The 115343-nt window shown below is 47.5% G+C and carries 65 protein-coding genes and 1 riboswitch (1 of these 66 only partly in view); of the genes, 11 read left to right on the plus strand and 54 right to left on the minus strand.

Annotation, left to right across the window (positions count from 1 at the left end):
- The 21 genes from AC1XUF_RS23190 to AC1XUF_RS23290 form a co-directional block, all read right to left on the minus strand.
- A protein-coding gene (locus AC1XUF_RS23190; RefSeq protein ID WP_483344232.1) for an ABC transporter permease crosses the window boundary here: on the minus strand, positions 1-322 show its beginning. The gene continues 2081 nt to the left of window position 1, outside the view; the window shows 322 of its 2403 coding nt (coding positions 1-322); it begins with the start codon at positions 320-322; the stop codon falls past the left edge of the window.
- 176 nt (positions 323-498) lie between these two features.
- Positions 499-3126, minus strand: coding sequence for an ABC transporter permease (locus tag AC1XUF_RS23195; protein WP_483344233.1), 2628 nt, complete (start codon positions 3124-3126; stop codon positions 499-501).
- The gene (locus AC1XUF_RS23200) at positions 3123-5723 is read right to left on the minus strand and encodes an ABC transporter permease (protein ID WP_483344234.1); all 2601 of its coding nucleotides are present in this window, start codon (positions 5721-5723) and stop codon (positions 3123-3125) included. Before AC1XUF_RS23200 ends, AC1XUF_RS23195 begins: the two co-directional genes overlap by 4 nt.
- Positions 5720-8338 carry an ABC transporter permease gene (locus tag AC1XUF_RS23205; protein WP_483344235.1) on the minus strand — a complete coding sequence of 873 codons (2619 nt, stop codon included), beginning with the start codon at positions 8336-8338 and terminating at the stop codon, positions 5720-5722. The genes AC1XUF_RS23200 and AC1XUF_RS23205 overlap by 4 nt, the downstream gene beginning before the upstream one ends.
- On the minus strand, positions 8335-10953 hold the full coding sequence (locus AC1XUF_RS23210; RefSeq protein WP_483344236.1) for an ABC transporter permease: 2619 nt from the start codon (positions 10951-10953) through the stop codon (positions 8335-8337). The genes AC1XUF_RS23205 and AC1XUF_RS23210 overlap by 4 nt, the downstream gene beginning before the upstream one ends.
- The gene (locus AC1XUF_RS23215) at positions 10950-13628 is read right to left on the minus strand and encodes an FtsX-like permease family protein (RefSeq protein WP_483344237.1); all 2679 of its coding nucleotides are present in this window, start codon (positions 13626-13628) and stop codon (positions 10950-10952) included. The genes AC1XUF_RS23210 and AC1XUF_RS23215 overlap by 4 nt, the downstream gene beginning before the upstream one ends.
- Positions 13621-16242, minus strand: a complete 2622-nt coding sequence (locus tag AC1XUF_RS23220; protein ID WP_483344238.1) for an ABC transporter permease — start codon at positions 16240-16242, stop codon at positions 13621-13623. Before AC1XUF_RS23220 ends, AC1XUF_RS23215 begins: the two co-directional genes overlap by 8 nt.
- Positions 16235-18889, minus strand: a complete 2655-nt coding sequence (locus AC1XUF_RS23225; protein WP_483344239.1) for an ABC transporter permease — start codon at positions 18887-18889, stop codon at positions 16235-16237. The genes AC1XUF_RS23220 and AC1XUF_RS23225 overlap by 8 nt, the downstream gene beginning before the upstream one ends.
- Positions 18882-21536 carry an ABC transporter permease gene (locus tag AC1XUF_RS23230; protein ID WP_483344240.1) on the minus strand — a complete coding sequence of 885 codons (2655 nt, stop codon included), beginning with the start codon at positions 21534-21536 and terminating at the stop codon, positions 18882-18884. The genes AC1XUF_RS23225 and AC1XUF_RS23230 overlap by 8 nt, the downstream gene beginning before the upstream one ends.
- The gene (locus tag AC1XUF_RS23235; protein ID WP_483344241.1) at positions 21529-24153 is read right to left on the minus strand and encodes an ABC transporter permease; all 2625 of its coding nucleotides are present in this window, start codon (positions 24151-24153) and stop codon (positions 21529-21531) included. Before AC1XUF_RS23235 ends, AC1XUF_RS23230 begins: the two co-directional genes overlap by 8 nt.
- A gap of 1 nt (position 24154) precedes the next feature.
- Positions 24155-26791 (minus strand): ABC transporter permease, encoded by a 2637-nt coding sequence (locus tag AC1XUF_RS23240; RefSeq protein ID WP_483344242.1) that lies wholly within the window; start codon positions 26789-26791, stop codon positions 24155-24157.
- Between the two features lies 1 nt (position 26792).
- Complete coding sequence (locus tag AC1XUF_RS23245) at positions 26793-29441, minus strand: ABC transporter permease (RefSeq protein WP_483344243.1); 2649 nt, start codon at positions 29439-29441, stop codon at positions 26793-26795.
- 19 nt (positions 29442-29460) lie between these two features.
- Entirely contained in the window at positions 29461-29799 is a 339-nt protein-coding gene (locus AC1XUF_RS23250; RefSeq protein WP_483344244.1) for a PadR family transcriptional regulator, read from the minus strand.
- 199 nt (positions 29800-29998) lie between these two features.
- Positions 29999-32413 carry an ABC transporter permease gene (locus AC1XUF_RS23255; RefSeq protein WP_483344245.1) on the minus strand — a complete coding sequence of 805 codons (2415 nt, stop codon included), beginning with the start codon at positions 32411-32413 and terminating at the stop codon, positions 29999-30001.
- 267 nt (positions 32414-32680) lie between these two features.
- A complete protein-coding gene (locus AC1XUF_RS23260; RefSeq protein WP_483344246.1) occupies positions 32681-35062 on the minus strand; it encodes an ABC transporter permease in 2382 nt (793 codons plus the stop codon).
- A gap of 134 nt (positions 35063-35196) precedes the next feature.
- Positions 35197-37566, minus strand: coding sequence for an ABC transporter permease (locus AC1XUF_RS23265; RefSeq protein ID WP_483344247.1), 2370 nt, complete (start codon positions 37564-37566; stop codon positions 35197-35199).
- 1 nt (position 37567) lies between these two features.
- On the minus strand, positions 37568-40000 hold the full coding sequence (locus tag AC1XUF_RS23270; protein ID WP_483344248.1) for an ABC transporter permease: 2433 nt from the start codon (positions 39998-40000) through the stop codon (positions 37568-37570).
- A 31-nt stretch (positions 40001-40031) separates the two neighbouring features.
- Positions 40032-42428, minus strand: coding sequence for an ABC transporter permease (locus AC1XUF_RS23275; RefSeq protein WP_483344249.1), 2397 nt, complete (start codon positions 42426-42428; stop codon positions 40032-40034).
- Between the two features lie 2 nt (positions 42429-42430).
- A complete protein-coding gene (locus tag AC1XUF_RS23280) occupies positions 42431-44899 on the minus strand; it encodes an ABC transporter permease (RefSeq protein ID WP_483344250.1) in 2469 nt (822 codons plus the stop codon).
- 114 nt (positions 44900-45013) lie between these two features.
- Complete coding sequence (locus AC1XUF_RS23285) at positions 45014-47416, minus strand: ABC transporter permease (RefSeq protein ID WP_483344251.1); 2403 nt, start codon at positions 47414-47416, stop codon at positions 45014-45016.
- 108 nt (positions 47417-47524) lie between these two features.
- A complete protein-coding gene (locus AC1XUF_RS23290) occupies positions 47525-49936 on the minus strand; it encodes an ABC transporter permease (protein ID WP_483344252.1) in 2412 nt (803 codons plus the stop codon).
- Positions 49937-50187: 251 nt separating this feature from the next.
- Between AC1XUF_RS23290 and AC1XUF_RS23295 the strand changes: the two genes are divergently transcribed.
- Positions 50188-51396 (plus strand): ATP-binding protein, encoded by a 1209-nt coding sequence (locus AC1XUF_RS23295; RefSeq protein WP_483344253.1) that lies wholly within the window; start codon positions 50188-50190, stop codon positions 51394-51396.
- 58 nt (positions 51397-51454) lie between these two features.
- Here the strand turns inward: AC1XUF_RS23295 and AC1XUF_RS23300 are convergent, their stop codons facing one another.
- On the minus strand, positions 51455-53896 hold the full coding sequence (locus AC1XUF_RS23300; RefSeq protein WP_483344254.1) for a TonB-dependent receptor: 2442 nt from the start codon (positions 53894-53896) through the stop codon (positions 51455-51457).
- Positions 53897-54139: 243 nt separating this feature from the next.
- Entirely contained in the window at positions 54140-54484 is a 345-nt protein-coding gene (locus AC1XUF_RS23305) for a DUF6249 domain-containing protein (protein WP_483344255.1), read from the minus strand.
- A 154-nt stretch (positions 54485-54638) separates the two neighbouring features.
- Between AC1XUF_RS23305 and AC1XUF_RS23310 the strand changes: the two genes are divergently transcribed.
- Positions 54639-55190 (plus strand): RNA polymerase sigma factor, encoded by a 552-nt coding sequence (locus AC1XUF_RS23310; RefSeq protein WP_483344256.1) that lies wholly within the window; start codon positions 54639-54641, stop codon positions 55188-55190.
- A 9-nt stretch (positions 55191-55199) separates the two neighbouring features.
- Complete coding sequence (locus AC1XUF_RS23315) at positions 55200-55724, plus strand: hypothetical protein (RefSeq protein WP_483344257.1); 525 nt, start codon at positions 55200-55202, stop codon at positions 55722-55724.
- A gap of 43 nt (positions 55725-55767) precedes the next feature.
- On the opposite strand, the gene AC1XUF_RS23320 is transcribed toward AC1XUF_RS23315, so the two are convergent.
- The 18 genes from AC1XUF_RS23320 to AC1XUF_RS23405 all read right to left on the minus strand — a co-directional run bounded on the left by AC1XUF_RS23320 (position 55768) and on the right by AC1XUF_RS23405 (position 88440).
- A complete protein-coding gene (locus tag AC1XUF_RS23320) occupies positions 55768-56139 on the minus strand; it encodes a hypothetical protein (RefSeq protein ID WP_483344258.1) in 372 nt (123 codons plus the stop codon).
- A 314-nt stretch (positions 56140-56453) separates the two neighbouring features.
- On the minus strand, positions 56454-58829 hold the full coding sequence (locus tag AC1XUF_RS23325) for an ABC transporter permease (protein ID WP_483344259.1): 2376 nt from the start codon (positions 58827-58829) through the stop codon (positions 56454-56456).
- 114 nt (positions 58830-58943) lie between these two features.
- Complete coding sequence (locus AC1XUF_RS23330; protein ID WP_483344260.1) at positions 58944-61358, minus strand: ABC transporter permease; 2415 nt, start codon at positions 61356-61358, stop codon at positions 58944-58946.
- Positions 61359-61524: 166 nt separating this feature from the next.
- Complete coding sequence (locus AC1XUF_RS23335) at positions 61525-62493, minus strand: ion channel (RefSeq protein WP_483344261.1); 969 nt, start codon at positions 62491-62493, stop codon at positions 61525-61527.
- A 95-nt stretch (positions 62494-62588) separates the two neighbouring features.
- Positions 62589-65006, minus strand: a complete 2418-nt coding sequence (locus AC1XUF_RS23340; RefSeq protein WP_483344262.1) for an FtsX-like permease family protein — start codon at positions 65004-65006, stop codon at positions 62589-62591.
- A gap of 131 nt (positions 65007-65137) precedes the next feature.
- Positions 65138-67597, minus strand: a complete 2460-nt coding sequence (locus tag AC1XUF_RS23345; RefSeq protein ID WP_483344263.1) for an ABC transporter permease — start codon at positions 67595-67597, stop codon at positions 65138-65140.
- A 164-nt stretch (positions 67598-67761) separates the two neighbouring features.
- Positions 67762-68118, minus strand: a complete 357-nt coding sequence (locus tag AC1XUF_RS23350; RefSeq protein ID WP_483344264.1) for a DUF5615 family PIN-like protein — start codon at positions 68116-68118, stop codon at positions 67762-67764.
- Positions 68119-68132: 14 nt separating this feature from the next.
- Positions 68133-68360, minus strand: a complete 228-nt coding sequence (locus AC1XUF_RS23355; protein ID WP_483344265.1) for a DUF433 domain-containing protein — start codon at positions 68358-68360, stop codon at positions 68133-68135.
- Positions 68361-68442: 82 nt separating this feature from the next.
- The gene (locus tag AC1XUF_RS23360; RefSeq protein WP_483344266.1) at positions 68443-70821 is read right to left on the minus strand and encodes an ABC transporter permease; all 2379 of its coding nucleotides are present in this window, start codon (positions 70819-70821) and stop codon (positions 68443-68445) included.
- Positions 70822-70924: 103 nt separating this feature from the next.
- The gene (locus tag AC1XUF_RS23365) at positions 70925-73315 is read right to left on the minus strand and encodes an ABC transporter permease (RefSeq protein WP_483344267.1); all 2391 of its coding nucleotides are present in this window, start codon (positions 73313-73315) and stop codon (positions 70925-70927) included.
- 120 nt (positions 73316-73435) lie between these two features.
- On the minus strand, positions 73436-75814 hold the full coding sequence (locus tag AC1XUF_RS23370) for an ABC transporter permease (protein WP_483344268.1): 2379 nt from the start codon (positions 75812-75814) through the stop codon (positions 73436-73438).
- A gap of 24 nt (positions 75815-75838) precedes the next feature.
- Positions 75839-78229 (minus strand): ABC transporter permease, encoded by a 2391-nt coding sequence (locus AC1XUF_RS23375; RefSeq protein ID WP_483344269.1) that lies wholly within the window; start codon positions 78227-78229, stop codon positions 75839-75841.
- Positions 78230-78300: 71 nt separating this feature from the next.
- The gene (locus tag AC1XUF_RS23380) at positions 78301-80661 is read right to left on the minus strand and encodes an ABC transporter permease (protein ID WP_483344270.1); all 2361 of its coding nucleotides are present in this window, start codon (positions 80659-80661) and stop codon (positions 78301-78303) included.
- Positions 80662-80771: 110 nt separating this feature from the next.
- Positions 80772-83201 (minus strand): ABC transporter permease, encoded by a 2430-nt coding sequence (locus AC1XUF_RS23385; protein WP_483344271.1) that lies wholly within the window; start codon positions 83199-83201, stop codon positions 80772-80774.
- Positions 83202-83278: 77 nt separating this feature from the next.
- Positions 83279-85657 (minus strand): ABC transporter permease, encoded by a 2379-nt coding sequence (locus AC1XUF_RS23390; protein WP_483344272.1) that lies wholly within the window; start codon positions 85655-85657, stop codon positions 83279-83281.
- A 14-nt stretch (positions 85658-85671) separates the two neighbouring features.
- Positions 85672-86295: a hypothetical protein gene (locus AC1XUF_RS23395; protein ID WP_483344273.1), complete on the minus strand. Its 624-nt coding sequence runs from the start codon at positions 86293-86295 to the stop codon at positions 85672-85674.
- Between the two features lie 103 nt (positions 86296-86398).
- A complete protein-coding gene (locus AC1XUF_RS23400) occupies positions 86399-87076 on the minus strand; it encodes an ABC transporter ATP-binding protein (protein ID WP_483344274.1) in 678 nt (225 codons plus the stop codon).
- A 116-nt stretch (positions 87077-87192) separates the two neighbouring features.
- Positions 87193-88440 carry an efflux RND transporter periplasmic adaptor subunit gene (locus AC1XUF_RS23405; RefSeq protein WP_483344275.1) on the minus strand — a complete coding sequence of 416 codons (1248 nt, stop codon included), beginning with the start codon at positions 88438-88440 and terminating at the stop codon, positions 87193-87195.
- Positions 88441-88796: 356 nt separating this feature from the next.
- Here AC1XUF_RS23405 and AC1XUF_RS23410 point away from each other — a divergent pair, with 356 nt between their 5' ends.
- Positions 88797-90161, plus strand: a complete 1365-nt coding sequence (locus tag AC1XUF_RS23410; RefSeq protein WP_483344276.1) for a sigma-54-dependent transcriptional regulator — start codon at positions 88797-88799, stop codon at positions 90159-90161.
- Between the two features lie 101 nt (positions 90162-90262).
- Positions 90263-92206, plus strand: coding sequence for a glycoside hydrolase family 127 protein (locus AC1XUF_RS23415; protein ID WP_483344277.1), 1944 nt, complete (start codon positions 90263-90265; stop codon positions 92204-92206).
- A 42-nt stretch (positions 92207-92248) separates the two neighbouring features.
- Here AC1XUF_RS23415 and AC1XUF_RS23420 read toward each other — a convergent pair whose 3' ends face one another.
- Positions 92249-93172 (minus strand): LEA type 2 family protein, encoded by a 924-nt coding sequence (locus AC1XUF_RS23420; protein ID WP_483344278.1) that lies wholly within the window; start codon positions 93170-93172, stop codon positions 92249-92251.
- A 247-nt stretch (positions 93173-93419) separates the two neighbouring features.
- On the opposite strand from AC1XUF_RS23420, the gene AC1XUF_RS23425 reads away from it, so the two are divergent.
- Positions 93420-93959, plus strand: coding sequence for a YciE/YciF ferroxidase family protein (locus tag AC1XUF_RS23425; protein ID WP_483344279.1), 540 nt, complete (start codon positions 93420-93422; stop codon positions 93957-93959).
- Between the two features lie 78 nt (positions 93960-94037).
- On the opposite strand, the gene AC1XUF_RS23430 is transcribed toward AC1XUF_RS23425, so the two are convergent.
- The 7 genes from AC1XUF_RS23430 to thiM all read right to left on the minus strand — a co-directional run bounded on the left by AC1XUF_RS23430 (position 94038) and on the right by thiM (position 100455).
- On the minus strand, positions 94038-94538 hold the full coding sequence (locus tag AC1XUF_RS23430) for a pyridoxamine 5'-phosphate oxidase family protein (RefSeq protein WP_483344280.1): 501 nt from the start codon (positions 94536-94538) through the stop codon (positions 94038-94040).
- 79 nt (positions 94539-94617) lie between these two features.
- A complete protein-coding gene (locus tag AC1XUF_RS23435) occupies positions 94618-94893 on the minus strand; it encodes a 2TM domain-containing protein (RefSeq protein WP_483344281.1) in 276 nt (91 codons plus the stop codon).
- A 173-nt stretch (positions 94894-95066) separates the two neighbouring features.
- Positions 95067-97385, minus strand: coding sequence for a TonB-dependent receptor (locus tag AC1XUF_RS23440; RefSeq protein ID WP_483344282.1), 2319 nt, complete (start codon positions 97383-97385; stop codon positions 95067-95069).
- 64 nt (positions 97386-97449) lie between these two features.
- Complete coding sequence (gene tenA, locus AC1XUF_RS23445) at positions 97450-98100, minus strand: thiaminase II (RefSeq protein WP_483344283.1); 651 nt, start codon at positions 98098-98100, stop codon at positions 97450-97452.
- Positions 98097-98918, minus strand: coding sequence for a bifunctional hydroxymethylpyrimidine kinase/phosphomethylpyrimidine kinase (gene thiD / locus AC1XUF_RS23450; RefSeq protein ID WP_483344284.1), 822 nt, complete (start codon positions 98916-98918; stop codon positions 98097-98099). The genes tenA and thiD overlap by 4 nt, the downstream gene beginning before the upstream one ends.
- Before the next feature lie 26 nt (positions 98919-98944).
- The gene (thiE, locus tag AC1XUF_RS23455; protein WP_483344285.1) at positions 98945-99628 is read right to left on the minus strand and encodes a thiamine phosphate synthase; all 684 of its coding nucleotides are present in this window, start codon (positions 99626-99628) and stop codon (positions 98945-98947) included.
- Positions 99629-99660: 32 nt separating this feature from the next.
- Positions 99661-100455, minus strand: coding sequence for a hydroxyethylthiazole kinase (gene thiM, locus AC1XUF_RS23460; protein WP_483344286.1), 795 nt, complete (start codon positions 100453-100455; stop codon positions 99661-99663).
- A gap of 97 nt (positions 100456-100552) precedes the next feature.
- A riboswitch (TPP riboswitch) is annotated at positions 100553-100645 on the minus strand.
- A gap of 56 nt (positions 100646-100701) precedes the next feature.
- On the opposite strand from thiM, the gene hxpB reads away from it, so the two are divergent.
- From hxpB to AC1XUF_RS23475, 3 genes are all read left to right on the plus strand, one after another.
- The gene (gene hxpB / locus AC1XUF_RS23465) at positions 100702-101376 is read left to right on the plus strand and encodes a hexitol phosphatase HxpB (protein ID WP_483344287.1); all 675 of its coding nucleotides are present in this window, start codon (positions 100702-100704) and stop codon (positions 101374-101376) included.
- A 56-nt stretch (positions 101377-101432) separates the two neighbouring features.
- Positions 101433-102746 (plus strand): sensor histidine kinase, encoded by a 1314-nt coding sequence (locus AC1XUF_RS23470; protein ID WP_483344288.1) that lies wholly within the window; start codon positions 101433-101435, stop codon positions 102744-102746.
- A 108-nt stretch (positions 102747-102854) separates the two neighbouring features.
- On the plus strand, positions 102855-103286 hold the full coding sequence (locus AC1XUF_RS23475; RefSeq protein WP_483344289.1) for a hypothetical protein: 432 nt from the start codon (positions 102855-102857) through the stop codon (positions 103284-103286).
- A 44-nt stretch (positions 103287-103330) separates the two neighbouring features.
- Here AC1XUF_RS23475 and AC1XUF_RS23480 read toward each other — a convergent pair whose 3' ends face one another.
- Positions 103331-105013: an amino acid permease gene (locus AC1XUF_RS23480; RefSeq protein WP_483344290.1), complete on the minus strand. Its 1683-nt coding sequence runs from the start codon at positions 105011-105013 to the stop codon at positions 103331-103333.
- Between the two features lie 197 nt (positions 105014-105210).
- Here AC1XUF_RS23480 and AC1XUF_RS23485 point away from each other — a divergent pair, with 197 nt between their 5' ends.
- Positions 105211-105993, plus strand: coding sequence for a phosphatidylinositol-specific phospholipase C/glycerophosphodiester phosphodiesterase family protein (locus AC1XUF_RS23485; RefSeq protein ID WP_483344291.1), 783 nt, complete (start codon positions 105211-105213; stop codon positions 105991-105993).
- Between the two features lie 104 nt (positions 105994-106097).
- Positions 106098-107399, plus strand: a complete 1302-nt coding sequence (gene eat, locus AC1XUF_RS23490; protein WP_483344292.1) for an ethanolamine permease — start codon at positions 106098-106100, stop codon at positions 107397-107399.
- A 13-nt stretch (positions 107400-107412) separates the two neighbouring features.
- Here eat and AC1XUF_RS23495 read toward each other — a convergent pair whose 3' ends face one another.
- From AC1XUF_RS23495 to AC1XUF_RS23510, 4 genes are all read right to left on the minus strand, one after another.
- Complete coding sequence (locus tag AC1XUF_RS23495; RefSeq protein ID WP_483344293.1) at positions 107413-109671, minus strand: TonB-dependent receptor; 2259 nt, start codon at positions 109669-109671, stop codon at positions 107413-107415.
- An 8-nt stretch (positions 109672-109679) separates the two neighbouring features.
- Entirely contained in the window at positions 109680-110972 is a 1293-nt protein-coding gene (locus AC1XUF_RS23500) for a tetratricopeptide repeat protein (protein WP_483344294.1), read from the minus strand.
- Between the two features lie 129 nt (positions 110973-111101).
- Complete coding sequence (locus AC1XUF_RS23505; protein ID WP_483344295.1) at positions 111102-113399, minus strand: DUF4331 family protein; 2298 nt, start codon at positions 113397-113399, stop codon at positions 111102-111104.
- Between the two features lie 29 nt (positions 113400-113428).
- Positions 113429-115126 (minus strand): DUF4331 domain-containing protein, encoded by a 1698-nt coding sequence (locus AC1XUF_RS23510; RefSeq protein ID WP_483344398.1) that lies wholly within the window; start codon positions 115124-115126, stop codon positions 113429-113431.
- Positions 115127-115343 lie beyond the last annotated feature (217 nt).

The following is a 115343-nucleotide window of genomic DNA, read 5'->3' on the forward strand; positions in this document are numbered from 1 at the left end:
AGCTTAGGATATGCGCTCCTTGCCAGGTCGCCATCGCCAGGTGTTTGAAGCTGCTGCCATATTTATTTTGAATCTCCGTTACCAAAGGCATCGGAATTGATTTCTCTGTCCCCCTGTGACCGTTAAAATGCTGATGCTGCATGACTTGCACCAGCCTGTCGTAATTTTTATGGTATTGATCAAACGTAGCCTCATCATAAACCCAGAGACCAATCAGCATCGCGACGGCCATGCCCACCGCAAGCCCTCCAATGTTAATAGCAGAATAGCCCGGATTTTTCAAAAGGCTGCGAAAGGCGATTTTGAGGTAGTTGGAGAACATAGGCGTAGGAAAGTTTTTGGCGAGTAGCTGTTACTTAACAGCTAAAAGTTTCCGGGTCAAATAGCTTGCCAGGCGACAACATTCAACAAAAACGCTCATAACCAATAGATTATGAGCGTTTAATCGGTTATTCTCTTGTTCAAAAACGAACAGTATTTGTCCGGTATGGAACAGGCTTATTCGGTCTTCAGACTTTTCACCGGATTGAGCAATGCCGCGCGGACCGCCTGGAAACTCACGGTAAGTAAGGTAATGCCCATCGCCCCGGCGGCTGAAACCGCAAAAATCCACCAGGAGATCTCCGTGCGGTATTGGTACTTTTCGAGCCAGCCATCCATCAGGTAACCGGCAACAGGCACCGCGAGCACACAGGAAATGACCACGAGTATGATAAAATCTTTGGATAAAAGCTGCCATAGATTGGCCACAGAAGCTCCCAGCACTTTTCTGATGCCGATTTCCTTCGTCCGTTGCTCGGCTACAAACGAGGCCAGGCCTAAAAGCCCGAGCGCGGAAATAAAGATCGCGAGAATCGCAAAGAAGCTCGCCAGCTTGCCGATCCTTACCTCTGTTTCAAACTTACTTGCATAGCTTTCGTCTACAAACCGGTATTCAAAATCATTGTCCGCGCTGTATTTCTTAAAAACGGACTCAATCGCGCCGATCGCTGCTGCTCCGGAAGCATTGGGATTTACTTTGATAATCAGATGGTTCAGATAGCGCCTACCCAGGTAAAATAAGGTCTGCTTAGTGGGCTCATAAGGATTTTGCGTGATCATATTGCGGACCACCCCAATGATATGTACCGTTTCATTACCCCATTTGATGGTTTCCCCGATCGGATTTTTGAACCCAAGGTACCGGGCGGCAGCTTCATTGATAACGATCCCCGATGAATCCGAAGCAAACTTCTCTGAAAAATCGCGGCCGGAAATCACTTTCCATCCAATCGCTTTCCCAAACTCATAGGTCACACCATTGGTCACAAACTCTTCCTGCATCGAAGGATCTTTCCCTTTCCAGTCCAGCCCGCTATTCGTAACATACGTATTGGTGATCTCCGACTCAGAAGCGGCAATCTCATCTATTTTGCCTGTTTTTTTCAAATCGTCCCGAAACGCCTGAAAGTGGTTCTGGACAGCACCTGCACCTATGGTGATCAACCCATCGGACTGATACCCGACCGGTCTGTTTTTCGCAAATTGGATTTGCCTGAAAACCGTAATGGTGCCGATGATCAGGGTAACCGACACGGTAAACTGGACCACTACCAATACTTTCCTGGGCAACGCCGCAAAACGGCCGACACTGAACCGCGACAACGAACCGCCTCCCTTCAAAACCTTTACCGGCTGAAAGGACGATAAATACCAGGCCGGATAGCTTCCCACCAATATCCCGGTGAAAGTCGCGAAGCATACAATGGCGATCCAGAAAACAGGGTTAGTCCATAAAATCACGATCTGCTTGTTGGCTACTTCATTAAACCAGTTCAGGCTCAGCTGCACCAGCACAACGGAAACCATTGAGGCAATGGCGGATACCAAAAAAGATTCGCTCAGAAATTGGCCGACCAGTTGACTCCGAAACGAGCCAATCGCCTTACGGACACCGATTTCCTTTGCACGTTTTTCGGACCGGGCTGTATTCAGGTTCATGAAATTGATGCAGGCCAGCAGCAATACAATCAGGCCAATGATTCCAAACAGCCATACGAACTGAATGTTGCCGCCCGCATTTACGCCGTTTTTGAATTCTGAGTATAAATGCCAGTTATCCATGGGGTGAAGAAATATTTCAGGCTTGTTTTTTCGGGCATCCTCTGGTACTGCATTCGATTTAGCCAGCCTGATGTTCTTCGAAACCGTTTCCATGTCCGCTTTTTCAGCCACCAGCGCGTACGTCTGGAACCAGCTCGCTCCCCAGGGATTCTGAAGTATCCGTTCCAACCCCTGACTTTGCACCATCAATTCCCAGGGGGCAATAAAATGCAGGTCCGCGAAGGATGAATTTCGGGGCAGGTCTTCATAAACACCCGTGATTTTCACGTCGAGCTTATCGTCGAGCCGGATGATTTTGCCGGTAACTTCCGCGTCGCCAAACAGCGCTTTCGCAGTAGATTCTGACAGCAAAACACTATTCAAGTCGCTCAGGCCAGCGCTGCTGCCCTTTTTCATCTTCAAAGAGAGCATCTCGGCGATGCCGGGCTCCATATAATTGCCCTTTTCCTTGATCTTCCGGTCGGCCAGCGATAGCACGTGGTCGCTGATCCAGCCGCTGCGGACGACCTGGCTGAAATGAGCGCCGTAACTATTCTTCAGTTCCGGCCCCAGCGGCAAAGGCACATTTCCCCAGGTCTGCACTTCACCATTGAAAGTCTGGTTCTGCATCACCTGCGCAATGCGACTATGATTTGGATACTGCTTGTCAAAGGAGACTTCATCATAGATCCACAGGCCGATCAGAATCGCTACCGCCATACCCACGGCAAGGCCGCCTATATTGATGGCAGCGTATCCTTTATGCTTTGCGAGATTCCTGATTGCGATTTTTAAATAGCTCTTTAACATAGCAAGGCTGGTTGATTGGGTTTGGGAATATCGTTCTGATCTCTTTTTGGCTGCAAATGGTCTTAGTAATCTGAAAACATTGAGGATGTACAGCCATCGGGCGTACCTGCCACCCCGTTTTTTAACCCAATGCGCGTACATTTCTACCAAGTCGCCCTGCACTTCTTCCGAAGTATCCGGGTGACCGAAACGGGCCAGCAATCGGGCAGCCCAACGGGGAGGTAAGGATTTCATTCGCTTTTTAACGATTTCACCGGATTGAGCAATGCCGCCCGGACCGCCTGGAAACTCACCGTCAGCAAAGTGACCAGCAGTGCGGCCCCGGTCACCGCAGCAAAGATCCACCAGGAAATTTCTGTCCGGTACTGGTATTTCTGAAGCCAGCTGTCCATCACATACCAGGCAATCGGTGCGGCGATGAGGCAGGAAATGATCACGAGTAATACAAAGTCCCTGGATAATAGTTGCCAGAGGTTCACAACCGACGCGCCCAAAACTTTTCTTATGCCAATTTCTTTGGTGCGTTGCTCGGCAAGGAAAGACGCTAGCCCGAATAGTCCGAGACAGGAAATGAAAACCGCCAGAATCGCAAAGAATGTCGCCAGCTTACCGATCCGCTGCTCGGCTGTAAATTTGCTTTCGTATTCCTGGGAAGCGAACTGATACTCGAAAGGAGTTTGGGAAGCGTGCCTTTTAAATACCGTTTCGATCTTGCTTAATGCTTCACTGCTCGATACCGTCGGCTTGATTTTAATATTAACCACATTGAACGGCCTTTCCCGGTTGTCCACCATAAAGACTGTCGGCATAATCGGTTCGAAGGGCGATTTCATCACCATATCCTTCACCACCCCGATCACTTTCCAATCTTTCCCATGCCATTTGATGATTTTGTCCACCGGATCTTTCAACCCCATTTGCTGGATGGCCGCCTCATTAAAGATAAAACCCGAGGGGTCGGTGGAGAACTCTGGCGAAAAATTGCGCCCTTCCTTCATTTCCCAGCTCACTACCCTACCGAAATCGGGATCTACGGAAACCGTACCGAAACTGGCCTGGACGTCGGGATCCTTTCCTTTCCAGTCGAGGTTATTGGCTGAAGACCATACGCCCGTCATGGGACTGGATGATTCCGCAACGCCCGAAACCACGTTCGTCCGCATCAGGTCATCCCGGAACACGGCGTAATGGTCATGAATCTCCGAGGTAACGATGGGAATCGTGATCAGTCCGTCCCGGCTATACCCCACCGGGCGGTCTTTGGCGTGCATAATCTGCCGAAAAACAACAATGGTCCCAATCATCAGCGTAACCGAAACCGTAAACTGGATAACCAGCAATACTTTCCGGGGAACAGCCGCAAAACGTCCTGCCCGGAATACGCCCTTTAGCACAGCGAGCGGCTGAAAAGAAGACAGATAAAAAGCCGGATAACTTCCTGCAATTAACCCTGTCAGCACCGAAAACCCAGCCGCGCAGGCCCAGAACAGCGGATAGTCCCAAAGAAAAACCATTTCCTTGTCGGCAATTCCATTGAAAAACGGAAGCGACAAAACGACCAGCCCGACCGACAGCACAAATGCCAGCAGCACCACCAGGAAAGACTCGCTGAAAAACTGTGCGATCAGCTGCCCGCGTACAGAACCTACCACTTTACGGACCCCTACTTCCCTCGCCCTTTTTTCACTCCTCGCGGTGCTCAGGTTCATGAAATTGATGCATGCCAGCAGCAGGACAAAAGCACCGATGACACCAAACAGCCAGACAAATTGAATGCGTCCGCCCACACTGACGCCATTGACGAAATCGCCATGGAGGTACCAGCGGTCCATGGGAAATAGAAAAATGATCGGCTTGGAAGCATCTTTCTGGAACTGGTAAAGCAGGTTTCCAATCTTTTTATTGATTGAAGCCAGATTGAAATTTGAATTGAGCAAACCATAAATCTGAAATGAATTGCTGTGCCAGCTGTCATCCGGAATTCCATTCGGAAATAGCAGACCGATCGGCGCAATGAAATTCAGATTGTGAAAATGGCTGTTCTTCGGAATGTTTTTGTAAACGCCGGCAACCTTCTGCAAGAAAGTATTATTCAATTTTACAGACTTGTTGACTGGATCCGCATTGCCGAAAAGAGTGGTGGCCAATGCTTCACTGATCAGCAAAGCATTAGGGTCATTGAGTGCGGATTGCGGCCCCCTTACCATTTCAAGGGACAAGATCTCGGGGAAGGAAGCCTCTGCGAATATCCCTTCCCTGGAAAAACGCTTGTCTTCAAAGGCAACGATCTGTTCGTTTGTGGCTGTCGCGGCAACCTTTTGGAAGTCCATTCCATAACCGTTCCTGAGCTCAGCGGCCAGCGGGATCGGCAAAGACGAAAAAGTTTCTATCCCGCCGCTGATATGCTGGTTTTCGTATACCTGCACAATTCTGTCGTAATTTCTATGGTAGTGATTGAAACTCAGCTCATCGTAAATCCAGAGCCCGATCAGCATGGCTACCGCCATGCCTGCGGCAAGACCGCCCATGTTAATGGCCGAATAACCTTTGTTTTTCAAAAGATTACGAAATGCGATTTTGAAATAGTTACGGATCATAGCAGGGCTAAGGGAATAAGTTTGGGAATAAAATTCAGGTTTTTTTTCTCTTGCAAACGGCCTCAGTAATTTAAAAACACTCCATACATACCACCATCTGGCGCGCTGCCCGCCGGCCGTTTTGCTCCAATACCCGTACATCTCCAGCAAATCCCCCTGGACTTCCTCCAATGTGTTAGGGTCGGCAAACCAGGTCAGCAGCTTTCCGGCCCAGCGCGGCGGTGTCGGCTTCATTCTGATCTCAGTGATTGGACGGGATTAAGCAATGCTGCCTTGATCGCCTGGAAACTTACGGTCAGCAATGTGAGGGTTAACGCGCCGGCCGCCGACAATGCGAAAATCCACCAGGAGATTTCGGTCCGGTACTCATATTTCTGAAGCCAGCCAGTCAGCGCATACCATGCAATGGGTGACGAAATAAGGCAGGAAACGATCACCAGCAGGACAAATTCCCTGCAAAGCAATGTCCATAAATTGGCAACAGATGCGCCCAGCACCTTCCTCACGCCGATCTCCTTCGTCCTTTGCTGGGCCGTAAAAGAAGCCAGTCCGAACAATCCAAGGCAACTCACCATAATGGCCAAGGCAGCGAAGAAAGCCGCAAGTTTTCCGATTCGTTCTTCCGCGCGGAATTTAAGCTCGTGCTCCTCGCTGACAAAATTGTAGATAAATGGACTGGCCGGGTTATATTTTTTAAAAATCGCTCCTACCCTGGCCAACGCCGAGCTGGCGCCCATGGTCGGGCTTAACCTCATGGTCATGAAATTCATCCATTGATAGTTCAGAAAAAATACCGTCTGTTTCACCGGCTCGAACGGTGAATCCGTTACCACATCTTTAACGACACCGATGATTTTGTATGCCATTCCACCCCACTTCACTTCCTGGCCGACAGGATCTTTCAGGCCCATGTATTTAATGGCGCTTTCGTTCATGATCAGCCCTGCCGAATCTGTGCCAAAGGAGCGTGAAAAATCCCTTCCTTCTTTGACCTGCCAACCCACGGTTTTTCCAAAATCGTGGGTACAGGCTACTACATTAAAATCGACAGGCATCTCGGGGTCTTTCCCCTTCCATTCCAGCCGTGAATCGCTTGAAAAAACACCGGTTGTCGGGCTTGATGATTCCGCAACGCCGACCACCGCGCCGCTCTGGAGTAACTCATGATGAATGATCGCATAATTTTTCTGCAGGTCGGGCATGTTTATCCTGACGTTCAATAAACCGTTCCTGTCGTAACCGATCGGACGGTTTTTGGCAAATTGAATTTGGCGGAATACGATGATCGTGCCGATGATGAGCGTCACGGAAACCGTGAACTGCAATACCACCAGTACTTTCCGGGGGGCCGAAGAAAACTGACCCAGGCGTAATGCAGCGCCTTTCAGGATCTTGATGGGCTGGATCGATGACAGGAAAAGCGCCGGATAACTCCCGGCAATCAGGCCCGTAAACATACAAAAACCTAATACCAGTAGCCAGAAAATGGGGTTACCCCATAAAATAACAATCTTTTTATCCGCGATCTCATTAAACCAGGGAAGCGTCAGCCGGACAGCAAGCAACGACAAAACAAATGCCAGAGCCACCACCAGATACGATTCGCTGAAAAACTGGGCGACTAGCTGGCCCCGCACCGAGCCAACCGCTTTGCGTATACCCACTTCCTTAGCCCGTTTTTCCGACTGGGCCGTCGACAGGTTCATGAAATTGATGCAGGCAAGCAGCAATACAAACGCGCCGATGATGCCGAACAGCCACACAAACTGGATGCGCCCGCGCACGGGAACCCCATTTTCCCATTCGGAATACAGGTGCCATCTGCTCATGGGATGTATAAAAATCTTTGGGCTGAACTTCGCTTCCTCAGGCAGGTGTTTTGCTCGGATTTTACTGATCCTAGCCGAAACCGCATCAAATGTCGCATTCCGGGCGACCTGGGCAAATAGCTCAAAAGAGTTGACTCCCCAGTTATCATCCACCCTACGCACCCATTCCTGATCGGCCTCAAATTGTTTCCAGGGAGAAAGGAAGGTAACTTCACTGAATTCCGAATTAGCCGGGAAATCTTCGAAAATTCCAGCTACGGTGACGCTTAATTTATTATCAATCCTCACCACCCTGTGGATAGGGTCTTCATTCCCGAACAACGCTTTCGCGGTGGACTCTGCCAGCAGAACGGATGTAGGATCTTTGAGCCCTCCGCCAGAGCCTCTCACGATCTTCATGGCTAACATTTCCGGAAAACCAGGCTCCACATAGTATCCCCTTCGGGCCAATTGCCTGGAACCGTTGGTGAGTATACGCTCTCCGGTCCCGTGGGATAAAATCAGGTGGTCAAAATAACCTGCGTACTCATTTTTCAATGCCTTTGCGAGAGGGATTGGGACCCAGCTGCCAGTAGCAGTCTTGCCATCGACTGTCTGTTGCTGCATGATCTTTCCAATCGTCGCATAATGCTGAATCCCTTTATCAAAACTCAGCTCATCGTAAATCCAGAGCCCGATCAGCATGGCCACCGCCATGCCTGCGGCAAGACCGCCCATGTTAATGGCCGAATAACCTTTGTTTTTCAAAAGATTACGAAATGCGATTTTGAAATAGTTACGGATCATAGCAGGGCTAAGGGAATAAGTTTGGGAATAAAATTCAGGTTTTTTTTCTCTTGCAAACGGCCTCAGTAATTTAAAAACACTCCATACATACCGCCATCTGGCGCGCTGCCCGCCGGCCGTTTTGCTCCAATACCCGTACATCTCCAGCAAATCCCCCTGGACTTCCTCCAATGTGTTAGGGTCGGCAAACCAGGTCAGCAGCTTTCCGGCCCAGCGCGGCGGTGTCGGCTTCATTCTGATCTCAGTGATTGGACGGGATTGAGCAATGCTGCCTTGATCGCCTGGAAACTTACGGTCAGCAATGTGAGGGTTAACGCGCCGGCCGCCGACAATGCGAAAATCCACCAGGAGATTTCGGTCCGGTACTCATATTTCTGAAGCCAGCCAGTCAGCGCATACCATGCAATGGGTGACGAAATAAGGCAGGAGATAACGACCAGCAAGACGAAATCCCGGGATAACATCTGCCAGAGGTTCGAAACCGAGGCGCCGAGTACCTTGCGGATACCCAATTCCTTGGTGCGTTGCTCGGCAACAAATGAAGCCAGTCCGAAAAGGCCAAGGCAGCTGATCAAAATGGCAAGCGATGCAAAGCAACCTGCCAGCTTGCCGATACGCTCCTCGGCGCGGAACTTGGCATTATATTCCTGACCAACGAATTTATAATCAAAAGGTACATTGGGCGCGTACTTCCTGAAAACCGTTTCGATCTGGCCCAGTGCCCTGTCCGGGGTAACTGTTGGTTTAAGCCTGATACTCAACACATACGCGGGCCATGGGGCGATATAGTAAATCGTCTGCTGCACAGGCTCATACGGCGACTCCATAATCATGTCCTTCACCACGCCGATTACGTGCAGGGGCTGATCGCCCCAAAAGATCGTCTCTCCAACAGGGTTTTTCATCCCCATGAACTTCACCGCAGTTTCATTTAAAACAACAGCCAGGTTATCCGTAGAAAAGTTCCTGGAAAAATCCCTGCCCTCCTTGATCTTCCAGCCAATGGTTTTGCCAAACTCATAGGTAACCCCAAACGTTGCAAATGGCTTATCGCGGCTCATATCTTTTCCCTTCCAGTTGAAGCCATTTTCGTTCTGCCTTTTTTCGGTGACCGGTGTGGTCGTTTTTGTGACATCCACCACCACATTCGTTTGGAGCAGCTCATTGCGGAATGCGTCAAAATGCTCGTGAATATCAAGGGTCGACATATCGATCATCACCAGTCCTTCTCTATTGTAACCCACCGAACGGTTTTTGGTAAACTGAATTTGCCTGAAAACAATGATGGTCCCGATAATCAGGGTGACCGAAACTGTAAACTGGATCACCACCAGTACCTTGCGGGGAACAGAAGCGAAACGGCCTGCCTTAAAAGTTCCTTTCAGCACTTTAACAGGCTGAAAAGACGACAGGTAAAGAGCGGGATAACTACCGGAAATTAATCCTGTAAAACCGGCAAAGCCAATCCCCATCACCCAAAACCAGGGATTTAGCCATAAAATGCTGGTTTTTTTATCCGCGATCTCGTTGAACAATGGCAAAAGGAGAGATGCCAGCAGCAGCGATAGCCAAAAAGCAATGCCCGCGATCAACATCGATTCGCTCAGAAACTGCGAGATCAATTGTCCGCGCATCGAGCCGGAAGCTTTCCGGATACCTACTTCCTTGGCCCTTTTTTCGGAACGGGCGGTGCTCAGGTTCATGAAATTAATGCATGCGAGCACCAACACAAATGCACCTATTATTCCAAAAAGCCATACATATTGAATCCGCCCGCCGACGTTTACGCCATTTTTCCATTCAGAATATAAATGCCAGCGGCTCATTGCCTGTAGGAAGATGACAGGCTTTGAGCTCATTTCTGCTTTACTGATCCTGTTCCGCTTGGCATCCTTAATGGCTGCTGACACTACATCCATATCAGCATGGTCGGCGATCTGGGCAAAAACTTCAATAAAGTTGTTTCCCCAATTCTCTTTGTTTTTGATACCATAGCGAACCTGGGATGTATAAAGATCCCAGGGGGCTATGAAAGCCAAATCTTGGAAAGTGGTGTTGTAAGGCAGGTCTTCATAAATCCCGGTTACTTTTACATCGAGACTATTGTCAATTTTAAGCAACCGGTTCATCGGATTTTCCGCGCCGAACAGGGCCTTTGCCGTAGATTCCGACAACAAAACGGAACGGGGATCTTCCAGTCCTGCCAAACTGCCTTCCAGCATTTGAAGGCCCAGCATTTCGGGGGCCTGAGCACCCATGAACCGTCCGGTCTTATTGAATTTTTTATCGGAAAATGTCAGGATGTGATTGACCGATGCGGTCGAGCTGGCTATATACTTGAAATGACTGCCATAAGTCGTGCGTAACTCATTGCCGAGCGGGGCAGGCCCCTCCGACTGGGTCACAATATCTCCTCCCAGGTCAGCCGTCTGCATGACCTTGGCAATACGCTTGTAATTTTTATGGTATTGGTCAAATGTTACCTCGTCGTGAATCCAGAGCCCGATCAGCATGGCCACCGCCATGCCGATGGCAAGGCCTCCGATATTGAGGGCCGAATAGCCTTTGTTTCTCAAAAGGTTACGAAATGCGATTTTCAAATAGTTACGGATCATAGCTGGGCTGAGAAAATAGGTTTGCGGATAAAATTCGGATCTCTTTTCACTTGTAAACGGCCTTAGTAATTTAAAAACACTCCATATATACCGCCACCTGGCCTGCTTTACGCCGACCACCCTGCTCCAGTGCATAAACATTTCCAGCAAATCCCCCTGGACTTCTTCCAAAGTGTTCGGGTCCCCTAGCCGGGTCAAGAGCCTTCCTGCCCAGCGTGGCGGTGATGGTTTCATTCTGATCTTAAAGATTTGACGGGGTTCATCAATGCTGCCTTAATGGATTGGAAACTCACCGTCAGCAAGGTGATCAGCAGCGCTCCTCCTCCCGCGAGAGCAAAAATCCACCAGGACAAGTCCGTTCGATACTGGTATTTCATCAGCCAGTTTTCGAGGAAGTAATAGGCTATTGGCGTTGAAATCGCGAATGCGATGATCACCAGGACTACAAAGTCTTTGGACAGCATGCCCCACAAGTTCAGCACCGACGCGCCCAGCACTTTCCGTACCCCAATTTCCTTGGTACGTTGTTCGGCTATGAACGAAGCCAGACCAAATAAGCCGAGGCAGGAGATAAAAATAGCGAGTACGGTAAACACCAGGGCCAGATTACCCACCCGCTCCTCACTTGCAAACTTCTGGGCGTATTCCTGATCGGCGAACTTATAATCAAATGGAGCGGATGGGATATGTTTTTTGAAAACTGCCTCTATTTTGGGCAATGCTTCCGCTGCGCTGACGTTCCGGTTGATACGGATATTGAACCAGTCATAGCCATTTTCCAGTAAAAAAACGGTCGGTATCGTGGGCTTATAGGGCGACATGGCGACCATATCCTTCACCACGCCCAATATTTTGTACGTCTTCGGTTTTCTCCAGCCCGGGTTCCATGTCAGGAATTCACCGACGGGTTTTTTCAATCCACTGAGCTTCGCGAAGGATTCATTGACCACCAAACCCGACGAATCGCTGGCAAAAGTGCGTTCAAAATCCCTTCCGCCACTAAATTGCCAGCCTACCGTTTTGCCATAATCAGTACTGACCGGAAGAGTACCACAGCCTTCAGGACATTTTATTTCATTGCCTTTGAAAGAAAAACCACCATTCCACATGGTAATATTGGAAACAGAGCTTCGGGATTCTGCGATTTCATCCACTACGCCGGTGCTTTTCAATTCTTCCCTCAGCACATCGATCTTGCCCTTAAATTCAGCAGTCTTCTGTTCGATCTGCAGCAAACCCGCGCGGTTATAACCAATGGGGCGATTCTTGGCATGCTGGATCTGGCGATAGACCATCAGCGTCCCAATAACCAGCGTAACCGATACCGTAAACTGTACCACAACCAATACTTTACGCGGAAGGGCGGCGGTGTTCCCGGTACCAAAAATTCCGGATTTCGACATTCCCAGGTCGGGCGAACCTTTCAGGACCCTGACCGGCTGAAATGAGGATAGATAGAATGCCGGATAACTGCCCGAAACGAGGCCGGTCAGCGCAATAAAACCAATGGCCGCAAGCCAGAAATAGGGATTCGCCCACGGAAAACTAAGCTGTTTGGCAGCAACATCATTGAACCAGGGCAGTGCCGCGTTCACCAAAAGCAATGTGACCGCAAAAGCCAGGAAAATCACCAGGAACGATTCACCGAAAAACTGGCTGATCAGTTGGCCGCGCAAAGATCCGATTGCCTTTCGGATACCAATTTCCTTCGCCCGACCGGTGGAACGCGCTGTGGAGAGGTTCATAAAATTGATGCACGCCAGCAGCAAAACAAATAAGCCGATCAGGCCGATGAGCCACACCATTTGGGCCGGACCGGAATCTTCCACATTGAAGCCGCCATGCAAATGCCAGTCGCTCATCGGCAGCAGGTTAAGCTGAGGCTCTCTGGCAAGGGTCTCCTCGGTACCCTCTAAGGCTCTCAATTTGTTGAGCTCCATGTCTTTGATGAGGGCTGAAACCTGTTTAAAATCCGCGTCAGGCTGGATCTGGACATATACCGAAAGAAACCAGTTATCCCACTGCTGCTGCAACACCCACGGATTTTCAGAAGTCCACAACGCAAACGGGGCAAAAAACTTGACATCCTGAAACTCCGTATTGTGTGGCAGGTCTTCGTAAATACCTGTTACGCGAGCATTCAGGGTTGCGTTGATTTTCAAAAGCTTATTCATGGGATCGGCTTCTCCATAAAGGGCCTTGGCGGCCGATGCCGAAAGCATTACTGAGTGCGGGTCGTTCAATCCCGCCCAGCTGCCTTTGATCATTTTCAAAGACAGCATTTCGGCTATGCCTTCTTCGATGAATTGGCCCCTCCGGGTCAGTTTCACTTTCCCTGCATCCAGAATACAATCCCCTGCTTCCCTTGCGGCCAGGATATGTTTAAAATATTTTGCGTAATTCTCCTTCAGCTCGGTGGATACAGGAAAAGGCAGGTTTGTATTGGAATATCGCTCCCCTCTCCTCTTCCCCAGTTCAGTAACCTTGGCAATGCTGTCATAATTTTTGTGATAGGTATTAAATGACAGCTCGTCCCAGATCCACAGGCCATTCAGAACGGCCACCGCCATCCCCACGGAAAGCCCAATGATGTTAATAGCCGAATAACCCTTGCTCTTGAGGAGGTTCCGGAATGCGATTTTTAAATAGTTGCGTATCATATCAGGGCTGAATAAATGACTTACTGAATGGTATTCTGATCCTTTTTGTCTGGCAAACGGCCGCAGCAATTTCAATGCACTGATCGCATACTGTCTGTCCGCTTTTTGTTTCCCCCCGTTGTGATACCAATACTGGTACATCTCGAGCAGATCACCTTCTAATTCCTCTTTTGTAGCGGGATCTGCCAGCCAGGACATTAATTTAACCGCCCAGCGAGGTGGCTGCCGGTTTTCGCCGCTCCTACTCACTTCTCAACGATTTCACCGGATTCATCAACGCTGCTTTGATACTTTGAAAGCTGATCGTCACCAGGGCGACCAATACGGATATTGCCCCTGCCGCGGCGAACATCCACCACTCGATATCGATTTTGTAGGCAAAGCCTTGCAGCCATTGGGTCATCAGCCACCAGGCCAGCGGTGACGCAAGTACGATCGAAAGCGCAACCAGTTTCAGGAAGTCTTTGGAAAGCAAGCCTACAATACCTGCTACCGAAGCACCCAACACTTTTCGTACGCCGATTTCTTTGGTTCGCTGCTCTGCTGTGAACGTAGCTAACCCAAAAAGTCCCAGACAGGAGATGAAGATCGCCAGGAAGGCAAAGTAATTGGATAACTTGCTTACTACCTGCTCACTCTGGTACTGCCGCGCATATTCCTGGTCGGTGAAGCTGTAGGTAAATGGATATTTGGGATTCAGTTTTTTCAGGACCCCCTCAATCCCGGTCAGTGCCCGCGTGGTTTGCCCCGCTCTTAGCCTGACGATCATATTGCCAAATCTTCTGTTGAACTGCAAGCCAGCAATCAACGGCCTGATTGCGCTGTGCAGGGATTGGAAATGGAAATCTTTCAAAACGCCTACGATCGTACCGGGCCTGTCCCCCCATTTGATCTGCTTGCCCACCGGGTCTTTCAAACCCATCACTTTTACGGCCGCCTCATTGATCAGGAAGGCGGAGGTATCGGTCGAAAAGGCCTTGGAGAAATCGCGCCCGTCGACGAGTGTCAGGTTCATGGTTTTTACGAAATCATAACTTACCCCGAGCGGCGTAAACCGGACCTGGTCGTTCGGGCCGCTGCCTGGCCAGGTAATCCCCTCCGTGCCGGAACCATTCGAAGCCGGGTTGGCGGTCATCTGCGAGATATCCTTCACGCCGGGAACCTGCGAAATCTCTTCCCGCAGCACATCGTAATTTTTACCTAAATCGCCCTCTAACGGAAAATAGATCAGGTTTTCGCGGTCATAGCCCAGATTTTTATGCTGCACGTAGTCCACCTGTCGGTAAATAATGATCATACCGACGATCAGGATAACAGAAAGCCCGAACTGGAAAACAACCAGTCCCTGCCTCAGGAACGCCGATTTGGTATCAAATTTCAACCGTGACGACGGACCGGCACCTTTCAGTATCCGCACAGGGTTCAGCGACGACAGGAACAATGCAGGGTAGCTGCCCGCCACCAGCCCGGTGATCAATAATAAACCAGCGAGGATCCCCCAGAAAGAGAGTTCGTTAAACGGCATCGTGATCTGTTTTTCTGTCAGCATGTTGAATGACGGCAAAATGAGCCCTACCATCAGAACGGCCAGCAGGATCGAAAAGACAGTCAGCAGGATGGCTTCTCCCATAAACTGTCCGACCAGCATCGAGCGCATAGCCCCGACCACCTTTCGTACACCGACTTCCTTCGCACGTTTGGCAGAACGCGCCGTAGCGAGGTTCATGAAATTGATGCAGGCAATGACCAATATAAAAACCGCAACCAGACTGAACAACCGCACATATTCGATACGTCCGCCATCCATATGGGCGTCTTTGATATTACTGTTGAGATAATATTCGTGAAAAGGCTGCATGGCGAGCTGGGTTTTGAACTGCTTGCCCTGGTCGCGGTTATATTTGTCGAGCAAATGCTTGATCTTGGCTTCCACCTTCGCGGGATCGGCATCCTTCCTGATTTTGAAAAATGTGAGCGGATCGGTACTACCCCAGCCTTTTGCCCATTCATTATCTTCCGAGAAGTTCTCCCAATTCCGTAAACAGTCAAATTTCAGGGTACTGTTTTTGCCGATATTCTCAAAAACTGCGGTGACCATCATCTCTTTGCGGTTGTCAAAACGGATCGCCTTGCCGATTGCTGCCGCCGGACTTCCAAAGAAAATTTCTGCCATGTTTCTGGAAATCGCCAGACTGTTGGGGGCTTTTAATGCCGCTTCCGGCGTACCTTCCAGAAGCCTGAAGCTGAACATTTTGAAAAAATCCGTACTGACGGCATTCAACTGCTGTTTTTGTACTTTATCTCCTACCGAAAAGGTTTCGCTGCCCGGCCACTCGTAAGCCGTGGACATCTCGATCTCCGGGACGGATTTCTTCAATTCCTCCGCCAGCGGGCCAGGCGTCCAGATCACACCCTGCACCTTGCCGCTGAAAAACTCCCGCATGTAAATGCGATAAAGCTGGTCCTTATTGGCGTGAAAAGCGTCGATGCTCGTTTCGTCTCTGATCCAAAGCATGATCAGCAGACTGCAAGCCATGCCCAGTGCAAGACCAAGCACATTGATCCCCGAAAAAGTCTTGCTTTTGATGAGGTTCCTGAAAGCGATTTTGAAATAGTTACGTATCATATCATGGCTGAATAAATGGTTTCGGGGGTATCTGAAAGCTTCCTTTTTTCTTGAAAATGGTTTCAATAGTTTCACCGTGTTCCACACATACTTCCATTTGGCGATGCGGGGACCGTGTTTTTTTATCCAGTAGGCATACAATTCCAGCAGATCGCCTTGTAGCTCCTCCCGAGAATCCGGGTCGGAAAACCAGGACAGCAGCTTTCCGGCCCAATGCGGCGGCCGGCGCTCATTCACTCCTCAACGATTTTACCGGGTTCATCAGCGCCGTTCTGATTGATTGAAAGCTTACTGTGCAAAGCGCGATCATTATTGCCAGCAAAGCGGCTACGGCAAATGTCCATCCGCTGATTTCAATGCGGTAAGGATAATTTTTAAGCCATTCATTGATCGCGTAGTAAGCGGCCGGAAAGGAGAAAACGAATGATATTCCAACCAGCCTCAGAAAATCGGAGGATAGCAGTTGCACAATGCTCGCGACCGAAGCACCCAGTACCTTCCGGATGCCGATCTCTTTCATGCGTTTTTCGGCAGACAGCGTCGCCAGTCCAAACAGCCCGATCGCAGAAATGAAAATCGTCAGCACGGCCCCGAAAAGCATGATCTGTTTCCATTTTCCTTCCGCCTCATACTTTTTAAGATTTTCCTCATCAATGAATTTGTACGAGTAAGGGCTTAACGGGAAAATCCTCTTAAAGGACTTTTCAATAGCATTCAGGCTGGCCGTTTCCGTGCCGGACTTGATCCTGATGAACGCACGCCCATAGGCATTTCCGGGTTTCATCGTGAAAAGCTGCGGTTTGATCTCCTCACTCAAAGCCTGATAATGGTAATCCTTTACAACGCCAATGACTTTGTATTTTTCATGATTAAGGTACCAAAAATCGAGCTCCTCCCCAAGCGGGTTTTTCCAACCTGCTTTTTTCACAAACGCTTCATTTACAATCACAGATTGCGTCGAATCGGTAGCTAATTCGGGGGAGAAATTCCGGCCTTGCACCAGCGGAATTTTCAACATGGAAAGATATTCGGTACCGACGGTCTCCCAGTCGAAATTGATTTCCCTCCCATCGTCAGCCTTGGCTGCTGTACCCCAGCGTCCCCCGTTTTTGGGCGCGACGGCCAGTATATTCGGGTCCTGCAAAAGTTCATCCTGAAACTGTTTTGCCTCCTGCCGGGTAAGGTCACGCTTATCGACACTGATGAGGTTTTCGTCATCGTAACCCAGCTCCTTGGAAGTGAGGTAATTAAATTGGGAGCGGATGGTCAATGTTGCGATAATCAGAAAGGAAGCCAATGAAAACTGCACAACCACCAGCGATTTCTGAAGGTAATTTTTACCGGTAAAACTAAACCTGCTGTACAAAGTCTGCACCGGATCATAACCCGATAAAATGACCGCCGGATAAAATCCTGCCAGCAACCCGGTTAACAGAAACAAGCCCACATATCCCGCAATCAGTTTCATATCAAACAGATAGGACAACTCCAATGCTTTGTTCGAAAGCTCATTGAATGTTGGCAAAACCAATTCGACCAGCAGAACGGCCAGCACAAATGCCACAAAACACAACACAAAAGACTCTCCCATAAACTGCATGACAAGCTGCGACCTGCCGCCGCCCACTACTTTCCGCACACCGATCTCCTTCGCCCGCTTTAATGACCGCGCCACCGTCAGGTTCACGAAATTGATGCAGGCAATGAGCAGGATAAACATGGCAATGCCCGACAGGATGTATGAAAACATCGGTTTGCTTGCATGCAGCAGTCCGTTGTCAGGCGGAAGCTCGGTGTTCAGGTGAATGTTGGTATAAGGCTGAAAGGCGTAGTACCGTTTGGTTTTCATACCAAACTTTTCGGTAAGCGACTTGATCACATCCCTGGCATCTGCCTGGTAAAGCCTGTTTATTTTGGCTTCAAGTGCTTTAAGACCGCCCGGATTTTGAGCAACCTTTTCATCAAGTAAAACAAAAGTGTTCAGCCACGTATTGAACCAGGCCTCGGCCACCATTTCCTCCTTCCGTTCCTCTATCGGCATCAGGACTTCAAACTGGATAGAGGAATTTTGAGGTGCCTTTTTGGCGACGCCGGTTACCTGGAAGGGCGTTAACTTGTCGCTTTTGTCAGAAAAGTCCTTGAACATGACCGTTTTTCCGACCGCGTCCGTCGTACCGAACTGCTTCATCGCCATTTCTTCCGAAAGCACCACGGACCGGGGTTGGACCAGCGCAGTTTCAGGATTGCCGCTGAGCAACGGAAAGGAGAATATCTTGAAAAAGTCCCGGTCGGCGACATTCACGGTCTGGCTTTTGATCTCATCTCCTAGCTTCATATCCGTCCGCTGCTCCGTGAACCGAACAAATGTTTTAATTTCCGGTGCCCCGGCCGAGAATTTAGGTCCGGGTAAAAAGCCTGTGAGGCCAGACTGGGATTCAAGGCCGCCTGTTGGCAAAACAGATTTGAATACTACCCTGTAAATATTGGGGTTATTGACATGAAATCGGTCGTAACTGACTTCGTCTTTCGCATAAAGCATGATCAGCATGGCGGCTGCCAGACCCATACTCAGGCCAATGACATTGATCGACGCATACACTTTGTTGTGCGCCAGTGTTCGTAATGCGATTTTAAAATAGTTACGTATCATATCATGGCTCATTAAATGGGTCCGGGGATAACTGAAAACTTCTTTTCTTGAAAACGGCCTTAACAGTTTGAGGACGTTCCATACATACTTCCATTTTGCGATGCGGTCACCGTAGCTTTTAGTCCAAGAGGCGTACAGCTCCAGCAGGTCGCCTTCTAATTCTTCCCGGGAATCGGGGTGCGAAAACCAGGTTAGTAACCGCTCTGCCCAATGCGGCGGCTGGCGCTCATTCACTCCTCAACGATTTTACCGGGTTCATCAGCGCCGTTCTGACCGACTGGAAGCTGACCGTAAAAAACGTAATGAGAATGGCCAGCAGAGCTGCTGCACCGAAAGTCCAGGCACTGATTTCGATCCTGTAAGGGTAGTTTTTAAGCCACTCGCTGATTGCGTAATAGGCTGCGGGGAACGCAAACACGAAGGACAGCGCAACCAGTTTGAGAAAGTCCGACGAAAGCAGTTGCACAATACTGGCAACAGAAGCACCGAGCACTTTACGTATCCCGATTTCCTTGGTACGCCGCTCGGCCGAGAGCGTCGCCAGCCCAAACAACCCAATGGCTGAAATAAAAATGGTTAATATGGCACCGAAGAGCATGATCTGCTTCCACTTGGCCTCCGCTTCGTATTTTTTCACATTCTCCTGGTCCACAAATTTGTAGGAATAGGGATTCATAGGAAACAGCTTCTTAAAGGTCCTTTCAATATGTCTGAGGCTGGCAGTTTCGGTCTTTGGCCTGATTTTGATAAATACCTTCCCGAATCCGTTTCCGGGTTTCATCGTGAACAGCTGCGGTTTGATTTCTTCGTTCAACGCCTGGGAGTGATGGTCTTTCACGACACCGATCACCTGGTATTTCTGGTCTTTCTCGTACCAGAAATCGACCACTTTGCCAATTGGGTCTTTCCAGCCTGCTTTTCTCACAAAAGCTTCGTTCACGATCACCGATTTGGTCGAATCCGTGGGGAACTGAGGAGAGAAGTTTCTTCCTTTCAGCACAGGGATTTTCAAAAGGGGCAGGTAATCCGAGCCTACGGTTTCGTAATCAAAAGTAATTTCGGTACCATCGTTGACCTTGGCCCCGGTTCCCCATCGCCCACCGTTCTTGGGTACCACTGCGGTAATCCCCGGGCTTTTCACCAGCTCGCTTGCAAACAATCCTGCTTCACTTCTGGTCAGGTTTTGTTTGTTGATGCTGATCAGGTTCTTATCATCATAACCCAGGTCTTTGGTTGTGAGGTAATTGAATTGCGACCGGATCGTCAGCGTCGCGATGATCAGAAAAGAGGCCAGGGCAAACTGGACGACAACCAGGGATTTCTGAAGGTAATTTTTGCCCGTGAAATTGAACCGGCTGTACAAAGTCTGCACAGGATCGTAACCCGACAAGATCACCGCCGGGTAAAAACCCGCCAGTAAGCCGGTCACGATAAACAAGCCTATGTAAGCAGCGACCAGCTGCAGATCAAACAAATAACTCATTTCCAATGCTTTATTGGACAGCTCGTTAAAAGTGGGCAAGACAGCCTGTACCAGCAAGATCGCAAACGCGAACGCCGCAAAGCACAGCACAAACGATTCGCCTAAAAACTGCATGACCAATTGAGAGCGGCCGCCGCCAACCACCTTCCTTACGCCGATCTCCTTCGCTCTTTTTAAAGACCGGGCCACGGTCAGATTGATGAAATTAATGCAGGCGATCAGCAGGATGAACAGTGCAATACCAGAAAGGATGTAAGAGAACATGGGTTTACTGGCATTGACGAGGCCGTTTTCAGCTGCCAGCTCGGTACTGAGATGGATATCCGTGAAAGGCTGAAGTCCATAGTAACGCTTGCTTTTCAGACCATACCTTTCCGCCACCATCTTAATCACATCTTTTGCATCTGCCTGGTAAATGTGGTTCATTTTGGCTTCAATGGCCTTCATTCCGGCTGGCGACTGGCTTGCTTTGTCATGAAGGAGTACGAAGGTATTCAGCGATGAATTGAACCAGGCTTCCCCCTCCATTTCTTCCTTCCGCTCCACAATGGGCATCAGGACATCGAATTTGATCGAAGAATTTTGCGGGGCTTTCTTTACTACGCCGGTTACCTGATAAGGGAAGAACTGCTTGCCTTCCGTAAAAGGATCTTTGAACAACATGGTTTTACCCAACACATCAGTGGTTCCGAACTGCGTTTTTGCCATTTCTTCGGAAATGACGACAGACCTGGGCTGGCGCAGCGCAGTTTGGGGGTTACCACGGAGCAACTGAAAAGAAAACACATTGAAAAAATCGGGGTCCGCCAGGTAGATGTGCTGGCTCGTCACATCATCACCTTTTTTCAGATCGTCCCAGTGATCTGTAAAACGTGCGAATGCCTTTATTTCCGGCATTCCCGCGGTAAATTTCGGGCCTTGCAAATAACCGGTAATGGCCGAATTATATTCGAGGACACCCGTGGGAAGAACAGACTTGTATGTGACCCGATAAATGCTTTGGACATGCTGGTGAAAACGGTCATAACTGACTTCGTCTTTGGTATACAGCATGATCAGCATGGCTGCCGCAAGGCCAAGGCTCAGGCCCATGACATTAATAAAAGCGTAAACTTTGCTATGCGCGAGCGTTCTGAAAGCGATTTTTAAATAGTTCCGTATCATATCAGGGCTGGATAAATATGTTCTGGGATATTCTTTTACTCGTTTCGATCTGGCCAATGGCCTCAATAACCTAAATACATTGATGATATATAGCCGGTTAGCCTTTCGCGTACCGACCGAATGCTGCCAATGGGCGTACAATTCCTGTAAATCACCGGCGGTCTCTTCCAGGGTATCCGGATGACCGAGCCAGGCTAAAAGTTTTGTTGCCCATTCGGGCGCTTTGTTACTCATTTCTCAAACTTTTCACCGGGTCCAATAGCGCCGCCTTCACACTTTGAAGACTAACAGTCAGCAAAGCCGTTGCGGTCATCAAAAGGCCCGTCACAGCGAACATCCACCATTCAATTTTGATCCTGAACTCGAAATTCCGCAGCCATTGGTCCATTGCATACCACGCAATGGGCGAAGCAATGACAATTGCCACCAGGACCAGTTTCAAAAAATCTTTGGAAAGCAAACCAATGATATTGCTGACCGACGCGCCTAATACTTTCCTAACACCGATCTCTTTGGTACGTTGCTCGGCGGTAAATGTCGCCAACCCGAAAAGTCCCATACAGGCAATCAGGACCGCCAGGAAGGTGGACACCTCAATTAACCTGGCTGTGCGGGTCTCCGACTGATAGGCCTGCGCAAGCGTATCGTCCAGGAAGCTGTATTCAAACACCTGATTGGGATACGCTGCTGTCCAGGCTTGTTCGATATGCGTTAATGCCGTTTTTACTGAAGCCGGACTCGGTTTTTCGCTTTGCAGCTTGATGCCCACCTGATAATAGTTGTTGGGAACAACCTGGATGATCGTCGGGTCTATTTTCTGGTGTAATGAATTGACATTAAAATTCCTGGAAACACCAGTGATGGTCGCAAACTCATTTCCATCTCCAAAATAAACCCTTTGACCAATGGCTTCCTGAGGACTGGCGATCCCTGCACGGTCCAGGAAAATTTCATTGACGATTACTTTAAAATCAGTGGTATCGCTATCCTTCAATGGTTCCCCGGCCAGTAATCTGATTCCGTATGTATCCAGATAATGCGAGTCGCCCATTTTCATCTGGGTTTTGATCTGGGTCACTTTCGGCCCATTGCGGTATTCCATCGCCTGCATCCAGTTGCTCTCCGCAGACGCACTGTTGAATGAAAAACTGACGTCTTTGATCTGCACTGATTTGGTCAGCTGATTGCGCAGCATCTCGATTTTCTCGGGTTTATTATCGGGTAAGCCGACTGTGATGATCGCCGATTTGTTAAAGCCCAGGTCGGCATTTCGGAAAAAGTTAAGTTGCCGGTTGATCAGCATGGCACTGGTGATCAATACCAGCGAAACTGTGAACTGAACCACCACCAGCCCCTGCCGCATAGAGAACCACTGGCTTGTGTGAGGTGCCACATTATTTTTCAAAGCCCATATCGGCGCCATCCCCGACAACCGGAATGCCGGATAAATACCCGCCAATAAGGTAGTAAGCACAGCAAGTACTGCCGCAAACAATGCGGTTTGCCAGGTGAATAGATCTTCCTGCGTTAACGGCACCGCCAGGGACGTGGCCAGCAAAGGCAGCGCAAGCACGCTGATCACGATCGCTGCTGCAATTGCCAGTAGTGTGATCAGGCCCGCCTCGGTCAGAAACTGGAATACCAGCGATTTACGGTTGCTGCCGATCGCTTTGCGGATACCGACTTCTTTCGCACGTTTGAATGCCTGCGCGGTGCTGAGGTTGATAAAATTGAAGCAGGCAATCAGCAATACCAGCAGCCCGATGAACGACAGTGTTTTCAGCAGGCTCACATTCGCGGTTCTACCGCCCAGGTTTCCGGAATAATGGATTTCTGACAAATGGTTGAGCTTAAAACGTTTGTCGGGCAGGGCTTCTTTACCCATATATTTCGAGACAATATGAACAAAACGGCTGTCCAGCTGCCTGGGATTAACCCCGTTTTTCAACAATACAAACACCTGAAAGTTGTCACTCCACCCATTCCAGCGGTTCTGATCGTAGCCGGGATCGACATTTTTCAAGGTCAGAAATGATACAAACATGTTAAAAGGAAAGCTGGTCGTGGATGGGTAATCAGCCACAACTCCGGCGACAGTCAGGTCCTGTTTGTTATCCAGCCTGATTACTTTTCCAAGCGCATCGGCTATACCAAAATATTTGACTGCATAGGAGCGCGTGAGCACAACCACATTGGGCTGCGACAATGCCCGGCGGGGGTTTCCCGAAAGCCATTGGTAATCGAGCGTGCGGAAAATACCGTTGTCGGCAAATACAAACGACTCCCTGAATTTTTTCTCACCGGCAGCCATCGTATTCCCGCTTACACTCAGCAATGGAGCCACGATTTCCGCCTCTGGTAAATCAGTCCTCAATGCATGGGCCATACCCGTGTAGGTTCCGGGATAAGTGTGTTTTTCCTTGATATTTTCCGTTTCAACCCGGTAGATCCGACCGAGATTCGACTGGGCCAGGTCGTAGCTCGTCTCGTGCCTGACAACCAGGAAGATCAGCACCGCACAGGCCATGCCGACGGCCAGCCCGGTAACATTGATGATGGAATAGCCTTTGCTTTTGGAAAGGCTTCTGAAAGCGATGGTCAAGTGGTTTTTTATCATGGCCGGACTCAGTATGTAGGTTACGGGATATTTAAAAGATCGTTTACGCTTTGCAAAAGGCCTTAACAGTTTTAATACATTCCATATATATCGCCAGTCCGCCTGCCGCTTTCCGACGGTCTGCGCCCAATAAGCGTACATTTCGAGCAGGTCGCCCTGAACCTCTTCCAAAGTATTCGGGTCGCCGAGCCAGGACAGTAACCGGACACCCAAGCGGGGAGGTAATGATTTCATATCATTCACTTCTCAGGCTTTTGACCGGATCCAGTAATGCGGCTTTGATGGCCTGGTAGCTGACGGTCAGCAGGGTTACGGCCAGTGCGCCAGCGGCTGACACCACGAAAATCCACCAGGAAATCTCGGTGTGATATTGGTATTGCTGCAACCACCCATGCAGGAAGTACCAGCCGATCGGGATAGAGATCAGGCAGGAAATAATGACCAATACCACAAAGTCTTTGGAAAGCATCTGCCACAAACTGCCCATTGAAGCGCCCAGCACTTTGCGGATGCCGATCTCCTTGGTACGCTGCTCAGCTACGAACGATGCCAGTCCAAACAGCCCCAGGCAACTGATCAAAATCGCCAGGATCGCGAAGAAGGTAGCAAGCTTGCCGATACGCTCTTCCGCGAGAAATTTCTTGGCATATTCCTGGTCCGCGAATTTGTAATTGAATGGTAAGGCTGGGTCGTATTTTTTGAATATAGCCCCAATCTTTTCCGTCGCTTCGCTTGCGCTGGCATTCGGATTGAGCTTGATATTGAGGAAATTACCATAACCTCTGCTCAGATAAAACAAGGTTTGCTTCACCGGCTCGTAAGGCGAAGTCATCACCATGTCATTGATCACGCCAATGATATGGTAGGTCAGATCCCCTTCCCGGATGATCTGCCCAATCGGGTCGCCTTTCAGTCCCATGAATTTGATGGCGGCCTGATTGATCACCATACCCGAAGAATCCGTCCCGAATTCTCTCGAAAAATCCCTTCCCTCTTTAAACTCCCAGCCGACTGTTTTCCCGAATTCTGGGGAAACGCCGATCACCGCGAAATCAGACTCCTGACTTGGCTCCTTTCCTGCCCAGGAAAATCCGCCATTGACATGCCAGACACCCGTAAGAGGGCTTTCGGATTCTGCCACTTCCAGCGCAACGCCCGACTTTAAGAGATCGTTACGTACCACATCGTAATGGTCATGAAGCTCGGGCGTAGTGGTCTGAACATACAACAGACCATTCCGGCTGTATCCGATGGGACGGTTTTTGGCGAACTGGATCTGGCGGAAAACAATGATTGTCCCGATGATCAGGGTAAGCGAAACGGTGAATTGGACAACAACCAGAACTTTACGGGGTAACGCAGCAAAACGGCCCATCCGAACAGTCCCCTTCAATACCTTGACCGGCTGAAAGGATGACAAATAAAAGGCAGGGTAGCTTCCTGCAATCAGACCTGTAAAGAGACCGACTGCTAAAATCAGCATCCAGAACACCGGATTCGACCACAAAATGACCATTTTCTTATCTGCCACTTCATTGAACTGCGGCAGGATCAACCATACAAAAAGCAATGAGATCATCGTCGCAATGCCGACGATTAAAAGCGGTTCGCTCAGAAACTGTCCTATCAACTGTCCTTTTAGCGAGCCAATTGCTTTGCGGATGCCCACTTCCTTTGCCCGCTTCTCTGAACGTGCCGTGCTCAGGTTCATAAAATTGATACAAGCCAAAAGCAGTACGAAAACCCCGATTATCCCGAAAAGCCAGACAAACTGGATCCGTCCGCCCGCATTGACTCCATTTTTGAACTCGGAATACAAATGCCACCTGCTCATGGGGTGCAGGAATACGGCGGGCTTTTGCCGCGCTGTTTCGCTGCTTACTTTACCAAGTTTGATGTCTTTGATTTTGGCTGAAATCTTCTCCATATACTCTGGTCCGGCAGGCACATGATCAGACGTTTGTGTGAAGATCTGAAAGGAATTGTTCTCCCAATTATTCTCGCTGTTTTTAACCCAGTCGCGTATCGCCACATTCAGGTTCCATGGCGCGAGATACTCCATGTTGCTGAACTCGGTATTGAACGGCAGGTCCTCATAAACCGCCGTTACCTTCAAAGAGATCTGATTATCGATCTTGACGATTTTATCCAGTGGATTGGTATCCCCGAAAAGGCCTTTGGCTGCGGATTCGGAGAGCATGATCGAGTAGGTGTCTTTCAGTCCATTTTTTGAGCCTTGCAATATTTTCAATGAAAAAAGGTCGGGCGCCCCGGGCTCAATGTAATTTCCAGTTTTCCACAGGCTGTTATCGCCGAACGATAAGGTATGGCCTTCTGTCCACGACGACAGCACCACATATTTGAAATCATTTCCGTAGGTCGTCCTCAACTCAGTGGCAAGTGGTACGGGAAGCGCATTGATAGTCCCGTAGGTTCCGTTGGAAAGCGAATGCTGCATGACCTGCGCAATGCGGTCGTAGTTCTTATAGGATTTATTGAATGACAGCTCATCATAGATCCAAAGCCCGATCATGATTGCCACTGCCATACCGGTTGCCAAACCGAAAATGTTGATAGCTGAATATCCTTTGTTCTTCAAGAGACTTCTGAACGCGATTTTGAAATAGTTACTGATCATATCATGGCTTGATAAAGAGGTTTCGGGATACTTTTCTGATCTTTTCGATTTGGCCAGCGGCCTCAACAACTTAATTACATTAAGAACATATCGCCTGTTTGCTTTCCGTCGGCCTTGTGTCTCCACCCAGTGAGCGTATATTTCGAGCAGGTCGCCCTGGATTTCCTCCGCTGCATCGGGATCGGCCCACCAGGCGAGTAATCTGCTGGCCCAATGAGGCGGCTTTGGCTTCATATCACTCACTTCTCAGGCTTTTGACCGGGTCAAGTAATGCTGCTTTGATGGCCTGGTAACTGACCGTCAGTAAGGTGATGATCAGCGCCCCTGCACCTGAGCCTGCAAATACCCGCCAGGATACGGTCGTGTGGTATTGATATTTCAGAAGCCAGCCGCTCATCAGGTACGATGCGATCGGAATAGCGATGAAACAGGAGATAATGACCAATACGACAAAATCTTTGGATAGCATTTGCCACAGATTGGATACCGAAGCGCCCATCACTTTTCTGATACCAATCTCTTTCGTACGCTGCTCGGCTACAAAGGATGCCAGCCCAAACAAACCGAGGCATGAGATAAAAATAGCCAGGACGGCGAAAATGCCTGATAATTCGCCAATCCGCTCCTCCTGACTGAATTTTCTGGCATACTCTTCATCCACAAATTTGTAGTCGAATAAAGCGGACGGTACGATCCTTTTCAACACGGCTTCCATTTTCGACAATGCGGTACCGGCACTTACATCCGGCTTGATCCGGACGGTCAGCTGGTTTGTGTTGGAATAATTAGGGTCCAGGTAGAAGAGCGTTTGTTTGATCGGTTCATAGGGCGACTGCATGACGACATCTTTGATCACCCCAATAATCCGCCATGATTCAGAGCCATCGTCCGAAGTGATATATTCACCGATCGGCTCTTTCAGCTTCATATATTTGGCGGCAGTTTCATTAATGATGACGCCCGCGGAATCGGTCGAAAACGTTCTTGAAAAATCACGACCGGAAAGAAATTGCCAGCCTACCGTTTTACCGTAGTCATGAGTGACATTCACGATGGCAAAATCTGAATGTTGACCCGGATCATGCCCTTTCCAGGTAAATCCTCCGCTGTTACTCCAAACCGCTGTGATCGGAGTCGAGGATACCGCCACGTTGGTTATGGCGCCGGTATTGAGTAACTCCTGCCTGATGAACTCCTGCTTACCATTGTAATTGGGGTCGTTCATAGGGATATAGACAAGCCCCTCCCTGTTATACCCGACAGGCCGGTTCCGGGCGTATTGAATTTGCTGATAAACAATGATGGTACCGATAATCAGGACTACTGAAACGGTAAACTGCATTACCACTAACACTTTGCGCGGCAGCAGTGCAAAACGGCTTGAACGCACGACGCCTTTCAACACTTTAACGGGCTGAAAAGAGGACAGATAAAAAGCAGGATAAAGGCCCGCAATAAAGGAGGTTAATACAATGAATGCGATGCTGCCAGCCCAGAAAACAGGATTGCCAAATGGCAAAGCAATATCCTTATCGGTTAACTCATTAAACCAGTTTTGTGTCAGGAAAAGCAGCAACAGGGAAAATAAAAAAGACAGCATCACCATCATCAGTGATTCGCTCAGGAATTGCACAACCAGCTGCCGTTTGCCTGAGCCGATTGCCTTTCGCACACCCACTTCTTTGGCACGTTTTTCGGACCTGGCCGTGCTGAGGTTGATGAAATTGATGCACGCCAGCAGGAGTACAAAAACGCCGACTATGCCAAACAACCAGACAAACGTGATGCGCCCCCCTGCCGGCTTTCCGTTTTCAAATTCGGAGTATAGGTGCCAGGTGTTCATGGGGACTACTTGTACAAAGGGCTTGTACCTATCGACTTCTTTCAAAAAATCTTTAGGCAAATTTTTGTAGTATAAATCTCTGATGCCTGCATTGGCTGTTTCCATGGAAATATGGGGCTGCAGCTGCACGTAAATATTGAACGACCTGTTGTTCCATTCATTTTCGCTCCCCTTTATCCAGGCATTTGAGGCAGCCCACAATGCCCATGGTGAGAAAAACTGGACTTCGCCGAAACGGTTATTACGGGGAATGTCTTCGTACACCCCCGTCACTTTCACGTCAATGCGGTTATCAATTTTTAAGATTTTATCCGTGGGATCATCTTCGCCGAAGATGGCCTTGGCCGTAGATGCCGAGAGTATAATAGAATGCTGTTCATTGAGGCTTTGATACGACCCCTTCAGCATTTTCAAGGACAGCATTTCAGGGGCACCTGCTTCAATAAACTCTCCGGTTCTGCTCAGTTTTTTATCCGCAAATGAAATAGTGTAATTACCCACCCACCAGGCCATCAGCACCTGCTTGAAATACTGGCTGTAATTATTCTTAAGAACAGCGCCCATTGGATACTGAAGGGAGACCGAACCCGAGGCTTCCGAAGCTCCGGGATTGGTACCGCCAGCCCAGACCTGCCCAATTTCGTCGTAGTTCTTATGGTATGTATCAAATGACAGCTCATCGTAAATCCACAGGCCAATAAACATGGCAACTGTCAGTCCGATGGCAAGGCCGGAGACGTTAATAAAAGAGTATCCCTTTTGCTTGGCAAATGTTCTGAACGCGATTTTGAAATAGTTACTGATCATATCATGGCTTGATAAAGAGGCTTCGGGATACTTTTCTGATCTTTTCGATTTGGCCAACGGCCTCAACAACTTAATTACATTAAGAACATATCGCCTGTTTGCTTTCCGTCGGCCTTGTGTCTCCACCCAGTGAGCGTATATTTCGAGCAGATCGCCCTGGATTTCCTCCGCTGCATCGGGATCGGCCCAAAGGCTGAGCAGCTTGCTGGCCCATCGCGGCGGCTGACCTGACATGTGGTTTTTGAAGGCCATATCACCCTCCCATCAGTTGCAATGTATTCGGCGGCAGCGCATTCCACAATTCCTCGCGCACTTGCTTTACCTCGCGCAATGCTTTCCGGCCAAAAGCCGTCACAGAAAAAAACCGCTTGCGCCGACCGCCCCGCTCGGCAGTCGCCCCGCCCATCTGGGAAGAGAGATACCCCTTCTCCTCTAAACGCTGGAGGGTCGTGTGCACGGTGCTGAAACCAACCGTCCGGCCCGTTTTCTGTTCCAGTTCCTGGGTAACCGAAACGCCGTATGCTTCCTCGCCCAATACGGCGACCGTCAGCAAAACAAGTTCTTCAAACTCTCCTAAAAACGTTCGTTTCATAAAGTGATCTATTTCCTACGATAATGCCGATCAAATGCTGTGCCAGCTTGGTAAAAAACCCATTTTTGACTGTTATAGCCACTTTTCGGCTGATATATGAGATAAAAAATGTCCGCTTTCGGACGCTGACCGTACTGAAGCGGACAAGATGTATTTGCGTGGTCCCGGGGTAAACGTGTTAGCTTATACGTTTCGCAACCTATTCACTCCGCAAACTTTTCACCGGATTAACCAGCGCTGCCCTGATACTCTGAAAACTGACCGTCGCAAGCGCTATCCCCACTGCGAGGAACCCCGCCAGCACAAATACCCACCATTCAATATTGATCTTGTAGGCGAAGTCTTCCAGCCAGGTATGCATGCCATACCACGCCAGGGGGGAAGCAATCAAAATCGCGAGCGCCACTAGTTTCACAAAATCTTTGGACAGTAGCGAAACAATGCTGATCACCGAGGCGCCCAATACTTTGCGCACCCCGATTTCCTTGGTGCGCTGAAGGGTCGTAAATGCGGCAAGTCCAAACAATCCCAGGCAAGCAATCACGACAGCCAGCCCGGCGAAAATGCCGAATAAGGTACCGATGCGTTGCTCAGCCTCATACATTTTGTTGAACCGCTCGTTCATGAAAGAGTAGGAAAAAGGCGCATCCGTATTGGTTTTCCAGCTTTTTTCCAAGGTTTTGATCATTCCTTGCACATCGTCGTTGCGGATCCGCAACGCCGTCTGATAACCGTCTCCTCCATTCATCATGACAAGCGGCGCAATCTGGTTATGAAAAGATTCAAAGTGAAAATTCCTGGTCACACCCACCACGGTGTAAGTCTTTGCGCTGCCCTGTCTGCCGTTACCGACAGTTTTGACCCCTTGACCAATCGGGTTTTTCCAGCCAAACTGTTTCACCGCTGCTTCATTCACCAAAACTGCCGCGCTATCAGTCCCAAACGATTGGGAAAAATTACGGCCTGCCGCCAGTTTAATGCCCAGAGTGTTCAGATAATGCTCATCAATCTGATAAGTATTGAAACGATAAGGAGTAGTATTGCTTCCCGAGCTTTCCGGAATATATCCGTCGGTACCGTTGTTGGAACTGCCCGCCGGTAGATAACCCGCCAGGGTGACGTCTACCACTTGCGATAATTTGGATATTTCGTCTCGGAACGTTTTGGCTTTATCCCCCAGCAGATAAGTATCATGCAGGATAAGCACCTGTTCTTTATCAAAACCCAGTTTTTTATTTTGGATAAACTGCAATTGCTGGTATACGACGATGGTTCCAATGATCATCCCTATCGACACCACAAACTGAATGGTTACCAACGAGTTGCGCAGCCATCCATTGCGTATGCCCAGCTGTACCTTGCCTTTCAGAACAGCCACCGGTTTGAACGAAGAAAGAACAAATGCCGGGTAACTTCCTGCCAGCACACCCACTACCAAACAACCCGCAATGGCATACAATACCATTTTAGGGTTAAGTATATATTGCAATCCGAACGTCTTACCCGCCAGTTGATTGAACCAGGGCAATACCAGGATGACCAATGCAAATGCGGCCAGCAAAGCCAAAAAAGTCAGCAAAATGGATTCGGTCAGAAATTGGCGGACCAGCTGCTGCCGGACGGACCCCATTGCTTTGCGGATACCTACCTCCTTTGCTCTACCAGCAGACCCGGCTGTCGACAAATTCATAAAATTGATACATGCAATCAGCAAAATGAAAGCTGCGATCACAGAGAAAATATATACGTATTTAATGTTGCCATTGGGTTCCAGCTCTGCTTCCAGGTCCGAGTGCAGGTGGATATCGGCTATTGGCTGTAAGCGAAAACCAAAGCTGTCGCCTTTTTTGAGATAATCGTCATAGCTCATACCCAGGAATTCCTGCACTTCCGGGCCGATATATTTGCGCACAATCTCGTTGCTTTTTGCATTCAGCTTTTCGGCTTCGACATTTTTTTTCAAAAGCAAATAAGTATGTGCACCACTGGCCAACCATTTATCCCCCAGACTGGTCGACTTCAAGGAGACCAGGAAATCATAATGTAAATGAGAATTAGAGGGAACATCTCCGCAAACGCCGGTTACCCTGTAAAGCTTGTCGCCCAATTTCAAACTCTGTCCAATCGGGTCCTTTGTTCCAAAGTATTTTTGAGCAATGCGCTGTGTGATGACCAATGTATTGGGCTCATCGAGCGCTGTTTTTGAATTACCTTTCACAAAAGGAACAGAAAAAACATGGCAGAAATTGGAATCCGCAAAAACCACCCGTTCCTCCTTAAATTGCTTCTGATTATATTTTACCAAAAAAGTCCCCTGTTTGTTAACCCTCGTAAAGGCTTCTACATCGGGATAGTCACGAAACAAGGCCGGGCCAGCCGGCGCCGGCGCGGCAGCAATATGAATGGCCTTCCCGCCAATACTTCCAAAAAAGGTCAGGCGAAAGATCCGGTCCGACTTTTCGTTGTACTTGTCATAACTCAGTTCGTGCTGGACAAAAAGCATGATCAGCATGCAGGTAGCAAGACCGATGGCGAGACCTAAAATGTTAATCATGGCGAATGCCTTTTTATTGGCAAGGCTACGCAACGCGATTTTAAAGTAGTTTCTGAGCATGTTTTCCGACTTTTGATTAACGGCAGTTGGTCAGGTTTTTAGTCACAACAAATTTGCAAAAGGCATCTATATGGCTGATTTTAAATCACTTAACTAGTTCATAAAAAGTTAGCTGTGCGAAATCGGACAACCAACTTCGCTTGTTATTGGCGATTCGGGAAGATGGTTTATTAGGGATCAAAAAAGTACATGATGTTTTCATATACCACAGTACCATCCACCAAAATGGCGTAAGCGCGATCATAACCCCTTTGCCCATAGCTCTTGTTATTCGTTCCGCAACGACCTGACCGGGTTCATCAATGCGGCTTTAATGGCCTGGAAGCTGACGGTCAGCAGGACAATCAGTAAAGCTGCCGAAACTGTGATGATAAAGATGCCCGGGCCTACATGGATCCGGTAATCAAAATCCTTCAGCCACTCGTCCATCGCGTACCAGCCTACAGGCGCTGCGATCAGGAATGAGATAATGACCAGCTTTACAAAATCACTGGTGAGCAGGCCAATAATGCCCGCTACCGAAGCACCGAGCACTTTTCTGACGCCGATTTCTTTGGTCCGCTGCTGCGCCGTGTACGCGGCAAGCCCGAATAACCCCAGGCAGGAAATGAAAATGGCCAGGCCGGTAAAGACACCGGTTAAGGTGCCCGTCAGTTGTTCCTGGGCAAATCTGGTCTTGTAATTTTCGTCCGCAAACGAATATTCGAACGGGTAGCCCGGATTGTATTTCTTGAAAACGGCCTCTGCCAATTTCAGGTTTCGCGCGGTCGTATTCTGGGGGTTCAACCGCATGCTCAGCCATTGGTGCGGAAGCATACCTCCAGGCCCGCTGATGAGAACAGGCTTAACCGGCGCATAAGGCGATTCATAAATAAAATCTTTCACGACTCCTACGACGTGCCAGTCGCGCTTCTGATAGTTGATGGTGGTACCAACCGGGTTTTTCAGGCGCATGGCCTTAACTGCAGTTTCATTCAGGACTACTGCCAAAGAATCCGTGGGGAACTTTGCCAGGTCTATTTCCCTGCCTTCCAACAATTTCACGCCGGTGGTTTTTACGAAGTTCTGATCGGCACCAAAGAGGTCGAATTCCACATTCTTATCCGCTTCCACGCTTCCGGGAAAGGAAACACCCCATTGGCGTGAATTTAAGCTCATAGCGGGACCCAGCGATTTAGTGGCGGAAACCACAGCTCCGTTCGCAAGCAATTCATCGCGGACTGCGGCGTAATGCTTCTCCAAATCCCCGGCCAATACCGTGATCAGGAGGTTATTTTTGTCGTAACCGCTCTCACGATTTTGCCCGAAGTCGATTTGTTGTTTGATCACCAGCGTGGATATGATAAGAATGATTGCAAACGTGAATTGCAACACAACCAAACCTTTCCGGGGTGAAAACGCGGTATTTGCATGATTATAAATACCCTTGATCACTCTGGCAGGCTGGAAGCCTGACAGGAAAAATGCGGGATAACTTCCTGCCAGCAATCCGGTAAAAAGCACAAACCCGATGACCGAGATCCAGAAATAGCCGGAATGGAGATCAGGATGCAATTGCAGTCCGACCAGATTATTAAAAGCCGGGATCACGGCGAGAATAAGCAACCCCGCAACGATAGCCGCGATGAACGCCAGCATCACCGACTCGCTGATAAACTGCAGCACAAGCGAACCTTTCGGCGCACCGGCCACTTTGCGGATACCTACTTCTTTGGCGCGTTTTTCGCTGCGGGCAGTGCTCAGGTTTACAAAGTTCACGCAGGCAATGATCAGAATAAATGCGGCGATCAATCCAAATAGTCTGACGGTAACAATCCGGCCGTCGACCAGTTGCCCCTTTTCTATTTTGGAATACAAATGCCACTTTTCGGCGGGAAACAGGAATATTTCCCGGTTAGCCACATTGTCTATGGCACCTTTGAGGTGATTGGCTGTTACCTTTTTGATTTTCTGATTGACGGCGGCCTCGCTGGCACCTTTTTTCAGGGTAACAAAGGTATAATAGTTGTTATTATTCCATTCTAGGGTTGCCCAGCCCAGCTGTTTAAAGTAACTCCATGGCAACAGATAATCGCGGTCGGCAAACTGGCTGTTCTGAGGAAAGTTCTTCAAAACACCAGAAACCAGGAAGTTATCTTTATGCTCGATCTGGATCGTTTTGCCAATGACGTCGGTAGTGCCAAAGAAACTTTGTGCCAGCTTTTCCGTAATTACGATCCCATTGGTTTCTTTCAGCAATTGAGCCCGGTTTCCCGACAAAAGCGTAAAATCAAACATCCGGAGAAAATCAGGATCGACAAATGCTCCCTGCGCATTCACATTCTTGTTTTTTGCCGAAATAAGTAAGGTAAGGGGCGCTATGCGGGTAGCCGCTTCGATGTCAGGATACGACGCTTTCAGTTCCGGTGCGAGCGGCGGGGGTGTGCTTCCCCAAACCGTGGGCTCGTTATTGAAAACATCCCGGTTATAGATCTGGTACAGCCGGTCCGCATTCGTGTAAAACCGGTCAAATTGTAGTTCGCTCTGGATCCATAAAAAGATCAGCACCGAGGAAGCCATGCCCACTGCGAGGCCGGCGATGTTGATCAAGGCATATCCCTTGGCCCTTACGAGGTTCCGCCAGGAGATTTTCAGATAGTTTTTTAACATGTTTAAATGGGTTAAGGGTTAAAAGGCTAAGGGTGAATGGTTAACTGGTTAAGGGTGAATTGGCAAGGACACTACACAGCGTTGGTAATGTTTTTTGACCTTTTAACCTTTAACCTTTTAACCCTCTAAATCCCCTACTCGCTCTTGAGTGACTCTACCGGATTGACCAGCGCCGCCTTGATACTTTGGAAACTGATGGTAATGAATGCAATGAGGATCGCCAGCGCGCTGGCTGCAATGTAGATCCAGACCGGGATATTGATCCTGTATGTAAAATCCTGTAACCATTTATCCATGAAATACCAGGCGGCGGGCAGGGCGATGACGATGGAGACCAGTATCAGTTTTACAAAATCTTTGGAAATCATGGCTACGATACCGGCCACCGACGCGCCAAGTACCTTCCGGATGCCGATCTCTTTGGTGCGTGTTTGTGCGGTAAATGTGACCAGCCCGAAAAGCCCCATGCAAGCAATAAAAATCGCCACGGCGGTGAAGACGGTAAACATCTTGGACATGCGGATCTGCGTTTTGAATGTTTCGTTGAAAGCGTCGTTCAGGAAGTAATATTCGAAGGGTTTGTCGATCTCATACTTTTTGAAAATCTCCCCAATCGCCTCGACTTTCTCTTTCAAATTGGTCCTCGCATCCAGTCTGGCGTAAATCAACGCACTTGCCCCTCCCATTTTCAGAATGTTGGTGGTATCATTCACGATGAACACACCTACGCCGCGAATGCCCTGTGCAGGAGAATCATAATTAAAGTCCTTAACGATCCCGGCAATTTCGTTATCAACTACCTTTTGCCCGATGGGATTTCCTTTAACGCCCAATTCGCGGACAGCCGTTTCATTGAGCAGCACGTGGTTGCGATTCTTGTAGTTGCCCGCTACCGGAGCCGTTTTCCATTTCAGGCCCAATGTGTTGACAAAATCATTGTCGGTCATCATCGTGACCAATCCAACCTCTTTTTGGCTCGTGAAATTTTTCACAAACCACATATTATATCCTTTAAATAATCCCGAATTGGTGACCGTGACGCTGGTTACCCCCGCCTGGTCGCGGATCTCGTTACGCAGCGGGAAATAATTTTTCTCCAATGATTTGCTGATCGGGATCGCCAATACCTGGTCTTTGTAGAGGCCCAGCTGCTTGTTCTGCATAAAGCTGAGCTGATGTTTTACGACCAGACTGCACACGATCAGCGCGATGGAAACTGTAAACTGAAAAACCATAAATAACTTCCGCAAGGCAGCGCCGCCCCGACCTCCCGAAAACCTTCCTTTTAAAACTTCAAGTGGATTAAAACCGGAAAGTACCAGTGCCGGGTAACTTCCCGCAAGCAATGCAGTGATTGCAAGAAGACCGATCAGAAAAGCTAAAAATCCGGGAGATACCAGGAATGCGGTATCAATGTGCAGATCGAGCAGGTTAAAAAATGGCTGCTTAAATAGCTGTACAAAGACAAAGGACAGAACAAAAGCGATCAAGCACAGCAGTACGGATTCTGTATAAAATTGCTTCATCAACCCCTTCCGTCCCGAGCCTACCACTTTTCGCACTGCTACTTCCTTCGAGCGCAATGTTGCACGGGCGGTGGTCAGGCTCATGTAGTTGAACAATGCCAGAAAAAGGATCAGCACGGCTATTCCGGCGAAGATCAGGATCAGCCCGGTGTTTCCCGAGGTATGGAAATCGTTACCCAAATGTATGCCCTCAAAGGGTTCCAGCTTGTAGGTAGCTTTTGCATCGAATGAATCCGGGTTGGTATTTTGCTTCTTGATCGTCTTTTCAACCGCAGCCACGGATTTTTCGGAATCCAGCAAGAGATATGTTGTAAAAACCCCGGAATTTTCGAAGTTGTTCTTGTTCTGCTCGCTGAGTTTCGGGTAAGTCAGGATTGATGTGATAAAATCAAATTGAAGTGATGAGTTTGACGGCGGATTTTCAGCTATCCCTGCGACCTGCATTGCGTGCGTGCCGTCGTAGAGTAATGTTTTACCGATTGGATTTTCTTTTCCAAAATACTTTTTGGCCATCCGCTCCGAGATGATGAGCGTAAAGGGTTTATCCAGAATGCGCTTTGCCTCCCCTGTTTTTAATTTGAAAGAAAAAACATTGAAAAGCGACGGATCCGTAAACATGAAGTTGTCCTCATAAGCGACCTGGTTGTCCGCAGGATTTTTGATCACCACTTTATGATAAGCCGGCAACACCCGCACAAAATCCTGCACGTGCGAACCCGATGATTTCAATGTCGGCGCCAACTTGGGAGAAAATCCCGTCATCTGCAGATCATTACCATTCATATTGATCTTCGCCAGAATGCGGAATACCTTCTCGTGGTTCTTGTGGAACTTGTCGTAGCTCAGCTCATGCATCACAAACGACAGGATCAGCACCGATACTGCCATCCCCAAAGCCAGGCCGACAATGTTGATTGAGGAGTACGTTTTGTTGATAGCGAGATTACGGAATGCGATTTTTAAATGATGGCGGATCATACTATTCGCTTTTAAGTGATTTCACAGGATTCATTAATGCCGCCTTGATACTCTGGAAGCTGACGGTCACAAATGCGATGACAACCGCCATCACAGCGCCGCTGGCGAACATCCACCAGCTGATGCTGATCTTGTAAGCGAAGTCCTGTAACCATTTGTCCATCAGGTACCAGGCCACCGGGGAAGCAAGCAAGATAGCAATGCATACGAGTACCAGAAAATCTTTGGAAAGCAGCCCGACAATCCCTGCGACCGACGCGCCCAATACCTTTCTGACGCCGATCTCCTTCATACGTTGCTGCGCCATAAAAGTAGCCAGGCCGAACAATCCCAGGCATGCTATAAAAATGGATAACCCGGCAAAAATCTGGTAAAGCAGGCTGATCTGCTTTTCCTGTTTATAAAACTCTTCAATGCTTTCGTCGAAAAACTTGCCCTGGAAAGCCACTTCGGGGAAAACATTGGCATAAGTTTTCTGAATGTAGTCCACGGACTTCGCGATGTTGGTGGTCCGGATTTTGATCCCTCCCTTCCAATAAAACTCGTGCAATGGTGCTATACGGATTGGTTTGCTGGCCTCACGCGCGGAGTTGGCTTTAAAATCCTTCACAACGCCCACGATGGGTTCCCACTTGCCGCCTCCCATTCTAATGTTCATTCCAATCGCCTCCTGCGGGTTTTTGATACCCACTTTTTTCAGCAACGTTTCATTTACGACGCAGGCACCTGTCGAATCGCCTTTTTCATACGCTTTTCCGGCCACGAACTGAAATCCATATGTTTTGAAATAATCTTCATCAGCAAACTTATTGAATACCTGAAAATCCTCGTCCTTCCCCCTGTTGCCGAATGCAAAATTACCCGACCAGTTATCGTCTGAGGAAGGAACATCGGAAGAGAAACTCACCGACTGTATTTCCGGGTTTTGCAATAACTCATTCTTGAACGATTGAAGACGACTGCCAAAAGCGTCATCCAGCGCGACCGTATAAACGCCTTCTTTCGTGAATCCAAGATCCAGGTTCCCTACAAACTTCATTTGGCTGATGGTGACAATGGTACCTACTACCAATATCTGGGAAACACCAAACTGGATCACAATGAGTATCTTCTGCAGCGAAACGCCCCCCAGTGAACGGTTCGCAATCTTACTTTTAATGGCTTCGATCGGCTGAAAACCAGACATTACAATGGCGGGATAGAATCCTGCAACAAAGCTTACCAAAAGGGATAATGCCAGCACAAACAGCCAGATCCCGGGATTATTTACGACCGGAAGTCCGGCCGGCACTTCTGAAATTCGGCCCAGCAAGGGCATGCTCAGTACAGCTATCACCACACCCAATGCAACAGAACCTACCACAATCAAAAATGTTTCGCTCAAAAACTGGCGTATCAGTTCTGCACGGCTGCTTCCCAATACCTTTCTGACCCCAACTTCCCTGGATCGTCTGGCCGACTGGACGGTCGCAAGGTTGATAAAGTTGATACAGGCCATAACGATGATCAGAACACCGATAATTACAAGTGTCCACAGCACATTTCTGCTGATCTGATGGCCCGAGTAGTTATTGATCCGGCTATCGTAATGCTGATCGGACAATGGGCTCAGGAATTGTGTGATTTTGGTATTGTCCTTTCTGTCCCCGTAATGTTTCTTTACAAAACCGACCAGTTGGGCTTCAATCGACTTGGCGGACACCTTTTCCGGCAAAATGACAAATAGCTGATCGTTACTGCTGGTACTACCCCAGCCGTCAAACCCGCCCCAGCCAAATTCCAAAGGCTTCCTGCGTTTCGTTTCATAAGAGATCACGATGTCGACCGGCATATCGGTGTTCAGGGGCGGGTTTTCAAGTATGCCTGCCACCTTCATAACCGTTTTGTTATTGATCTTGACAAACTGACCCATCGCACCCCGCCAGTTACCGAAATACTTTTCCGCCTTTCTTTGGGAAAGCACGATCACGTTAGGTTCTTTCAAAACAGCCTTTGTGCCGCTTAACCAGGCGAAATCGAAAAAATCAAAGAATTCCGGAACCGTCACCAGGCCTTCATTATCCTCTTTAAACTTCTTGTCCGTCAGCTGGCTGTCCGCATTCTTACCTAGCACTGTGACCTGAGGATCAACGGTACCAAAAACTGGGACGATCGTGCCGATCTGCGGAATGTCTACTTTAAGTGCTGCTTCATAAGGCAAAGGATTGCCAGGCGTGTACTCAGTTTGTCCGCTTGCATATTGTGTCTTCCGCGCAATGCGATAGATTCGGTCGTAATTTTTGTGGAATTTATCAAAACTGGATTCGTAGCTGTAAACAACATACAACAGCAGACAGGCGGCCACACCGATCGAAAGACCGAGCATATTCAGGATCGTGTAGTTCCGATAGCGAACAAGCGTCCGCAAGGCGATTTTTAGGTAGGATTTCAACATTGGGACAATTTTTTTATAGTGTCACGTATGGTCATTCACTTCTTAAGGATTTCACAGGATTCACAATCGCCGCCCGGATTGCCTGATAGCTGACGGTCCCTAATGTGATCATGAGCGCACCGATACCCGACGCCGCAAAAATCCACCAGGAAATGTTGGTGCGGTAATCGTATTTCTGCAGCCAGCCATCCAGTAATTGCCAGGCGATCGGCGCGGAAATGACAAATGAAATCGCCACCAGAATTACAAATTCCTTTGAAAGTAAAGTCCAGAGATTCGCCACAGAAGCGCCCAGCACCTTGCGGACACCGATTTCCTTGGTACGCTGCTCGGCGGTGAATGATGCCAGGCCGAATAAACCAAGACAACTGATCAGGATCGCCAGGGTCGCGAAGACAGAAGCCAGTTTAGCAATTCGTTCTTCGTCGGCGAATTTTAATGCATATTCCTGGTCGGTAAATTTATAATCGAAAGGACTTCCCGGATTGAGTTCGCGGAATACTTTTGCCACTTTCTTCAAGGATTCACTGGCTGACTTGCCGCCATTCAATTTGATATTGATCACATTGGCCCAGTTGTAGTCAACCATGTACACCGTTTGGTAAACCGGCGTAAATGGCGAATCCATGAGCATATCCTTGATCACCCCCACCACCGTGAAAGGCGTGTCGTTCCATTTAACAGTATGCCCTACAATATCCGAGGCATTTTTAAAACCCATATATTTCATAGCCGCCTCATTCAGCACCATGCCCGAAGAATCCGTAGAAAACGCTCTTGAAAAATCACGGCCTCCGATAAACTCCCAGCCGACGGTTTTCCCATAATCATGCGTCACAGCAATCGTCCCAAACTGTGCACGGAAATTCGGATCCTTTCCGTCCCAGCTAAAACCACCATTTCTTGAGTTCAGGCTGGTGGCAGGAGCCGATGACGTCGACATTTCAGTCACCGCGCCAGTTTCCAGCAGCGCGTTTCTTAATGCATTGTATTGACTGCGGAGTTCGGGCGTATTGATTTCAACGGTGATCAGCCCCTGGCGGTCGTAGCCAACCGGCCGGTCTTTGGCATACTGGATTTGTTTGTAAACAACAGTAGTACCAATAATCAATGTAATCGAAACGGTGAATTGCAGCACGACGAGCACTCTTCTGGGTACTGCTGCAAAACGTCCCGCATGAAAAGTGCCTTTCAAAACCTTCACCGGCTGGAACGACGACAGGTACAAAGCCGGGTAACTTCCTGAAATGATTCCGGTAACAAGGCAAAACAACAAGCCTGAAAGCCAGAACACAGGAGAATCGAAGGGAAACGCGATTTTCTTGTCGGCGATGTCATTAAAGAGCGGCAAAAACAGGGCCACGAGCAAAATTGAAAGTACAAATGCCAGAAAAACCACCAGCAAAGACTCGCTGAAAAACTGGCGGACGAGCTGTCCGCGCATGGAGCCGATCGCCTTGCGGATACCTACCTCTTTGGCGCGTTTTTCGGAGCGCGCTGTGCTCAGGTTCATAAAATTGATGGAAGCAAGCAGGAGCACGAAAAGACCGATCGCGCCGAAAAGCCAGACGTATTTAATCCGCGATTCGATTTGGCCGTGGCTGTCCCAGGTACCATTCAAATGCCATTGCCGCATGGGCATCAGATAAATTTGAGGGTTATAAAATTTGGCATCCGGCAAATGGTCCAGTTTGAGGTTGGCAATTTTTTTGGATACGGTATTAAAATCCGAATTCGGATTGATCTGCACCAGCAGCTGCCAGGAATTGTTGCCCCACTCTTTGTTATCCCGGGCCGATCTGACCCAGTCCTGCGTAGCGACATATAAATCCCAGGGCGCGATAAATGTCAGGTCACGGAACTCCGTATTGTATGGCAGGTCCTCGTAAACGCCTGTCACTTTCAGGTTATGCTGGTTATCCAATCTGATGACCTTATCCATCGGATTTTCTGCACCGAACAATGCTTTTGATACGGATTCGGAAAGCATAATCGAGTACGGGTCCTTCAATGCGTCACGCGTGCCCGCAAGCATTTTCAATGTGAACATGTGTGGCGCTACAGCGCTCAGGAAATTCCCGTTTTTGGTAAACTTGTTGTTTTTATATGCCAGAATATGCTCGTCTGTCCAGGAGGATTGTACAACATATTTAAAATCGGCCTGATAATGATCGCGCAACTCCTCCCCGAGGGGATAGGAGGTATATTGACCGCCGACGCTGCGCCCCTCAACCACATCCTTTTCCACTACTTTGGCAATGCGATCGTAATTTTCATGGTAGCGGTCAAACGCAAATTCATCCTGGACCCAAAGCCCGATCATGATTGCCACAGCCAGCCCTGCCGCCAGCCCGGTAATGTTGATAGCAGAATACCCTTTGCTTTTCAGCAGGTTACGGAAGGCGATTTTCAGATAGTTTTTAAACATGGCTACTCGCTTCTTAACGATTTAACAGGATTGGTTAATGCCGTTTTCAGGCTTTGGACACATATGGTGAGCAATGTCAACCCAAGCAATAGCGCGGGCGGTATCAGGAATATGGATACGCCAAGCCCCATGTGGAATGCATAGCTTTCGAGCCAGGCATTGGCAGTGAAGTATATAACAGGAATTGCAATCACGGAAGCAATGCAAACCAGTTTTACAAAGTCTTTGGATATCAATACCAGTAAGCCGCTCACAGATGCACCCAATACCTTGCGGATCCCAATTTCTTTGGTCCTTAATTTAATTACAAAGCTGGATAGCCCGAGCAAACCCATGCAGGCAACAATGATAGCGAGTACCGAAAACAACCCGAATACATTCCCCAGCCGGCTGTCGGCCTGGTACTGGCGGTTGAAATATTCATCCAGGAAGAAATATTCAAACGGGTTTCCGGGAAATGCTTTTTTATAGAGGTTTTCAAGCTGGGCAATGCTTTTGGACGCATCGGCTCCTTTTACATTAACCGAAATAAATTTCCAGTCCGTGCGGTTGGGATAATAGAACAGGATCGGGTCAAACTTTTCCTTTAGCGATCGCTGGTGGAAGTTTTTCACTACCCCGACGATCTTGCAGCTCAGGTCGAAACGGCCTAATGTGAACCTGATATTCTTATCAACCGCCTCCTCCGGCGAACTGTAACCCAACCCTTTCACGACTTCCTCATTGACCATGACGTTCGTGACACTTGCTGAGTCCATTTTGGAATGGTCCGTCTCCCTGAAATTCTGCCCGGCGGCCATTTCGATCTTATAGGTGGGAATGAAATGTTCGTCCACCTCCATCAGGTAAGTGGTGAAGTTATGCTGCTTGTCCTGGTTAGCCCTGCGCACACTATTGCGGTAGCGGATCATGTTGCCCGGGATGTCGGAAGTGGCCGTAGCATTGGAAACCGAAGATTCCTGTAATATTTCGGATTTAAAGTAATCGTATTTCTGAAAAATGGTCGTGTCTGCAACCACCGGCGCCTTCACGATCAGTACCTGGTCCTTTTTATAACCCAGGTTCCCGTTTCGCATGTAGTTGAACTGCTTGAAAACCACGAATGTGGCGGCGATCAGGATAATCGAAAGGGTAAACTGGAAAGAGACCAACACCCTTCTCAAAGAAATACCCGACCTCGACTGGACGATCAGGCCTTTCAGCACTTTGGCAGGAAGAAAAGAAGATAATACAAATGCCGGATAGGCTCCCACCAGCAAAGCGCCGGCACAGAAAACGCCTAAAACCACCAGCCAGAAATAGCTTTCACTTCCGAGTCCGGTCGAAAAGAAACCGGCGCTGATCTCCTTCCCGATGAACTGGTTAAACAGCGGCGCGAGTGCGACAATGACACCAGCCGCAACAACCAATGCGATCATGTTAATGATCACGGATTCGAGGAGGAACTGGGCGACCAATTGATTTTTAATGGCCCCCACCGCCTTACGGAGACCTACCTCCTTGGCCCGCTCCATCGATTTGGCGGTCGACAGGTTGATGTAGTTGATCCAGGCAATGAAAAGGATAAATGCGCCGATGATCGCCAGGAAATAGATTTCTTTCTGACTTCCATTGGCCTCCGCCTCTTTCAGCAAATTGGAATTGAGATGAATATCGGTAATGGGCTGCAATTCGAAGTGCGACCGGAAGTTGAGTTCCCTCATTTTCGCACCCAGGTATTTCTCAATGAAAGCCGGAAATTTCGCTTCGAGTTTCCTGACATCCGTACCGGGTGCCAGTACCACATAATTATAGAATTCAGGCCAGGTCCACTCATTGAAGCCCCACTCATGGCCTACCGTTTCAAAAGAGATCAGCATATCGAATTTGATATGTGAATTTTCGGGTATATCCTTAAAAACAGCAGTCACTTTCAGAGGGAGATTTCCATTCAGTTTGAGGATCTTGCCGACTGCGTCCTGCTTGCCGAAGTACCTTTTTGCGGTGGATGCAGAGATTGCAATGGATCTTTCGGCCGACAAACAACTTTTTCTGTCGCCGGAAATCAACGGATAAGAGAATACTTTGAAAAATGAAGCGTCTGCGATAAAGATATTTCCCTCATTAAAGGTTTTGGGTTCCGCTTTGCCCTCGCTGTAAGACATGGTGGTAGCATTCATAAACAGCGATACACCTACAAGCCGCGTGTAATCCACTACTTCGGGGAAATCCTTTTTCATGTTCGGCCCCACTGCCGGGTGGTTGGCCGCGGTGGTGGGCACATTGGCCATGCTGCCCGAATATGAAATGGGAACACGGTAAATATTCGCTGCATTGGTATTAAACCGGTCGTAGCTTTTTTCAAAATAAACATATTGAAAAACAAAAAAACACGCAGCCATTCCCAGTGCAAGGCCAAAGATATTGATAGCCGAAAAAGCCTTATTTCTCCAAAGGTTCCGGCGGGCGATTTTGAAATAGTTTTTGAACATAGAAAAAGGGTAAATGGGTTAAGGGTTAACCGGTTAAAAGGTTGAGGGCAGCTGGCCGATAAATGGATAAAAACCTTTAACCATTGACCTTTTGACCCTTAACCCATTGCACTACTATTCGGACCTCAGCGACCGTACCGGATTCATCAGCGCTGCTTTGATGCTTTGGAAACTGATGGTAAACAGCGCAATAGCTATGGAAATAATCCCCGCCAGCCCAAATACCCACCAGTTGATCTCGGTATGATAGGCAAAATCCTGCAGCCAGTTCCGCATACCATACCAGGCAATCGGGGAAGCGATGACGATGGCGATCAGTACCAGTTTCAGGAAGTCCTGTGACAATAAGGTTACGATACTCCCTACGGACGCGCCCAACACTTTTCTGACGCCGATTTCCTTCGTGCGCAACTCGGCCATGAACATCGAAAGCCCAAGTAAACCGAGGCATGATATGAAAATCGCAATGCCTGCAAAAATGCCGAAAAGCATTTGCTGTGTCTGCTCCCTTGCATATAATTTGCCAAAACGCTGATCCAGGAATTCATATTGGAAAGGCATTTCGGGGAAGCGGCTGTTCCAGACAGATTCGATATGAGCGATTGCCTGTTTCAGGCTACCCCCCGCCACCTGGACCGATACACGGCCCAGTCGTCCGGGCTGGTTAAACATGGCAATAGGCGCTACCTTCTGGTGCAATGATTCGAAGTGATAGTCCTTGGTAACGCCGATAATCTGGCCACGCATTTCGCCATAGCCGAAACGGTTCCCAATCGCATCCGCGGGGTCCTTCCATCCCAGAAGTCTGACAGCGGTTTCATTCAATATAAAACCAGACGTTTTGTCGGTAGAAAAATCCCTTGAAAAGTTACGACCCGCCGCCATTTCGATTTGGTAAGCCGGGATAAAATCCTCGTCAACGGACAGGGATTTGATGGTGATATCAGTCGGTGCGAAGGTATCGCCTTTCATGACATACGCCTCCCAGGAATCCAGCAAGCGACCGGAAGGAATACGGGAGGAACGCCCCACTTCTTTGATACCCGCATCTTCTTTCAATCTTTGTCTGATACTTTCAAAATTGGTGGCCGAATCGTCGGGGACGTTGAATACGATGACCTGGTCTTTGGAGAAACCCAATTTATAATTCCGGATATATCTCATTTGGGTATAAACAACCGTGGTACTGATCATGAGCACAACCGCAATTGCGAATTGCGCAACGACCAATGTCTGTCTTAACTTGCCGTTTTTCAAGGCAGAGGCAATCTTTCCCTTCAAGACGCTGATCGGTTGAAATGACGTCATAAAAAAGGCAGGATAACTACCTGCGACAAGACCGGTAAAAAGGGTTATACCGGTTAGGATTGTCAGAAAAGAAGGATCTAGCAAAGCTCCGATTGTCAAGTCCTTTTGCGTGAAGTTATTGAGTGTCGGCAAGCACAGCACGACCATCAGCAAAGCCAGCACCACGGAAACAATCACCAGCAATACCGACTCACTTAAAAACTGGCCGATCAGCTGCGCGCGGACCGCGCCAATTACTTTCCGCATTCCAACTTCTTTCGCCCTGGTAGCCGATTTTGCAGTCGCCAGGTTCATATAATTAATGCAGGCAATGATCAATATGAAAAGCGCGATTGCCGAAAAAAGGTATACGTACTGGATATCCCCGTTGGCTTCAATTTCGGAATCAAGGTGCGAATACAGGTGAATATCTGTCAGTTTCGTAAGGTTCAAAACCGAATATTTTGAAGCATTCGGCTCAATGCGGCGATTTTGAAAAGCAGGAAATGCCTTGATCAGCTTTTGCGGATCATAGTTTTCAGGCAAAAGCAAAAAGGTTGAAAAAGAATTGTTTCCCCAGTTCCGTTGCAATCCCTCTGCCCCGTAAACCCTTGGATCATTTAACGTTGAAAAGGAAACCAGGAAATTAGGGTGAAAATGGGATTGAGCGGGCAGCGGTTCAAAAACCCCGGTAACTGTATAATCCAATTGGTTGTCCAGCCTGACGATTTTTCCCATAGGGTCTTCTTTTCCGAAGTACTTCTCAGCCATGGGCTTTGAAAACATGATCGAGAAGGGATTTTCCAAAGCTTTGCCGGGATTGCCCTGGTCTATTTTGAAGGTGAATACCTTGAAAAGGTTCTTTTCCGCCGCAAACATATTTTCCTCCCTGAACGAATTGTCTTTGTATTTGACCACTGCATCGACGTCGATCATCCTCACTACCTGTTCCACCTCCGGAAAATCCTGCTGGATCAACGGACCAAAAGGCGGGGCAGCATGGCCGAGACGTAAAGATTCGGTCCCGTCCTTGGAAAGGAATGTTCTGGACAAACGATAAATGCGGTCTGCATTCTGGTGATGACGGTCGTAACTAAGCTCGTCTTTCACATACAAGGCCAAAAGCAAAAAACAGGCAAGTCCGATGGCCACACCCGATATATTGATGATGCTGAACATCTTATGCTTGAACAGCGTCCGGAGGGCAATTTTGAGGTAGTTTCTGAACATGACTTTTTATTTTAGTACTTAGCCTTTTACTTTTCTGCTTTCAATGGTGAATGTCTATGTCAATTACTTAATATTCCATTTATACCTGAATAGCTAAACGCTTGAAATCTATTCGCTTCTCAACGACTTGACAGGATCGGCCAAGGCGGCTTTGATACTTTGAAAACTGATTGTCAGTAACGTGATGACGATGGCGATCAACCCCGCCGACAGGAAAACCCAGGCGTTGATCTGGATGCGGTAAGCAAAATCTTTGAGCCACTCGCTCATAAAATACCAGGCTATAGGAGATGCTACAATGATTGCGGCAGCGATCAGTTTCAGGAAATCACGGGAAAGCAATACGACAATGCTGGCTACAGAGGCACCTAAGACTTTTCTCACCCCAATTTCTTTGGTGCGCTGCTGAGCAATGAAGGCGATCAGGGCAAACAGTCCAAGGCAGGAAATCAGGACAGTTATGGTAGAAAACAGTTCCAGAATAGTCGAAACCTTATTTTCAGCTTTATACATTTCATCAAATTCCTGATCGAGGAAATGGTACTCAAACGGTCTTAAAGGGAAATTTTCTTTCCAGCTTTTCCTGAGCAATGCTATGGCTTCCGTTGCATCGCTGCCCGAAACCTTGACCATAATTTTACCAAAATAATTGTACTCCGGTATGATCGCAATGGCCCCGATCTTCTCGTGCAACGACCTGAAATGAAAATCCTGCGCAACGCCTTTGACCTTACCTTTCCTGCCATTCATATTGACTGCTTTACCAAGGGCTTTTTCGGGTGTCCAGCCAAGCGCCTTTACCGCAGATTCGTTGAGGATAAACGCGTAGGTCCTCAATTCAAAACTATCTTTTGTAGCTTGTAAAATGTCCGTTTCATTGAAATTCTCGCCTGCAACCAGTTTCATCCCGATAGTCGGAACAAAATCCTTTTCCACCGGAATGGCGGTAATATTCATTCCTTCATTTTCGGGTTTATCGCTTGCGGCAATAAAATATCCTCCTTGCACATTGAGCGGTGAATCGTACGAGGCGGTGACCGATTTAACCTTGGCGTTGCCCAGCAGTTCCCCTTTGATGGCGGCAAGCTTGCCTGCTGGAATTCCCGAGCTCAGGTCCATCACAAGGATTTGCGAAGGATTAAGGCCCAGGTTTTTATTTTGGATGTAGTAGAGCTGTTGGTTTGCAATGATGGTGGCAATGATAAACAGCATAGAAATGGCGAACTGAAAAATCACCAGAAAACTTCTTAATCCTCCATTCCCTGACGAAGACAACAGAGGGCCTTTTAGAACTTTGATCGGCTCGAACCGGGAGAGCACTGCCGCAGGGTAAGCTCCCGACAAGATCGTAACCACAAAAATCATCCCCAGTAAAACCAGCGGAAAAGAGTAGCCGGGCCACACTTTCAGATCGAGCACATTGCCAGTCAGGTTACTTAACCCAGGCAGACAGATTACCGTAATCATCACCCCAATAACGGTTGCGGTAACCGTAATGATCGCACTCTCAAGCAAATGCTGACGAAATAACTGCATCCTGACGGCCCCCATGACTTTCCTGACACCCACTTCTCGTGCGCGAATGGCAGCGCGGGCCGTCACAAGGTTGATAAAATTGATGCAGGCGATCAGCAGGATCAGCACAGCCACACCGGAAAGTACATATATGTATTTGTAATCGCCCGAAGGTTCCAGGCCGTTGCCTGCCTTTGAATATAAATGGATATCGTTGAATGCTTCCAGTTCCAGCCGCACCTTGAAAGCCGGATTTTGCGGATCGTTCAGGTTCTGCTTTGTGAACCTGTCGATCCTGGCTTGCAGCGCTTTGACACTTGCATGAGGTCGCAGCAACAGGTAAGTGTAGTCGTTGGCTGAATCAAAGGCTTCGGTTTTGGAGCGTGGCAATGTACTGTAACTACCGAGCCAGCTGAACTTGATATGGGAATAAGAGGGGATATCTTTTACCACGCCCGTGACCTGCATGGTGTACTTGTCGTTCATTTTTACGGATTTGCCTAATGCACTCTGGGTCCCGAAATATTTTCGCGCTGTACTTTCGTCAATCACGACGGTATTCGGCTGGGCCAGGGCTGTACGGGGGTTTCCTTCTACAAATGGAAAGGAGAAGATTTTAAAGAACGACGAATCCGCAAAAAGGACTTTTTTCTCATTGTAAGACTGGCCCTCATACTGGACAGCGACCGCCCCGGATCCACTGAATGCATAAATTCTAACCCCGGTTTCAACTTCCTCAAATTCTCTTGAAAAAACTGGCGCTACCCCGGTGGGTGTGATGGCCAGATTCTCCGGCGCCCCATCGCCCGATTGGTAAAACAGGTTAACACGGACGATCCTATCCCCGTTGGTTTGAAAACGGTCGTATCTGACCTCATGTAAGATATAAGTAGCAAGTAACAGGAAGCAGCCCATGCCGATCGCGAGCCCTGCGATGCTGACAAATGAGTTAGTCTTGTATTTCCAAAGACTACGAAATGCTATTTTGAGGTAGTTTCTTAGCATAATTTTGTCGGCTTTTACGATCGGATTTTGTTTTGGTAATAAATTTGTGCCACTCACACAAACCGCTCATTATCATAAAATTATAACTTAATAGACGTCCGAAATCGAACAGTTTTTGTTCAGTTTGACAAAAGCCTGGGAGGTCATCGAGATTTGACAGGCACGTCAGTATTTTAAAGTGTCCGTTAGTAAAAAACAAAATTGTTTGATAGTAATGGACAAGATTGTATTTTTGTATCAAACAACTTGATATGATACTCAAATCCGTTCTGGCTAATGTTATGGAAGCTCAAAAAGCCAATCTGGGTGTTCTGGATACCGGGCTTAAAAGGGATACCCTTGACATCCTGCCGGATATATCATCTCATGCGCTGATCGTTTCGGGGATACGCCGCTGCGGCAAAAGCACTTTGCTGTATCAGTTATTAAAAGAAAAACATCCCGAAGCACTCTATCTCAATTTCGAGGATACGAGGCTTTACGACTTTGAGCCAAACGATTTCAGCCGTCTCGACAGCGTCATTAAGGATTTCAAAACCAATGTTCTATTCTTTGATGAAATACAAATCATCGATCGCTGGGAAACCTATGTGCGGCAGAAGCTGGACGAGGGCTGTAAAGTCGTCATCACAGGTTCAAATGCCTCCTTACTGAGCCGCGAGCTGGGCACAAAACTGACCGGAAGGCATATCACTAAAGAGTTGTTCCCCTTCTCTTTCAATGAGTTTAGAGCATTCCGAAAAATAATTCCAACCGAAGAATCGGTTATGGCTTATCTCAGCAACGGCGGCTTTCCTGAGTATGTAAAATCGGGGTTGGAAGAAGTACTGCATCATCTTTTTGAGGATATACTGATCCGGGATATCGCGGTCCGCTACGGTGTCAGAGACGTGAAAACATTGCAAAGGCTTGCTTTGTACCTCGTTTCGAACGTGGGCAACCTCGTAACAGGCAACAGGTTGAAAAGCCTGTTTGAAATCGGGTCGACCAGTACGATCATGGATTATCTGTCGCACCTGGAATACACTTATCTGTTTCATTTTATACCAAAATTCAGCTACTCGGCCAGGAAGCAGCTGGTTAATCCCAGAAAAATATATGCGGCCGATACGGGGATGGTCAATGCCAATTCCGGTTCGTTTTCTGACGATTTCGGGCGGAAATTTGAGAATATGATGTTCCTGCATTTGCGGAGGAGTTTTAAGGAGATCTATTATTTTTCCGAAAAAGGAGAATGCGATTTTGTCGTTGTCCAAAAAGGTGCCGTACAGAAGCTTGTACAAGTCTGTTACGAGCTCACCCCCGATAACCTCGACCGCGAGCTCGACGGGCTGTTTGAAGCCATGGATTTTTTCAATCTGAAAGAAGGCTTGCTGGTTACGCTTCATCAGGAGGAAAAATTTGAACGGAACGGCAAGGCGGTCAGGGCGGTCCCTTCTTTTCAATTTCTATCGGAATAAAAAACTTGGCAAGTCTTAAGGACTTACCAAGTTTACCAACTACTTAACTACCAACTTATTAATTTCCGCTTTGCACGTCGTCGTTGCGTATGCCACGTTTATTCTTCTTAATTGCTTCTTTCAGCCTTCCGAATTTATAATTCAAGCTCAGATTAAATGACCGGAAATAATCCCTACGGTAATCTACCTGACTGAAATCCGGGCCTGAAGTGAATCTCTCAAACTTCCTGAACTTCGTAAAAGGATTATTTGCTGCGGCTGCAAATGACAGCTTGTCCTTCACAATATCTTTGCTGATGCTGAACGAAGAACTGACCATTGCATTGGACGATCCCTGCAGGTTGATCCCTTTGCCATTCGCATTCAGGTTCGCATTCACCCGCCAGTCCTTTTCAAACCGGTAACCGGTTGAAACCGAGATCTGGTACATAATGCCGCTATTCGTAATCGTCACACCATCAACGATACCCCGGACTTTGCCATGGGCAGCCCTCGTGTTCATGCTGAAATTCCAGTTTTTGGTGATCGGGTAATTGATGTTCAAGTTTGCCATGATCAGCCTTGCCATGCCGGTATTGCCGTAAGACGTCCGGGTAATATTTGTTTCGGCGTTATAAACCGCCACGGGAAAGATCAGGTCTCTGAAATGGGTGTAACCTACCCCGAAATTAACCGAAGCCTTTTTTGATTTGCTGTAACCTAGCTGCAGGTCGTTGACCAACGCGGGACGCAAACCCGGATTACCCGTTTTTTCAAAACTCGGGTTCGACCGGTCGATGAATGGATTAAGCTGGTAAATACCCGGACGCTGGATGCGCTGTGTATAGCCAAAATTCAAGCCGCTGTTGTCCTTGAATTTACGGTTGACCGACACGGAAGGAATTACATTGAAATAATTTTGTTTCACCTTCGAGTCAGTAGAGATAAAGTCGGCGTCGACAATCGTTTGTTCGATCCTCGCGCCCGCTTTAACACCCCAGTTTTTGAAATTATACTGATAGGTATTGTAGGCACCAAATACGTTCTGGGTATTGTTGAACCGGTTACTCATACCGGGATCGAGCTCGTAGGAATTACTTTCGGGATCGAAGGACCTGTATTGAAAATCGCTCTTATTGTCGCGCATGATCCCCTTCAGACCTGCCTCGATACTTAGCTTTTTGACAGGATATACATAATCTACCTGGAAGGTCTGCTCCGAAAAACTCTGATCATTAACCTGGATATAATCCGGTATGTCATAGTGAATGCGCTGGGAGATCGCAAGTTTATTATTCTGATTATTATTGAACCCGAAATACCTGTAAGAGAAAGTAAGAAGCCTGTTTTTGTCGGCTTTAAAGCCTTTCTGATAGTTAAGCGCCGCATCCATACCGTGACCACGGTCGCGGCTGTTGTTATCGACATAGTACCTTTCCAGCACCTCGCCGGCGGCATTCAATTGCGAAGCCTGAAATCCCGAGCCATTCCCCTTACTTCCGTTGACGTTGATTTGGGCACTGACCAAATTAAGCGTATCTAGTTCGTAGGTAAGCTCATACCCCATATATCCACTCGTATTTTTAGATTTCGATGCACCATTCTGAAAAGTATGGGTTGCATCCTCCCCGGTTGTCGACCTGCTCACGCTGTTGATCGTTGATGGCGTTATATACTGGTTCCCGCCAGCCAAAACGGTCATGCCGAATTTACCAAGCTTTGCCGAAAATGAGCCGCCCAGACCTGGCCCGCCTATCGGGAAACGCTCGCTGACATTGATTGTACCAGTGTAACCATTATCGATTTTTTTGTGGGTAATGATATTGATGATACCGGCCAATCCTTCGGCATCGTACTTGGCTGGCGGCGTAGTGATCACCTCAATACGTTCAATGGATGATGCCGGCATACTCCGGAGCACTTCGCGATAGTTCCTCTCCACCATGCTCGAAGGCTTTCCATTGATCAGGATCTTGAAATCGGCGTTACCTTTTAAAAATATATTGTCACTGGCGTCCAGCGAGAGAAAGGGTACCTTCCGCATCATTTCCAGCACGCTGAAAACCTTGCTTTCCGGGTCGGCCTGAAGATCATAGGAAATGCGGTCGATCTCCTGTTTTACAATGGGTTTGATTGCCGTGACGGTAACTTCTTTCAACCCCACCGTGCTCGGGCTGAGCGAAACGGTCCCGAGAACGATCTCCTTTTTGGTACTGTCGGTAAGGTCAGCTTCTATCGTTTTGCTAGTGTAACCCACTCCTACGAATACAACCGTATACTTACCCGGTTTCAGGTTCGCAAAAACAAATGATCCGTCGGATTTGGTGAAGTCGGCCTTCACACTTGTGCTCTTGTTCACCATCAGGTTGACGGTGATGAAATCCATCGGCTTTTTGCTAGCCGAATCGGCTACTGTGCCTGCTATGCTGCTGCCTGTTGATATAGTCTGTGCAAGAGAACGCTCGACGCAGATTAATCCGAAGATGAGCAATGAAAGAAATAATAAGAGTAATGACTTCATAATGGTGAGTTTTTTGATGGCTAATAGATGATAAAAGGCATAGGAATTCCGACAAGAGCAATCGGCTCTTTTGAACAATTTCCTGAAACGGATCTGGGGAAAGTTAGGCTATCGCAACAGTTGCAAAAGCATGTCTGGAACTGGCTCTACAAAAGTATACTAAGGTACTTTGTGATGCAAGGTACTATGTCAGAGAATTAACAGAAAATGACGAGCGGCGTATTTTCCGTTTGACCGGTAATTTTATGGCCGGGGGGCGTCCTTTTCGCTGATCTTTCTTTCAATAAAAAAATTGATAATTAAACTTAAGCCACCCAGAAGAAATACCATGGCCAGGTATGCGACCCCTTTGCTGAAATCATAAGTTCTGTCCAGGTAATTTCCGAGCAGGATTCCCAATGCAATACCCACAAACAGCATCCCGAATTTCAATGTCGGATATGACGTATAGTTTTTATCCGAGAAAATAGAAGCGTCGGCGCCCTTTTCGATCAGGGATATCCGCTCTCTGTGCCTGGTCATCATGAACACATATACAATTCCGAAAATACCGGCAAACGCGCCAAGTGATATTACTACACCATGCATATTGATCTAAAATTTAAAGTACGGCCATTGGACAGTGTCATAGACCGCTTGGTTACAGCAATGAGCAAAAATCTTTACGAAAAATTATTTCCAGACAAAATGTAACCTACGGAACGAAGTTCCAGTCTAATCAAAAGCTGAGTAAATTCAATACATGAACAACAGGGAAGACCAGGTTTATATCGATAAAGTCAAAAAAGGAGACCTGGGTTCTTACACATATCTTGTTGATAAGTATAAAAACATGGCCTTTACCATTGCCATGCGGATCATGGGCGATTCATTTGAGGCGGAAGATGTGGCACAGGAAAGCTTTATAAAGGCTTATCTGCAGATCAAAAGTTTTCAGGGCAATTCCAAGTTTTCGACCTGGCTTTATACAATCGTTTACAGGACCGCCGTATCCAAATTGCAGCAGGGAAAGCGCAAATTCGCATCCTTAGATGATGATCTCAGCGAAAATTTCACTTATGACCATTCTTCATCGCCTATTCAGCAGCTGCAAGTCGCAGAAAGGGATAAATTTGTAAAAGAAGCCATTCAAAGGCTTCCCAAAATGGAGTCTGTGGTCATTACACTGTTTTATCTGAACGAAAATTCTGTCGAGGAGATCGGGGAAATAACAGGCCTGTCGACCTCAAATATTAAGGTGAAATTGTTCAGGGCACGAAAGGTGCTCGAGAAAGAATTACATTTCCTGCTATAATTGAAGGTTATGAGTGATATGGAAAATAGGGACGAAAATCTGGGACGACTGATCCGCGGCGCAGGTCATGAAGCTGCCGGGCTGAATTTTACCGAAAATGTAATGAAAGGCATTCGGGCCGAGGTTCAGCCGGAAGCGCTAACCGAATTGTCGTTGAAATCATTGCTGCAGAAGCACGCTATTGACCAGCCTTCTGCTGGGTTTCAGTTGCAGGTGATCGGGCAACTAAGCGAGGCTCGAAAAGAGCCATTCACCCCCATTATCTCTCCCCGAACCTGGTATGCCATTGTGGCGTCGCTACTGGCATTGTTAATTTACTGCTATTTCTATCCTTCGGCGAACCCCTCGGAAACGCCCAGGCTTATTGAATTCACGGGCAGGGTGGTACGGTCTGTACTTGTAGTTCCCAATCAGCTCCGCGGGATATTCGAGCTGTCGGCGTTGATATTGATTGGCCTATCCGGGTTGCTCACAACGGATTACTTTCTTCGGGGAAGGCTTTCAGCGGGTTATCATAAACTAGCCAGGTCTTAAAGACCTGGCTAGTTTATGATTCAATAACCGGTGGCGCGCTGCATTATCCTTTCCAATTATACCGTTTGCCAGCATGCTGGAAGGCAAATAAACGTTCGCGTTGGGCCGAGGTTAACACGGAAAGGATTTCATTTTGTTTCTGTTGCTCCAATCTCTGAACGCCCTGAAATGTGCTGTATCTCTTATTGGGTGACATCAGACGGTCATACTTGTTTTCAATTTTCTTGATCTTATTCTCCTGCTTGCGGGTAAGGCCGACGATCTGATCCAGTTTATTGATCTTAAATTCTTCGCTGGCGTTATCAATCCGTGAATGGTTCACGGCCGGGGCCTGGTGACCTTTCATTCTTTGGGCAAAGCCATTTCCCACAGTAAGAGTTACGATTGTTGCGATTGCTAAGATGGTCTTTTTCATGGTTTCCAAGTGTTTAAATTGTTCGTTTATGTAGTTTAGAGGGGCTTTCTGGGCCGAGGTTTAAGTTGCTTTTCCTCTAATCTATGAACAGGAAACCCGCACCGATGACAGGACCTTCTTAATCGACGAATGGTTACAATTTATTTATTCCCAAGAGTTGGTACATACCTTGCCTGGATATTAAATGCCGATTATATGTACAGCAATTGGGCTGCCATAATTGGGTGAACCAACAATCAGGGGAACCGATTCCGGCTTTCATTTATGACCAAATTGAAAGCCGGAAGAACGTTACATGTGCTGATCGATTCAGATTATTCGCTTCGCAGAGATTTGACGGGGTTCATCAATGCAGCCTTGATTGCCTGGAAGCTTACTGTTAATATCGTGATGATCACGGCCAGCAATGCGGAAACGGCAAAAACTACCCAGCTCAGACTGATATGGTATTCATACTTTTCGAGCCAGTCGTGTAAGAAATACAGCGCAATGGGTGAAGCAAGTGCACAGGATAACAGTACCAAATAAACGAACTCTTTGGACAGCATTGCCCACATTTGCGCCACGCTTGCGCCTAACGCCTTGCGGATACCGATCTCTTTAGTCCGCTGCTCCGCTGTGTAAGCCGCAAGACCAAACAAACCGAGACAGGATATAAAAACAGCCAGAACCGCAAAAACCCTGGCCAGTTTGCCAATCCGTTCTTCCGAGCGGAACTTGGCTTCATATTCCTGATCCGCAAATTTGAATTCAAATGGCGAGTCGGGATCAAATTTCCGGAAGATGGATTCCACTTTTTTCAGCGCCTCGTCGACCGGCTTGCCGGGGATCAGCTTCACATTGATCAGGTTTGCCCATTCGTAATCCATCAGAAAAATCGTAGGTACGGCCGGCTCATACGGCGATTGCATCACCATATCTTTAATGACGCCTACTACCTGACGTGGCTTTCCGTTATACCGGATTATTTTACCCACAATGTTTTTGATTCCTGTCAGCTTCACCGCAGATTCGTTCAAGACAAAAGACGCTGTATCAGTGGAAAAATCCCTTGAGAAGTCCCTTCCGTCGATGATCTTCCACCCGATTGTTTTTCCAAAATCATGGGTAACGGCAATGGTACCAAACAGCGGAAGTGATCCTGCCTCCATTCCGTCCCACTCAAAACCAATCTGATTGGAATAAATCCCGGTGGTAGGGCTGGAAGATTCACTCATCTCGTATACGACACCCGACTTGAGAAGCTCATCGCGCAAAGGATAATACTTACCATACAGGTTTGGCGAAATGCTGATCTGCAATAGCCCTTGTCGATCATAACCCACCGGCCTGTCCTTGGCGTGTTGTATCTGCTGGAAAACAATAATTGTCCCGATAATCAAGGTGATGGATACGGTAAACTGCATCACAACCATCACCTTACGAGGCACGGCCGACCATTTGCCCACTTTAAAAGTTCCTTTCAAAACCGAAAGCGGGTTGAAAGAAGACAAATAAAACGCAGGATAACTTCCTGAAACCAATCCGGTGAACAGCGAAAACAGGATCAATGCAAGCCAGAACTGGTAGTAAAAGAAAGGGAAGCTGACATGCTTTTCTGAGAGATCGTTAAACGAAGGAATCGCAACCAGGACGATCAAGATTGCCAGTAACAATGCAAATGAAACAACCAGGAAAGATTCGCTTAAAAACTGAAAGACAAGCTGGCTTTTCAGTGAGCCGATCGACTTCCTGATCCCAACTTCTTTCGCGCGTTTTTCGGAGCGGGCTGTACTCAGGTTCATGAAATTGATACAGGCGAGCAATAACACAAAAATGCCAATAATGCTGAACAGCCATACAAACTGGATTGCACCGCCGATATTTTTACCATCCTTGAAGTCGGAGTACAAATGCCAGCGGCTCATTGGGTGCAGGAAATATTGGGGGTTATCGGTCTTCGAGAATGCATGCGGCATTTCCACATCCTTTATTTTTTTCGACACTTTGTCGATCTCCGCGTGATCGGCTACTTGCGCGAAAAACTGAAACGAGTGGTTGCCCCACTGGTCCTGGGCACTTTTCACCCATCCTTCGGCATTAAGATAATCGCTCCAGGGCAGGATCAGGTATAACTCGTTGAATGCCGAGTTAAATGGAATGTCCTCATAAACACCGGTCACTTTCACATTTTTCTTAATGTCCAGTTTGACCGTTTTATTCAAAGGGTCTGCATCCCCGAAAAGCGATTTGGCCAGAGACTCGCAGATCACCACAGATCCCGGATTTTTCAGTGCGCTGTAATCTCCCCGTATCATTTTCAACGAGAGCATTTCGGGCAACGATGGTTGCGCCCACATCCCTGTTTTGTTGATCTTCTTGTCGCCGTTTGCCAGCAAATGGCTGAAGTTCCAGGAGGCGAGTGAAGTGAACTTAAAATCGGAGGCATATTTGGTCGCCATTTCGGTCACTGCAGGGATCGATACGGCTGTGCCGCTGCCCGTTTGTTTGTTGAATGTCTGGCTGATCCACGCCTGAACAATACGGTCGTGGTTTTTGTGGTATTTGTTATACGAAAGCTCATCCCAGACCCAAAGTCCGATCAGCATAGCCACCGCTATACCTACCGCGAGGCCAACAATATTGATAAATGAGTAAACCTTGTTTTTAAGCAGGTTTCGGAGGGCAATTTTGAGATAGTTCCTGATCATTGGGTTAGATTTGGTCGTTGTTTGCTATTGGCGTTTAGCTTTATTTTCAATTCCTGATATACATTAAAATTAAGATAAGCGATTGGCCGACACCTAAGAGCCAATAGCTTACCTCTATTCGCTCCGCAAAGCCGTCACCGGATTTACCAATGCTGCTTTGATACTTTGAAAACTGACGGTTACCAATGCAATCGTCATTGCGAACACCCCGGCACCTACATACAACCACCAGCTGATGCTGACCTTGTAGGTGAAATCCTGCTGCCACTCCTTCATGAAATACCAGGCAATCGGCGAAGCAATCACCAACGCAATCATAACCAGTTTAACAAAATCCACTGAGAACAACCCAAAGATATTGAATGCTGATGCACCAACGGCCTTCCTGATACCCATTTCCTTCGTGCGGGATTCGGCCATAAAGGCTACCACGCCATACAAGCCGAGGCATCCGATGAAAATTGCTATGCCGGCCAGGATCTCGAACAGCTGAAACAGTTTTTCCTCTTTTTCGTAAAAACTATTGAGCGTTTCGTCCAGAAATGAATATTTGAAAAGAAAATCAGGGAAAGATGCTGACCATGCTTTCTCAATCTTTCCGATCAACGCTGGATTGGCACCGGCGGCTAGTTTAATCCCGAGTGTTCTATAATTACTTCTGTCTGTGGTTAAAACGCAAGGGATAATTTCACGGTGCAGGCTATAGGTATTGAAGTTTTTGACAACACCCACAATAGGCAGCTTCACGCCCCCGCCGCCGATGGCCATTCTTTTACCAATCACCTCCTCCGGGTTCTTAAAACCCAGTCTTTTCACAAAGGCTTCGTTGATCACAAATTCGCGCATGGTATCAGCAGGAAGATACATCCGCCCTGCAACCATTTGCAATCCATACGTCTTAACATATGCTGTATCCGCCGGACGCATTACAACCTCAAAATCCAATGGTTCTGCATCATTTTCGAATGTGAAACCGGTTTGCCAGTTGCTTCGGGACATCGGTGTGAAAGCACTAAAGCTCATTTTCTCAATACCTGGCTCTGAAACCAGTTTAGCATAAAGTTCTTCCAGCTCACCTGGCCCCTGTCCTGGAATAGCCATGCTGATGATCGCGTCTTTTTCAAAACCAAGATCCATAGTCCGGAAATATTTCATCTGGCTGTAAGCGATCAACGTTCCCAATAACACCACCTGTGAAATGGTGAACTGCAGCACAATCAAACCCCGGCGCAAATTGGAATGGCCGTTTCCGCTTGATTTCATCTTGCCCTTTAACGCGAGGATAGGTTGGTACCCTGACACAACAAGGGCCGGATAAAATCCTGAAAGGAAAGTGGTTATCACAGCGAGAGCAAGCAGGAACAGCAAAACAAGCGGATCGGCTATAAACACCACGCCTTCGGACTGAACATTTAAGACTTCGCCAACGTAAGGCAGGGTGATTTGTGCCAGTATGAGCGCAAACACAACGGAAATAACCGTCAAAATCCCCGTTTCTGAAAAATACTGCCTGAGCAACTGACCGCGGGTACTTCCCAAAACTTTTCTTACCCCTACTTCCCTGGCTCTTCTCAGCGCCTGAGCCGTTGCCAGATTGATAAAATTCACGCAAGCCGTCACGAGGATGAATATCCCGATCAGTACCATTGACCAGATCATACCCACGCTAATCGTACGTCCGGCATAATTCTGTGTCCTGTTATCGAAATGAATCTCAGGAAAAGGCTGCAACACCATTTCCACTTTGGCTGCGTCTTCGGGCTTCTTATATTTTTTATTTAAATCGGCCAGGTTTTGCTCCATTCTTTCCTTGGTGATAGACGCGGGAAGCCTCAAATACATTTGTCCGCCGCCATAAGTGCTGATCCAATCATCCCAATTGGTGAAGGCACCATACTCTTTTAAAGAAGAAAAGGACAACATCGTCGTGAACGGCAAACTGGTAGTTGGCGGCGGGTCCTGGACCAAGCCTGTCACACTGAAATTTTTCTGATTGGATACCCGGATCGTTTTGCCTATCGGGTCTTCGTTTCCAAAGAATTTCCTGGCCTGGCTTTCTGACAGTACTACTGAGCCCGGGTTTTTAAGGGAAGTAGCCGGTGACCCTTTCAGCCACTTGTAGCTGAATAACTTGAAATATTCCGGCCCAATGAAGGAAACTGCATAGAACGGCTCCGAAAACTTCTTGCGGCTTGCCCCCTCGCCGACTGTGATCAGCGTCTCACGCATGGCGTAGGTGCAGGTAACCAGGTCTTTTATCTCAGGATAGTCATTTCGGAGCGCAGCCAGGACGGGCAACGGCACGCCCGGGTTGTAACCCTTATCTCCTGCCTCCTTGGTGTGGCTGACAATGCGATAAACCCGCTCGATTTTTTCGTGGTGCTGATCGAAGCTCAGCTCATAGCGGACAGTGAAAAAGATGAGCAGGCAGCAAGCAAGCCCAAGCGTGAGCCCAGTTACATTGATAACAGTGAAATTCCAGTTGCGTCGGAGATTCCGAAGCGAGGTAACGAGATAATTCTTGATCATGGCTGGTGATAACGTCGATGTTTTCTTTTTTTGAGAACATTAAACTTATACCAGCTCGACTAACAACTAAAAATCAATTAGTTACACAATATAATATCAGTCACCCTGTCCGCTTTTGAACACTTTTGTACGTGTTTGGACAAGGCATCATTCAGGCAGCGAGGTACTAGTCGCCAAGGTCGGCTTTTTCGAAATGGTTGATCTTTTCAAGCATCAAGTCCGTATAATTCCCGTCCTCAGATCTGGCATACATGGGAACAAAGCGCGCGCCATACACCATTTCCTCCTGGGTGTAGGATGTCCGTTGCTGTACAGTATTGGAAAAATGGTCGTCAAAGGCCTTGATCGTCACCATCATCTCAATTTTACAATCAATGAAATCCTGTTTGGTATAACCATGCAGCGGGCTTTTCTCATCAAGGGGATGCACAACAGTCCAGCTCAGCGCAAGCGAATTGATATGATTGATTTCAAGTCCCAAAGGATAAAACTTCGTTACCGTTTTGTCCCCTTCCCTTACGTGTACAGCCATGGTAACCTCAGCATTCGCATCCGTGAGGTGATTATTTTTGTAGGTTGCAAGCCTGAACATCAGCGCTTTTCCGCCCTTAAATGGAGCCACCAGAAAATTAGGGCTGAACCTGATATAAGCTTTCGGCCTGGAAAACCGGGCGTAGAACATACCGGTAACGAGCGCAAACGACATGATCCCGATGAACGATTCCAGCGAGGCGATCACATTGGTTACAAATCCTACCGGGCTTATATGACCATAACCAACAGTAGTCAGCGTCTGAGAACTAAAGAAAAATGCCTGAAGAAAATCATCAACAAACGAGCCGTCGGGAAAAGTCCCTTGCAGATTTTCAATGCCGATCAGATAATAAATGGTGGCAAATGACAAATTCAGACAGGTGTAAATACCAAAAACGGTTAGCGTGAAGGTCAGATGCCGCATATGGAGCAGCGAATGATAAATACTGATGCGCTCATAAAGAGGTACCCCTGTTTTTCTCAGGTTGATCCTCCCGTCTTTGTTGGTAAGCCTACCGCCCTCGGCACTGCTATTAGGGCTAAAGCCCGTATTGTTGATCGAGTTGTTACTTTGCCCGTTGAGGGAAGGTTCGTCGCGCATCCTGCACAGCTGATATGAAGGTTCGAATTGCTTTTATCCAATTCAAATTTACGCTAATCAGGCTTATACAAAATGACAATTTTTGCTTCCGGCGCCTACTCGCTTTTCAAAGACTTCACGGGATTCATCAATGCCGCTTTAATGCTCTGATAACTTACGGTTGCCACGGCAATCAACACAGCCACCAGACCTACCAGAATAAACAGCAATGGGTTGATCTCTATGCGGTAAGGGTAGTTGTCCAGCCATTGTTGCATGAAAAACCAGGCTACCGGCGTGGAAATTACGATGGCCACCAATACCAGTTTTACAAAATCTCTTGAAAGCACAAAAACCAGATTTGAAATACTTGCACCCAATACTTTCCGCACACCGATCTCTTTAGTGCGTTGCTCTATCACAATGAGTGCGACAGCAAACAGTCCAAGGCATGACAGGATGATCGCAATACCCGAAGCCAGACTAAAAATCTGAGAAAGCCTTTCTTCCTCTTTATACCATGAATTGGTGTTCTCATCGACATAAGAACCTATGAATTCCGACACAGGCGCGAGTTCATGCCAGGTATCTTTCAATTTCTCCATCGACGCGATCAGGCTCTGGGGCGTCACACGCACGAAAATGTAATTGATGGGTTCGGAGTGGGACAGGTACATGGTAATCGGCTTCTTCTCGTCTTTGGAGGAATAGAGATTAAAATCGGGGACCAGGCCGATGATCTGGTACTTTACGCCTGCAGTATCTGTCTGGAAAAACTTCCCGACGGGGTCTTTTTCACCGATCATTTTCGCCATGCTTTCGGTGATGATCACGCGGTCCAATGTGTCGGTCGGATAAGCGGGATTAAATTCCCTGCCACCGAGAAGTTTGATATTTAGTGTTTTAAGATATTCGTAATCAATATGCAGCCAGTCGGTTGAAATTTCCCGTTCCTTGTAGGTGAAGCCTTGTACACTTCTGGACGAGCTTCTGTCGAGCCCTAGTCCCAGATTTACGGTACTTCCGGTTATAGCAATGATGTTTGGGTCACTGGCCAGCTTGTTTCGCATCAGCCGCAGTACCTGGTTACCATTCACTTTACTTCCTACCGGAATGCTGATGACCTGTTCCTTCTGGAAACCAAGTGGCTGTTCCTGCAAATGCCTCACCTGCTGGACCGCAATGATCGTGCAACATATCAAAACGCTGGACAATGTAAATTGCGCCACAATCAGCGAATTCCGCAGCAGCCCTGGCTTTTTCAGGGAAACCTTTCCTTTTAACACTTCAACAGCATTGAATTTCGACATCCGCCATGCCGGATAACCTCCCGCAATAAGCGTTACAAGCAAGAATAGCCCCACCAGCAATGCTAACTTACCGGGCTGGAAAATATAATCCAGGCTAAGCTTACTTGCAAATACCGCGTTGAAAGTAGGCAGAAACAAAATAGCCAAACCGATACCGCAAAGAAAACCCAGAAAACAGATCACCCCGGCCTCACCCCAGATCTGCATAAAAAGCTGGTTTTTGAGCGCTCCGAGCGACTTGCGTACCCCTACTTCCTTTGCCCTGATGAACGACCTGGCGACATTCAGGTTGATAAAATTGATACAAGCGATCAGAAGGATAAAGAAACCAATCCCCATTAGTGCATAAACCAACCCGATAGGTACGCTGCCACCTGCCATAGATGCGTCGAAATGTACGTTTTTAAGGTTTTGCAGCCTTATAGCAAAAATATCGCCCCGCTCATCCGGCCGTGCCCCCTTCTTTTTGAGTTTTTCAAAAGTCTCTCCGAAATATTTCTTAGCAAATGGTTTAAGCTTTCTTTCAAAAGCGAGCTGGTCTACCCCGGGTTTGAGTTTCAGGAACACCTTATGCGAATAAGCATTCCAATAGTCGATCAGCTGCTGGTACCCGCCCGTATTTTCACTTCTTACAAAAGCATCGAATTTAATCGTGGAATTGTCGGGATTGTCCTTCAAAACACCAGTCACGAGGTATTGCTTTTTATTGGCATCCAAACCGATTTCCAGTTGTTTGCCCATGGGATCCTCACTTCCAAACACAGCTTTGGCCATACTCTCGCTGATCACGATATTGCTCAGGTTCTGCAACGCGGATTGCGCATTGCCTTTGACAAGCGGGAATGAAAATACCTTAAAAAAATCAGGTTCGGTGAACATGACCGCTTTATCGAAATATTTCCCCTTGTACTGAACAACATCGCTGCCATTCAATATCCTGGCAACTCCTTCTATTTCCGGGAATTCCGCTTTGAGGGCTGGAGTGATCGGGAAAGGCATCGTACCGGATTTTTTTGCATTTTCGGGATCGTTGGAAAAAAAGTAAACCTGATAGATCCGCTCTTTGTCCTGATGGAAGTTGTCAAAAGACAACGCAAAGTAAGCCGTCAGGAACAGAAAGGCGCTTACACAAAAAGCAACCGAAAGGCCAGCAACATTGATGAATGCATAACCCTTATTTTTCCAAAGGTTACGAAAGGCGATTTTGAGATAGTTTTTGAACATATCGTTTTGGCAGTTAGAGGCTGGCTCTCAGCTGTTAGCTTTTTCGCCAGTGGCAGAAAAAGCAGGGTTTTAAGGTTAAATTCTGTATATCAACTATTTTCGATTCTACTGAGGCAGAAACGAATCGCTGCCTATTCACTCTTCAATGACTTCACCGGATTGGTGATCGCCGTCTTGATCGCCTGTGAACTCACGGTCAGGATTGCAATAATTACGGCAAGCGTTCCTGCCAGAGCGAACATCCACCATTGGATGGAAATTTTATAAGCAAAGTCCTGCAACCATTTATTCATCACGTACCAGGTCAGAGGCGTGGCTATTACAATGGATATCATCACCAGCTTGACAAAATCCCCTGATAACAGCGTTACAATGCTTCCCACAGAAGCGCCGAGCACTTTCCTTACGCCGATTTCTTTGGTGCGTTGCTGCGCTGCAAACGCTGCGAGGCCAAATAACCCCAGACAGGAAATCAAGATGGATATCACTGTAAACGAGTTCACAATGCGCGAGGTGCGCGCGTCGGCCTTATAGTTCCTTTGAAAATCTTCGTCCAGAAAGCTGTATGTAAATGGCTCATCAGGGATCAGCGATTTCCATTTGGCTTCCATAAACGGAATAACCTTGCTGACATCCTTTGTGCTGACGTGCGCGACGATATAGTTGTGGTATGGCTCCAGATTAAGGAAAAACGCGTAAGGTTCGATTGCTTTATGCAAATCCTCGTAGTGGAAATCCTTGACAACGCCAACGATCTCAATGGATTTGGTCACATGATCATACCCGTCATCGAAGTTCAGCTTTTGCCCGATTGCCCTTTCTAACGGGATGCCGAACTTCTTCAGGGTCGCCTCATTTACGACTGTTCGGAGATTGGTGTCCCCCGGGAATGCATTGGAAAACATCCTCCCGGCTTTCATTTCAAAACCCATTGTCTGCATAAAATCAGGTGACACCCAATTGGTTTTGATCAGGGCATCCTCATTCACGCTCTGTCCGGGAAGGTAAACCGACATATCGCTGGGATTCAGAATCCCCGGATAATAAGAGGTACCAGCCGCCGCACCGATCTGGTTATTCTGCAGCAGTTCGTTTCGTAACGCACTGTACTTCTGCCTCGATTCCTGGCTGCGAAAAGGAATGACAATCTGCTGGTCTTTGGTAAAACCGAGCGGTTGTTCCTGCATGAATTTCATTTGTCCCTGGATCACAATCGTCGCCACAACCAGTCCGATGGAAATTACAAACTGGAACACGACCAATCCCCTCCGCAATGCGGTCGCCGATATGGAATTGACAAATTTCCCTTTGATCACGTCCAAAGGGTTATAAACCGACAGGTAAAACGCCGGATAACTCCCTGATAACAGTCCGGTTACGAGGGCCAGCACAATAAAAGCAATGATAATGTTCGGTTGAAACAAGGTATTTAGATCCAGCGATTTGTCCGATAACTGATTGAAAACCGGCAAGAACAACACCACAAAAGTAACCGCAACCAGCAACGCTAGGAAGGTCAGCACCATGGATTCTCCTAGGAACTGGCCTATCAGGCCACCTTTTCCGGCACCCATGATCTTCCGCATCCCAACCTCCGCGGCGCGTTTCGCCGATCGCGCCGTTGCGAGGTTCATAAAATTGATGCAGGCAATCAGCAATGTAAAAAGTGCGATAGAAGCCAGCACATACAGATAAGTGGTGCTGGTAGTGGACGTGACGATCCTGTCTATTTGGTTGAAAAGATGGATATCCCTCACAGGAAGCAATGCAAGCCTTTTGTCGTAACCAGCCAGTTTCAAATCTTTACGTGCATATTTCTCAATGAAACCGGGAAGCTTTTTACTGAATTTCGCCGGGTCTGTGCCTGGTTTCAGCCTCAGATAATGGTAAAACATGTTATTGTTCGTAAAATCGAGGTTTGGCTGCCTCAGGTATTCTCCTACCCAACCTGCATGAAGGGATACGAAGTAACGTGCGTCTATATGTGATCGCGCACTCTCATCAACATAAACCCCGGTTACTTTGAAATTTTCGTTGTTACCAGTCTTGCCGCCGATCTTGATGGTTTTATTCAGTGCGGACTCATTGCCAAACAGTTTGTGTGCGATTTCCTCGCAAAGAACGACCGAGTTAGGATTATTAAGTGCGGTATGCGGGTCCCCTTCGAGGAAGTGATAGGTAAATACATCAAAAAATGTTGAATCCACATGGGTGCCCTTTGTTTCATAAAACGATTTAACCGCTTTTCCCGATTCCTCCCGCGTTAATAAAGATCTGTCTTCCAGGAAGTTTTGCCAAAGGCGGGTCACTTGTACTACTTCGGGGAATTCGTCCTTCACGGCGCGGGCATAGGGTGCCGGTCCGCGGGGATTATCCATCTTTTCACCATTGGGCTGCACGTTCTCACTCCTCAGCAGGTACAGGTCGCTGACATATTCCTGGTGTTTATCAAATGAGATCTCACTCAAAATATAGAGCAGCAGCAGCATGCAGCAAGTCATGCCGACGGAAAGGCCAAATACATTGATAGCAGAAAACAGCTTGCTTTTCAGCACATTTCTCCAGGCGATTTTCAGATAGTTTTTAATCATGGCTAACAGATAGCAGAATGCTTTGCAAAGGTTCTGCTGCCTGTATCGAATTATTGTACCAGGCTAAACTGAATCACGCTAATATATTGTATATCAATAATTTATCGCTTCACTAAAATAACAAAAAGTGTCCGGTATCGGACACTTTTTGTTCGGTATTGTCTTCACATTGATGAGTGCAGTGGAAGTATCCGTACTTTCGATTTCTGATCAAAGAAAGTTACAAGACTACCCTCTTCTAAATAGGTTGTATAGTTGGTTAGACAAGCCATAACTGTATTACCAATGATATCTGGAAGTAAGTTTTGGCTTCTAACTTGAAAAACACTAGGTGAATTAGCGTTTGTGGCCGCAAGAATAGAGCCGAAGTCCAGATCATTTGTAAAAACTATAAAATTATGTAATCTGGCATATTCAAAAATCAGGGTATCCGGATCAGTTGCCTTTCCAACTGAAGACCAATGAACTGCATAAATATGATTTGAAATAAAAAAATCTGTCCAGGCCGGGGACAGATTCATATCGATCAAAATTTTCATGCAGCTTGAAAAGGGACCTCGATTTCTTCGGAGCGCCACGCAGCATAAGCAAGAGCCTGCTTGATGTCCTCAGTTTCCAGATAAGGGTATAAATCTAGAATTTCCTCAAAGCTTTTTCCGGATGCAACCAGCCCAACAATCGTACCGACCGTCACTCGCATTCCACGGAGACATGGTTTTCCTCCCATAACCAGGGGATCAAATGTGATACGTTCTAAATTCATGAAAAAGTATTTTAACAAAAATATCAAAAAATGTTGAATGCCTCACAGCTGGCCGTTAGTTCATGACCATCGGACAGCCTTTCTACTCGCTCTTCAAACTCCTGACCGGGTCCATTAACGCAGCCCTGATACTTTGAAATCCAACCGTACACAATGTCAGGACCAATGCACAGGCACCGACCATTGCGTAAATGTACCAGTCAATAGAAGTGTGATAATCAAAACTTTGCAGGTAACTTTTTTCAAAACTGTAAGCGATCGGCAACCCAATGATAACAGCCAGCAGCACCATAACCACAAAATCCCTCGCCAGCAAAAATGCAATTTCTCCAACGGAAGCCCCCAACACTTTCCGGATCCCTACTTCTTTGGTCCGCTGATTGGCCGCCAGCGTGATCAGCCCGAACACCCCCGCCAATGCAATTACAATGGAAAGAATAGTTACGAAATTGACCATTTTCCAGATCCCGTCCAGGTGGTTATACTGCCTGCTCAGTTCGTCGGTAACGTAAAAGGAACTGAAAGGTTTCCGGGCTGGTATCTTCTTCATTTTTGCTTCCAGGGATGCCAAAACACCTTTTGCCTGGCTAATATCGTCCAGCCGGATACTCAGATAACCGTTAAGCCCCGTCGGTTCGTACCAATGCAAAAGCGGCTCGATCTTGTCTTTTAAATCCTGGTAATGAAAATCCTTCATGACACCGATGATGGTATAGACCTCCGGATTGTTTTTCTGACGTAAGCGCTTCCCGACAGCCGTTTTCCAGCCCATCGCTCTCATCGCCGATTCATTGATCACCACCGGATGGTTCTCCCCTTTTTTGTCTATCTCATCTGAAAAGTCCCGGCCTTCAATCATTTTTATACCATAGGTCTCATTATACCTTGCACCCGCAGCCACGTGCTTGAAGCGGATCTCCTTATTCGTTTCACCCTCAGGCAGGTACATATTGTAGTTACTCCAGTACTTGGTAGGTACAACCCCCGAGGTTGAAAAGCTCTTTACCCGGGAATCCCTTCTCAATTCATCCAGGATCGGCATGAACTGGTTTTTTGCGGACTCCTCATTCCGGTACTGCAAATTGGATGAAACCACCACGACATCTTGATGCTCGAAACCCATTTCGGCATGCCGCATGAAACTAACCTGCTTGCGAACCGTAATTGCACCGATCACCAACCCAAATGCGATCACAAACTGCACTACGATCAATGTGCCGCGTGTCCAGCCTCTTGCAGCGGTTTTGTTTGAGAGTTTTCCCTTGATGGTATCCCGTATATCCAGCTTGTTCAGATAAACAGCCGGATAAGTTCCTGCGATGATCGCGATCAGGCTGATAATACCTGCCAGCGTAAAAAACGTCACATAATCCTGCTCCCAGCTCAACACCAGTTGCATGCGTCCCTGCCGGAATTCATTGAACTCGGGAACCAGGTAGATCACCCCCAGGATAATCGCCAATGCCATGGATGCGATCAGTACAATGCCCGATTCTGTCCAGAACTGCACCAGGATCTGTTTTAAATTGGAACCAGTCACTTTCCGCACCGCTACTTCCTTGGCACGTGTAAATGCGATGGCGGTATTCAGATTGAGTAAGTTAATGCTGATAATCAGTAGGATAAAGACTGAAATCGCAATCGCTCCATAAATCATCCATTTAAAGGCCGGGTTTTCCTGGTGTATATATTCTTTCAAAGGCATCACATGCAGCTTCCGGTTTTTGGCCTCAGCCCCGAAATGCGCCTTCCCGAATTGTGGAAATTCTTTTTCCAGCTTGGCAACATTCGCAGTTTTATTGAGTTTCAGGTAAACGGTCGAAAACGTGTTATACCAATCCGCGCCCTGGGCGAAGTTTTTGTCTGCCTCCAAAACAGAAATAGGTACCAGCACTTCAAATTGGAGTGAAGAGTTCTCGGGTACCTTTTCCAGGACACCCGTGATTGTAAAATTGAGCGTATCGTTTACCGCGACGGTCTCACCCACCGGGTTTTTTCCCCCGAAGAGAGCCTGTGCAATATTTTGGTTGATGACTATTGATTCGCGCCGCTTCAATGCTGTTTGCGCATCGCCATATTGCAGTTTGAAGGAAAAAACATCGAAGAAACTGGTATCCACATATTTGGTATTTCCCTGGATATCCTTGCCCTTATAGTTGATCCAGACATTATTCCAGCCCTGAAAATGCGTCCCGGTCTCTATTTCCGGATAAGTTTTAATCAATTGCCCCAGAATTGGGTGCATTGTCTGGTTATACCGGCCGTCTTTCCCTTCTGTCTGGACAAAATAGATCTGGTCATTGTCCTTGTGAAAAGTGTCAAAAGTAATTCCGCGCTGGATAAAAAGGATCAGCACTCCCGCACTGGCGAGGCCCAGTGAAAGCCCCAGCAAATTAATCCCGGTAAAAAGCCTGTTTTTCCAAAGCGTCCGGAATGCGATTTTGAAGTAGTTACGAAACATGGAAAAAGGGTTAAGAGGGTTAAAGGTCAAGGGTTAAAAAGTAAGGGTTAAAGGTCAAGGGTGGCCCGCCTTCTGACCTTTTAACCTTTCAACCTTAACCCGTTCACTCCGAACGTAATGATTTAACCGGATTTGTCAATGCCGCCCTGATACTCTGGTAACTGATCGTAAGCAAAGCCACGCCGATTGAGGCGATGGCAGCGAGTGTAAATATGATCCAGTTGATCTCGATACGGTATTCAAAGCCTTGCAGCCACTTATTCATCGCATAATAACCTATCGGAGAAGCGATTGCAATAGAAATCAATACCAAAACCATAAAATCCGTCGAGAGCAGCGATACAATGGCTGTCACCGAAGCGCCCAGTACCTTCCTGATACCGATTTCCTTGATCCGCCGCTCTGCCGTGAAAGTGGCCAGGCCAAATAACCCCAGACAGGAAATGAGCAACGCGGTGAAAGTAAAGGTATTGAAAAGCGTGGCGGTACGGGCTTCGTTCTTGTAAAGCTTGTCGTAGGTTTCGTCCAGGAAGGTGTATTCCAGCGCATAATTGGGGATCATTTCGTCCCAGATTTTCTCTGCTGCCTTAATAGCCTCTCGGTCCTTGCCTGGCTGTGCTTTTACGTACAGGCCCAGCGCCCAGCTGGTGTTGTTGAACAAAACCAGAGGTTGGATCTTTTCACGAAGGCTTTTGAAATGGAAATCTTTCACGACTCCAATGACATTGCCTTTCATACCCTGAAAATCGAACCTCTGACCCACAACCGGCTTTCGCAAGTTGAACTTTTTCACCGCCGTTTCATTCAATACCACGTTGGTTTTGTCGCCTGGGCGGTTTGCGTCAAACCAGCGCCCGTCGGCCATTTTAATGCCGAACATTTTCTGAAAATTGTCTTCTACCGCAATTTGGGACACGGTGGGGGCGAAGTCTTTGGGACGGCCATCCCAGTCATAAGAGCCCGATGTGCTGCTGCCGATTTGTACAATGCTTTGGCTGGAAATAGTTACGTCAGCAATGCTGGATTCGTTCAGCAATCTTGCCTTAACAGTTGCCGGATCGATTTTCGGTGTCATCCCCCAGGGTAACCTGAATGTAAACGTGTGCGCCCTGTTATATCCCAGTTCTTTCTCCCGGATAAACTTCATTTGTCGCTGCACCACCAGCATGGAGATCAGGAAAACAATCGCGACTGTAAACTGGACTACCACCAATCCCTTCATGAAAGCTGCATTGCTGGTCCCCAGCACGTTGGAGCCCCTTAATGTTTCAAAAGGCTTGAAAGAGGACAGCAAAAGCGAAGGATAAATACCCGTGAGCAGCACCGCAAAAAAGGTAGTGCCCAGCAGGATCGTCCAAAGTACCGGGTTGAAAAAAGATATCTCGAAATTCTTGGCGGTGACCGAATTGAATACGGGCAGCAACAAATAGATCAGACAAAAAGACAAGCCCAGCGCAACCAGACAGGTAATGATCGATTCCGTCATGAATTGACCGAAGAGATGTGCATGCTTCGCACCAAGGAGCTTTTTAACGCCAACTTCTTTGGATCGGACGCTGGCCCTTGCGGTAGTGAGGTTAACGTAATTAATGCAGGCAACCAAAATGATCACCACAGCCAGTCCAAAGAAAACATAGATCGTTTTACGGTCACCCCTGCTTTGATCGGCACCCTGGATATCGTTGTTGAAATGCACGTTGGTCAATAGTTCCGCTTCCAGCGCTGTATCAGTCGAGGATTTCCCGTCGTCATTTTTTTTGAATTTCGATATAATGGCGGTAAGCTTTTTCCCGAGCTTTTTGAGATCGGTATTTTCTTTAAAGACGACAAATGTCTGGTAATCGAAATTATTCCAGGTGTTAGCATTCTTAAAAGTTTCGGGATTGGCCAGGTAGGCCGATAACGGCATAATGAAATCGTATTGAAAACTGGAATTGGCCGGATTGTCCTTGTAAACCGCAGATACCGAATAATCCAGCGTATCTATCCGAATGATTTTACCCGACGCATTTTCATCTCCGAAAATCTGTTTCGCTTTGGATTCCGACATGGCAATATTGCGGACCCCGGAGGCAAATGCGGCTGCTGATCCGTACACAAACTGATAATCAAAAACCTCGAACCAATTGGTATCTGCATAAACGGCATTATCGCCGTTTATTTTTCGGCCATTCACAATCATGGGCAGGTTACCTCTGAAACTCTGCCTGGTAAATGTTTCTATTTCAGGCAGATTTCCCAACTCGGCAGCCAGCGTCAGCGGTGTTGTGGACCAATGCCATGTTTCCTGCTTACTTACCGCCAGATGCGTGATGATCCTGCCGATCCGATCCGATTTTTTATGATAGCTGTCGAAGCTCAGCTCATTCTGGACCCATAATAAAATAAACATGGCGGCCACCATCCCGCCCGTGAGGCCAATGATATTCAGCGTTGTAAAAAGCCTGGAACCATACAGGTTCCTGAATGCGATTTTAATGTGGTTCTTTAACATAAGAAAGGTCAAAGGGTAAAAAGGGCGAAAGGGTAAAGGGCGGCTCGCGTAGAGTAAAAAGGGTAAGGTTAAAATGACAAGAGCCAGTGAGATTAACCCTTTACCCTTTTTACCCTCTATTCATTCCGATCTCAACGACCTTACAGGGTCCATCATCGCCGACCTGATGCTCTGCACCCCGATCGTCAGCACTGCAATTGAAATGGCCAGCAATGCGGCGGCGGCGAAATAAACCCAAGAAATACTGATACGGTATGGAAAATCCCGTAGCCAGATATCCGTTGCATAATAAGCGATAGGCAGCGCAATGATAATGGCGATCAGAACGAGTTTTACGAAATCAAAAGACAGCAGGGCCGTAATGCTGGCAACCGACGCGCCGAGCACTTTGCGGATACCAATCTCCTTGACGCGGGTTTCAGCATTGAACGTTGCCAGTCCGAACAAGCCAATACAAGATACAAAAATCGACAGGATTGCTGCCAATGTGATCATCTGCTTCCACTTCGCTTCCGATTCGTACCGTTTCAGGTTGGCCGAATCTTCGAACTTGTATTCAAATGGCATGAATTGTATGTGTTTGCGGAAAATCTTTTCGACTGCCCTCACTGTGCCTGGAATGTCCTTCGAGTCCAGCTTGGCATATACGGTACCCAAACGGTAGTTAGGGTCCTGCGTAAGAAGCAATGGTTTGATGGTATCTTTCAGTGATGCGTAATGGTAATCCCGGATGACGCCGATGACATTCATTTTCTGATTTTTCCACTCAAAATTGATCTCCTTCCCAATCGGATCGGACCAGCCCGCTTCTCTTACGAAGGCCTCGTTAACGACCACAGACTGAACCGGATCGGTCGGGAAGCTTTTAGAAAAATTGCGGCCTTTCAGCACCGGTATCTGTAAAGTTTTCAAAAAATTGTCATCCACCCCAATGTATCCAAATCCTATTTCTTTCTCACCAATTTTGGCACCGGTCCCGTTGTAATTTCCATTGAAAGAAGCGATCGACTGAATTCCCGCCAAACTGCCCAGCTCTTCTTTGATGATTTCCATTTTCTCATTTCCTCCCCTTCCGACGCTAAAACTCATCAGGTTTTTATCATTGTATCCCAAATTCTTATTGGTCAAATACCTGAACTGGGAATAAATCACAATCGTACCGATCACCAGACAAACAGATAATGCGAACTGAAATACAACCAGCCCTTTGGTCAGATAGTTTTTGCGGGTTAGCCTCGTGCGGTTGTACAGTGTTTGCGCGGGGCTGAAACCGGAAAGCACAAGGGCAGGATAGAGTCCCGCAACCAGCCCGGTAGAAAGTAATAAAGCGATATATCCGGCAATCAGTTTTGCATCCAACAAATAGGATAATGCCAATTGCTTGTTTGCCAGATCATTGAATGTTGGCAAAACTACCTGCATGAGTGCTATCGCAAATGCAAAAGCCAGAAAGGCCAATAAAAATGATTCTCCCAAAAATTGATAAATCAGCTGCTTGCGAAGGCTGCCCACCACCTTGCGAACCCCGATTTCCTTCGCCCGGTTAAGCGATCTGGCGACCGTCAGGTTGACGAAGTTGATGCAGGCAATCAGCAGGATAAAAATCGCGATCCCAGATAATATGTAGGAATAGATCGGGCTGCTTCCATGGCTCAGACCGTTCCTTAAATCGCCGGTTTCATTGTCCAGATGGACTTTTAAAAATGGCTGAAGACCAAAAACGGTCCGTTGATTGCGATCTTCATAGTTGCCGGACTGTTTTAATTTGTCAATAAAAATCCGGTTCATTTTTACGGCAACCGCTTTATAGTCAGCCTTATCATGCAGTAAAACAAAGGTATTCATGTAAAATCCGAGCCATTCGTTATCCGTCCAGCCTCTTACCTCCTGAAACTTGAAAGGCAATATCGCCTGGAATTGTACAGAGGAGTTCTGCGGGCAGTTTTTGGCCACACCCGAAACCACGAAAGTTTCGAATGCATCGCCAATTTTCAATTCCAGGGTTTTACCAACCGCATCTTTGCTATTGAAATATTTCTCAGCCAGGTCTTCCGAGATAACAATCGAATGGATATCCAATAAAACCGTTTTTGGATCCCCGGAGAGCAAAGGCATGGTGAATACTGTGAAGAAATTGTCATCTGCAAAAAGCACGTCTTCATTCAGGAGGTCATTACCCTTTTTGACCACAAATGAATTCGTCTGCGCTCTTACAACATCCTTAATTTCAGGAATTTCCCGTTTGAAACCAGGGCCGTGGACCGCATTGGTACTGGCAATGGTGCGTGTTTCGCCCTTGTCCTCTGGCATGGTCACCTGGATTCGGTACAGCTCATTTTTATTGGCCTGAAACTGGTCAAAGCTTACCTCGTCTTTGGTATACAAAACAATAAGCATGCAGCAGGTAAGCCCAAGCGACAACCCGGCAATGTTGATCAAAGAGAAAACCTTGTTCCTCGTTAGATTACGAATGGCGATTTTGAGATAATTTTTTAACATGGACGTTCTTGCTTTTGCTTGTTCCTATTCGCTTTTCAACGTCTTCACAGGGTTTATCAATGCCGCTTTAACAGACTGAAAACCAACGGTGAGTAACGTTACTGTGATGACGGCGAGCCCCGCTATGATGAATACCTGCCAGGTAATATCGATCCGGTAAACGAAATCTTTCAGCCATAAACGCATGGCCCACCAGGCGAGCGGAAAAGAAATGACGAATGACAAAGCCACCAATCTGATAAATCCTGAGGAGATTAGCACCACTATTCCAGAAATGGATGCGCCCAGCACTTTCCTGATACCAATTTCCTTAATACGTTGTTGTACCATGTAGGATGTCAGCCCGAATAACCCCAGGCATGCCAGAATGATCGAAAGCGATGTAAAAAAGCCCATGATCTTACCAAGCTGTAATTCTGACCGGTATAGTTTATTGTAGTCATCATCAAGAAAGCGGTATTCAAATGGCATATACGGTACCAGTTCCCCCCACTTGGATTTAAGAAATGCAATGGTCCCGGCAAGATCATTACCCGACGTTTTAATAAGCAGCTGCCGACCCCTCATTTCAGGAAACAATACCAGCGGCTTGATAACCTGGTGCATAGAAGCAAAGTGAAAATCCTTCACCACCGCCTTTACATAGCCCGGGCGGGAACTGTCCAGAAACATCCTTTTCCCGATGGCCTGTGCTGGCGTCCAGCCGAGTTCGCGGGCAGCACTTTCATTGAGGATAAACTGGTATTTCTTCTCGCTTAGCCCGGCAGCTGAAGCATCTTTGACATCCTGCAAGGTCAGGTCCTCGCCGGCGACGATCTGCAGACCAGTCGTTTTCACATAATCCTCGTCAATCGGGTTGGCATGAACAGAGATCTGCTCATTTTCAGGCATTGTTCCCGACCGCATGTTATAGCCGCTCACAATACTCACCGGGCTGCTTACACAACGTGACACACTCACGATATTCCGGTTGGATTTCAATTCCTGCTTGATCAATTCCATGTTGTCCACCACCCTGCTGTTGATCGGCAGAGCGACCACTTTTTCACGGTCATATCCCAGTTTCTTGTTCTGAATATAGCGCAGCTGATTTTGGATGATCAGGGTTGAAATGATCAGGAAAATCGAAATACCAAATTGGAATACGATCAGCGACTGCTGGATACGTTTGCCGGAACCTGTGCTCCTGAATGCCCCTTTAAGGACTCTCACTGGTTGAAAACCAGACAGCACAACCGCAGGGTAACTCCCTGCCAGTAAACCTACTATCAACGTAAACAAAACAAGAAACCCAACGGATTCGGGAGAAAACAAGGTATTTACCTCCAATTGTCTTTCCGTCAACTGGTTGAAATAAGGTATCACAAATGCGATCACACCAATACTCAGCAAAACAGCGATCACACAGGTAATGCCCGACTCTCCGACAAACTGCCTGAAAAGCTGCCCGCTCTCCGCACCGATTACTTTACGGACGCCGACTTCCCGGGCGCGTTCCATAGACCTGGCCGTGCTCAGGTTGATATAAGTAAAGCACACAATCGCCAGGATCAGCAATGCAACCGCTGACAGGATATAGAGGTATGCGATATTGGTATTGGGAACAAAGCTATCATATTGGGAATGCAGGTGAACCTGATCGAAGTGTTCGAGAAAAAAATTGATCGAAGCACCCTGGCCGGCCATTTCTTTTTTCATGAAAGGCCCGATTTTGGCTTGTAAAGGCTCAAATGAATTTTTGTCTTTTAAAAGCAAATAAGTGGTATAGTTGGCATTCCAATAAGTTTCCTCCTGGTTCTCGTGTAAGGAAGAAAAAGAAGCAAGGAAGTCAATTTTGAACTGGGAGTTTGCCGGATAATCTTCCATTACGCCGGTTACCTCGTAAATGGTACTGTCTGTGGCGATCTGCAGTATTTTCCCCACTGCGTCCTGATCACCAAAATATTTCTTTGCAATGGATGCTGTCAACACGACTTTCCCCGGTCCGTTCAATGCTTTTTTAGGATTTCCGGATACCATTTGAGCCGCGAATACATCAAAAAAGCTGGAATCAGCAAACATAAAATAAGGTTCCTTCACCAAACTTTCCTTGTGTTTGATAATCATATCGGCATCGGTCATCCGCACTGCAGATTGTACTTCAGGAAATGTCCTTTTAAAAACCGGAGCGACCTTTGTACTTGTATAATTCCCTGCTTTGGTCTCGGGGCTGCCATCAAAACTATATTGCATGATCACCCGGGCAACCCTATCCCCTTTCGGCTGAAAAGTATCAAAGCTCAGTTCGTGTTTAATATAGAGACCAATGAGCAAACAGCAGCTCAGCCCGATGGTCAGTCCGAAAATATTGATAAAAGAAGATGACTTGTTCTTCCAAAGATTCCGGACGGCGATTTTAAGATAGTTTTGAAGCATGGGTTTTTGCGGTTAAATGCTAACCTTTTCCTTTAAATTTTTGAATGAAGTTAATCGCCGAAAGCCAGAACCTAATCCGCCTTCAAACTCTTCATCGGATTCATTAGCGCAGCTTTAATTGCCTGGAAACTCACTGTCAACAAGGCAATCAGCATCGCTGCAATACCCGCTACAATGAAATACCACCATTCCAGTTCAATGCGGTAAGCGTATTTTTCAAGCCAGTTGCTCAGGAAATACCAGGCTACCGGGAACGCGATGATAGCGGCGATCAGTACCAGTTTCAGGAAATCCGCGGACAACATGCCTACCAGGTTGGTTACCGTTGCTCCCAGCACTTTACGAACACCGATTTCCTTTGTACGCTGCTCGGCGGTAAATGCGGCCAGTCCGAATAAACCCAGGCACGATATGAAAATCGCCAGGAAAGCAAAGTAATTGGAAAGCTTGCTCACGACCTTTTCGGATTTATACTGATTACCAAATTCCTCGTCGGCAAAATGATATTTGAAGGGCAGCCCGGGATTATATTGTTTGTAAATTTTCTCCATGTTCTCGATGGCTTTGGTCGTTTGCCCCGCCTCGGCGCGTATCAATGCGACACCCCATACTGCTTTTGGATTTTGCATGCTCACAATCAGCGGCTCTATGGCCACATGCAGAGACCCTGTATGAAAATCTTTCAGAAGCCCGATGATTTTACCCTTTCTACCCCACATCGTCAATTCTTTACCCACCGGATCTTTATAACCGATCTTCTTGGCTGCGGCTTCATTGATCAGGTAGTTGGACGTATCCGTTCCGAACGAGGGACTGAAATCCCGACCATCCAAAAGCTTCACGCCCATCGTTTTTACGAAATCATAGCCGGCAGGGTTCACATTGAATAACAGCTGCTGTGTTGTATCCTTTCCGGGCCAGCTTACGCCCTGAGTCGAGCTGCCATAATTGAGCGGGCTCGCCTGAGAATTGGAAACCGATTTTATCCCTGGCTCGCTGAGAAGTGCCTGACGGAAAGATTCGAAGTTCTTCTCCATCCCCTTTTCAATGTCGGAAATGTAAAGGAGGTTCTCGCGCGAAAATCCCAGGTTTTTATTTTGAATATATTCGATCTGCCTGTAAATGACGATCATAGACAGGATCAAAAGAATGGATAAGCCAAACTGAAAGACCACCAGCCCCTGACGGAAGTAGGTTGCACTTGGCTTGAATTTCAATGCGCCTTTCAGAATGGTCACCGGATTAAGCGATGACATAAAAATGGCAGGATAACTTCCTGCAACAACCCCGGTGATGACCGTCAGGCCCAGGAGGCATATCAGCAGGAAGGGATCAAAGAAATTAAGTGACAATTGCTTTTCGGTCAATGCATTGAAGGCAGGAATGAGACCTGCAACGATTAACAATGCCAAAATCAGCGACAGACAGGTAATCAGTATCGATTCTCCCATGAACTGCCCGATCAGGCTTGTGCGGTAAGCCCCTACCACTTTCCGCAAACCAACCTCTTTCGCCCGTTTCACCGACCGCGCTGTAGCCAGATTCATGAAATTGATGCAGGCGATGATCAATATAAACACCGCTACAATGGTGAACATCCGGACATATTCGATACGTCCGCCATTTTGCACCCCGGCTTCCCAATTGGAATACAGGTATGACTGACCGTAGTTGATCAGGAACAAATCGACATTGCTGTCCTTGTTTTTGGTTTTGATATAATTCTTGATCTTGGCGTTGACCTTTTCGAGTGTTGTGTTTTTGGATAAAAGAACAAAACATCTTGGGCCATTATTCCCCCATTCCTTTGACCATGCATTGTTTTTCTGCCAGCGGTCATAGCTCATTAGAAAATCGAATTTCATGGAGGAATAGCGCGAGGGTTCTTTAAGAATGCCGGTAACGATTACGTCATCTTTATTGTCCATGCGGATCGTTTTGCCCATAGCATTCCGTCCCTTGAAATATTTTTCCGCCAGCTTTTTTGAGATGACGATCCCATCCGGACGTTTCAGGGCTGTTTTTTTATCGCCTTCACTCAGTTCGAAAGAGGTCATATTAAGAAAATCTCCCTGCACATACCGCCCTTTTTCATTATCGAACACATTTCCTACCATAAAAACCGGTGCCTCTTCCCACAAAACCTGACTGGCCATTTCGATTTCCGGAATGTCCTTCACGATGTTTTCGGCCAGGATACCGGGCGTGGAAGCATACGTATTGATCACCCCTGAATAATGCTGATTTTCCATGACCGAATAGAGCCGGGCATCGGTCTCATGAAAGCGGTCCATCTTGATTTCATCCTGTACCCAAAGCATGATCAGAAGACTGCAAGCCATGCCCAATGCAAGGCCCAGGATGTTGATAAGGCTGAATGTCTTGTTCTTCAACAAATTCCGCCAGGCGATTTTTAGATAGTTTTTAAACATGAGGTTTTTGGCAAATAGCTTTCAGCCGTTAGCTTTTATTAAAAATAAGACTTGATGAACACGTCGCCAGGCAAAGTAAAATCTGACAGCCAACGGCCAGCGGCTCCGACCTAGTCGCTCTTCAGCGATTTTACCGGATTCATCAATGCCGCTTTTATACTCTGGAAACTCACGGTCAACAAGGCAATGACAACCGCCAGAAGTCCGGCCAGTGCGATCATCCACCAGGAAATATCAACATGATAAGCAAAATCTCTCAGCCAGTTATTCATGGCGTACCAGGCTACCGGGCTTGCTATAACGATCGAAAGCACGACCAGTTTCAGGAAATCTTTGGACAACAAAGTGACTATATTGGAAACGCTGGCGCCCAAAACTTTCCGGACCCCAATTTCCTTCGTGCGCCGTTCGGCCGTATAAGCCGACAGGCCGAACAATCCAAGGCAGCCAATTAATATCGAAATAACTGCAAACGTGATAAAGATCTCACCAACCCGTTGCTCACTGCGGTATACGTTGTCGAAATCGTCGTCCATAAAACGGTAGCTGAAAGGTTGCCCGGGCGCCATTTTCTTCCAGATCTCCTCCACCTGGCCCACTGTCTGCACCAGGTTGCCACCCTTGAGGCGGAATACGACCGAGCCGGTACTGCGTTGGAGAACAAGGCTCAACGCACCGATATTTTTCCGTAGCGATTCAAAATGGAAGTTTTTCACGACCCCGATGATGGTATAGGAAACTTTTTTACTCAGCGCGGGATCGTCGTAATCAAATATTTTCTTCCCCACAGGATCCGCATAACCAAGTATTTTCGCGGCAGTTTCATTGATGATAATGCCTGACGAATCCGACGGAAAATCTTCCTGAAAAGCCCTTCCAGCTTTCATTTCAAAACCCAGTGTTTTGACAAAATCGTAATCCACACCCCACTTTTGCATATTAATCCCTTTATCCTGCTGCATAGGGCCTTCGGGGAAAAACGAATTATCATTACGGGAGGAAGGCGTCGGTAAAAAGCTGGAAACCGTTCCGTTTTCAACGTTTGGCAGGCGTCTGGCCTCATCCTTAAATGCTGTCACCCGCTGGTTGAGCGCATAGGCATCATTGACGATCAGTACCTGGTCTTTATTAAACCCGAGCTTTTTTGTCTGGATGTAATTGAGCTGATTGTAAATAACGCCTGTCCCGATCATCAGCATCACCGAGATCATGAATTGGAACACAACCAATGAATTACGCAGGTACCCTCCTTTTCCTTCTATGGCGATGGTGCTTTTCAAAACTTTCAGTGGCTGGAAAGAAGACAGGAAAAAAGCGGGGTAACTGCCAGCCATTGTGCCTACGCATGCACCTGTAACCAGCACGATCATCCAGAACCAAAAATTCTGCAGCGGAAACTCAATTTGTTTATTCGCCAGGTTATTGAAAAGCGGCAGGCTGAGGTACGCAATCAATAATGCGAGCGCCATAGATAAGAAGCTCAGCATGATTGCCTCAGTAAGGAACTGATTGACAAGTGATATACGCTCAGAGCCCAATGCCTTACGGACACCAACTTCTTTGGCGCGGTTGGACGAGCGGGCAGTGGCCAGGTTCATAAAGTTCACACAGGCGATGGCCAAAAGGAACACGGCCACTACCGCGAATATATATACGTACTGAATACTCCCATTAACGCTCACTTCGGCAGTACGATCGGAATACAGGTGGATATCCGTAAGCGGCATAAGCGAGTAACGAATGTAGCTGCCCGACTTCCTTACTTCGTCCAGCGACGCACCCAGGAAAGCCTGTACCCATTTGCTGGTATATTTCTGAAGGACTGTTTCAAAATTCTTTTCGAACTGCTTCGCATCCACGCCAGGACGGAAAAGCAGGTAGGTACTAAAGTTATGGCTGCCCCAGGCTCCCTGCCGGCTGGCGGGATTGGAACTCATTGAAAGCAGCATATTAAGGTTGTGCATGTGCGTTCGGGAAGGCATGTTTTGCATCACACCTGTTACCGTGTAGGTATCGTGGTCGTCGATGAGCAGCGTTTTCCCAATCGGGTTTTCTTTCCCGAAATATTTTTCCGCATCCTTTTCGGAGAGTACGATGGTATTAGGCTCGGCCAGCACTTTCTTGGCGTCGCCCGCGATCAATGGCGTTGAGAAAACTTCAAAGAAAGTTGAATCCGCGTAAAAGACCTCTTCCTCTTTGAGGTTCTGGGCGGAATTGGTACGTCGGACCAACAGGTTACCGTTTTCTCGAAGCCTCGTAACCTGCTCGATCTGAGGATAATCCTTTTTTAGTGTAAAAGCCAGCGGGTCCGGCGCCACGGCCAGCTTCATATCAGCTCCGCCGAAACGGATATCTGCATTGATCCTGTAAATACGTTCCGCGTTTGCGAAGGAACGGTCGAAGCTCAGTTCATCCACCACATACAGCGAAATAAGCAGGCAGCTCGCCAGCCCCAGGGAAAGGCCGAAAATATTCAGGAACGAATAAAACTTATGCTTACGGACGTTCCGCCAGGCAATTTTTAGATAATTCTGTAGCATGATTTCTGGCTCTTAGCGGTAGGCAATTTATCTCGTAAAACATATCCACTCGGTCCAGTTCAAAAGCTGGAAGTCCCCTACTCACTCCTCAGAGAGGTTACCGGGTTCATCAGTGCGGCCCTCACCGCTTTAAAGCTGATCGTCAGCATCGCGATGCCCAGCGTGATAAGCGCAGCGAATGCGAAAATCCACCATTGCATCGGCATGCGATAGGTGAAATTCTGAAGCCAGCTGTTCATGGCAAAATAACCCGCCGGGATAGCCACACATGTGGCTAGCAGCACAGGCTTGAGCAATTCTTTCGCCAGCAATACCACAATGTTCTGAATGGAAGACCCGAGGACTTTTCTCACACCAATTTCCTTGGTACGCTTTGTGGCAGTGAACGAAGCCAGGCCAAACAATCCCAGGCAGGCAATAAAAATAGCCAACCCCGCAAAAATGCTGAGAATGGTCTGCTGTCTGATATCGGTTTTGTAAAGCTGGTCGAACTTCTGATCCAGGAATGTGTATTCAAAAGGGTAGGATGGCGATATTTTGCTGAAAACCTCTTTGACATCAGCCAAGGCTTTTTTGATATCCCCCGTCTTTAAGTGGACAACCACCACGCGATAGTCGTCTCCAGGGGTGATAACCAGCGCATCCATTTTCTCTTTGAGCGACAGGAAATTAAAATCCTCAACTACGCCAACGATCCGTCTCCTCGTGCTATCGCGGACTACATTTTTCACCCATTTGCCAACCGCCTGCTCCGGTGTAAAGCCCAGCGATTTGGCAGCTGTGCGGTTAATCAGCGCTGCTTCCGATGAGTCGGTAACAAACTGGGAGGAAAAGTCCCTGCCCGCAATGATTTTCAGGCCCAGGGTTTTCACATAATCAAAATCGGTGAATGAAACCCGCGATTTCCAAACGAGATCGTTCATCCCCTCCGCGTTGATGGCGTGAAGGTCAAAAAATCCGCCGGGTTCGCCGGACATGAAAGACACAGAAGACACGGTACCGAGGTTCTCCAGCTCATTCTTAAATGCCTTGCTGTTTTTGTAAAGGTCCCCATTCACATTCATGACAATTGAGTGCGCCTGATTGTAGCCAAGCTCCATATTTTTCACGTACCGCATCTGGCTCATGATCACGATGGTACCTATGACCAGGAACACCGATATGCTAAACTGGACAACCACAAGCGTCTGGCGGAAAAAGGCGCCGCCTTTGCCTAATTTAAGTTTCCCTTTCAATGCCTGAATAGGGCTGAAACCCGAAAGGAAAATGGCAGGATAACTTCCTGCCAGGAACCCAACGATTACAATTACTCCGGCAAGAAATAAATATAAAGGTGACTCCCCCCAGGATATGGTGAGATTATAGCCAAGTAAATGGTTGTAGACCGGCATCAGAAAACCCAGCAACAACAATGAAAGCGCACACGATACCGCGGTTAGAAGAACCGATTCACCTATAAACTGATATACCAGATGGTTCCTGAGCGCACCCATCACCTTTCTCATTCCGACTTCCTTGGAGCGTTCTACCGCGCGGATCGTAGAAAGGTTTGTAAAGTTGATGCAGGCGATCAGCAGGATAAGTGCGGCAATAGAAAGAAAAATGTAAACCACGCTTTTATCGCCGTGCTTTACATTGTCGAATGCGCCATGCGGCTCAAAATAAATGTCTGAAAGTGGTGTCAGTGACAGCGTCATTTTGGCCCCGAACCGTGCCATATCTTTCCCCATGTATTTATCTACAAACACAGGAAAATTCTTCTCCAATGAAGCTTCGGTCACGTTTTTGGCCAATAAAACGTAAGTAAAATTGTTGTTATTGATCCAGGTATTGAACCAGGGTTCCTTTTCGTAATTCGAAATCGGCATAACCAGATCAAAATCCAGTGTTGAATTGGAAGGTACGTCTCTGGCAACCCCGGTCACCTTCAATTTAAGCGACTTGTCCAGTTCAATAACCTTACCCAACGGATCCTGGCTGCCGAAATATTTCCTGGCGGTTGTCTCGGTCAGTACCACGCTGGCTGGATCTTTCAGCACAGTAGCCGCATCGCCGGCAATGAGCGGGAAAGTAAATACCGAGAAGAAGTTAGAGTCTGCGATGTACAGTTTTTTCTCCGTAAAAGCATTATTGCCTAGCATGACCAGCCCATTGGACGGCATCACCCTGACAGCCTCTTTGATAGTCCCCGAAAAATCGTTCAATAAAGCCGGAGCATAGGGGCCGGACAAATATGGGACACTCAATGAAGTCCCGTTCATCTGGACATTACGCATGACCCGGTAAATGTTCTTTTTCTTCTCATGGAATCTGTCTACGCCAAATTCATTCATGATATACAAAAAGATCATCATGCAGCAAGTGATCCCGATCGTGAGGCCGAGCACATTGATAAATGAGAAAACCTTACTTTTGGCAAGGTTTCTCCATGCTATTTTCAGATAGTTTTTAAACATAAAACATTGCTGATTTACATTTCAATGCCTTTTCCGGGCAATCCTATCTCATTTTCAAAATTTTCGATAATACGCTGGCGCTGGCTTTCGGACTTGTCTGTAATATCCGTCGTTTTCTCAAAAATAAATTCGTCATCCTTCTTCATGAACCTGTAGCGCAGGAACATTTCACCTGAATCAGAACTGATCTTGATCTGCTTACTGAATTCCCGGATCTCAGGGTTTGCGACGCGGCTTTCATATTCCTTGCCTATAGAAACCATGTGGGCATCCTCCTTGTCACTTGAATAAAAAAGTGCCGATCGCGATCTGGATACGGAGCCTGCAGAAGGCGCTGGGGGTGCCACGGGTGCCTCAGGCCTTGGTACGGCCGGTGGCCGGGGCGGCTCAGGAAGGTGAAGGTTACCTGTTCCGATCGAGTCCAGTACTTGGTCCCGCAATGCAGTCCGCTCCTCATTGCTCATACCGGCAACGTCGAAAGAACGCTCGAAATTGATATCCTTACCATCAATGGTCCCGGTTACGCGAATAGACAAAGTCTTTCCGTCATCGTCAATGCTTCTGCTCAGATTGCTCTTCTTCTGCGCGATGGCCAACGTACCTACGCCGACCAGGAGGATAGTAAGGATTTTTTTCATGGGTCAAATTTGGCGTTGTTAGTTGTTAGAATATTTCCAACTTAGTTTTCAAGTTCCGCGTTAGCGAAAAGCTGATAGCCAATAGCTAAAAGCAAATCGCCGTCTAAACGTGTACTTTCTCTGTGACGATCTTTCCATCAAACAGATTGACGATGCGATGGGCAAAACCCGCATCGTACGGTGAGTGGGTTACCATCAGGATGGTCGTCCCCCCTGCGTTAAGCTGGCTCAAAAGGTTCATCACTTCCTCTCCGTTTTTAGAGTCGAGGTTACCGGTAGGCTCATCCGCAAGTATTGTTTTTGGCGTTGCAACTACGGCGCGTGCTATCGCAGTACGCTGTTGCTGACCACCCGAAAGCTGCTGTGGAAAGTGGTTGCGGCGGTGCATCATATTCATACGGGTAAGCGCAGCCTCTACTTTCTCCTTGCGTTCCGCAGGAGGTGTTTTAAGATAAAGCAACGGAAGCTCAACGTTCTCATACACGGTCAGCTCGTCGATCAGGTTGAAGCTCTGGAACACAAAACCGATGTTTCCTTTGCGGATCTGTGCGCGCTGGCGTTCAGACATTTTCGCAACCTCAGTCCCGTAGAACTCGTAGGACCCTTCGCTGGGGTTGTCGAGCAGGCCCAGAATGTTCAGGAGCGTGGATTTTCCACATCCGGAAGGTCCCATGATGGCGACAAATTCACCGTCTTTCACTTCCATGTCAATTCCGTTCAAGGCAGTGGTTTCTACTTCCTCGGTAGAAAAAACCTTGTGCATGTTGCTAATCTTAATCATGTTTTCTTAGGGCTTTTTGGCTATCGGCTGTTGGCCTGGGTTGATAATTAATTTATTTTATTTTTCAATTGACTGGTATTACCGGCCGTCGATTAATGACGGCCGGCTGATCATTTTTAGAATTCAAGAACTTCATTGTCGCCAAAGTTCTCGTAAGAACTTGTGATTACTTTCTCACCTGGTTTCAGGCCTTCGAGTACTTCGAAGTATTCAGGATTTTTGCGGCCCAATGTGATATTACGCTTCGCAGCCCGTTTCCCGTCTTCGGAAAGTACATATACCCAGTTTCCGCCAGTCTCTGAGAAGAAGCCTCCTACAGGCAGCAACGTCGCTTGCGAAGGCTGGCCTAATTGCACCCGGATTGGCGCGGACTGGCCTCTTTTTACCAGTTCCGGAGCGCCCTTGTCAAACTTCATATCCACTTCGAAACGTCCGCTCAAAATTTCGGGATATATTTTAATGATCTTCAATCCATAGTCTTTGCCATTGAATTCCATAGAACCGAGCAGCCCGACAAAAATCCGCGATAGATAGTGTTCATCCACACTTACACGCATCTTGAACCCATTCAGGTCGTCTATCTGACCAATGTTTTGCCCCTGGCTGATATTGGAACCTACTTCAATGTTCATGGACGACAACAATCCTGACACAGGGGCTTTCACGACGAGGTTATCCAGTGTTTCCCTCCAAAGGCTTACGTTTTTCTGAGTACTCTGTAAAGTTCTCTCGAGTTGTGAAATCTGCATTTTAGCATTCTCCTCCTGGTACTTCTGAGATTCGATCTCGATCTCTCTTTGCTTGACCAGCTTTTCGTACTCCCGTTTTGTTTTAAGATAATCTGCGTCGGGAATCACTTTGTCCTTATAAAGCTTAGCGTTCCGTTCGTGCGCGTCCTTGGCCTGGTCAATCTGAAAATCCAGGTCACTTAATGTCTTTTGCAGTGTAAACCGCGCAATTTTCAAACTCTGGCGTGTATTTTGAAGATCATTAACCAAACGGCTAGCCTCCGTTTCCGACTGGAGAAAACTCAGTTTCAGGTTTTGGTTTTCCAAGCGAAGCAGGATGTCCCCCTGCTTTACCATGTTACCTCCTTCGACCAGTTTCTCAGTTACATATCCGCCTACGATGGCATCCAGCTGGATGGTTTTCAAAGGTTGAACAACCCCGGTGACTACGATAAATTCGTCGAATTTGCCTTGCGATACGGTCGAAACGGTCAGTTTATCCTGTTCAACATTCAGCTTACTCCGTTTGTCTGCGAAAAAGAATTGATATACGAGAAAAGCCACAAGGAGTGTGCTGCCTGCTATGATACCGATCCGTTGAGTGGTCCAGAATTTCTTCGGTTTAATTTTGTCCATTGACGAGCCCCCGGTAAAACCGTTGGAGTTGCTAGTTGTGTTAGGTGTCCTGACTTCCATTATATGTTAGAAATTGAAATTCGCTTTTATACTTTCCTTATTTTATCCAATCCCTGTGCCAAAGAGACTGTACACATATAAAGCACTGAAAATCAACTTTATTACATTATCTGAAAGTACCTACAATGTTCGTTATCGGACAATTTTGTTCGGCGGCGGACAGGATTTTTTTATGTCCCGAAGTAGTAAAATAGTCACTTTTTGAATGCATATAAAATAAATTTCAATTTGTATCTGCTATCTTACCAATTATTCAATGACCGTCGACCTAAGTCAACGGCAATTTACCAACAGCCATGCAACTTTCCGAAGCAAAAATCCTGATCATCGATGATGATGTGGACGTTCTTAGCGCCGCAAAACTCCTCTTAAAGCGTCACGCCAAAGTAGTAGACATCGAAAAAAACCCGCAAAAACTGCCATTTCTCGTAACGAACGGGGACTATAATCTTTTCCTGCTGGATATGAACTTTACCCGCGACGTGAATAGCGGGCGGGAAGGTTTCCACTGGCTGGACCGTATCCTGGATATCAATCCCTATGCTAAAGTCATTATGATCACCGCATACGGGGATATTGAAATGGCGATCAGGGCCATTAAGGCAGGTGCCATTGATTTTGTATTAAAACCCTGGGAAAACGACAAGTTGCTCAACACCATCGCTGTCGCGCTCGAAGGCAAAGACAAGCCAGTCATTGTCCCCGAAGAAAAATCAAAAGATGATGGAAAGAAAACCAAATCCACCTCGGATACCATAGTTGCTTCCAGCGATACCATGCGTCAGGTTTTGGCTACAGCCGAAAGGGTCGCTTCCACCGACGCCAATGTGCTCGTTCTGGGTGAAAACGGCACAGGAAAAACACAACTCGCGAAACATCTTCACCAGCATTCCAAACGTGCCGACAAACCTTTTGTAGTGGTCGACTTAGGCGCTTTGAGCGAATCCCTTTTCGAGAGCGAGCTCTTCGGGCATGTCAAAGGCGCTTTCACGGATGCCAAAGAAGACCGGGCCGGCAGGTTTGAAGAGGCCAAAGGCGGTACGATATTTCTGGACGAGATCGGTAACCTTACCCTTTCTTTACAGGCTAAATTGCTGACCGTGATCCAGGAAAGAAAAGTAACCCGGGTTGGTTCCAACAAACCCATTGCATTGGATGTGCGACTGATATGCGCTACCAATATGAACATTGAAAAGATGGTCACTGAAAAAACTTTCCGCCAGGATTTGCTTTACCGTATCAACACCATCGAACTGGATCTGCCTCCCTTACGTGAACGTCCCGAAGACATCGGCGCGCTGGCCGATTTCTATCTGAAACAATATGCAAAAAAATACAACCGGCCGGTCAACGACATCAGCAGTGCGCTGATCAAGAAAATGCAGCAGTACAATTGGCCTGGTAATATCCGCGAACTACAGCATGCCATCGAGAGGGCTGTGATCCTTTCTCAGGAAAAAACTTTGCAGCCCGACGACCTTTTCTTGAAAAGCTCTGCCGGACAACCTACCACAGCTACCGGGTTCGATTTGGAAGACATGGAAAAAACCATGATCGTGAAAGCAATGAAGCGATTCAACGGCAACATTACAGACGCTGCCCGCGAGCTGGGTTTAAGCCGCGCCGCGCTTTACAGAAGAATGGAAAAGTACGGTTTATAAAAGCCAAAGTCCATTGCAAGGGCATCGAGGGGCACAATTGGCATGTTTTTTGGGATGCAATTCTTAATAATAGTTTGCTTTCCAACCCATTTGTGCTCCTGATGAACCAATCGCTGATGCTGCTTATTCTTCTTTTCATTTCGCCACTTCTTTTCGCCCAATCAGGCCCCGTTTCATCCGTCCCGCTCAAAAACGTCAAAACATCCCAGGGTTTCTGGCATGACCGGGTAGAAACTGCACGGACGGTTACCGTCCCGCACGCGCTCCAGCAATGCGAGGAATCACACCGTATCGACAACTTTGCCGTCGCCGGCGGCTTAAAAAATGGAAAGTTCGAGGGAGTCCGGTTCAATGACTCCGACGTTTTCAAAGTGGTGGAAGGCGCGGCTTATGTACTTCAAAATCAATATGATCCCAAGCTGGACCATTATCTCGACAGTCTGATCACACTCTTTGCAGCCGCTCAGGAACCTGACGGCTATCTCTACACGATTCGCACCATTAACAAGGATACCACCGGTGCCTACGACTGGATCGCGGGCCCCTATCGCTATTCTTTTGAAAACGGAAGCCACGAACTCTACAATGTGGGGCACCTTTATGAAGCGGCCGTTGCCCATTACGAAGCGACCGGGAAAAAGACCTTGCTGAATGTCGCCATTAAAAATGCCGATCATCTTGTCAAAACTTTTGGCAATAAACCCGGACAACTCATTGTGGTACCGGGCCATGAGGAAATCGAAATTGCGCTGATCAGGCTTTATCGCGTAACCGGAAAGCAGGAATACCTCGACCTCTCCAAATTCTTTATCGATATGCGCGGTAGGTCGGATAAACGCACCCTTTACCTGGACGAACACAAGCTCGGCCCCTCTTATTTTCAGGACCAGGTCCCATTTGTGCGTCAACGTGAAGCCATGGGCCACGCTGTTCGTGCACAATACCTTTACACTTCGGTCGCAGATTTTCTCACGATAAAAAATGACCCCCAGTACGAAAAAGCGATCCAGGCTATCTGGGAAGACGCTACTTATAAAAAGCAATACATTACTGGTGGTGTCGGTGCCCGTGAAGACGGCGAAGCTTTTGACAAAGCCTATATTTTGCCCAATGACAATGCTTATGCCGAAACCTGCGCCGCCATTGCCAACTTGCTGTGGAATCACAAAATGTACCTGTATACCGGCGAATCGAAATATATGGACGTATTTGAACGGGTTTTGTACAACGGGTTCCTGGGAGGTATGTCTGTAAAAGGCAATGAATTTTTCTATGTAAATCCGATGTCGTCCAATGGCGTAAACGACTTTGGCAGAGGCTCTGGCGCTACCCGGCATGAATGGTTTGGCACGGCTTGCTGCCCGTCAAACGTATCCCGGTTTTTGCCCTCCATGCCTGCCTACATCTATGCCATGCGCGGCAACGAAGTGATCGTAAACCTTTTTGCAGACAATGAAGCCACATTGGCTGTCGGCAATAAGGCGGTCAAAATCGACCAGGATACCCATTATCCCTGGGAGGGGAGCGTAAAAATTACAGTTTCACCGGACAATCCATCCAACTTTCCCATATCCATACGAATTCCGGGCTGGGCAACAGGCGAAGCGATCCCGGGAGGTTTATATGCTTATGCCGACAAAGCCGCGAAGCCGGTTTCTGTCTTAATCAACGGAAAAAAGACAGAAGCAGCTGTTGAAAAAGGCTACCTGAAACTGAACCGCACCTGGAAGAAGGGGGATGTAATTACATTGACGCTCGATATGCCGATCCGGCAAGTGGTCCCTCATGAACAGATCAAGGCCGATCAGGGGAAAGTTGCCATTGAACGCGGTCCGATTCTTTATTGCGCGGAAGGCCATGATAACCAGGGGAAAGCACTGGCACTCTCGATCAAACCGGGCCAGTCGTTTATACCGACATTCCAAAAGGATATGCTGGGTGGGGTTACTACATTGAAATCTGAAAATGTAACGCTGATCCCCTACTACGCCTGGGCTAACCGTGGTCCCTCTGAAATGTTAATCTGGTTTAATGCAGCACATTGAGGGTGGCCCCCGCGGGGCATTCCCATTGGCGGCAGGCGGTGGTTACTTCGATAAGTTTTTCTGAACCGTTTCCAGATCTTTCAGTTCTCCGTCCACGACGATGTTTACGTCGCTGTCTTTAAAAACGTCATTATCGGACACCAATTTACTTTTGAAATATAATGTAAACGGAATGGACTTACCTTTCACAATCACCTGTCCTAACGCTTTCAATATTTTCCCCATATCGATCGATATGGGAATTTTATAAATCTCGGTGCTTTTACCTTTAATTTTGGTAAAACCCTCCACTTTTCCCTCGGCAAGCCTTTTTTGCTTCCCAAGATCTACTACGTACGATGGATTTTTGAACTGGACAGGAAAAGGGTTCTGATTGGAAAATTGCAAATGCAATGTAATTTCCGACTTGCTAAGTCTGAATTTGGTCATATCGTAATCTACAATCTTCACCTTGGGCAGTCTGTATAGTGGTAAACGTTTGTCTTTGGAAAGCGTGATCGAGTCTTTCCCCAAAATAGGCTTATTCAAAACAAAACGCCCCTCAAAATGATAATTGGCGCTGTCCTCCCCTTTTGCAGCTTCGGACTCGCCTTCTTTTTTCAATTTTTTGATTTTCAATTGGGACGGCAAAGTGACGATGGTACTGTCCCTTGACTTGATGATTAACGGTTTGGTGTACTCGTTTTCGATCACCGTCACACCATTCATCTGCACGAAATAATTAAAGCCTTTAACGTCTATCTCAACGGGCAGAGGGTTGTCTACGAGCAATTTTAACTCAAGGTCGATGGTGCTGTCCGTAATGTTGGTAATGTGCCCGATACCCATTTCCACTTTCGGTTTCAGGCCCGAAACAGGATTGCCGTTTTCCTTTTTGTATTGGTTAAAAAAATACCAGCCAGTGCCTGCAAGTAAAAGTAAAACCAGAATAATCCATACAATTTTTGGGGGCTTTGAGGCTGACATACCAAATGGGGTTTATATTAAATAATTGTAAAATATCCAGGAAAAAACCGTTCCGTCGCGGTGTGGGATGGTATACAGCCATTCCAATTGGGTTGGTGAGCATTCATTGCGTATGTGTAGACTTATATCTTCACAAAATCCAAAAATGCCCTCCCACACAGGCTTTCAGTTTTTGGTATGATTTTTAACATGCCACATCCGGATGAATGTTCATCCCAACAAACAATTACATTAATCAACAACTGTTATGAAAGCAACTAAAAGTAAAACCACCAATCAAATCACGGATACCGACAGCGAGAAATTAAAAGAACTTTTCGTGGACGGATTAAAGGATATTTACTGGGCGGAAAAGCACTTGGCAAAGGCATTGCCTAAAATGTCGAAAAATGCCACTTCCGAAGAATTGAAATCTGCTTTCGAAAAACATACAACTGAAACCGAGGAGCACGCAGCCCGTCTGGAAGAAGTTTTTGGAATGATCGGAGAAAAAGCACAGGCTAAGAAATGTGCTGCCATGGAAGGGCTATTAGAAGAAGCTGAAGAAATCATCAGCAGCACCGAAAAAGGAACAATGGTACGCGACTGCGGTCTCATCATGGCTGCACAAAAAGTGGAGCACTATGAAATCGCTTCTTACGGAACACTGCGCAACATTGCCAGAACGCTGGGTCATAGCGATGTTGCCGATAAGCTGCAGCAAACACTGGATCAGGAAGGCGAAACCGATCACAAACTGACCGAGCTGGCCGAAACCTATGTGAACGAAGAAGCAAGTGCCGAATAGGCCTCTGCATTTGATCAATAAAAAAGAGCTGACGATACGAATTGTATCGTCAGCTCTTTTTTATTGATCTTTGGAATATTAAACCAGGTCCAATTTTCCATGGTCCCCTCCATCCGGTGCCGATCCGGTCAGTACCGCTTTGAGCATTGAAAAGAAGACGACCATTTTGGACGATGTACTGTCCCAATAGGCTGCTTCTTCGGTTGTAACTTTCAAAACAACGAGATTTGGATCCTCCTTTCCTCCTGGAAACCACGCTTTTGACATGACATTCCACAATTCCTCTTTTTTAAGATCACTGTCTATTATTGCGGCCGTTCCTGAAACGCTCATGTAGGTGTTGTTCTTGGGGTCGGCGTAGATCAACGTAACCTGCTCACCAGCATTTGTATCGCCGCCTATTTCGGTTTCGCGGCTTGTGAAAAACCAGACATTTCCTTCTGCGTCGATGTCCAGGGTAGTCATCGGCCTCGATTCGATCCTTCCATTCTCATAAGTGGTGTACATACAAAAACGAATGTCGTCCGCAAGAGTGATCAGTTTGTTGATGGCTTCTGTATGCGCTAAGTCCTTTTCCATAATTGTTTTATGTTGAATCTTTTCATAACACTTCTTAAAAGAAACCTAAAACAACCGTTCCATCGGAAGGCACTTACGCTTATTCGCGCGTCAGCTTTTCATATTCCTTTTGTGCCAGTGAATGCTCGTCGAGGCCGCCATAAGCTGTAAAGTAGTGGGAAACGAGCCCGATACCCCATCCTACCATCGGGAAGAGCGGCCAGGGGAAGACATCCCGCCCCAAACTTGCGTAGTTGGTCACCAGGTACAACAACCACAATCCACCATTCACAATCAAATATGTGCGCAAATGCATTTTGAAACCAGCTATTCTTTTTGCCTTTCTCCATAGCTGTTCGTTCCGTGGCGTTTCCATGATTTTCACGTTTTTTAGTTGAGGTATCTATCTATTTGAATAACTAATTACCTATCTGCTAATCAGTTACTCAAATATATCAGGTTTGCCCATCATCTGCCCATACAGGGCGACGGAATTTAATAATTGCAGGACGAAGTCGCGAAATACCGGGATGGATTGCCGGAGTCTGTTTAAAATTCGAGACGATAGTTCAGAATTGGCAGCAGGCCGGTCTGTGTGATCAATTTTACCTTGTCGTTTTTCACATCATAAATCTGGGTGAAAGCATTCAGGCGATTGCTCACGTTCTGGATATCCAGTGAAATCGTTGAGGTGGTTTTTCTTTTGTTTTTGGTATAGCTCACCCTCAGGTCGGTGCGGAAATAATGCGGAAGCTGCTCCGTATAGCTTTTCGACCAATCACGTACCGTCTTTCCATCCAGCCTGGATTTTTCGAGGTCGACCGGTGTAATCCTGTTACCGCCCGCCGCCAGCATTTTTATGTTTGCCGCGAAAATGTTGGTTTTGTTCTTCCCGACCTTCCACTCCTTCCCAGCCAGGATATTCTGTACAAACTTCCCGTTAAACCGGCTGTCCCGTTCCACACCATCACGCGCTGTGTATTTGGATTGATAAAGCGAAGTAGTACTCATGAAGTAAATGCCGTTGGTCAGCGATTTCTCGACGGTCAGCTCCAGTCCGTAGCTACGTCCCTTGCCGTCGCTGGTGAGCGAATCGCTTCCGAAACCTTCAATCTCATTCAATTGAGAATTATAAAGCAAGGCCGGATTGGTTGTGTTCGGCGGGCCTATCGGCACGTTGTAATGATGCTGGTAATACGTTTCTGCCATGATGCGCCAGCTGGCGGAAGGACGGAGCTCGTAACCTGCAATGAAATGTGCTGATTTCATCAGTTTCAGATTTTTATTCAGCAAGCCCGTGTTGCCGTCACCCGTACTAACCTGCGCAAAATAGGTCGAAATCGACTCCGTTTTGCTGTGCAGCCCGGCACCAAAACTGATCGTGGATTTCGCTCCTGCCGACCATTTCAGTCCCACTCTCGGTTCGATAGAATGCTGGTTATTGAGTTCCAAAAGCATCCCATGCAACCCGACGTTCATGGTTACCGTAGGGGTCAAACGCGACTTCCATTGAGCATATGCCTGGAAAAGCTGCGTATTACCCTTCTGGTCGACCCGCACTTTCTCCGGGCCGTCTTCATTGTCCTTGTTAAAAAGGTCAAAGTCGAGGTGATTGATGATCGCACCAATCCTGATGGTATTTCTTGCATTGAGCTTGTAATTATACAAGGAAGAAATCCGGAGGGTCTGATTGATAAAATTCTGGCTCAGGTTTGTTTGCTTTTCCTTATCCAAATACTCGTCACTTTGCAACGTTGCCGAATAGGAAACGATGTTTTCCATGTACGATTTACGGTTGAGGTAACGCACGTAATTGACACCGACGATACCACGATTGGATTTAAACAGTTCTTTTGACTCATCATCGTCCGTTTTTGAGGTACTTAACCCGCCCATTCCCCATACCGACACCACCGATTTTTCGTCATAGGGAATAAAGATTTTGAACGCACCATCCTGAAAATCCGTCGAAGCGTCTCCAGCGATGTTCAGGCCAATTTTGTTTAGAATGGATAAGGTAGAGTACCTGTAATTGGCCAGGTAGGATGCGCCGCCCTTTGGTCCGATTGGTCCTTCCGCCGCAAAATCGAGACCCAGAACACCCGCCTGCATGGCATATTCACGCTTTTCATTATTTCCTTTTCTCAATTTTAAATCAAATACCCCCGAAGTAGCGTTGCCATACTCGGCCGGAAACGCTCCCGTAAGAAAATCTGAATTGCTCAGCACATTGGCACTCAACGCACTGATCCCGCCCCCGCTTGAACCCTCGGAAGCGAAATGGTTGGGATTGGGAATTTCCACACCTTCCATCCGCCAGAGCAATCCTTTGGGACTGTTGCCCCGGATAATGATCTGGTTGTTTCCGTCGTCATTGGTAGCGACGCCCGCAAAGGACAGGGCCATCCGCGCCGGATCGTTGACCGAGGCGGCAAAACGTTTGGTCTGGTCTACTGTAAATGACCGGCCGCTGACGCTCACCATGTCGTTCAGCGGTGCGCCATGCTCCGTTTGCGCTTTGATCACCACTTCGTTCAAAGTCTTGAAAGACTCGGTGAGTTTGATATTAAGCTCGACTTCCTTTCCGGAACCTACATTAACTTCCTGCAAAAATGCATCGTCGTATCCCAGGCTGGTGATTTTGAAGGAATGCCGGCCTACCGGCACTTTCTCGATCCGGAAGTTCCCATCCGCATCTGTGGTCCCGCCGGAAATGGGGTTCAAAGAAGTGATAACGATGTTTGCACCAATCACAGGTTGCTGCGACTCCGTATCGATCACGTGGCCCTTTACAAGTTGGGTCGGGTTCTGAGCATGGGCCAGGGCACCATATGCCCCGGCCAGCAGTGTTAGGATGTATTTTTTCATGGCTGGTTGTTTCAATTCTGACAACCAGGCACGGTGTTACCCTAAAAAGATTCTTGAAAATTATTCAGACCACCCAATCCTCTACCCGATACGCACTGTCCCAGAACACATATTCCAACCGCGACGCAGTCAGGTAAGCTTCGATCATTTGCTGCCTTACCTTGTCAGACGCGGATTCGGCTAATTGGTCACAGATACCAATGGCCTTTTTTACAGAGTGTGCGAAGTCTTCTCCGGAGTAGGCGTTGATCCAGTTTTGATATGGATTGGGTGAAACCTGATTGGCATAGATGTAGTCCCCGATCTCTTTGTAAATCCAGAAGCAGGGCAACAAGGCCGCAACCGCTACCTCGTAGGATTCAAACGCGCTAACCGTCGTCAGGTAATTGGTGTACGCAAAACATCCGGGCGCCTTCCCGCTGGTATATGCGATTTCATATTCTTTGAAATAACCCAAATGCAATGCCCGCTCGACAAGGATGGCGTTCTGAGCGAACTGCAGAAAATCCAATAGCTCATGGCTGCTGCCAGCTCGCGTTCCCGTGACTGCCAGGGCTTTTGCAAAATCAGCCAGATAGAGTGAGTCCTGGTAAATGTAAAACTTGAATTTTTCAACCGGCAAAGTGCCTTCTTTCAACTCCTGGTTAAATGGGTGGAGTAATATCTTTTCAAAAATCGGCAAGGCATTTGCCCATAGCAAGTCGGTGAATTTCATGATAAAAGCTGCATAGGTATTGGGGAAAATGAATGGTTAACCGGACCATGACCAAACCCGGTCTTCACATCCTTGCCCGCCACGATGGCACCAGAAATGTATTCTTTGGCAAAGATGATCGCCTCGGGCAGGGAATTGCCCTTTGCAACAAAAGTGGCGATGGCGGAAGAAAGCGTACAACCCGTTCCATGCACATTGTTGCTGTCGATGTAATCGCTTTCGAACGTGAACGTTTCCTGGCCCGTTTGCGCAAAAAGATCATATAAAACCGGGGCAATCAAATGTCCGCCCTTCAGCAAGACCGCCCTGCAACCCCTGCCAACCATTTCTTCGGCTGCTTTTTTCATTTGATCGGCGGAGTCTATTTTCCCGGAAATCAATATTTGCCCCTCGTCCAGGTTGGGTGTGATCAGGTTCACCCGTGGGAACAGTTCCTTCCAAAGCACCGTGATGGTTTCATCCCGGATGAGTTTGGAACCGCTGGTAGATACCATCACCGGATCAAAAACCACAAAACCAGGTTTGAAACGGTCCAGTATTTCAGCAATGACCATCGCAACTTCAACCGTATTGATCATGCCAATTTTAACGGCATCAACAGTTAAGTCCTCAAACACCGCTTCGAGTTGTTCCCTCAAAAATCCGGGAGGGACCGGGTGAATGGCCCTGACGCCCGTTGTGTTCTGAGCGGTGAGGGCGGTAATGGCCGAAGCCCCGTAGCCGCCGAGTGCGGCAATGGTTTTCAGGTCGGCCTGGATGCCTGCGCCTCCGCTGCTGTCGGATCCGGCGATGGTTAATATGGTTGGATATCTGGACATATCGACGTCTGGTCAGGCGCTATCGTTTACGATCGGGAGCTGCCGTTATAGTTGGTTGAAGGAACGACGGATTGCATCACTGTTTTCAGCCGGAAGGCCGCTTCGTAAGGAGATGTCGCACTGCAAATAGCGGAGACTACCGCAATCATTTCAGCCCCATTCCCAATTGCCTCTGCAACGTTATTGCCATTTAATCCCCCGATGACGGCAAGACTATGGCTGCTGTTTTGCCGTGCCCACCGAAGGCCTTCGATTCCCCACGGCTTTTTAAGGTCTGTTTTGGTAGGTGTTTCAAACAAGGGACTTAGGGCCAGGTAGGATAAATCCATAGCCTCTGCTTCCAATACATCCGCTTCATTTTCAGCCGACAGGCCGATTATTTTTCCTGCTGGCAGCAATTGGTTCAACATTTCAAAAGGCATATCAGTCTGCCCTACATGCACTCCGTCAGCGTCTGCGGCCAGGGCCACATCGAGCCGGTCGTTGATGATCAAGGGAACATGATAAGGTTGCAACAAGTCCCTCAGCCGTTTGGCGCGATCGATAAAAGCGCGGGTGGATAAGTGTTTTTCCCGAAGCTGGACCATCGTCACCCCGCCTTGCACGGCTTCCTCAACCACCCAGTAAAAATCCCGTCCGAGACACGCGGCTTCATCGGTTACCAGGTATAAATGGCGGGTCAAAGGAATGATCGGGTCTGGAATTGTCATTTGCTGTCAGGTTTGATCTTAATTCACATTTTTTAACTGACTTTGGCCAGTTCTGCCAGATGCGCAGGGCTAACTTCGGAAAGACTATCCAGAAAAGCAATTTGAAAAGTACCGGGTGATTTTGCATCGCGAAACGCCAGTTCACCGCAAACGCCCATGGTCACTGCTGCTGAAACGGTCGCTTCAAAAGCATCTGCGACAACCGCCGCGTAAGCACCGGCAATCGCGGAAGCCGAACATCCCATCCCCGTGACTTTGGTCATGACAGGCACGCCGTTCGAGACATAGGCTGTTTTGTCACCGCAGACAATCACATCAGTAGCGCCACTGACACTCACAACAGACCCGAAACGCCGGGACAACGCACGGGCTGCTTCGATGCTGTCTGTTGAATCGGCCGTACTGTCCACACCTTTTGTCTGAATGTTTGCTCCGGCCAGGGCCAGGATTTCGGAGCCGTTTCCTCTGATGATAGTGGGCTGTACGGTTTCCAGCAATTCGCTCAGCACTTTGTTCCGGTAGGAAGTAGCACCTGCACCCACCGGATCCAGAATGATCGGCTTATTGAGTCGTGCGGCGGCTTTCATAGCCAGTTTCATTCCCTCTACCCAATGCGGTGACAAAGTCCCTATGTTAACAACCAGCGCCCCGGCAATAGCTGCCATTTCTTCCACTTCTTCCAGGGCGTGAGCCATCACAGGCGATGCGCCTATTGCGAGTAAGGCATTGGCCGTGTAATTCATCACCACGTAATTGGTAATGTTATGCACCAGCGGTGCAGATGCGCGCAGGTTTTGCAAATTGTTTGCCAATTGAATTTTCATCATCCAAAGATTTGGTTTTAAATAAATTGAATGGACGAAAGGAGCAAGTTGAACATGCATTCGCGACGGCATGCCACTTAAAGAGAGAAAAGATATTGACTATCTTGTGTTCGCTTTTTCCTACGACAGTATCAACTGTTTCAGGTTCAAAGGGTATAAATCTCAGTCCTTTTGGACACCCCTAAAGCCATTCTTAGTTGCGAATGTAGTAGTTTTGGACGGTTTATAAAAAATTCTGCTTACCATACGATGATTAAAGCTGCGATATTTGACATGGACGGGCTGCTGATCGATTCGGAACCGATCTGGCATGAAGCTGCCCGCGAAGTCATGCAAAAAGTGAATTTCGAGATCACCGACGCATTGAAACTGCAGACTACCGGCCTGTCGATCAAACTATTCCTGGATTTCTGCCACCAGATCCAGCCCTGGAACACCCCTTCTTTTGAAGAGCTTGAAAAAGATATTCTTGAACGGGCCCATGCCAATATTCTGGCTCATGCCGTAGCCATGCCCGGCGCGATCGCCTTAATCAAAGAGCTGAAATCCCAAGGTTTAAAACTGGCCGTTGCCTCGGCATCCCACATGGAACTGATCGAAGGCGTTTTGAAAAGACTGGACATCATTGATTATTTTGACACCTGGCATTCGGGGGAGCTGGAGAAATTCACCAAGCCGCATCCGGCGGTGTACCTGACAACGGCCGCAAAACTAGGCGTACTGCCCGAAGAATGCATTGCATTTGAGGATTCTCATGCAGGACTGCGTTCGGCGCATGCGGCCGGGATGATTACCATTTCGGTCCCTACCATGGAAGTTTTTGATCATCCGAAATTTGATATGGCGCATTACAAGATCAGTTCACTGGAAAAATATATATTGAGCGAAATGTCCTGTGTTCCTCAAAATGCCATGGATAACTAAACCCCGAATCTTCCATTCCCTTCACCTGCATGTTAGGACTTCGACACTTCAGTATAATGATCATGATCAGGATAATTGTGATTATCCTGAGTGTTATTGCCTTGGCATGGCTTGCCAACAAGCACACCAACGAAATGCTGGTTTATGTCCTTGGAACCATCTTCATTTTTGTACAGGGGTCCTTGCTATATCAGTACGTGACCAATGTAAACCGCAAGCTGACCTACTTTCTTGAATCCGTCCGTTATTCCGACTTTACGATCAATTTCCGGTCGGACAATAAGATGGGGCGGACATTTAAGGAGCTTAACCAACAATTCAATGAGGTTTTGCATGCATTCAGGCAGGCACGGGCAGAAAAAGAGGCCAACCTGCAATACCTGAACACCATCGTACAGCACATTGGTACCGGCCTGATCACTTTTGACAGTACCGGACAGGTTAACCTCATCAATAATGCAGCGCTCCGGATGCTCGGCATTTACCGGCTACACCAGCTAGGCGAACTAAAAGACAAACATCCCAGGCTTTATGAACTACTCTCGGATCTGAATACCGGTGTCCGCGAGTTGTACCGCACGCCTTCCGACCAGCCACTGGCACTGCAGGGTGCCGCCATCCAGCTGCGTGGCATGTGGGTCAGGATTGTTGTTTTACAAAATATCCAGACGGAATTGCAACAACAGGAAGTAGAATCATGGCAAAACCTTACCCGCGTGCTGCGTCACGAGATCATGAACTCCATGACACCCATCGTCTCATTGGTAGGAACCATGCGGCTGATCGTCAATGAAGACATTGAAAAGTCGACCAGCGACCAGGAGGCTGTCAAGGATTTAAAGGAAGCATTGGCGACATTGGAAAAAAGAAGTAAAGGAATGATGCAGTTCGTAAATGCCTACCGCGATTTTACTACATTGCCGAAACCCGTCTTTGCCAATCTGAGTGTCGCCGAGCTTTTGCAGGAGGTATTGCAACTGCTACAGACCGACCTGACGCAGTCTGGTGTGCTCTGGAAGCTTTCCGTCAAACCCGAAACGTTGACCGTTAAAGCCGACGCGAGCCAGATCCAGCAGGTCCTGATCAACCTGGTTAAGAATGCATCAGAAGCTTTTTCGAGCCAAAGAAACCGATTGATCACATTATCCGCTTACCAAACCGACAACACGGTGATGATCGAAGTGGAGGACAATGGAGATGGGATTGAACCTGAGGCCATTGAGAACATTTTTATCCCTTTTTACACCACAAAAAAGACAGGGTCAGGTATCGGGCTTAGTCTCTCCCGCCAGATCCTGCAACAGCATAACGGCCAGCTGAATGTTTCATCGGAAGTAGGTAAAGGCACCGTTTTTACGCTCATCATATAATCTTCTCAAATACTTCGCGGGCTTGCATCCCTTGTTCTCAGGCTGCCGTATATATTACAACCATTGGAAACCGTTTTCCATCCCAGGGAAAAATACATTCTGACTGTTATGAAAAATTACGTGATCTCAAGCCTGTTGGCGGTTGGACTGCTAGGCTGTAAAAATTCAGGTATTGATAAAAAAGAGGAAGGGCTTAAATACAAAGAAACCATCACCATGAACGATGTCCCCAAAGCTTCGCTGACCTTTTATGAGGTGACGGACAGTCGCTGCCCCGAGGGCGCTACCTGCATTTGGGCAGGCAATGCATCGGTAGATCTGCTGCTGAGCGGGGTAACCGTAGAGGGAGGAATTAATGAACACATTAAAATGTGCTCAGGCGCTTGCGGAGGAAGTTTTGGCGAAGATACTTTGATTAAAAAATTCGCCGGAGAGGAATACCGTATCATTCTTCAAGAGGTGAAACCTCATCCCAAAATCACGGATGAAATTAAAAAAGAAGACTACTCTATTCTCCTTAAAATCGAAAAAACCAAATGAGCGCATAGCTTACCAAACCTTAATGACCTGGTAAGCTATGCCCATCAGGCCAGTTTACTCTTCCGATATCCGTAGCTGAAATAAATAACCAGCCCGATCGCCAGCCAGATCACAAAAATCAGCCAGTTGGAAGAGCCTAGTTCGGTCATCAGGTACAGGTTGGTGAGGATGCCGGCAACCGGCAACAATGAAAAATTGTGCTGATAACCCAATATCGCAAGGCTGCACCAGACGATCCAGAATACAATGGTCAGGAGCTTGTGCTCAATTAGTTCCATGAAAGTCAGCATCCTCCATTCGACGAGCACTTCTTTACCGTAAGTCAGCAAGCCAACCACTGCAAGAACAAATAATATTCCGATCAAATACTTTCCATTGAGGTAAGGCACCTTGAATTTAGACTGTGCCGAAATTCCTTTGTGGTCCAGGTAAAGCACGCCGCCGCAGACCAGGATAAAGGCGAAAAATGTCCCCACACTAGTGAGGTCCACAAAAAAATCCATTTTAAAAAACAATGCAGGAATACCAACCACAAACCCGGTCACAATGGTCGCAAAAGAGGGCGTCTGGAATTTGGGGTGGATTTTCGAGAAACGTTTCCAAAGCAACCCATCGCGGCTCATGGTCATCCAGATTCTCGGCTGGCCCAGCTGGTAAACCAGCAGCGCGCTGGTGATCGCGATCACCGAACTCACCGAAATGATCCCTGCCATAAAATCCAGTCCATTTTTCTCAAAAACAAAGGCCAGCGGATCACTCACTTTGAGTTCGGTATAATTAACCATTCCGGTCAAAACCAACGTGATCGCAACATATAATACGGTACAGATTACCAGGCAGTAGATCATGGCCTTGGGCATGTCCCGCTGCGGGTTTTTGCATTCTTCCGCCGTTGTGGATATCGAATCAAAACCAATAAATGCAAAGAAAACCGAAGCCACGCCACCCATTACTCCTTTGATTCCATTGGGAGCAAACGGGGACCAATTTTCGGGTTTCACGTAAAATGCCCCGGCAAAGATGACCAGCAGAACGACCCCGATTTTAAGGACGACCATGATATTGCTGGCGGTCCTGGATTCGCGTATCCCAATATATACCAGTGCAGTGATCAGCAAGGTAACCAATCCTGCGGGGAGGTTCAGCATGATGTGGAAACCGCCGATAGTTGGCGCCGTCTCATAGGCTGCCGCAGCAAATTTTTCATAGGTGCTCAGCTCTGCTCCGACCGTATGCAGCTTGGCAAATGCTTCCGAAGCGGTTTCCTGGTTAACCGTCAGCCAGCCGGGAAGTACGATCCCGAAACCTTTTAACATACTCGTAAAATACTCCGACCAGGAAATCGCAACCACCATATTGGAAACAGCATATTCCAGGATCAGCGACCAGCCAATAATCCATGCAAATAACTCACCGAAAGCCACATACGCATATGTGTACGCACTACCAGATACAGGGACCGTGCTTGCAAACTGGGCGTAAGACAATGCGGTAAAAACGCAGGCCACAGCGGTAAAAATGAACAACAAAGACACGGCAGGCCCTCCGTTGTAACTCGCAACACCAATGGTACTGAAAATCCCGGCACCCACGATCGCTGCAATTCCCAATGAAACAAGATCCCTTACACCCAGTATTTTAGCTAGTCCGCTTCCTTCTACGGAGTTGGCATCTTTCAGAATTTGTTCGACTGTTTTTTTACGGAATAGCGAGGAACTTTGTTTCATGCAGGAACCAATTTATGGGGTATCAATGAGAAATATGTTTGGCTAAAATAATGATATTCTCAGCTTATCTTCCCATCCGTTAAAAATTTGTTCGGCAAATCTCAAAAATTCAATACAAAATTCTTTTTCCCGAAATCAAACAGGTCAGGATTGCGTTATTGACCTGCTAATGCGCTACTTTATACTCACCACCAGTTATGAAATCCGGCTTTACGTTCCTCATTCTCCTTGCTTTAATTGCGCCGCTGCATGCCCAGGATATTAAATCCTACACAACGGCACAGGCCCATTCCCACAATGATTACACCAGGCCAAGAGCATTCTTCGACGCTTACGATCAGCAGTTTGGCTCTGTGGAAGCAGATTTGTACCTCGTTAGGGACACACTTTTTGTAGCCCACGAAATGAAAGAAATTATGCCTGCCAAGACATTCGATGCGCTGTATCTTCGGCCTATTTTGCAACAGGTCGAAAAAAACGATGGCAGCATATACCCGCAAAAAGACGCCCCTTTGCAGCTGCTGATTGACCTGAAAACTTCGGGGGAAGAAACGCTTGCGGCGTTAATCAAAGAGCTGGAACCGCACCAGGATCTTTTGAAACCCAAAGGGCCTGTATACATTGTGATCAGCGGAAACGTCCCCGACGCGGCCACGTTTGAAAGATATCCGCCTTATATTTTTTTCGACGGACGTCCTGAAAATATATACACTACCGAGCAGTTGGCCCATGTCGGATTGATCAGCCAGGCTTTTCAGAGGTATTCCAAATGGAATGGAGAAGGACCTCTGCCTGATAAAGACAAAAAAAATATCCAGAAAATGATCAGTCAGGCCCACCAGCAGGGAAAAAAGGTAAGGCTATGGGCAACTCCCGACAATATTAATTCCTGGAAAACGATGATGGCCCTGGGGGTAGACTGGCTTAACACCGACAAAGTGAGGGAGATGGGTGATTATCTGCGCACTGCACCCAGATAATCACCAAATAAAATACCGGCTTTTTTTATTTTTTCGATGGTATTAAATAGCATTAGGACAGTTATAAGCTATATTGTACTGTTTTCAATGTCAACCCATCCTTCATGTCTGCTGAACAATCTGCTGCGCTTAAAAAAGTTTTAAAACCAATACATCTTTGGGCAATCGCCGTAGGGCTCGTTATTTCGGGGGAATATTTCGGATGGAATTATGGCTGGGGTGTCTCGGGAACCATCGGCTTCCTGATCGCCACGCTGGTCGTGACTTTGATGTATGTCACGTTCATCTTTAGTTTCACAGAGCTAACAACTTCTATTCCGCAGGCAGGGGGACCTTTCTCCTATGCACACAAAGCTTTCGGCTGGTGGGGAGGGCTTATCGCCGGTTATGCAACGCTCATCGAATTTCTGGTCACACCACCTGCGATCGCATTTGCGCTAGGCAGTTATTCACATTTTTTGTATCCCTCCCTGGCAGTCCTTGATGTCGCTTTTGCGTGCTACGCTATCTTTATTGTTATTAATTTATTGGGTATCAAGGAATCTGCCATGTTTTCGTTGGTCGTTACCCTGCTCGCGGTTGTAGAACTCCTGATCTATATAGGCATTGTTGCCCCCCATTTCTCCTACCAAACCTTCGTGACCGATCCCATGCCTTTTGGCTGGCCGGGGGTTTTTGCCGCGCTGCCTTTTGCCATCTGGTTTTACCTGGCGATAGAAGGTGTGGCAATGGTCGCCGAAGAAGTGGAAGACCCCAAACGCACAATTTCAAGAGGTTACATTTATGGAATCCTGACACTAGTGGTACTAGCACTTGCCGTGATGATTTTTACCGGCGGCGTCACCCACTGGAAGGTATTGAGTGAAATTGATTACCCCCTGCCCGCCGCGCTGGGCATCGTGCTCGGTCGGGATAGTGGGCTTACTCATCTTTTTGCAAGCCTGGGGCTATTTGGACTGATCGCCTCATTTCATGGCACGGTCATCGGTTATTCGCGACAAATATTTGCCCTGGCAAGGAGCGGGTTCCTGCCCGCGTTTCTCGGAAATGTCAACTCAAAATTTCAGACGCCGCATTGGGCGCTGGTTGCAGGTGGAATTGCCGGCTGCGCTGCACTGATGCTGGGAACTACCGACCAGGTCATCATTCTGGCTGCATTGGGGGCAGTAGTGATGTACATGATCAGCATGGTGGCTTTGTTTGCATTAAGACAAAAGGAACCCAATCTGGAACGCCCTTTTTCGGTGCCGTTTTATCCCGTTTTTCCTGCCATAGCCCTGATCCTGTCATCTATATGCCTGATCGCTATCGTTTACTATAATGTGATGATGAGCGTCTGGTTTTTTGCAGGATTGATCGTGGTGACCATTCTTTACCTGATGACCGGGCGTCACAAAACTTTATAAATACTTTCCGGAATCAAAAGAAAAGTGCCAGGCTTAATCTGGCGAAAAACGGGGTGCCCGGTGTAAAGTGGATTTCTTCGACCGGCGATCCTTCATTTTTCAACCGGCTCAATGTGGCAAACTGGGTTTCCTTCCATTTGGTATTCAAGAGATTTTGAACCGACAAACCTAGATTGTAGGACTTTTTGGCATAATTAAGCTGCATGTCTCCCACTGCATAACCTTTGGCTACAATCGAATTATCCCCGTTTGCAGGGCGGTTGGCCATATATCTGTATCGTAATGAACCGCTCAGCCCACTTGGCATTTGCAGGGAAAGCCCGCCTGTAGAAGTGAAAAGCGGCGCCAACGGCAGGTAATTCATTCCTTCCTGCTGTCCGATCGCCCTTGGCTTCGCCGAGCTGATGTCTACATCTGCGTAAAGCATTTTAGTCACCTGATACCTGATCGATAAGTCCAGTCCCTGCCTTTTTGATTTTCCGCTCGGCTCGATCACGCCGGCGTCGCCGATATAGACAAATTCCTGCTGCATCCACAAGTACCATGCTGCGGCGTTGATCAGCATTTTCGGAAAAGGCTTCAATATCATCCCCAAATCCGAACCGTAGGCGCCTGGCAAAATCTGTTTGCCGCCTTGAGGTACCGTGACCCTCGTATCATTGGAGTGGAAGCCCTTTCCTGAGTTGATATACAATTGTAGTCTCGGGTTGAACGTATAATAGAAATTCAATTTCGGCGAAATGATCGCGTCACTGGTATGTTTTGTGTCGATTGGCTGTGCAAGCAGGTCTTTATACTGATCCCGGAAATAATCGACGCGTACACCTGCATTGACCGTAAAAACCTCGTTGACCTGAATCAATTCGTCGATATAAGCAGCCGCATTCAGCTCATTCACATTTCCCAGTTTATAAGGATCCAATGTGACGGAGCGGTTTTTGGTATGAGATAATTCTGTCCTGTTGGTCAAATCGTGACGGTACTGAACGCCCAGGGCTGTAGTCCAGCTGGATTTGCCGAGGTAATGCTGCTTTGAAATGCTTCCATTGTAGCCAAACAAGTTTCTCTTTTCCTTCTGGCGGATCTGATCGCCATTTAAAGAATCTTCGAGAAAGAATGTAAAATTGGAATACAGCTCGAAACTATAATTGCTGTAAAAAAGCTGATTTTTAATGACATAATTGGACGGCGTTACGGTCACAAGCTGCGCATTGACATTACTCCGGCTGGTCTCCCCGCCTTCAGTAGGGTCAATTGATCCGTAAAAACCGATCAGGCCTGATGCTATCGCGCGGTCAGGGATTTGTCCGGAGTGGCTCCATTTGCTCCAGAAAGTAGAACCTGTCACGGTCAGGTTGGTATTGGGCGCTGCGTGACCGTGGTATTTTCCGACGAGGTTCAGCCTGTTGAAATGCTGGGGATTGTCAAAATAAGAATTGGTAAAGGAATATTCAGAAGCAATGTAAGCGGACTGACTTTTATCCTTGCCCTTTTGACCTAATAAATCAATCCCCGCCACTGCCCGATACGTATCAAATTGCCCTGCTTCAAACTTAACAAATGATTGATCCAACGCATCTTTCGTACGAAAATCGGCCCAGCCAGCGGTTGCAAAATTGCCCTTGTCCGTCGTATAAGGTCCTTTTTTGAAATCAACACCTTGTATCAGTTCCGGAATCACAAAATGCAAATCCGCATATCCCTGCCCATGCGCATGAGACACCATGTTAACCGGCATTCCATCCACGGTTAACCGGATATCCGTTCCATGATCGAGATCAAAACCTCTGAGAAAGATCTGCTCCGCTTTCCCACCACCTGCATGCTGCCCAATGAACAGCCCCGGGACCATTCTCAGAATTTCCTGGGAATTGCTAATAGGCCTGAGCTTAATATCCACCCCGCTGATCAATTGCTGATCATGCGCCCGCACCGATGATACCACCACTTCGCTGAGCGAAATGGTGGTATTGGAAAGTAATGTTTTAAGAAATTCGGTTTTGTCGTCTGTTACCGTCACTTCAAGAACCTGCGTCTTAAAGCTCACATGTGACAGTTCAACTTTATATTTGGATGCAACCAGCCCTTCAAACCTGTACTGGCCCAATTCATTGGTCACCGTCGATTTTCCCTGCCCGGTCAACTGCACAATGACCCCTTCCAATGGCTGGTTGGTGCTTTCGTCATTCACTAGCCCTGAGATGCTCCCGAGGTGGGCATACGAACAGAAATGAATGGAAAGCAAACTAAGAAGGAGCAGATATTTTTGCATGTCTTTGCTTAAAGGGCAAATTTAGGATTTGTTTTCTTTGCCTGCGCCAGCAATTTATCTCCCTGCACTTTGTTCCCCATGGCAAGCTCAATCGCACTGGCGATTTGTAAAACCTCCGGGTCCCGGGTGCCTGTACTCAGGGCCACTTTCATATGCCGCATCGCCTTTTCGTTGTTTTTCTCCTTAAAATAGACGTATGCCAAAGCGTGGTTCACATCAATATTTTTTGGCCTGACTGCAAATTCTTTCAACCCATAGTATGCCGCAGAATCCAGCTGTCCTGTTTTGGTATAAAGCTTGCAAAGTTCAAGGTCGACCGCGTGACCCGAACGTGCATCTTCACCCAGCATTTTGATTACCTCGGCATACTTCTTTTTTGCTTTTTCCTGATCTCCCTGCAAGGCATAGATGTCCGCCATTTCTTCGTGAAAAGAAAACTCCGGCATGATCTTCGCGGCTTTGTCAAGTTCCGCCAGCGCCTTATCATATTGCTTTCTGGCTTTGAAAATCTGTGCTTGCCCGCGCAGCGCAAAAGCGTAGCTGGGCCGCATGGCTAGTATTTGCTGATATTCATTCTCGGCCTCTTTCAGCTGACCGGTCGTTTCATACAAATGTCCTAATGTGTTTTTACTCCAGCATTGCGGCTCCGAGCCAGGCAAACCCGCCTGAACGGCCAGCTGCATAGCGGCAATGGAACCAGGATAATTTCCATAAATCTCGCGAAGGTAAGAAGCGCGTGAATAAGCTTCCAGAGAGGGTTTCAATGCCTGCATTTTGTCGGACATCGCAACGGCCTGGTCATATTCACCCAGCTCTACATTCGCGTCTACCAGCACACCATACACATAGGCATTGTTGGGGTTGATCTGTCGGGCTTTCTCCGCCAGCGTCCGGGCCTCGGCAAACTGGTGCTGTGACATTTTTACGGATGCTTTGAATGTGGTAGCTTCGAAATTCTGCGGTTCAAGTGCCAGTACGCCATCAAGGATAGTCAGTACAGCCGGATAATAATAAGGATGCTCGCCGGTAATCCGGGCTTCCGACAGGTAGATCACGACAAGCTGCAAACGGGGCTTTACATCCTTTGGGTTGTGTTTGATCTTACCTTTTAACTCCTCCACTTTTGCTTTAGTCTTTTGCCATTCCATGGCAGTTGCGAGCTCACCATGTCTTTCGAAAAGCGCAGGCATATCGGTGTTGGCTCCATTATTTTTTTCGGGAGTTTCGGTTTTTTTCTTTTCACTGCATCCCAGCTGTGCGAAGAGAAAAAGTGTGATGGAAAGCGTAATGATTGTTTTCATAAGCGAATGCTCCTTTATTATGAATGAAGGGAATTTGGTGTTTTAGAAATAGCCGGAGCCGACCTGCAACAATGGTTAGAAATCAAGCTCCGGCATTTGTTGGAATACATTAATCAGGCTTATTATGCACTATCTGCGCAGGATCTTAACGGTATACTTTTCTTCAGGCGTAGTCACCCTTAGATAGTAAATGCCCGATTGCCTGCCTAGTTTCACAGCCCGGCGCTCATTGTCGACTGCATTTCCAATGATCTGCTGACCAAAGACCTGTCCTCTGCTGTTGGCAAGATCAAGCTGTACCCTTTTGCCGGCTGCGCCCCTGATCTCCACGATCACCTCGTCATTTGTGCTGGGGTTACCCAGCACAACGGCCGACAATGAAGCAAATGCCGATTCGCGCTCTACAATACCCTGACGTGCATTGGCATTGCAATTGGCCCGGAAGTCGTACTCGATAGTCACCTCCGACATTGGATCGCCGACGTAGCGCGCTTTGGCGATGATGACGCTGGTACGTTTCGGGTCTTTCAGGATTTCAGGATCTACAATGCGTTTGGCATTGGTACTCCATTCGCCGTCGGTAACACCGATCGCGAAATACTCAACGGGTTTTGAATCGTCGCCGCCTGTCAAAGTGAAAGAGAAGTTTCCGAAAAAGCAGTCGAAATTGGTGATGGCAAATGCCAAGGCACCTGTATTAACCGGTTCTTCGCCTTCGAAGCTCTCCCCCCGGAATCCAGGCCATGGATTTTGCAGATAAGGATATACCTTTTTGAATGTAGTGTCATTCTTAGTAACACCTGCATTGAAGCCCAGCACTTTCCCCAGCTGAGGCGTAACCGGACTTTCTCCCGCTTTGAAATCGTCATACCACAATCCGATCGCAGCGAGTACAACACCGCCTACTGCCTGTAGCTCGATGGTCGTCACATCATCTTCTAACCGGCGTCCATTGGGGAAGCCGTCCATATTCGGGATCCATTGAAGATCCTTATTGCTAGCATATGCCGGATCGGTTAGGCCCAGTACTGCTGCCTGCACCAAACCCAGCGAGCTAAACTTTGGATCGTCCCTTGGTGTAGCCGGCACAGCCATGTTCAACCGCAGCCAGTCGCCTAATGTCGGAAGGAAATTGTTGATAAAAGGCTTACCGGCAGCCAGCGGGTTTCCGTTTTTGCCTGTCGCCAACTGATAAGGAGGCAAGTTGGGAACACCGGTATAGAATATGGGTAAAATATCCACCGCCCTCGGGCTTGTAGCATCCGGCAACAATATGCTTCCGAATGCTGATTCTGCCAAGGCAGTACCATCCAATGCAGCGGTTCCTTTCAGGCCGTAAAGACCAGCCTTACCATTTCCAAAATCGAACGCTCCCAGCGATTTTCTCTGAATGCGCAAATCCGCCAGTCCTGGTACTGCTTTGCCAAACTGGTCGTCGTCCATGTACAATGCCAATTCAGGATTGGTAAAATATTGGGCAAACTGAAGGTCATTGGCTGGCGAAGTCGCATTCCATTTGTCTTTCATGCCTATCGGTATGATCGCTTCGTTGGTCAAAGGCATTCCGAGGCGGGATACCTGTACCCAATCGCCGTCGTAACCAATGTCGGTTCCACCATTCAAAGTCGTGATCTTCCTTCGGCTGGCCGAAGCATACACGCCTATAACATAATCAGGATCCAATATGCTGGTGGCCTGAGCTACGGATTTGTTTTCTTTTTGAATATTGGAAACCGGTACTTCTATAACAATGGAATGGCAATTGAATTTGGAAAGACCATCCCTGGCTCCGGATTTACGAACATTTCCAAGATCGAAAATACCGCCCAGGTCCACAAAGAAAGGATCGTCAACCGGTCCGCAGAATACCCTTTCGCCAGTCCGGGCGAGTGTAACCGCATCTTTCACGAGATCATTGTAATCACCCTTGCCCAAGCCGACGGTCTTATCATTGATAGAACGGGGCCCGATGTGCGGCGGCGGAACGATACCATTAGTAATAACGGTTTCGAATGTTTTTCCTCCGTTATCACTGCGCTCGCAGGTATAAGTGGTTTTAAGGTTTTCCTTTCCAAGCCGGATCAGGAAAAAAGTGGACGGATCCTCGTTCATTTTCTTGAACGTAAACCGATAAATGATATCGGCCCCAGGCGTATTTGCATTATTATCTATATGGATCTCGTAGCGGATATTTTCGCCGAAAGAATACCAGTTGGGACCGCCGGCAGGGTGCTCGAACGGAATGTAGGTTGCAATAATAACAATGTTTTCTTTATCCGTCGTGCTCTTGAACGCATAAACGTCGGTATTATCAGCCAACGGGTCTGTTGAGATTAGCGGAGCTTCGCGGTGCGAAGACGCAAAAGATTGATCGGGCAGAGTACAAATCAGAGCCAGTAACCCAATCAGGCATAAAAAGTTTTTCATAATACACTATTGTTATAAAGTGATTGAGATCAGAACCTGGCCTTTTCAGGATAATCGAATCCTCTCCACGGGTTGGCGAGGTATGGGAATGTTCCTTTCAATGCCGCGTCATTTTTAGTGGGCCCGGAAGTGAAAGTCAGCACCTTCACCAACTGGGGTGAAACAGGTGCTACCGCAGTGGCATCGTCATAGAAAAGACCTACTGCCGCAAGCACAACACCTGAAACTGCCTGCAATTCAATGGTCGTAACATCGTCTTCTAGCCGACGTCCATTAGGGAAACCATCCATATTAGGAATCCATTGCAGATCAGTGTTTTTGTTGTAAGCCGGATCCGTAATGCCCAAAACAGCAGCCTGCACCAATCCCAGTGAACTGAATTTCGGATCGTCGCGAGGAGTTGACGGTACCGCCATATTCAGGCGCAGCATATCTCCGAGTGTTGGTAAGAAATTGTGAATAAATGGCTTACCTTTTGCCAGCGGATTATTATTCTTACCAGTCGCCAATTGATATGGGATCAGATTGGGAACACCTGTGTAAAATATCGGCAGAAGATCAACCGCACGGGGGCTGGCACCATCCGGCAAAAGCACACCTCCGAAAGCGGCTTCCGCAAGTGCAGTTCCATCCAGTGCAGCGGCACCTTTCAAACCATACAGACCCGCCTTTCCATTTCGAAAATCGAACGCACCCAATGATTTGGACTGGATCCGCAATGCACTCAGTGAAGGCACAGCGCTTCCGAACTGGGAATCGTCCATATAAAGTGCCAGTTCGGGATTGGTGAAATATTTGGCAAACTGCAGATCGCCTCCTCCATATGGGCTTGTTGCATTCCACTGGTCCTTCATGCCGATCGGAATCACCGCTTCATTGGTCAACGGCATTCCCAACCTCGAAACCTGTACATATTTTCCATCGTAGCCGATGTCGCCGCTAGTGTATAGCGTTTTGATCATCTGGCGGCTGGCAGAGGCCCATACTCCGATTACAAAATCGGGATCCAGGATATTGGAAGCTTGTGCAATATTCTTACCATCTTTTTGTAACATGCTCACAGGCACTTTAATCGCAATAGTGTGTACATTGAAACTGCTGAGGCCGTCTTTGGGCGCATTTGTGGTGTTGCCTTCGGGGCGGAAGTTGCCTACGTCGAAAGCACCGGCCAGGTCCACAAAGAAAGGATCATCAACCGGGCCGCAGAATACTTTTTCGCCGGTAGTTGAAGTTGCTATTGCATTCTCTACCAATGAATTGTAGTTTGTTTCCAGACCAACCGTCTTTCCCTCTATCGACCGCGGGCCGATGTTGTTTGGCGGGACAGTTCCTGATGCAATAATGGTAGTGAAGCTGTTGCCGCCATCCGTACTTTTTTCACACTTGTAACTCGTTTTCAAGTTTTGTTTTCCCAGGCGGATGTTAAAAAATGTCGTTGGATCTTCGTTCTGACTCGTAAAGGTGAAACGATATGTAATGTCATCGCCCGTGGTGGTCGTCTTGTTCTTGATATGAATCTCATAACGCACGTTGGGTCCGAAATTGAAATAATTCGGACCTCCTTCCGGCGATTCGAATGGGATGTAATTCGCAATGATCGTGATGGTATTGGGATCATCGGGGCTTTTAAACGCGTACAAATCCGTGTTGTCGGCCAACGGATCATTGGAAATCAACGGCGCCTCCCGGTGACTGGAGGCATAACTGCCAAAGGAGCAGGGCAGCATGACGAGGCTCAGGTAGCAATACCGGAGCCAGCGCAGGTTCAAGATAGAAACTTGCATGTGGTAGATGTGTTTGAAATAGTGAAAGAGAAAGCGAAAGCAGTTAGAAAAAAAGATCGTACTGTCTTGAATCGTTGTATTTGTGCCAAATACAAAACATCGTAGCGTCGCACCGTCATTCAAGAAGAAAATATCCAAGTATTTCCCTTCAAGTTCTCAT

This window comes from Dyadobacter sp. HNCC25DJ185 (assembly GCF_056895195.1).

Excerpts from the sequence above, each read along its gene's own strand:
- AC1XUF_RS23195 (WP_483344233.1), bottom strand. The coding sequence starts at position 3,126 with ATGAAATCCTTACCTCCCCGTTGGGCTGCCCGATTGCTGGCCCGTTTC.
- AC1XUF_RS23200 (WP_483344234.1), bottom strand. The coding sequence starts at position 5,723 with ATGAAGCCGACACCGCCGCGCTGGGCCGGAAAGCTGCTGACCTGGTTT.
- AC1XUF_RS23205 (WP_483344235.1), bottom strand. The coding sequence starts at position 8,338 with ATGAAGCCGACACCGCCGCGCTGGGCCGGAAAGCTGCTGACCTGGTTT.
- AC1XUF_RS23210 (WP_483344236.1), bottom strand. The coding sequence starts at position 10,953 with ATGAAACCATCACCGCCACGCTGGGCAGGAAGGCTCTTGACCCGGCTA.
- AC1XUF_RS23230 (WP_483344240.1), bottom strand. The coding sequence starts at position 21,536 with ATGAGTAACAAAGCGCCCGAATGGGCAACAAAACTTTTAGCCTGGCTC.
- AC1XUF_RS23235 (WP_483344241.1), bottom strand. The coding sequence starts at position 24,153 with ATGAAATCATTACCTCCCCGCTTGGGTGTCCGGTTACTGTCCTGGCTC.
- AC1XUF_RS23240 (WP_483344242.1), bottom strand. The coding sequence starts at position 26,791 with ATGAAGCCAAAGCCGCCTCATTGGGCCAGCAGATTACTCGCCTGGTGG.
- AC1XUF_RS23245 (WP_483344243.1), bottom strand. The coding sequence starts at position 29,441 with ATGTCAGGTCAGCCGCCGCGATGGGCCAGCAAGCTGCTCAGCCTTTGG.
- AC1XUF_RS23250 (WP_483344244.1), bottom strand. The coding sequence starts at position 29,799 with ATGAAACGAACGTTTTTAGGAGAGTTTGAAGAACTTGTTTTGCTGACG.
- AC1XUF_RS23255 (WP_483344245.1), bottom strand. The coding sequence starts at position 32,413 with ATGCTCAGAAACTACTTTAAAATCGCGTTGCGTAGCCTTGCCAATAAA.
- AC1XUF_RS23260 (WP_483344246.1), bottom strand. The coding sequence starts at position 35,062 with ATGTTAAAAAACTATCTGAAAATCTCCTGGCGGAACCTCGTAAGGGCC.
- AC1XUF_RS23265 (WP_483344247.1), bottom strand. The coding sequence starts at position 37,566 with ATGATCCGCCATCATTTAAAAATCGCATTCCGTAATCTCGCTATCAAC.
- AC1XUF_RS23270 (WP_483344248.1), bottom strand. The coding sequence starts at position 40,000 with ATGTTGAAATCCTACCTAAAAATCGCCTTGCGGACGCTTGTTCGCTAT.
- AC1XUF_RS23275 (WP_483344249.1), bottom strand. The coding sequence starts at position 42,428 with ATGTTTAAAAACTATCTGAAAATCGCCTTCCGTAACCTGCTGAAAAGC.
- AC1XUF_RS23280 (WP_483344250.1), bottom strand. The coding sequence starts at position 44,899 with ATGTTCAAAAACTATTTCAAAATCGCCCGCCGGAACCTTTGGAGAAAT.
- AC1XUF_RS23285 (WP_483344251.1), bottom strand. The coding sequence starts at position 47,416 with ATGTTCAGAAACTACCTCAAAATTGCCCTCCGGACGCTGTTCAAGCAT.
- AC1XUF_RS23290 (WP_483344252.1), bottom strand. The coding sequence starts at position 49,936 with ATGCTAAGAAACTACCTCAAAATAGCATTTCGTAGTCTTTGGAAATAC.
- AC1XUF_RS23295 (WP_483344253.1), top strand. The coding sequence starts at position 50,188 with ATGATACTCAAATCCGTTCTGGCTAATGTTATGGAAGCTCAAAAAGCC.
- AC1XUF_RS23300 (WP_483344254.1), bottom strand. The coding sequence starts at position 53,896 with ATGAAGTCATTACTCTTATTATTTCTTTCATTGCTCATCTTCGGATTA.
- AC1XUF_RS23305 (WP_483344255.1), bottom strand. The coding sequence starts at position 54,484 with ATGCATGGTGTAGTAATATCACTTGGCGCGTTTGCCGGTATTTTCGGA.
- AC1XUF_RS23310 (WP_483344256.1), top strand. The coding sequence starts at position 54,639 with ATGAACAACAGGGAAGACCAGGTTTATATCGATAAAGTCAAAAAAGGA.
- AC1XUF_RS23315 (WP_483344257.1), top strand. The coding sequence starts at position 55,200 with ATGAGTGATATGGAAAATAGGGACGAAAATCTGGGACGACTGATCCGC.
- AC1XUF_RS23320 (WP_483344258.1), bottom strand. The coding sequence starts at position 56,139 with ATGAAAAAGACCATCTTAGCAATCGCAACAATCGTAACTCTTACTGTG.
- AC1XUF_RS23325 (WP_483344259.1), bottom strand. The coding sequence starts at position 58,829 with ATGATCAGGAACTATCTCAAAATTGCCCTCCGAAACCTGCTTAAAAAC.
- AC1XUF_RS23330 (WP_483344260.1), bottom strand. The coding sequence starts at position 61,358 with ATGATCAAGAATTATCTCGTTACCTCGCTTCGGAATCTCCGACGCAAC.
- AC1XUF_RS23335 (WP_483344261.1), bottom strand. The coding sequence starts at position 62,493 with ATGCGCGACGAACCTTCCCTCAACGGGCAAAGTAACAACTCGATCAAC.
- AC1XUF_RS23340 (WP_483344262.1), bottom strand. The coding sequence starts at position 65,006 with ATGTTCAAAAACTATCTCAAAATCGCCTTTCGTAACCTTTGGAAAAAT.
- AC1XUF_RS23345 (WP_483344263.1), bottom strand. The coding sequence starts at position 67,597 with ATGATTAAAAACTATCTGAAAATCGCCTGGAGAAATGTGCTGAAAAGC.
- AC1XUF_RS23350 (WP_483344264.1), bottom strand. The coding sequence starts at position 68,118 with ATGAATCTGTCCCCGGCCTGGACAGATTTTTTTATTTCAAATCATATT.
- AC1XUF_RS23355 (WP_483344265.1), bottom strand. The coding sequence starts at position 68,360 with ATGAATTTAGAACGTATCACATTTGATCCCCTGGTTATGGGAGGAAAA.
- AC1XUF_RS23360 (WP_483344266.1), bottom strand. The coding sequence starts at position 70,821 with ATGTTTCGTAACTACTTCAAAATCGCATTCCGGACGCTTTGGAAAAAC.
- AC1XUF_RS23365 (WP_483344267.1), bottom strand. The coding sequence starts at position 73,315 with ATGTTAAAGAACCACATTAAAATCGCATTCAGGAACCTGTATGGTTCC.
- AC1XUF_RS23370 (WP_483344268.1), bottom strand. The coding sequence starts at position 75,814 with ATGTTAAAAAATTATCTCAAAATCGCCATTCGTAATCTAACGAGGAAC.
- AC1XUF_RS23375 (WP_483344269.1), bottom strand. The coding sequence starts at position 78,229 with ATGCTTCAAAACTATCTTAAAATCGCCGTCCGGAATCTTTGGAAGAAC.
- AC1XUF_RS23380 (WP_483344270.1), bottom strand. The coding sequence starts at position 80,661 with ATGTTTAAAAACTATCTAAAAATCGCCTGGCGGAATTTGTTGAAGAAC.
- AC1XUF_RS23385 (WP_483344271.1), bottom strand. The coding sequence starts at position 83,201 with ATGCTACAGAATTATCTAAAAATTGCCTGGCGGAACGTCCGTAAGCAT.
- AC1XUF_RS23390 (WP_483344272.1), bottom strand. The coding sequence starts at position 85,657 with ATGTTTAAAAACTATCTGAAAATAGCATGGAGAAACCTTGCCAAAAGT.
- AC1XUF_RS23395 (WP_483344273.1), bottom strand. The coding sequence starts at position 86,295 with ATGAAAAAAATCCTTACTATCCTCCTGGTCGGCGTAGGTACGTTGGCC.
- AC1XUF_RS23400 (WP_483344274.1), bottom strand. The coding sequence starts at position 87,076 with ATGATTAAGATTAGCAACATGCACAAGGTTTTTTCTACCGAGGAAGTA.
- AC1XUF_RS23405 (WP_483344275.1), bottom strand. The coding sequence starts at position 88,440 with ATGGACAAAATTAAACCGAAGAAATTCTGGACCACTCAACGGATCGGT.
- AC1XUF_RS23410 (WP_483344276.1), top strand. The coding sequence starts at position 88,797 with ATGCAACTTTCCGAAGCAAAAATCCTGATCATCGATGATGATGTGGAC.
- AC1XUF_RS23415 (WP_483344277.1), top strand. The coding sequence starts at position 90,263 with ATGAACCAATCGCTGATGCTGCTTATTCTTCTTTTCATTTCGCCACTT.
- AC1XUF_RS23420 (WP_483344278.1), bottom strand. The coding sequence starts at position 93,172 with ATGTCAGCCTCAAAGCCCCCAAAAATTGTATGGATTATTCTGGTTTTA.
- AC1XUF_RS23425 (WP_483344279.1), top strand. The coding sequence starts at position 93,420 with ATGAAAGCAACTAAAAGTAAAACCACCAATCAAATCACGGATACCGAC.
- AC1XUF_RS23430 (WP_483344280.1), bottom strand. The coding sequence starts at position 94,538 with ATGGAAAAGGACTTAGCGCATACAGAAGCCATCAACAAACTGATCACT.
- AC1XUF_RS23435 (WP_483344281.1), bottom strand. The coding sequence starts at position 94,893 with ATGGAAACGCCACGGAACGAACAGCTATGGAGAAAGGCAAAAAGAATA.
- AC1XUF_RS23440 (WP_483344282.1), bottom strand. The coding sequence starts at position 97,385 with ATGAAAAAATACATCCTAACACTGCTGGCCGGGGCATATGGTGCCCTG.
- tenA (WP_483344283.1), bottom strand. The coding sequence starts at position 98,100 with ATGAAATTCACCGACTTGCTATGGGCAAATGCCTTGCCGATTTTTGAA.
- thiD (WP_483344284.1), bottom strand. The coding sequence starts at position 98,918 with ATGTCCAGATATCCAACCATATTAACCATCGCCGGATCCGACAGCAGC.
- thiE (WP_483344285.1), bottom strand. The coding sequence starts at position 99,628 with ATGACAATTCCAGACCCGATCATTCCTTTGACCCGCCATTTATACCTG.
- thiM (WP_483344286.1), bottom strand. The coding sequence starts at position 100,455 with ATGATGAAAATTCAATTGGCAAACAATTTGCAAAACCTGCGCGCATCT.
- hxpB (WP_483344287.1), top strand. The coding sequence starts at position 100,702 with ATGATTAAAGCTGCGATATTTGACATGGACGGGCTGCTGATCGATTCG.
- AC1XUF_RS23470 (WP_483344288.1), top strand. The coding sequence starts at position 101,433 with ATGATCATGATCAGGATAATTGTGATTATCCTGAGTGTTATTGCCTTG.
- AC1XUF_RS23475 (WP_483344289.1), top strand. The coding sequence starts at position 102,855 with ATGAAAAATTACGTGATCTCAAGCCTGTTGGCGGTTGGACTGCTAGGC.
- AC1XUF_RS23480 (WP_483344290.1), bottom strand. The coding sequence starts at position 105,013 with ATGAAACAAAGTTCCTCGCTATTCCGTAAAAAAACAGTCGAACAAATT.
- AC1XUF_RS23485 (WP_483344291.1), top strand. The coding sequence starts at position 105,211 with ATGAAATCCGGCTTTACGTTCCTCATTCTCCTTGCTTTAATTGCGCCG.
- eat (WP_483344292.1), top strand. The coding sequence starts at position 106,098 with ATGTCTGCTGAACAATCTGCTGCGCTTAAAAAAGTTTTAAAACCAATA.
- AC1XUF_RS23495 (WP_483344293.1), bottom strand. The coding sequence starts at position 109,671 with ATGCAAAAATATCTGCTCCTTCTTAGTTTGCTTTCCATTCATTTCTGT.
- AC1XUF_RS23500 (WP_483344294.1), bottom strand. The coding sequence starts at position 110,972 with ATGAAAACAATCATTACGCTTTCCATCACACTTTTTCTCTTCGCACAG.
- AC1XUF_RS23505 (WP_483344295.1), bottom strand. The coding sequence starts at position 113,399 with ATGAAAAACTTTTTATGCCTGATTGGGTTACTGGCTCTGATTTGTACT.
- AC1XUF_RS23510 (WP_483344398.1), bottom strand. The coding sequence starts at position 115,126 with ATGCTGCCCTGCTCCTTTGGCAGTTATGCCTCCAGTCACCGGGAGGCG.